Source organism: Gammaproteobacteria bacterium, from assembly GCA_036381015.1.
Lineage (GTDB): Bacteria > Pseudomonadota > Gammaproteobacteria > Steroidobacterales > Rariloculaceae > ZC4RG20.
The window spans coordinates 1-112,773 of sequence record DASVDR010000024.1 but is presented as its reverse complement, the minus strand read 5'-3'; the positions used below and the strand labels follow the sequence as shown (position 1 = coordinate 112,773).

Genomic DNA, 112,773 nt, shown 5'->3' with positions numbered 1-112,773 from the left:
GTGCATCCTGCCAACAGTTGGCTCCCGACCGACCGCCAGCCGATCGCCGAACGAAAAAACCGATTCTGCTACAATCACTTACGGGTCATCAGGCCTTGGCATGAAAGCTGCTCCGGGGGCGCTGACACGGCGGTGAGCCGATCGACGGCGGAACGCACGGACCGGGGTCGTGCCGACGCCGCGCCGCCGAAACATCGAGCAGCATTGAGAGGGATCAGCGATGGGTATCTTTTCTCGCTTTTCGGACATAGTGAACTCGAACATCAACGCGATCCTGGACAAGGCGGAAGACCCCGAGAAGATCGTGCGCCTGATGATCCAGGAGATGGAGGAGACGCTGGTCGAGGTGCGTTCGGCCGCCGCGCGAGCGATCGCGGACAAGAAAGAGCTGACGCGCACGCTCTCGACGCTGGAGCGCGAAGCGAAGGACTGGGAGAGCAAGGCCGAGCTCGCGATCGACAAGGGTCGCGACGATCTCGCGAAAGCCGCTCTCGCCGAGAAAAAGCGCGTGCTCGCGTCGATGCAGTCGCTCGAGGCCGAGCACGCCACGATTTCCGACGGGCTTGCGAAGCTGAACGAGGACATCGGCCGGCTCGAGGAGAAGCTCGCCGACGCGAAAGCGAGGCGCAATGCGATACTCGCGAGGCACCAGACGGCCGCGAAGCGGCTCGAGGTGCGCAAGCGCCTCCACGACTACCGCATCGACGACGCGTTCGTGCGCTTCGAGCAGTTCGAGCGCCGCATGGAGAACTTCGAGGCACGCGTCGAGGCGTATGATCTCGGAGTCAAAAAGAACCTGAAGCAGGAATTCACGGAGCTCGAGTCGTCCGAAGGGGTGGAGCAGGAGCTGCGTGACCTCAAATCGAAGCGTAGCCGCGCGAAGCAGGGCTCCGGCGAAGGCGTTTGAGCTCGGTCGTCGGAGCGGAGCATGAACGAGCTGTTTCCGTTCTTCTTCGTCCTCACGATCATCTTCATGGTGGTCGTGCTGCCCATCATCGTGGTGATGCACTACGTGACGAAATGGAAGGCGACCCGAGGACTCTCGCCCGACGAGCAACAGCTGCTCGAGGAGCTGTGGAGGACCAGCCAGTCGATGGACAGCCGTCTGAACTCGCTCGAGACGATTCTCGACGACCAGGCGCCGGACTGGAAGAAGAAGACCTGATACCCGTGACCGGAACCGGGGTGAAACTGGGAGAATCGGCGTGAGCGAGGATACGCTCGTGAAAGAACTTCGAGGCAATCGTCTCTACCGGAACCCGAGGAAGGGCATGTTGTTCGGCGTTTGCGCCGGACTTGCCGACTATTTCGGCTTCGACGTCACCATCGTGCGCGTTCTCGTCGTGCTCGGCACCGTCTTCTTCCCGGGTCCGCTGGTGCCGGTGGGCTACATCATCATGGCGTTGCTGCTACCGAAGGATCCGGGCCCGAGCGACGAGCAGCCGGGGAGCGACGGCGATCTTCAGCGCCGGATCCGCTCCGAGCCGCATTCGACGCTCTCCGGTCTGCGGCATCGCTACCGGGAGCTCGACAGCCGCCTGCAGCGCCTCGAGAAATACGTGACGTCGGAGCGCTATAACCTGGATCGTGAATTCGAGCGGCTGCGCGAGTGACGAAGCGGCGGTGGGCTCGCGAGGCAGGAACTTTCACGATCGGATGGGAAGGGGCTGAACGTGGACTTCTTCGAGTTCGTCATCATCGTCGTCGCGATAGCCGTCGTCGGCCGGATCGTCAACTCCTATTTCAAGTGCAAAGCGGCCGCGCGCAAGGCACGGCAGGACGATGAAGAATCGGCCGCGGAGCACTTGGCCCAGCTCGCGCGGCTCGAAGAGCGGATCAAGGTGCTCGAACGGATAGTGACCGACGAGCAGTTCGACCTGAGGCAGCGGTTCAGGAACCTTTGAGGGCCGCGCGCGTCACTCTTCCGCATGCGCCGCGCGATACGCGCGCACCTGCTCGTTGAAGGCTGCGGCCACCGCTTCCATCTCGCCGACCGCCGAGTTGTGTCGCTCGATCATCAGCGCCTTGTACTCTTCAGGCGCGTCTTCTCCCGCGGCTTCGAGCTCCTCGTTGACGCAGGCGAGGTAGTCTTCCATGGCCGCGACGTAATCCTTGACTTCTTGCTGCGCCGCAACCATCTGCTCCATCGTGGCGGTCGTTCCGTCCGGAACGTTGACCATCGAAGGCGTTTCGCAGGCGAGCGCGCCGGCGGTCGCGAAGGCCGAGAGCACCAGCCCGCCGTGCAGGCCGGTTCGTACGCGTGTGTTCATGAATTGTCCCTATCGGGTACCGGTCCCCTGAAACGACTATAACCCACGCGTTCGAAACCCGCCAAGCAGGTTTCGAGCGGGCGTCGAAGCACCTCCGGCCGGTTGTTGCGAAAACTCGGCGCGCGCGCGTGAGTCGCGGTTTGCCCGTCGCGAACCGCCCGCACCTCCACGAACGGTCGAGCGTTGCGCTACCTAGCCTTGCGCGAACAGCGCCCTGTATTTTCCGGTGCCTCCGGCTTCCGCAACCAAGATTTCGGCGAACGCCGCGGCGTCGACCGGATCGCCGAACAGGTGTCCCTGAACGTAGTCGCAGTTGTGGCGCCGGAGAAACGCGAGCTGATGCTCGGACTCGACCCCTTCGGCGACCACGTCGAGCTTCAGGCTGTGGGCCATCTGGATGATCGTGGCGACGATCGCCGCGTCGTCCCGGTCGATCGCGACGTCGCGGATGAAGGACTGGTCGATCTTCAACGTGGTGATCGGAAACTGCTGGAGCGCGCTGAGCGACGAGTACCCGGTGCCGAAATCGTCGATCGCGAGATGCAGCCCCATGCCGTAGAGCGCGTTCAGAATTCGGATCGTGCGCGCCGTGTCCTCCATCAAAGTGGTTTCCGTGATCTCGAGCTCGAGGCAGGTGGGCGATATGCCGTGCGCGCGGAAGGTCTCGCGCACGCGCTCGAGGAACCGCTGCTGCAGCAGCTGGCGCAGCGAGAGATTCACGGAGACGCGGCACGGCGACGGCAGCACGCGCTGCCACTCGCGGTAGTCCGCGCAGACCCGATTGAGCACCCAATCGCCGATCGGCAGGATGAGGTTCGTTTCTTCGGCCAGCGGAATGAAATCCGACGGGTACACGAGACCGCGCTCGGGCAAATCCCAGCGCACGAGCGCTTCTGCGCCCTCCAGCCGACCGGTTCCCACCTGGTACTTCGGCTGATAATGCAGCCGCAGCTCGTCGCGCTCGAACGCGCGCCGCAGCTTGCTTTTCAGCATCAGCCGCTCCACCGCGGCGGTGTTCATCTCGCTCGAGTAGTATCCGTACGAGTTGCCGCCGGCCTTCTTCGACCGGTAGAGCGCCGCGTCCGCGTTCCTGAACAGATCGATCACGTTGTCGCCGTCGCGCGGATACACGGCGATGCCGATGCTCGCGGTCATGAAGATTTCTTCGCCGTTCACTTTGAACGGCTTGCCGACGGCATGCACGAGCCGCCCGGCAAGCTTCGAGATCCGTTCGAAGAAGTCGCTCATGTGCGCAGGCCCGGTGACGAGCACGGCGAATTCGTCGCCGGCGAGCCGGCCGGGCGTGGAGCCTTCGTCGAGCTCGGCTTGGATGCGACGCGCGAGAATCTCCAGGCTCGTATCCCCGGCGGCATGACCGAAGGTGTCGTTGATGTCCTTGAAGCGGTCGACGTCGACATAGAGCAGCGCGACGTATTGCCGAGATCGCTTGGCTCGCGCAATCGCCTGCTGAAGCAGGTGCTGGAACTGCATGCGGTTCGCGAGCTTCGTCAGAGGATCGATGCGCGCGAGGTAACGAATGCGCCGCTCCGCCTTCTTGCGTTCGTCGATGTTCTGCAGCGCATACACCGTGCACTCGATCTGCCCTGCCTCGGCAAGCACGTGCGAGACCGTGTAGGAGACGCTGAACGACGAGCCGTCCGCCTTCTGCACGGTTGCCTCTCGCGGAAGGCCCGCGGCGGAGGGCTTGACCGGCGCCTTGATCGCCGGGAGCACCCGGTCGACGCATTCGCCGATCAGCGCGCCCGGCGCATGCCCGAGCATCGCGTGCGCGGCCGCGTTCGCGCTTTCGATTCGCCCGTCGGGACCCGCGACGAGGATGCCCTCGCTCATGCCGGCCACGAGCCTCTCGAGTCGATCGCGGGCGGCGTTGCTCCGGCGCAAGCTTTGCTCGGCCACGGTCACGGCCTCGGACAGCTCGTCGACCTCGTCCGCGGCGGAAGAAGCCGAGCATGCGCCGTCCGCTCCGGAGACGCTCCGGAGCTGCGCCGCGAGCGCACGCAATGCGCGTCGCGAAGCGGCCACCGCGGTGCGGGCGGCGGCGAGCGCCGCGGCCGAAGCGACGAGGACCGCGGCGAGGGTCAGCGCGGCGAACACGCCGGCATCCATGCGCCCTTCCACGCGGAGGACGAGCAGCGCCGCGACGCATGCGGTCAGAGCCGTCATCACGGCGGCCAGAATCAGCGGAAGGCGGCGCATCGAGTGGCGCATCGCGACTGGCTCAGGTCAAAATCAAGCGCTTTGTTATAGTTATTCTCATCGGCCGGGATTGCGCCCGGTCAGCCCGAAACGCTTTATCGGCGGCCTCGCGAGCAGGCTCGGACGGCGGCCGACTTCGGACCGCGTAAGCACCGGCTCGCCCCCGGACCGAGCCCACGCGTCGCGACCGAAGCTCCCGGCGCTTCGGGCTAAGGCACCGGGGCGTTCACCGGCCTAGTCTACTATGAGCAGCCTTTCCGACACAGCTACCCTCGCTTTTGCGCCCCCGCCGGGCCTGCGGCACCCGCACGTGCAGTCGATACTGGCGAGCGGACCGTTCAGGGCGCGGACCGCGAGGAAACGCGCGGCCGCCCTGCTCGCCGCCGCCCGCCCGGAAATTCTCGACTGCGGTGCCGGGGTGCGGCTGCTCGGCTACCACAGCGCGCAGCCCGATCGCCCCCGCGGCCTCGTGATCCTGCTGCACGGCTGGGAAGGGTCGGCCGATTCGTCGTATATGATCTCAGCCGGAGCGCGCGCATTCGAGGCCGGTTTCGACGTATTTCGCCTCAATTTTCGCGACCACGGCGAGACCCACGGGCTCAACGAGGAGCTGTTCCATTCGTGCCGCTTGGACGAGGTGGGCCGGGCCGTCGCTCGCGTCGCCCGGCTGCATCCGGCGCCGCGGGTCTATCTCGTCGGCTATTCGCTCGGCGGGAACTTCGCGCTCAGGATCGTGGCGAACGCCTCACGGTTCGGGCTCGACTTGAGGAAGGTCATCGCCGTGTGCCCGGTGCTGCACCCGCACGCCACGATGCGCGCGCTCGAGAATGGCTTGTGGATCTATCGGCGCTACTTTCTGAGCCGCTGGCGCCGCTCGCTCGCCGCTAAGGCGGCCGCGTTCCCGCACCTCTACGATTTCGGCGACCTTCGGCGGTTTCGGACGCTGACGGCGACGACGGCCTTTTTCGTCGAGCGCTACACCGAGTTCGCGAATCTCGACGCGTACCTCGAAGGCTATTCGCTGACCGGCCCGGTGCTCGCCGACCTCGCGGTGCCGGCGCGGCTGATTGCCGCGCGCGACGATCCGGTGATCCCGCACGACGACCTCGCGGCGATCGCGCGCACCGATGCGCTCGAGGTCACCCTGCTGCCGCGCGGCGGCCACTGCGGCTTCGTCGAGAGCTTTCGCCTCACGAGCTGGGTCGACGAACGCCTCGTGGCCGAGCTCGCGTGAAGGGGCGGGCGCGGCCGCGAAGCACGAGCATCGAGTCGCGCGCGCCGCGCGCGCTGCTTGCGCCGCGGCCTATCTCTCCGTGCTCGCCGGCTCCAGCTCGGCGCTGTCGGCCGTCGGCTCGCGAGTTTCGGTACGCCGCTTTTCCTCGAAGGCGAGCGGCTCGGCACCGCTCATGACCTTGATCTCTCCTTCGATCACCGCGCCTTCCGCGACCGCGATCGAGTGACCGCTCAGGCTTCCGGTCACGCGCGCCGTTCCGGAAATCTCGACGCGCTGGCGGGCAACGACGTCCCCGTCGACCTCGCCCGAGACGATGACGTCCGTCGCGCGCATCGTTCCTTTCCATCGTCCTCCGGCCGCGAGCGTCACGGGACCGTCGATGTCGCAGTCGCCTTCGACGGTGCCGCAGAACACGTAAGGGCCTCCCCCGGTGATCGTTCCGACGATCTTCGTGGACGGCGCGATGAAGGTCGTGGGGCCGCGCGAGGAATCGGCGATGCGGCGTCGGAATAAAGCCATGCTGATGTCTCCGATGAGGTGCGCGCCGAAGGTAACGGAAGTCGCGGCGTCTTGCGAGCGCGCTGTTCACGCGCGGAAGAATGCGTCACGCCGTGTCACTTTCCGACGTCGAGGGGCAATGCGATGCAATTCACGGTTGGAGCGCAAGAGCTTGTACGGTCGGGACCGGCGAAGCCTGGCACGAAGCTTGCTCGGGCGCTCCCCGTGCTTCGCTTACCGGACCTTGCGCATGAGCTCGAACGATGAAGTGATCGCGCTGCTGCTGGGAGAGGGCTCCGACCGGCGCGCCTCCGCGGATCTCGCCGCCGGTGCTCAACGCCTCGTCAGATCCGCGGACGGCCGCGTGTCGCTCGAAGCGGTTCCGTCGGAGGAGGAATTCGTGCGCGATGCGCGCGGCACGGGCTGCTTCCGGCGAGGGAAGCCGATCGTCGATCCGGAGACGCGCGAGGTGATCGGCTACGAGATGGAGCAGGTGGAGGTCGATCTGCGCGCGCGTCGCAAATCGGCCTTCCGCGCGGGCGCGACGCCGCGCCCCGCGCCTCGCCTCGCTCAACGCTCTCTGTAACCGTAGCCGAGGTGCTTCACGTCGCGCACGATGCCGTTCTCGAGCCGAATCTGGCGCATCAGCTTGTGCGGCCCGAGGTTGTACGTCCACTCCTCGACGAGCACCTCCTCGACGAAGCCCGGGAGGAAAATGGACCGGGCCGCGATCACGCCCCTGCGCGCCACCCACGAGTAGACGGAGTCGGGCTCCCCGCAATGGTGTAGGACCTCGGCGGCGTGGTCGCCGCGCGAGATCACGTTCGCTCCGCATCGCAACGCATCGGCGGACGCCGCGCCGGCCGCGACGCCGGCGGCGATTGCGACGGAACAAATGATGGCGTGCTTCCTCATCGTGCTCGATTCCCGCCGACCGGCCATGCTCTCAGCCTGTCATGATTAGATGAACCTAGCCTTAATAGGTTCGTGATGCAACGCGAAGCCTATAATGGCCGGCGGCGGAGGCGACGCTGGCGGCCTCATCGTCGAGCGAGGGACCTGGGATTTCGATGAAGGCGCGAGTCGACTGGCTCCGGGAGCGCGGCAACGCCGTCTTGGTGGCGCGAGGGTTGCGCGGTCTCGAGAAGGAAAGCCTCCGCGTCACGGCGGACGGCCGCCTGTCCCGGCGCCCGCACCCCCCGGCGCTCGGCTCCGCGTTGACGCATCCCTATTTGACGACCGACTACTCCGAGGCGCTGCTCGAGTTCGTCACGCCGCCGCTCCGGTCGAACTGGGAGACGCTTCAGTTTCTCTGCGATCTGCACGTGTTCGTGCATCAGCGGCTCGACGGGGAGCTGTTGTGGCCCGCGAGCATGCCGTGCGTCCTCAACGCGAACGACGAAATCCCGATCGCTCGATACGGCACGTCGAACATCGGGATGATGAAGACCGTCTATCGGCGCGGGCTCGGATACCGATACGGGCGCGCGATGCAGGCGATCGCCGGCATCCATTTCAACTTCTCGCCGCCGCTCGCGTTCTGGGACGCTCTCGCGGAGCGCACCGGAAACGTCTCATCGATGGACGCTTTCCGTTCGTCGCACTTCATGGGGCTCGCGCGGAACTACCGCCGCCTCGCCTGGCTCGTGATCTATCTCTGCGGCGCGTCTCCGGCTCTCTGCAAGTCGTTCCGTCCCGAGGGCCACGAGCTGCTGACGGAGCTCGATCCCGGGACGTGGCATGCGCCGTTTGCGACGTCGCTCAGGATGAGCGACATCGGCTACCGCAATACGACGCAGGCGCGGCTGCAGATCTCGCTGAATTCGGCCGAGGAGTATGTCGCGGGGCTCGCGGCCGCGGTGTCGACGGTCGAGCCGCGCTATGCCGCGATCGGCGTGGAGGTGGACGGCGAGTACCGCCAGCTGAACGCGAACATCCTCCAGATCGAGAACGAGTACTACACCCCGATTCGGCCGAAGCCCGCGAAGGGGCAAGAGGAACGGCCGACGGTGGCACTGCGGCGCCGCGGCGTGGATTACGTCGAGGTGCGGACGCTCGACCTCAATCCCGCGGATCCGGTCGGCGTTAATCAGAACGCGCTCCGCTTTCTCGAGACCCTGCTGCTGCATTGCCTCTTGAGCCCGAGCCCGCCGATCGGCGCTGCCGAGCTCGAGGAGATCGATCGCCGCGATCTCCTCGCCGCGCGGGAAGGCCGGCGGCCGGGGCTCGAGCTGCCCCGGGACGGAGGTTCCGTAGCGTTGCGCGACTGGGGCCGGGAGGTGCTCGACGAGCTCGGCGAGATCGCCGAGCTGCTCGACCGGAACGGCGAGGGCTACTCCGCGGCGCTCGCGGCGCAGCGCGACGCGATCGAGGACCCGGACGCGACGCCCTCGGCGCGGCTGCTGGACGCGCTTCGCCAGAGCCGCGAACCGTTTTTCGAGCACATGCACGCGCTCGCCCGGGCACATCACGATTACTTCTTGGGCCTCGGGCTCGGCGCCGACCGCGGCGCGGAGCTCGAGGCCGCGGCGGCGCAGTCCATCGAGGCGCAGCGGCGGCTCGAGGCCGAGCCGGCGCCCCCGTTCCGCGAGTTTCTCGCGCGCTACTTCGAGAACGTTTGAGCCGCCGGCCGGTACGCCCCTACGGGCGAACGTGCAGCCGCCGCGCGGCCCGTCCGAAGCGGCGGCGGTGCGGGAGGCGCGCGCTCGGGCGTTCGGCCGGCCGAAGTGTGATTCTGTTAATCGCCGCTCGGGCGAGGGGCACCGATACTGCGCCGATCGGGCGGTTTCGAGGGGGCGATGAGAGCGGCTTTCGCAGCGGGGTTGACGATCGGGATCGCCGCCGTGCTGGCGGCGGCACGCTATTTTCCGTGGGTGGACCTGCCCCGTCTGCCGTCCGAGACCACGGTCGTCGCGAACGGCGGGCGCGCGGAGCGCTTCCTGATCCGCCTGCCGGCGGATCGCATCGCCGGCGCCGGGAGCACCGAAGCCGGGCTGCGGGGAGCGGCGTTTCCCGACGGCGCGGCGCTGCCGGAAGGCGTGCCTGACGCGCCGCTGCTGATCGAGCTGTTCAAGATTCGCGACGCCGACGGCAGCGTGATCGGCACGGCGGCCCGGCATTGGACCGAAGCCGCAGGCGAGCCGGCCGTCGCGTGGCTGATCACGATCCCGGGCCGGGGCGCGATGATGCTCGCGGCGCCCGGCGAGCCCGAGCGGGCGGCCGATAGCGTGCTCGGCGCCGGCGGATACCGCCCCGGGGAATCGTGGGGCGGCGCCGTGGAGCTGCGTCCGTTCTCCGGCGCCGACGCCGGCCGGGTCGTCGCCGGGCGGGGCGAGTTCGACGGCCTGGACGGCCGTTTCACGGAAGTCTGGACCCTGACGGGCGTCGGGTCCGGCGGCGAGCTGAAGGGCACGATCGAGCTTCGCACGGTCATGTTCAAGCCGTCATGAGGCGCGGAGCGGAGAGCACCGCCCGCCGGCGGATCGGCTGGGCGCTGGCCGCGGGTCTCGTCGCCGGCATCGCGGTCGGCGGCGCCGTGCTCTATTGGAATCCGATCACGGCAGCGCCCGCGGTTGCGGAAGGCGAGTTCGACCGCGCGCTGCACTACGCGCTGCCCGCCGGGGCGGTCGTGTTGACTCACGGCGGCGGCCTTCCGATGACGCGGCGGCCGGACGACGTGGCGGAGCTTTGGGAAAGCGCGCTCCGCTCCGTCGCCGCCGGCACGCTCGTGCTGTCGGGCGAGGACGGCGCGCCGGAGGCCGTCGGGAGCCGGATCACGGTCCCGTCGGAACGGACCGATCTGCTTTTCGAAGGCGTGATCCTCGATGACTATTGGCTCGTGACCGTGCCCGGGGAGGGCTCGCTGTTCGTCGTCGAGCAAAGCAACGTCTGGCCGACGATGAAGGACACGTTGCTGCCCGCCGTCCTCGGACGCGGCTGGCCGGGCCCCCGAAGCTACACGCCGACCGAAGGGCCGGGCATCGGCGGCACCGCTCTCGTGATCGGTGCGACGGGACGGTTCGCGGCGCAAGAGGGCAGCGCGGTCGAACGTTACCGGCTGGATCGCTTCACGTCCGCGCACGGCATCGAGGCGCTCGCGGGCGAGCTCGATCTGCGCCTGCTCGATTCGGCCCCCGCCGCGCCGCCGCCGCCGTAAGGCCGCCCGTTACGGCACGAGCGCCGCGAGATCGGCGTCGGGGTCGGCCAGCACTCCCGCTGCAACCTCGAGCCGGCGCGCGACGGCTTTCTTCGCGAACAAGAATTCCCGCGGGCGGTTGACGGCCTCGACCGCGACGAGGCGGCCGTCGCGCAGATGGAAGACGGCGAAGCTGCGCGCCGCCGGATCCCCGCGGACGACGGTCTCGTCCGCGCCGCCCGCGAGACCTGCGATCTGCAGCTTCAAGTCGAATTGGTCCGACCAGAACCACGGCACCTCGGTGTAGGCGTGCGCTTCGCCGGCGAAATGGGATGCCGCCGCCTTGGCCTGCTCGATCGCGTTCTGCACGGACTCGAGGCGCACGCGGCCGGCCGCGAGCGGATGGGGATGATTCGTGCAATCCCCGGCGGCGGCGATCAGCGGGTCGGCCGTGCGGGCGTGCTCGTCGACGAGAATGCCGTTCTCGCACGGCAGGCCTGCCGATCGGGCGAGCGCCGTGTCGGGCTCGACGCCGACGCCGACGATCGCGAGGTCGCAAGGGTGCCGCGTGCCGTCCGCCGTCAGCACCGCCTCCACCCGCTCGCGTCCCAAGAACTCCGAGACGGCCGCGCGGCAGCGGAGCTTGACGCCGGCCTCCGCATGGCAGCGCGCGTAGAACGCGGAGACCTCCGCGCTGACGACGCGGCTCATGACGCGGTCCGCGGCTTCGAGCACGGTCACGTCGACGCCGCGGGCGGCGGCGACGGCTGCGACCTCGAGCCCGATGTATCCCGCGCCGACGAGCACGAGCTTGCGGCCCGGCGCGAGCTCGGCGGAGATGGCGTCGACGTCGTCGATCGTGCGCAGGTAATGCACGCCGCGAAGCTCGGCCCCCGGCACCGGGAGCCGCCGGGCGACGCTTCCGGTGGCGAGCAGCAGGCCGTCGTAGCCGAGGACGCGGCCGTCGGCGAGGCGGACGCGGCGGCTGTCCGCGTCGAGCTCCACCGCACGCACGCCGAGCTCGAGGACGGCGCCCTTGTCGCGGTAGTACTGAGCCGGGCGCAGCGCGAGCCGCTCGCGCGGCAGCTCTCCGGCGAGATACTTCTTCGATAGCGGGGGACGCTGATACGGCGCGTGACGTTCACCGCCGACTACCGTGATCCGTCCGTCGAAGCCGTTTTGCCTCAACGAATGGACCGCTTGAACGGCGGCCTGGCCGCCGCCGACGATCAGGAGATGACGGGTCATTGCAGGGCGCGCCGCTTCTGGCGCGAGCTTCTCCGGTGGTATCGTTTCGCGGTGCGATTCTACCCTCATCCGCGAACGGCACTCCCGGTCGGCGAAATGCGATGACTCGCGCGGTCCGTATCGAGCGCTTCGGCGGCCCGGAGGTGCTCGAGCTTCGGCATGTCGAGGTGCCGGAGCCGGGCCCCGGCCAGGTTCGCGTGAGGCATACGGCGATCGGCCTGAACATGGTCGATACGTATTACCGCACCGGGCTCTACCCGCTGTCGCTTCCGAGCGGTCTCGGCTCGGAGGCCGCAGGCCGTGTCGTCGCGACGGGAGAAGGCGTTGCCGCGCTTAGCGCCGGCGATCGCGTCGCCTACGCGAGCCCGGCGCCGCTCGATGCCTATTCGGAGGAGCGTCTGATCGACGCGCGCTGGCTCGTACGGCTCCCGCAGGCCATCTCCGACGAGACCGGCGCCGCGATCATGCTGAAGGGATTGACGGCCTGGTATCTGCTGCATCGCAGCTACCGCGTGCAGCCTGGCGACTTCGTGCTGCTGTATGCGGCCGCCGGCGGCGTCGGCTTGATCGCGGCGCAATGGGCCGCGAGCATCGGCGCGCGCGTGATCGGCGTCGTCGGCAGCGAGGCGAAGCGCGAGATCGCGCTCGCGCACGGCTGCGAGGCGGTGCTGCTCGCGAGCGACGACATCGTCGCGCGCGTGCGCGAGCTCACGGGCGGGGCCGGCGTGCCGGTCGTGTACGACTCGATCGGCCGCGCCACGTTCTTTCAGTCGCTCGACTGCCTGCGTCCGCACGGGGTCATGGTCAGCTTCGGCAACGCGTCCGGCCCGGTCGAGCCGTTCTCTCCGCTGGAGCTCTCGAAGCGGGGGTCCCTCTACGTGACGCGTCCGACGCTGTTCGATTTCGTGCGCGAGCGAGCCGAGCTCGAGCGCGGCACCGACGCGCTGTTCCGCCTCGTCTCGAGCGGCGCGATAAGGATCGAGATCGGCCAGCGCTGGCCGCTCGACCGAGTGGCCGACGCGCACCGAGCGCTCGAGGGCCGCAGGACCACGGGCTCGACCGTCCTGACGCCCTGAGAGCCCGCGCGCGCCAACCGGGCGAATCGCGCATTTCGCCGCCGCGCCTTTTTTCACCCTTCACGGCACTTTCCGGCATCGAGACACGCGCCGCTCCGCCGCTACGCTGTGAGTCGCGCGGCCGCCCCGCTGCGGCGGCCGGGAAGCGCGAGAAGCCCTGGAGCGATCGGGTAACGGAGGACCCATGCTGCGGCAACGGCACGAGGCTCGTCTTCATCGGCCCATGGCCGAGGCATTCGCCGCGCTCGTCAACGCGGCGGCCCGCGGCCGATGGGCGACCCGCCTGCTGGAGGCGCCGTTGCCGCCGCCCCGGGCGGGCATGAGCTACGAGCAGCAGCGGGGGTCGGTACTGCGGCGCGGACGGGTCGTCCAATGCATCCCGCCGGTCTCGATCACGCTGCGCGAGACGCTGCACGACCCGCCGTGCCGCGTCGAGTTGCGCCTTCGCTGGCGGCTCGAGCCCGTCGAGGCCGGGTGTTTCCTGCGGCTCGATGCCGGCATCGATCTGAACGGCCCGGCATCGCTGCGGCGCCGTCATTGGTCCGGCCGCATCCGCGCGCATTGCCTGCGGATGATCGATGCGCTTCGGTCGAGCTTGCCGCCGGCGGAGGGTCAGGACGGAAGCTTGGTCAGCGGCCAGAACACGGGCAGCAGCAGCATCGCGGTGACGAACGTCAAGAGCGTCAACGGCACGCCCACCTTGAGGTAGTCCGTGAAGCGATAGCCGCCGGGGCCCATCACGAGCACGTGGGCCGGGTGCGAGATCGGGCTGCTGAAGCTCGCCGAGGCGGCCATCGCGATCGCCATCATCGCGGTCTGCGGCTGAAAGCCGAGATCGGCGCTGGCCGTGAGCACGATCGGCGACATCAGCACGACCAGCGCGGCCGCCGGAATGACCAGGTTCGCGGCCGCGGTCACGAGATAGAGGCCGCCGATCACCCACCAGGGTCCGTACGGCCCGAGGAGCGCCATGGTCTGCTCGGCGAGAAATCGTGCGGCGCCGGTTTCCTCCATCGCCGTGCCGAGAGGCAGCATCCCGGCGATCAGAAAGATCGCGCGCCACTCGATGGCTCGGTAGGCCTCCTCCATCGTCAGGATTCCCGTCAGCACCATCAGCGTGGCGCCGACCAGCGCGGCCATGTAGATCGGCAGCCAGCCGACGAGCGCCGCGATGATCACGCCGAGCATGATCGCGGCGGCCCACGGCGCTTTGCGGCTGTCTACCGGCCGCTGACCGAGCGGCGTGAGCAGCAGGAAATCGGGATCACGCTCGAGCAGCTGCAGCTTTTCCCGGGGGCCGATCAGCAGCAACGCATCGCCGAGCTGCAACGTCAGGTCGTCGAGATCGGTGCGGATCGCTTCGCCCTTGCGCCATACGCCGCCGAGCTCGAGGCCGTACTTGTCGCGAAAGCTGACGTCCGCCACCCGCTGATTCACGAGCTGCGACCGCGGATCGAGCGTGGCCTCCACGACGCCGAGCCGATCCGACTCGAGCACGTTGAACGCCGGCTGGCTGTCGCGCTCTATTTCGAGCTCCTGCAGCCCGCGCAGCACGTCGAGATCCTCCTCGCGTCCCTGGATCAGCAGCAGGTCGCCGCCCTTCAGGGGCAGGTCGGCCTCGGGCATGATCGTGAGCTCGCCTTCGCGAAAGAGCGCGAGGAGCCTGAAATCGAACGCGTCGGCGAAGCGGCTTCTCGACAACGTGTCGCCCGCCAGCGTCGACTCGCGCGGCACGCGCACGACGAAAATCCGCTCCTGGAGCCGGTAAACCTCGCTCAGCTCCTGCTCGCCGACTCTTCGGATCGAGCCGAAATCGGCCGACCGCTCGAGCTCCTGTATCGCATCCGGCGTCGTCTGCAGGAGGAGCACGTCGCCGGCACGCAGCGGGACCTGCGTGAGGTTCACGCGCCGCACCAATTCCCCTCGTCGGATCGCGAGGACGTTCGCGGCGTAGCGCTTCCGGAAGTCGGAGTGGTGCAGCAGCGATCCTTCCAAGACCGCGCCTTCGTTGATCGTCGCCTCGACGAAGGCCACCTGGCCGGCCATCAGCCCTTGAAGCACGGGCGCTTCGCGCTCGATCACGAGCTCGCTCCAGCGCTGGAACTCACGGAAGCGGTCGAGGCGCCCCTGCACGAACAGCTTGTCGCCGCCCTGAAGCACCGTTTGCCGAGACGGCATCAGCTCGGTCCGGCCGCGGCGCTCGAGCGCGAGAACGATCAGGCCCGCCGCCGAGCCGATCCGGCTCTGCGCGAGGCTCTTGCCGACGAGAATCGAGTCGGGCGCGACGCGCATTTCGAAGTTGCGCGCCTGAAGCCCGTACTGCATGCGCAGCTGTCGCTGGCTGCGCCGCTGTGTCTGCTCCTCCGGCTTCTTCCGCGGCAGCGCGTGGCGGCCGATCAAAGCGACGAAAAGAACGCCGGTCGCGAAGAGCGACCCGCCGAGCGGCGTGAAGTCGAAAACGCCGAAAGGCTCGAAGCCGGCCGTGGCGAGCGCATCGCTGATCAGCAGGTTCGGCGGCGTGCCGACCAGAGTGGTGAGCCCGCCGAGCAGCGTTCCGTAGGTCAAAGGAATCAAGAGCCGGGAGGCGGGAATGCGCGTGCGGCGCGCGACGTCGACGACGACGGGCAGCATCAACGCCGCCACTCCGATGTTGTTCATGAAGAACGAGAGCGTGCCGGCCGTGACCATGATGACCACGACCATCCGGATCTCCTGACGGCCGGCGAGCCGCAGCACCGTATAGCCGATCATGTTCGAGATGCCGGCCCGCGTGAGCGCGCTCGAAAGGATGAACATGGCCCACACGGCGATGACCGCGCCGTTCGAGAAGCCGGCGACGGCTTCGGGGGGCGTGATGAGCCCGGTGACGACGAGACTCCCAAGGACCATCAGCGCGATGACGTCCATGCGGATTCTCGAGCCGACGAACAGCACGAGAGCGGCGACGAGGATGCTCAGAACGAGCGCGATTTCGATTGTCAAAGCGTGCGACCGATCCGTTCGTCCTCGAGCCCCCCACGAGCGTCGCGGTCCGTTGCGGAACGTCCCGGCTCGAAATCCATTCTAATATGCTGTAGTAGTCTGCCCAAGCAGCGCGGACGGGCCGACGGAGCCGGGATTCCGCGCGGGTGGCCGTGCCGGGAGACGCGAGCGTTCTCGGGCGCGGCCGGCCTCGTGCGGCGCCCGTCCCGAGGCGCCCGCATCTGTGAGGCAGGACACCCGGCGGGCGCGTCCGGGTTCCTATACTCGGGAAGCGCCGGCCGGAATTCGGCCGGCGAACTCGTCGGCGGCGAGCGAGGGAGACATGCGAACGATGCACGATACGCGCGTAAGGCCGGTCAGGAGTCTCACCGAGTTTTTCCGCAATTCCGTGTCGAGCGCGATGGACCGGCAGGGAGTGGATGCGGACGATCTCACGGCGTATTACGTCGTCAATCTCCTCACGCTGTTCGCCCGCTCCGAGGTCCTGTACGAAGGCACGGCCGAGAGCCGCATGCTGAGGCCGCTCGCGTTGATTCTCGCCAAGGCCGCCGAGGCGCCGACGGTCGAGGAACGCAACTTCGAGCTTCAACGGCTCGGCGACATCGCGCTGTTCGTGGCCGGTTTCTTCGGCGAGAGCCTCGCCCGCCGCCAGGTGGACGTGGACTACTACGTGCGGATGGGCGGGTCGGCTTACAGCTCGCTTTCGGAAAGCGTCCGCGGCAGCGTGCGCGGGCAGGCGTACGCGAGCGTATTCGCCGAGCTCGCGTCGAAGTTCCAGGACTTCGTCGACGTGCTGAGCGAGGTTCGTGATGAGGCGCGCGGCAACGACGACGTGGACGTTCTGCGGCTCTACGAGGTGTGGCTGCGCACCGGCAGCAAGCGAGCGGAGCGGCTGCTACGTCGGATAGGCATCGAGCCCGATCGTGCACTGAACATCACGAGCCGGCATTAACGGACGGCCGGAGGCGAACTTTGCTGGCTAACCTCCATGCCCTGCTCGCCGACATCTACGCGCTAGAGCTGGCGTACGACATCGAAGATTTTCTGATCACCGATCCGAAGATCGCGAATCTGCTCGACGCGAACGGGCGCAGCGTCGACGAGAAGCTACTGATCGCCGAGCGCGACGGGCAGGCGGAGGTGTCTCTGTATCTCGAGGCGAGCCTCGTGGAGAGGCTCGCGGAGCGGGATCCGACCCGCCGTCTCGACGAGCGCAATCTCGCGGATTTCTGGACCGCTTTCGAGGGCGTGAGCCACTTCGCGTACTACGCCTGGAACGCGGCGCTCGAGAAGCCGGTGCGGCTGCTCGAGATGGAGCTGCAGGCGGAGGTGGACAAGTTCATCGCGACGAGCATTCTCCTGCAGCGCCAGGACGGGCGGCCGCCGGCGGCGCTGCACGAGTGGCTGTTCGAGCGCCCGCGCTTCGATCGCGGCCTGAGCCAGAGCGAGCTGCGCCGCTATCGCGCGGCGAACCGGTACGCCGGGAAGTATTGCCTGACGCTCGGCCCCGATCTCGCGCAGGGGTTGAGCCGGGGCTCGCTTTTGCATCGCGAGCTGCGCCGCTTCTACCGCCTGTCGCAGCCGAGCAAGATCCGGCACATCGAATCCCTTTAGCCGGGGTGCGCCGGGGCCATCCCCGGCCGCAGACGGCTTCGCAAAGGGATGCGAGGCGGGCCAGCGCTAGCGAATCGCGCCTCCGTTCGCGCCGAGGAACAGCCGATATGCGGGGTTGCCGGTCTCCTCGGCATGCGTGTAGCCGAGCGTATCCAAGTGCGCGTCGAACTCGCGCCTTTCCGCTTGCGGCACCTGAACGCCGGCGAGCACGCGGCCGTAGTCGGAGCCGTGGTTCCGGTAATGGAACAGGCTGATGTTCCATCGGTCCCCGATGGCCCTCAGGAACTTGAGCAGGGCGCCCGGCCGCTCCGGAAACTCGAAGCGGTAGATCAGCTCGTCGTCGATCGACGGCACGTGTCCGCCGATCATGTGGCGGACATGCAGCTTCGCGAGCTCGTTGTCGGAGAGATCGAGCACGGGGTAGCCGAGCGCCGACAGGCTCGCGACGAGCTCGGAGGCCTCGTGCCGGTCGCCCTGGAGCGCGACTCCGACGAAGATGTGCGCTTGCTCGGAAGGTGCGTACCGGTAGTTGAACTCGGTGATGCTGCGCGCGCCGAGGGCTTCGCAAAATCGCAGGAATGCGCCCGGCTGCTCCGGTATCTCGGCGGCGATGAGCGCCTCCCGGTGCTCGCCGATCTCGGCGCGTTCGGTCACGTGGCGCAGACGGTCGAAGTTGATGTTCGCGCCGCTCGCGATCGCGATGTAGCGCTCGCCGCGCCGCTCGCGATCGTCGGCGTAACGCTTCAGCCCCGCGACCGACAGCGCCCCGGCGGGCTCCATGACGACGCGGCAGTCCTCGAAGATGTCTTTGATCGCCGCGCAAATCTCGTCGGTCTCGACGAGCACGATCTCGTCGACGACCTCGCGGGCGAGCGCGAACGTATGGTCGCTGACGCGCCGCACGGCGACGCCGTCGGCGAAGATGCCGACGTGGTCGAGAGTGACCGGCGCCCCGTGCCGCAGCGAGTCGTGCATGCTGGCCGCCTCCACGGGCTCCACGCCGATGATCCGCACGTCGGGGTAGAGGTGCTTCACGTACGATCCGATGCCGCCGACGAGCCCACCGCCGCCGATCGGCACGAAGATCGCCGCGGGCGGCTCCTTCCACTGGCGCGTCAGCTCGACGCCGATCGTCCCCTGGCCGGCAATGACGTCGGGGTCCGCGAACGGGTGGACGAACGTGAGGCCCTGGGCTTCGGCGAGGCGCATCGCGTGCGCGTACGCCTCGTCGTAATCCTCGCCCTCGAGAACGGCCTCGCCGCCGAGCGCCCGGACGGCTTCCACCTTGATCGACGGCGTGCTCGTCGGCATCACGACGACCGCACGCACGCCGCGCTTCCGCGCCGCGAGGGCCACGCCCTGCGCGTGATTTCCGGCCGAGCTGCAGATCACGCCTTTCGTGAGCGTCGCTGCCGGCAGCTGCGCGACCTTGTTGTAAGCGCCGCGCACCTTGAACGAGAAGACCGGCTGAAGGTCCTCGCGCTTCAGCCAGACGTCGTTGCCGAGCCGCCGGGACAGGCGCGGCGCGTGGTCGAGCGGCGACTCGATGGCGGCGTCGTAGACGCGTGCCTTGAGAATCCTTTCGACGTAGCTCGCCGCGAGCGGCCGTGCCGGGGCTTTTTGCCGTGCACCCATGAGCGCGCGAGCTTAGCGCAACTCGCACGACGACCGAAGAGGCGCGCGGCGGAGCACGGCCGCGGCCCCTCGCGAGACCGGCGCGGGAGCGCTCGCTATTCGGTCTCCGGCGCCTTCAGCAAGTCGGCCATCCGGCGCGTCATTTGATCGAACTGATACGAAGGGATCTTGTAGCGCCACCCGCGCACACGGGCGTTGATGCGCTCGGCTTCCTCGGCCGGGTCGACCGCCTCGCCGCCGTCGTCCGCGTCTTCGGCTTGCGCCGACTCGGCTGCCTTCTCCTCGTCGGCGGTCCCCGCCGCGTCCTCTCCGGCAGGAGCGGCGTCGGCCGCCTCGGTCTCGGGCTCGGCGGCGGCCGCGCCGCCCGAAGCCTCGTCCGCATCCGAAGTCTCTTCGTCCGAAGTCTCTTCGACCGCGGCCTGCGCGTCCGGATCGACACTCGCCTCGAACGTGACCCACGCGCCGTCGTCACCCTCGAAGCCTCGGGCCGTGACGACGAGACCGTCGAACGTGTGGAACGTCGTGACCACCGGCGAGACATCGCCGGCCTCCTCCGTCGCCGCCTCGACGTCGTCGAGACGCAAGTCGCGCAACGAGTTGCCGATCACGTTCGCGACGCCCGCATAGGTCAGCTCCCGACCCTCGGGCACGTTCTCGACCGTGAAATTGGTTTGGTCCTCGCTCTCCTTGACGATCGTGACCGTCTCGCCGTCCGGGTGCTCTATCGTCACGCGGCTGATGCGCGTGCCCGGGATGTCGACGATCGTCGGGTCGACCCACTCCGCACCGCTGTTCGGCACGTCGAGCTCTTGATCGACGAGGTAGCTCTCGGGCTCGTCAGCGAGCCGCACGTAACGGTATCCGCCGCCGGCGGCATCGCCGACGATGACCGACGGGAAGGCCCGGTCGCCGCTGAACGCGGTGATCGCGACACCGCGTGCGTCCTCGGTGTCGACGTCGCGGACGCCGAGCCGTTCGTAGTACTCCGGATTCGACGTCTTTTCCTCGACGATGCGCGCCCGGGCGAGCCCGAGCAGGGCTTCTCTGATCTTGCCGACGTCGGCCGGGTAGTCGTCCTTCTCGGCGATGAGCCAGTGCTCCGGAGTGCGCCGCATCGTGGCGACCGCCTCCCCGCCCGCGCCGACGACCGTCACGCGGTCGATGTCGGCGAGCGCGGACTCGAGCTCCGGCAGCAGCAGCGCGTCGTTCCGCGAAGACGGCGTCTCGGACCGCTGACCGTAGAGCGCGAGCAGCGTGAGCACGGCCAGAGCCGCGACGAGGCCTACGAGCGTTCGAGTCGTCATCGTTGCCCCTTCCGGTGTCGTCGTCGGAGGTGGAAGACGAGCAGCGTGAGCAGCGTCAGCCCGAGCGGCATCACGCCGATGTTCAGCACCTTCAGAGTGGTGCCGAGCTGCTCGATGCTGCGGTCGAGATTTCGACGTACGGCGCGCAGCTCCTGGCGGATGCGCACCTGCTGGTCGAGAAAGCGTTGAATCTCCGCCTGCTGCTCGGGCGTCATCAGCACGGACGTCGCGTCGTCTCGCTGGGACTGGAGCTCCGAGAGCCTGCGCTCGGTCTCGTCGAGCTCGGCCTGAAGCCGCTGCTCGGTCGCACGGAATTTCGCGTCGGCCTCACGCCGCAGCGCTTCGACCGTCGTGAACGGCCGGGAATACGTGGCGCGGCTGCGCAGCCCGATCAGCTCGGCGCTCCCGGACAGATTGTCGAGCGCGTTGGTCACGAAGTCGCCGTTGCTCGCGAAGGCCGTGATCAGCTGCTGGCCGAGGAAGCTCTGCCTCTGGACCCAGAGTCGGTCGCTCAGCACGTCGACGTCGCCGACGAGCACGACGTTCACGTTCTCCGCGGAAGCGAGATGCCCTCCGGCGTCGGTGCCCTCGCCCTCCTCGTCCGCGCCGTCGGAGTCCGCCGCGCTTGCTTCCGCTTCAGCGGCTTCCTCGGGCGCGGCGTCCTCGTCCTCCGCCCCGTTCTGCTCGGCGTCGGCTTCGTCCTCGTCCGCGGCCTCGTCGTCGCCCGGCGGCCCGTCGGGGAACGCGCTCTTGATCGGGCCTTCGAGGCGCGCCGCGAGCACGTAGCGCTCGCCGGTCGGCGAGAAATCGTTCAACAGATCGCCCGGATCGGCGAGGAACTGGAAGCGCGCGGCCGGCATCAGCGCGGCCTCCGGGCTCGACGTCAGGAGCGGCGTGAGCGTAACGCCGCCGTCCTCGTCGGCGTCGGTGAAGTGGCCGGCCGTCCCGACGTTGATCGTCTCGAGGCCCGCGGTGATCACGTCCTCCTGATCCATCGCCTGCGCGTCGAGACCGGCGAGCCCGATGTGCCGCACCGGTCGCGTCCCGAAGCCGGTGTTCACGCTCAATGCATACACGTTGTCGACGACGACCTGGTCGGCGGAGAACTCGACGCCCCACGCGTCGAACAGCCGATCGAGATTCGAGCCGTTGGCGGCGCCGAAACCGCTCGGGCCGGCCGCGGCGCTCGCGATCTCGGCGAGCGGATCGACGAAGATCAGCGCGCGGCCGCCGCGGAGCACGAACTGGTCGATCGCATAGAGCGTCTTCTCGTCGAGATTCGACGGATGGACGAGCCACAGCACGTCGACGTCCGCGTCGATGGACTCGAGGCTCGACGGCAGCGTTCGAACCTCGAACAGCTGCCGGACCTGCTGCGTGATGACCCACGGCGACGAGGGCCTCCCGGCGGTCGGATCGAATCCGCCGCTCATCGGCACGCCGGCGAGGAGGCCGATCACCGGTTTCTCGGGATGCGCGAGGCTGTAGATCATCCTCGCGACGTCGTACTCGAGGAACGGCTCCTTGTCCGGCTGAAGGAACGGAATCGCGGCCTCGTCGCCGACTCCGTTCGTCCCGGCGAGCCCGAAGAAGACGTTCTCGCCGAGCGTGCCGAGATTCACCGGCTGAAGCCCGAATTGCGTGGCCCGATCCTCTTCCTCCGAGAAAGGCTCCGGATCCACGACCTCGAGACGCAGCATCCCGTTCGAGCTCGCGGCCATCTCCTCGAGCAGCTCCCGCACTCTCACTTCATAAGTGCGTATGAACGGGATGTCGGCCGTCTCCTCGTCGGAGAAGAACAGGTAGAGGTTGATCGGCTCGTCGAGCCCCGCGAGCAACGACTTCGTGCCCGGGGAAAGCGTGTAAAGGTTGTTCTCGGTCAGGTCGAGCCGCATGCCCTTCAGCAACGTGTTGCTCGCCATGACGGCGGCCACGAAGACGAGCAGAAGGACTACGAGCGTCGAGTACCCGATTCGGCGTCTTCCGGCGGTGTTCATGTCAATCGGCCTTCTTGAGCTCGAGGATGATCGTGTTCGCGTAGAGCGCGAAGCCGATGAGGAGCGCGAAGTACACGACGTCCCTGACGTCGATGACGCCTTTGCTGATGCTCTGGAAATGCGTCAGGAAGCTCAGGCTCGCAATGGCGTCGACGATGGGCTGCGGCGCCCATGCCGCGAACAGGTCGAGCACGATCGCAAGCCCGGCGAGCAGCAGCACGACGGCCACGAGAACCGCCAGAATGAACGCGATCACCTGGTTCTTCGTGACCGCGGACAGACACGACCCCACGGCGAGAAAGCCGCCCGCCATCATGATGCTGCCGAGATACGCGGCGAGGATCACGCCGTTGTCCGGCGAGCCGAGGTAGTTGACCGTGAGCCAGATCGGAAACGTCAGCCCGACCGCGAGGGCGGTGAAGATCCAGGCGGCGAGGAACTTGCCGAGAACCGCCTGCCACACCGTGACCGGCAGCGTCATCAGCAGCTCGATGCTTCCCGATCTGCGTTCCTCGGCCCACAGCCGCATGCTGAGCGCCGGCACCAGGAACAGGAAGAGCCAGGGATGGAACGTGAAGAACGGCGCGAGATCCGCCTGGCCGCGCTCGTAGAAGTTTCCGAGGTAGAACGTGAAGGCGCTTGCGAGAACGAGGAAGATGAAGATGAATACGTACGCGAGCGGCGTCGAGAAGTAGCCGAGCAGCTCGCGCCGCATGACCGCAAACGTGCCGCTCATGCGCTCGCTCCTCCGGTGATCGTGCGGAATACCTCGTCGAGCCTGCCGGCCTCGAGGTGCAGCTCGTCGAGCTCCCAGCCGCTGCGCTCCGCGAGCCTGCCGATCGGGCCGAGGGGCAGCTTGCCCGGGGCCGGAAATGCCGTGAGCTTGCCGCTCCGTTCGTCGAGCTCGACGGACGCGACCTCGGGCAGCGCCGCGATGTCGGCACGGGCGGCGGCCAGCTTCGACGCATCGGCGAGCTTCAGCGAGACGGCGTTGTGAAACCGCGAGCGGGCCTCGAGACCCGCCGGCGTGTCGTCCGCGAGGATGCGGCCGCGGGCAATGACGACGGCGCGCGTGCAGACGGCGTCGACCTCCTCGAGGAGATGCGTGGAGATCACGATGATCTTGCTTTTCGCCATCGTGCCGATCAGCTGGCGCACTTCGTGCTTCTGGTTCGGATCGAGCCCGTCCGTGGGCTCGTCGAGAATCAGCACCTCCGGATCGTGCAGGATCGCTTGAGCGAGCCCGACGCGCCGACGGTAGCCCTTGGACAGCGTCTCGATGCTCTGATCCAGCACACGCTCGAGATGCAGCAGACCGTAGACTTCCTCGAGCCGCTTCTGCCGGCCGGCCGCGGGCATCCCCCGCGCCTCGGCGACGAACTCTAGAAAGGTGCGCGGCGTCATCTCGGGATAGCTCGGGGCGCCCTCCGGGAGGTAGCCGATCCGCCGCTTCGCCTCGATGGCCTGCGTCTCGACGTCGTACCCGCAGACGACCGCTCGTCCCGACGTCGCCGGCAGGAAGCCGGCGACGATGCGCATCGTCGTCGTCTTGCCCGCGCCGTTCGGGCCGAGAAACCCGAGCACTTCGCCCGGCTCCACGCGAAAGCTCAGGTTGTCCACGGCGACGAATTGGCCGTACTGCTTGGTCAGCCCCTGACAGTCGATCATAGCCGTCATTGTTCGATTGTCCCGGTGCTTGGCGGCCTCGAAGCCGTGCTGCTGCGCGGAATCGCGCATCCACGCTGCGCGGATCGGCAGCGAGACGGGCCGGTTGTTGAAGGCGGACAATTCTGCATAGTGCCCCCAGGCGTTTCAAGGCGACGCGCGAGCGCTGCCGCTCGCCGCCTTCGAGCCCCGATTCGAGCGCGATGGGCGACCGGGCTTAAACGCCGCGGGGGCCGGTCGTGCTCTCCGTGTTGGTCTTCGTCGGACCGGCCGCCCGACCGGTCGACTCGGAAAGACCACGGCAGCCGCGCTCGAGTTCCCGAGGCGTGCCGCGGCCCCCCCGGCGGTGGCGCGTGACGCCGGCCGGATGGCATTCTGTCCGCGCTGCGATCGATGCTGCGGTCAACGAAGCGTCGGACGGAGCCCGCCGTTCGCGTCGGCGCACGAGCCCGGCATTCTGCACCAGCCGGCGCGCGGCACGGATCGGTTGCCCGAAGCGCGAAAGGTGAGGAAGTGCAGATGACGACGAGGGCGCTCGTCAACGGCAGGGTCGTGAACGAAGGCCGGATTCTCGAGACCGACCTTCTGCTAGAGAACGACCGCATCGCCCGCGTTGGGCCCGGCGCGTTGCCGCCGAACGCGGAGGTCGTCGACGTCGCCGGGCAATACATCCTGCCGGGGCTGATCGACGATCAGGTGCATTTCCGCGAGCCGGGCGACGCGCGCAAGGGCACGATCGAATCCGAGTCGCGCGCGGCCGTGGCCGGCGGCGTCACGAGCTATCTCGACATGCCGAACAACTCACCTCCGGCGGTTGATCTCGCCGCGCTCGCCGCGAAGCGCGCGACCGCCGCGCGCACGAGTTACGCGAACTACGGCTTTTACCTCGGCGCGACGAACACGAATCGGGAGGAGATCGCGCGCGCGGGCGCGGCGGACGCCTGCGGGATCAAGGTGTTCATGGGCGCCTCCACGGGCGACATGCTCGTGGACGATCCCGCGGCGCTCGAGGCGATCTTTGCCTCCGCGCGCTTGCCGGTCGCGGTGCATTGCGAGGACACGCCGATGATCCGGGACGCCGAGCGGCGCTACCGCGAGCGGTACGGCGAGGACGTGCCGATGTCCGCCCACCCCGCGATCCGCTCGACGCAGGCCTGCTACGCCTCGTCGTCGCTCGCCGTCGGGCTCGCGAAGCGGCACGGCACCCGGCTGCATGTGCTGCACGTGAGCACGGCCAAGGAGCTCGAGCTGTTCGACGCGGGACCGATCGAGGCGAAGCGCGTCACGGCGGAGGTTTGCGTGCACCATCTGTGGTTCGACGAGTCCCGTTACGCGGATCTCGGCGCGTTGATCAAGTGCAACCCCGCGATCAAGACGGCCCGGGACCGGGGGGCCCTCGTGCAGGGCGTCGTGGAGGACAAGATCGACGTGATTGCCACCGATCATGCGCCGCACACGCGCGAGGAGAAGTCGCGGAAGTATTTCGAGGCCCCTTCCGGCCTCCCGCTCGTGCAACATTCGCTCGCAATGCTGCTCGAGCAGCACCGCGCGGGCCTGCTGAGCCTTACGGCGATCGTCGAAAAGGCGGCGCACAACCCGGCGCGGCTGTTTCGCATCGTCGACCGCGGGTTCATCGGTGAAGGCTGCTTCGCCGACCTCGTCGTCGTCGACCTCGACGCGGAGACGAAGGTGACGCCGGACCGGCTCCTCTATCGTTGCGGATGGTCGCCGCTAGCCGGCACGGTATTTCGATCCGCGGTCAAGATGACGCTCGTGAACGGGGGGATCGCCTATCGGGACGGCGTCGTGACCCCGGAAATCCACGCGCGCGCGCTCGAATTTCGGCCGGCGTGAGCGCTCTCGGCCGGGCCCCGTGACGGGAGAGGTAGAGAACGGGAGAGGGAGGGAAAAAAAAAGGGGGCCGGGTCCGAACTTCCTTGTCCTCTTCGTTGCGAAGAGACCGGTCCTTAGTTCGATGCCGGGATTTCCCCGGCCCCCTGACATACGCCTCCCGGCTCGGCCGCGGCCGCCATGGGGGAGGAATGGCGGCCGCTCGACACCGCTTAACCGCGGATAGGGTCTCGGCCGCTCGCGAGCTCGATCTTCGGCGCGACGATCTCCTTCAGGGCATCGTTGAGCCTAACTTCGATCTGCTCGTCCAACGACCGCACGTATTCGTCCAGTTGCGTGCGAAACTCCGCTTCCTGCGCTTCCGCCCGCGCCGCCTCATGCCCGTCCACGACGATCTCCTCGGTGGCCGCTGCCTGCTGGCCGAGCGCCCCCAGCAGCCACAGAGCCGCGCCGACCCCGGGAACCACCATTTTTCGCGTGAACATTTTCTTCTTCCCTTTGGTTAACGAAACTCCGATAATCCTGCGAACCTCATTCAGCTCGCGGCCCTATCTATGCATCAGTCGTGCCAATTTCAAGAGGTAGGTAAAACAATATCTTACGTCTGTATGAGCCCACGGATTTCCGTTAGGTCACGGATATCCGTTGCGCTCATTCACGGAAAATCGTAAATATAGAGCCATGTCGATCGTCGATCGCTACCAGTGGCTGTTCCGCAAGGCCCCGGCGCTGACCGTCTCGCTGGACGAGGACGGTTTCTTCCTCGACGCGAGCGACGCGTGGCTCAAGCGCTTCGGGTACAGCCGTGAGGAGCTGCAGGCCAAGCGCCCGCAGGATCTCGGCAGCCCGGAATCCGCGCGGCGCGTCAACGAGGAGTACCTGCCGCTGCTACGCCGCACGGGGCGGCTCGAGAGCGTGCCGTTCGACATCACGACGAAGAGCGGCGAGCGGGTGGACTGCCTCGCGAGCGCGATCGTCGAGCGGGGCGCGGAGGGTGACTACCTGCGCACGGTGGCCGTGTTCACCGAGGTCGGCCAGCAGGCGCGCCTCGAGGAGCACTACCGCGAGCTCTACCGCCAAACGCCCGCGATGCTGCACACCGTCGACAGCCGGGGCCGCATCGTCCACGTGAGCGATCGCTGGCTCGCGAAGCTCGGCTACCGCCGCGAGGAAGTGCTCGGCCGCTTGATCACGGATTTCATGGCCGAGGAGTCGCGCGCGCCGCTCCTCTCCGGCGGGCGGCTCGAGGACATCATCGCGCACGGAGAGCTCGAGAACGAGCCGCGCACGCTCGTCACGAAGACCGGCGAGATCGTCGAGGTGCTGCTCTCGGCCCGCGCCGACCGCGACGAGCAGGGCAACGTCGTCGGCCTGCTCGTCGCCGCCAAGGACGTCACCGAGAGAAATCAGGCCGAGCGCCAGCTTCGGGCCGCTTTCGAGGAGAACGCGCGGCTCAGGGAGGAGCTCGAGCGCGAGCGCGACTATCTGCGCGAGGAAGTGCAGGTGTCCATGAACTTCGGCCGGATCATCGGCGAGAGCCCGGCGCTGAAGAAGATGCTCGCGCGCCTCGAGGCGGTTGCCCAGACCTCGGCGAGCGTGCTGATTCAGGGCGAGTCCGGCGTCGGCAAGGAGCTGGTCGCCCACGTCATTCACTCGCGCAGCCCCCGCAGCCAAGGCCCGCTCGTGAAAGTGAACTGCGCGTCGATTCCCCACGAGCTCTTCGAGAGCGAGTTCTTCGGGCACGTCAAAGGGGCGTTCACCGGCGCGCACCGGGATCGGGTCGGCCGGTTCCAGCTCGCCGACGGCGGCACGATATTTCTCGACGAGGTGGGCGAGATCCCGCTCGATCTCCAGAGCAAGCTCCTCCGAGTGCTCCAGGAAAGCGAGTACGAGCGGGTCGGGGACGACCGCACGCACACCGTCGACGTCCGCGTCATCGCCGCGACGAACCGCGATCTCGAGCGCGAGGTCGAGGCCGGGCGGTTCCGCGAAGATCTGTACTACCGGCTCAGCGTGTTCCCGATCGACGTGCCGCCCCTCCGCGAGCGCGGCGACGACGTGGTGCAGCTCGCGAGCCACTTCCTCGAGCGCACCTGCCAGGATTTCGGGCACCCGCCGCTCGCGCTGTCGCGGCAGCAGGCCGCGCTGCTGAAGCGCTACGACTGGCCGGGGAACATCCGTGAGCTCAAGAACGTGATCGAGCGGGCCGTGATCCTGTCGCGCGGCAAGGTCTTGAGGCTCGATCTCGCGATGGCGGACATCCTCGGCGCCGGTCGAGTCGCGAAGGCGGCGGCCGACGAGCACGACGACGAGGTCATGACCGAGGAGCAGCTGCGCAGCCTCGAGCGAGAGAACATGCTCAAGGCGTTACGGCTTACGGGGTGGCGCGTTTCAGGGCCGAACGGAGCGGCGAAGCTGCTCGGGCTCAAGCCGAGCACGCTCGCCGATCGGATGAAGAAGTTCGGCATCTCGCGTCCGAACGGCGACGAGCGCAGCGTCTCCGTGTTGTGACGCGCGTTCTTGCCGCCGCTTTCCGTAATCTGCTATACCTCGGTCACGGCATGGGGGTGGGCCGAATTCCTTTAACGCCGGCAGCGCCGCGGCCGGCGGTTCGTCGGGCCGCCCGCGGCCAACCGTCACCGATCGCAATCGTATTCACCTTCGAAGGCGCGATAGATGCTGCATCTGATCAAAAGACTCGAAGCGGCGGTCCGGACTCTCGTCGGGGAGGGCCCGGTGAAGCAGCGGCTGCACGGGGCGTACGCGCGCTACCTGGATGATCTCTCGGCGACGGATGTGCCGGAGCCGATACGCGCGCGCTTCGAGAGCCTCCATGCGGCGATGCACCGCTCGCCGGCAATGGGTCGGGAGGGGGCGATCAAGATTTCGGTCCAGAAGATGTCGTTTACCGAGGCGGCCCGGCACGCGGAGAGCATCGTCGAGCTCTATGCCGACGTCCTGCGCAACACGGACCGGGCCGAGCCGCTCAAGGTCGTCCACAACGAGGAGAAGCGCTACCTCGGCGGCCGGACGTAGCCTCGTGTCCCGCAAATATCCATCCATGGTGCTTGCCGGGACCGCCGTGGATACGGCCCTATAGGCTCGCTCGCGGGCGTCCAGGCCCCGGGGTCCGCAGCGCGAGCACAGTGAGCGCTGGGGTGGGTGCGCGAGCGTCCCGTCACGCATCATGGATAGGTATTTGCGGGACGCCACTAGGAGCCCGTCCGAGCAATGATGCGCCGACTGCGGCGATAGGCTCCAAGCGCTCCCGTCTCTCGCCGCGATCCCGCGTGCCGCAGTTCACGGCGGCGTGCGCGCGACCCTCCCTATAATCCGCCGGCGCATTTTGTTAACTGATCGAGGCGAACGATGAGAAGATGGCTGCCGTCCGCGTGCATCGCGCTCTGCCTCGCCGCGCCTGCGTGGGCCGAGACCGTCTACGTCACCGACATCCTGCAGCTCGGCATTCATCACGCCCCCGATACCAGCGACAAGCCGTTCGACGTGCTCGTCAGCGGCACCCCGCTCGAGGTGCTCGAGCGCTCGGGCTTCTACGCGCGAGTGCGCACGCCCGACGGGCGCGAGGGCTGGGTCAAGTCGGGCTACGTCGTCACGGAGAAGCCCGCGCGGCGCCGTCTCGCGGAGCTCGAGGCCGAGCTCGACCGGCTCCGCCTGCAGCTCGCCGAGGCCGAGGCGGCCCGGGAGCTGGCCGAGCAAGCGTCCGAGCGGCTCGACGCCGACCTCGCGGGCCGCAAGGCGTCGCTCGAGGAGATGGAAGCGTCCCTCGCCCGCCTCGCGCAGCAGAACGAGGAATACGAGGCGCGCTTCGATCGCTATCGGCTCAGCTTGCCGCTGCCGTGGGTCGCGGGCGCCCTCGCGTTGACGCTCGTCGGCGGCTTCGCCGGGGGCTGGTGCGGGCTCGACGCGCTGATCCGCCGCCGCCACGGCGGCTTCCGCGTCTATTGACTTCCGCGTCTATTGAGTCGACGCGACCGACCTAGACGTCCCGCAAATATCCATACGGCGGATATTTGCGAGACTCTAGGGAGCCGCGGGCCGCTGAGCGGCGGCCCTGCGCCGCGCCCGCATCCTCGAGTCCACGAGCCTGTAGCCCAACAGCAGCGAGAGGATGACCGCGTAGACGAGCGGCTCACGGATGTCGGCTTTCGTCTGCCACCAGAAGTGCACGGCGCCGAGGATCGCGATCGGGTAGACGAGGCGGTGCAGGCGCGTCCAGTTGCGGCCGAGCCGCCGCTGCCAGCCTTTCGTCGACGTGACCGCGAGCGGAATCATCAGCACGATACCCAGCATACCGAGCGTGATGTACGGCCGCTCGGTGACGTCGACGATCAGCGAGCCCCAGTCGAAGCGCCGGTCGAGGCCGATGTAGGTCAGCAGGTGCAGGGTCAGGTAGAAGAACGCGAAGAGGCCGAGCATCCGCCGGAGCCGCACGAGCCAGTTCAGCTTCGTGAGCTTGCGCACGGGCGTGACGGCAAGCGTGATCCAGAGCAGGTTCAGCCCCGTCTTGCCCATCGTGAACAGCACTTCCTCGACCGGGTTCGCGCCGAACGACGCGAGCCCGAAGATCTTCGCCGCGACGATCGCAAGGGGCACGAGGCACGCCGCGAACACCACGACCTTCGCGGCCGCGACGGGGTTGCGCGGGATCAGGTCGATGCTTCGCTGATCGAACGAGAGCGCGGCGGTCCGCGTGCTTTGGGCCGCGCGCGTCACGCTCAGTAGTTCTTGACGAGATCGAGACCCTCGTACAACGACGCCACCTCCTCGGCGTAGCCGTTGAACATCAAGGTGGGCACTCGCGGCGAGAAGAGGCCGGCTCCGAGCACACGCTCGGTGGCCTGGCTCCAGCGAGGGTGATCGACGTTCGGGTTGACGTTCGAGTAGAAACCGTATTCCTGCGGCGCGTACATGTTCCAGGTGCACTCGGGCTGCCGCTCGGTAAAGTGGATGCGCACGATCGACTTTATGCTCTTGAATCCGTACTTCCAAGGGACGATCAGCCGGAGCGGGGCGCCGTTCTGATTCGGCAGCACGCGGCCGTACACGCCCACCGTGAGCAGCGTGAGCGGATGCATCGCCTCCGCCATGGTCAGCCCTTCGCGGTACGGCCATTCGAGGATCGGATACCGGAGGCCGGGCATCTGCTCGGGGTCGTTCAACGTGAAGAACTGCACGTATTTCGCGCGCGACGTCGGCTCGAAGCGCTTCAGCAGGTCGCCGAGCGGGAAGCCGACCCACGGCACGATCATCGACCATGCCTCGACGCAGCGGAACCGATAGACGCGGTCCTCGAGCGTATGAGGTTTCAGGATGTCCTCGAGCGCGAAGGTGCCGAGCTTCTCGGCCTCGCCGGTGACCTCGACCGACCACGGGTGAGGCTTCAGCGTATGGGCGTTGCGGGCCGGGTCCCCTTTGCCCGTGCCGAACTCGTAGAAGTTGTTGTACGTGGCGATGTGCTCGAACTCCGTGGGCTCCTCGTCGAGCGAGCCCGGCCACTCCGCGAGATTCGAGAATTTGCCGGAGGCTGGAATGGAAGCGCCGAACGCGGGCGCGGCCGCAGGGACGAGGCCGAGGGCGACCGCCGAGCGTAGGATCTCGCGCCGGTTGAAGTAGACGTGCTCGGGCGTGATCTCCGACGGTCGGATGCGGTTCTTCGGTCTCGTCATGGAACGTCCCTCCGCTGCTTCTGCATGCGTTCGACCGTGCGGCGGCGGTCCGGTTCGGCGGCGAATCGGCCGGTTTCCGCCGGACCCCTGTTGCGGCCGGGCCGTGCCGCTCGGGGCGGTCCTCCGCTACAATGCCAATTCCCGGGACATACACGATAGCCCGCGGCGCGGGCGCGGTTCAACTCGACAGGGCGCAAAAGAACTACAGGGGACGCTTCATGAAGCTGATTACCGCGGTCGTCAAGCCGTTCCGTCTCGATGACGTCCGCAACGCATTGGCCGAGGTCGGAGTGCAGGGCATGACGGTCACCGAGGTCAAGGGTTTCGGGCGCCAGCGGGGGCACACGGAGCTGTATCGCGGTGCCGAATACGTCGTCGACTTTCTGCCGAAGGTCAAGGTCGAGGTGGCGGTCGCGGACGAGCTTGCCGAGCGAGTCATCGAAGCGATCATCGAATCGGCGAAGACCGGCAAGGTCGGGGACGGCAAGATCTTCGTCACCGATCTCGAGCAGGTATACCGCATCCGAACGGGCGAGACCGGCGACCAGGCGATTTGAGCCGCGGGCCGGTCGCCGACCGGCCGCGACGAAGCGGGCGCCGACAGAACGACGAATCGCCGGCGTCGTCCATCGAAAGGCCTTTGGGGGGAGGGACCTGTGCGAAAGACTGCGACCTTCACGGCGCTCGCGGCGGCCGCGTGCCCCGCAGCCGCCCTCGCGCAAAGCGAGCTCGACACCGGCGCCACCGGCTGGCTGCTCACTTCCACGGCGCTCGTGCTGTTCATGACGCTGCCGGGTCTCGCGCTGTTCTACGGCGGTCTCGTGCGCAGCCGCAACGTGCTCTCGGTGCTGATGCAATGCTTTGCGATCTGCTGCCTCGTATCGGTCGTGTGGCTCGTCCTCGGATACAGCCTCGCCTTCGGCGACGACGTCGGCGGCATCATCGGCGGATGGTCGAAAGCGTGGCTGCGAGGCGTCGAGGTGAACACGCTGAGCGGTGATATCCCGGAATCGGTCTTCGTCGCGTTTCAGCTCACTTTCGCGATCATCACGCCGGCGCTGATCGTCGGCGGCTTTGCGGAGCGGATGCGCTTTTCGGCGCTGCTGTGGTTCTCCGGCCTGTGGCTTCTCCTCGTTTACCTCCCCGTCGCGCACTGGGTCTGGGGCGGCGGTTGGCTCTCCGACCTCGGCTTCCGCGACTTCGCGGGCGGCGCCGTCGTGCACGTCAATGCGGGCGTGGCCGCGCTCGTCGCAGCCCTAGTGATGGGCAACCGAAGGGGCTTCCCGTCGACGCCGATGCCGCCGCACAACCTCACGCTCACGGTCGCGGGCGCGTCGATGCTCTGGGTCGGCTGGTTCGGCTTCAATGCGGGCAGCGCGCTCGCCGCGAACGGCGCGGCGGGAATGGCTCTGCTCGTCACCCACATCGCGGCCGCCGCCGGCTCCCTGGCCTGGATGACGATGGAGTGGGTGCGCTTCCGCAAGCCCAGCGTCCTCGGCATCGTCACCGGAATGGTCGCCGGTCTCGGCACGATCACGCCGGCCTCGGGCTTCGTCGGGCCGATCGGCGGCCTCGTGATCGGCGCCGTCGCCGGCACGGTCTGCTTCTTCGCGACGCAATTCATCAAGCGCAAGCTCGAGATCGACGATTCGCTCGATGTCTTTCCCGTGCACGGCGTCGGCGGCTTCACGGGCCTCTTGCTGACGGCCGTGTTCTCCGCGCCGGCCCTCGACGGGCTCGGGCTCGGGGAAGGCGTCGGCGTCGGCCGGCAGCTCGGCATTCAGCTGCTCGGCGCCGTGGCGACGGTCGTCTGGTGCGGCGTGGTGACGTTCGTGATCTTGAAGGCCGTCGACGCGGTCGTGAAGCTGCGGGTCACGCCGGAGCAGGAGACCGAGGGCCTCGACATCGCGATGCACGAGGAGCGGGGCTACAGTCTCTGACCGGCCCCCGGAGGCTCGACGGGCACGACCAGCTCCACCTCGAGACCGCCTTCCGGGCGGTTCCGGGCGACCGCGCGGCCGCCGTGCAGCTCCATGACCCGCGCGGTGATCGCGAGACCGATGCCTTGCCCGTCGGACTGATGGTCGCGGCTTTCGTCGACCCGGAAGAACGGCTCGAAGATCCGCTCGACGTCCTCGGCCGGAACGCCCGGCCCGTGATCGAGCACGCGCACGAACACTTCTTTGGCCGTTCCGCCGACGATGACGTCGACGGGCTTGTCGATGCCCGCATGCGCCAGCGCGTTGCGGAGGACGTTCTCGAACGCGCTCTTCAGGCCGGCCGGGTCGCCGAGGACGGCCTGGACCTGGGCCGCGGTGTAGCGAATCGTCGCGTCGGGGTGCTCGAAGCGCGCATCCTCGATGACCGCCGCGACGACGTCGGCAATCACGACCGGAACGCGTCGCGGCTCGGTCTCCGTCCGCAGGCGAGTCAGCATCATGACCTGCCCGACGAGCTCGTTCAGCCGCTCGGTCTCCTGCTCGATCCGGGCGAGGTCGGGGGCGGCCGCTTCGCCGGCACGCCGCTGGGCGAGCGCGAGCGCGACGCGAATGCGCGCGAGCGGCGAACGGAACTCGTGCGACACGTCCCGCAGCAGCTCCTCCTTGTCCGTCACGAGCGCCTGCATCCGCTCCGCCATCGCGTCGAAGTCGCGGGCAAGCCGCCCGGTCTCGTCGCGCCTTCGGTTGACGGGCGGCCCGACCCGCGTGTCGAGCGCGCCGGCCGCGAGGGCGCGCGTGGCCTTTTGCAGCTTGACGATCGGCGACGACAGGTAGCGGGCGAACGCGAATGACGTGAGCGCGGCCACGATGATCGCGATCGTCAGCACCGCGAGCTGCGTGCCCGGCCACGTCAGGATGCCGAGGAACGTGACCGGCGCGCGTGCGAACACGAGCCGGTACTCCCGCCCGTCCGGCCCTTCGATCTCCGGCGTCGGCTGCGCGAGCCGCACGTTCGGCGGACGCTTCGCCGAGCGGAACGGTTCCTGCCGGAGAAGCCTCATCACGTACGGCGGCGGCATGCGGCCGAGCAGCTCGTTACCGTGATCGTCGAGGACGAGCAGCGCGATGCGCGGCGCCGGACGCGGGTTGCGCAGCATCCAGAGGCGCAGGGCGGACTCGCCGCCCTCCTGAAGGGCGGTCGCCGCTTCTTGGATGATCCGCTCGCGACCTTCGAAGTTCAGCTGATCGAAAGCTTGCTCGGCGAGCTTGAAGCTCACGTAGACGGTGCCCGCGAGCGTCACGGCCATCGCTATCCCGAACGACGCGAACAGTTTCCAGAAAAGGTTCATCGTCCTACTCCGACGGCGGCACGAGCACGTACCCGCTGCCGCGGACGCTGCGGATCTGCATTCCGTCGCTGGCCTCTTGACCGAGCTTCTTGCGCAGATTGCTGATGTGCGTGTCGAGGCTTCGGTCGTCGGGCAGCAGTCGCCGGCCGAGCGCGGTCCGTGTCAGCGTCTCTCGCGAGACGACGTCGCCCGCGGCGCGCATCAGCGTGGCGATAATGACGAACTCCGCGTTCGTCAGCCGCAGCGGCTGGCCGTCGAGCCAAGCCTCTCGGCGCTGAAGATGCGCCTTCAGCGGCCCGACCTCGAGCTCGACGACGTCGTCCTGCTCCGACTCGACCGTTCTTCGCAGCACCGCCTTGATCCGCGCGAGCAGCTCCCGGGGGTTGAACGGCTTCGGCAGGTAATCGTCCGCACCCATCTCGAGGCCGACGATGCGATCGACGTCGTCGCCGCGCGCCGTGAGCATCAGCACCGGCGTGTTCGATCCCGACTCGCGCAGCTGCCTCAGCACCTCGAATCCCGAGAGCCCGGGCAGCATCACGTCGAGGACGATCAGGTCGTACTCGCCGGTCTGCGCCTCTCGCAAGCCGAGCGAGCCGTTCGCGAACGACGTGACCGAGAGCCCTTCCGGCGCGAGGTATTCGGCGAGCATCTCGGTGAGACGGACATCGTCGTCGATGATCAGTACGCGGTTCGCCGTCATTGGAATCGTCCGACGGCCGCAAATTGCCACAACCCGGCGCCCGCGCGAAGAGCGCCGGAAGGGCCGCGGGCCCCGGCTTCACAAAAATTCATACTGTCCCCCCCGCGCAGCCGGTTCCGTCAATCCGGCGGCGCCGCTTGAAAGCCCGGCGGCTTCACGACGATCAAATCGCAAGGCAGCCGGTCGAGAACACGCTCGGCCGTGCTGCCGACGAATACCCGCTTCAAACCGCTCCGCGACACGGCGCCCATCACGACGAAATCGGCGCAAAGCTCGGCCGCCGCATCGACGAGCACGCGATCGGCAACCCCCTGACGGAAGTGGACGTCCGACGCCGGGATCGCGAAGCCGCGAAGGAGCGCGTCGAGGGCCGCGCGATGCTCGTGCTCGAGGCTTGCGCTGACCTCCTGGATCGGCGCGACGGCGCCCGCGGGCCCGGCGGCGGCCGCGGCGATCAACGGCGCCGCATCGTACGCGTGCAGCACGTGCAGGCGGCCGCGGAGCGCCGTCGTCAGCTCCGTCGCGAACGCGAGGATCGCCTGATCGAGCTCCGCCGGCTTGTCGTGCTCGTGGACCGGATCCACGGCGGCGACGATCTGCGGCACGTCCGCGAGCGGACCGGGCTTGACGAGCAGCAACGGCACCGGGCACGAGCGGATCAGATTCCAGTCCGCGTTCGACAGCAGCGTGCGCCGCAGGCCGGGTTGGTAGCGCGTGTCCTTCGCCACGAGCAGCGGCCGGGTCTCGACGACCTTGCGCACGATCTCACGGTCGAGCGGACGGCCCCAGCGCGCATCCACCGTCACGTCGAGACCCTGCTCGATCAGCGCTTGCGCGCGCTTCTCGAGCCGCTCGACGTGCTCTTGCAGCAGGCTTTGCCGCGCTTTCTCGAGGCTCTTCGAGTCGAAGAGCTTGCCGCCCGCAAGATGCTGGTCGTAGTCGCAGACGAAGAGCTCCAGGCTCGCGCCGCAGGCCTTCGCGAGCCGAGCGGCGCGGTCGCGCGCCGGCTGCTCTTCCGCGGCGGGATCGACGACACACAGTATTTGCTTGCCGTTCGCCACGTCGGCTCTCGCGCTCGTCGACTCGGAGGACGAGCTTACCGGCTTTCGGCGCGCCGGAACAGGCGAGCGCGGCCCGGCCGCTCCCGCGCGCGTCGCGTCCGCCCGCGTCAAGCGTCGACGCAAAGCACGGCGCTGCCCGTGAAGCGGCCCTCGCGCAGATCCTCGAGCGCCCGGTTCGCATCCGCGAGCGGATAGCGCGTGACGCGCGTCTGCAGCGGGAAGCGCGCGGCGAAGGCCAGCAGCTCGGCGCCGTCGGCCCGCGTCAGGTTCGCGACGGACCGCAGCTGCCGCTCCTCCCACAAAAGCGAATACGGCATCGCCGGGATGTCCGACATGTGTATCCCCGCGCAGACGACGATGCCGCCCTTCGCGACCGCGCGCAGCGCGGCCGGCACGAGCGCGCCGACCGGCGCGAAGACGATCGCGGCGTCGAGCGCCCGGTCGGGACGCCGGTCGGAGTCGCCCGCCCAGCGTGCGCCGAGGGCCTCGGCCGAGCGCTGAGCGGCCGTATCGCCGGCTCTCGTGAACGCATAGAACGCGCGGCCCTGGTGGCGCAACACCTGCGCGAGCAGGTGCGCGGCCGCGCCGAACCCGTAGAGGCCGACGTGCTCGGCTTCTCCGCACATGCGCAGCGCACGATAGCCGATCATGCCCGCGCAAAGGAGCGGCGCGAGATCGGCTGCCGAAGCCTCGCCGCTCAACGCGAACGCGAAAGCGGGGTCGACGGCGACGCACTCCGCGTACCCGCCGGGCAGCGTGTAGCCGGTGAACGCGGCGCGGTCGCAGAGGTTCTCGCGACCTGAGACGCAATAGCGGCAATGGCCGCACGCATAGCCGAGCCAAGGAACGCCGACGCGATCGCCGGCGGCGAAGGAGCCGGCCGCGCCGTCCTTCGCCACGCGCCCGACGATCTGGTGACCCGGCACGACCGGATACGGCACCCCCGGCAGCTCGCCGTCGACGACGTGAAGATCCGTCCGGCATACCGCGCAGGCCTCGATCTCGATCAGCAGCCGGTCAGCGGCGGGCGCCGGCCGCGGAAGGTCGTGCGGCACGAGCGGTGCACCGGGGCGTTCGCTGACCATCGCACGCATCGGACGCTCGCGGCCGCCGGCTCAGCTTTCTTCGTCGTCCTCGTCCGGGTCGACGTAGTAGCGGAAGTAGTGCGTGAAGCGGACGCCGGTGGTTGCGACCGGCACCCCGTCCACGACGCGCGGCCGAAAATGCGTCTCGCGGACGCGCCGCACGTACTCGTCGTCGACCACTCCCGGCGGCTGCGCCGATACGATGCGGACGTTCGACGGGCGGCCGTTCGCCGTGACGTCGAACCCGACGACGATCGTCCCCCACGTATACGGGCGCGCGCGGGTGCCGCGGTCGACGTCCGTCAGCGGCGCGACGAAGTCGAGCATCGCCGGCCGCGCGAACGCGGCCTCGAGCTCCTCGGGGACGTCCCGAAGCAGCGCATACGCGTCGGCGTAGTACGACCGCGCGCCTTCCGGGTCGTTGCGGGCGACGGCCCAGTCGCCGAGCGCTACGAGCGAGCGCGCGCGCTCGGCCGGAGGGAGGTCGGGGCGGCGGTTCAGAATCTCGACCAGCCTCGTCCGCGCGTCCTCCGTGTCGCCGAGAACGAGCTCGATGCGCATCAGTCGCCTGAGGGGTGCGAGCAACGCCTCGTCGCCGCCGTCCGGCAGCGCTTCGAGCGTCGCCACCACCTCCTCGTACTGTTCCCGCGCGGCGCCGCGCATCCGCGATTGCTCGTAGTACGCCGCGAGCTCGTAGCGGTACGGGATCACCTGGGGATCGTTCTCCCCGAAGCGGCGCACCGCGTTCTCGAGCCGCTCGACCTGGAGCTGCTCGGCCGTCACGGTGTCGCCGAGGCCGAGGTGCGCGGTCGTGAGGTCGTCCAGCAGCTCCGATTGCGACACGTTGTACAGGCCGAGGTTGCGCTGGCTGACGTGCTGCGCCTGCTCGAGCGCAGTGATCGCCTCGACGAACTGCCGGTTCTTGATGTACGTGCGTCCGAGCCCCTGGTAGGGCTCCACGAGGGTGATCGAGAACTCGCCCTCGGCGGTCGAGATCAGGTCGATGGCTTCGAGGTAGTTCAGCTCGGCGGACTCGAAGTCGTCGAGCTCGGCCTGGATGCGTGCGAGCTGCGCGAGCGCATGCGGCAGGGCCGGATCGCCGTCGGCGCGAAGCCGGTCGACCAGCTGCCGCGCGGGTGCGAGCGCCGCGTCGAAGTCGCCGGCGGCGACGAGGGCGTCGCGGATCCGTCGGAGGCTGTCGACGCCGGCCGTCTGCTCCTCCGCCGCCGCGCCCGCGGGAGGCGGCGCGTCGTCGGGGGATTGCGCCAGGGCCGGGAGCGCGAGCGCCCACAGCAAGCCGAGGACCGGCCGGAGGCCGTCACTCGCCCTCGTCCTCGTCGTCCTCTTCATTGGGGAGGTACCGGTAGTTGAACTGAAGCGCGACCGACTCCTTCGGAACGATCACGCCGTTCTCGATGTACGGCCGAAAGCGCCATCGCCTGACCGCTCGCAGCACCGCCTCGTCCTTGAAGCCCGGCGGCTCGGATCTGGCGATCCGGACGTTCTCCGGCTTGCCGAAGCGGTCGACGCCGAACTGCACGATCACGAATCCCGACAGCGCGTCCGGGTCGTCGCTCAAGCCGCGCTGGCTGATCGGCTCCCCAAAGACATTGGTGAGCTCGCCGAACCACTGCGCGCGCAGCTCGTCGCCGTTCTCGACCTCCCCGAGCAGCTGCCACGCGGTCAGGTAGCTCGAAAGGTCGGGCTCGACCTTGCTGAACGCGACTTCCCAGTCGCCGAGGTCGCGCAACACCTCCGCCCGGATGAGGGGATCGCCGCCGCCTTGCTGATCGAGGAGCTCGAGCGCCGAGCGGAGCGAGCTGATGCCCTGATTGTCGAGCAGCCGCTGCGTGCGATAGCTGTTGGCCGTCTCCCTGAGCGGGCGGGCGAGATACGGGCTTTCCTTGCCGTAGCGGTCGCGAATGATTCGCATCGCCCGGGCGTACTCCGAGCGCTCGTCGGTGTAGCGGCCGCTTTCCCGCAGCCAGCCGGCGTAGCGATAGATCGCCTCGAGATACTCGGGCGAGCCTTCTTCGTAGTTGCGCTCCGCGAGATGCAGAATCTCGCGCTGCCGAGCGTCGGCTTCCTCGTATTGATTGAGGCCCCTGAAAGACTCGGTGAGCCGATCGAGAATCGGAATCTGCCCCTCGTTCAGGAGCCCGAACACGCGGCGGTTGATCGTGCGCGCCTCGTTGTACGCCGTAATCGCGTTCAGGTACTGACCCGCAGCCTGGTAGCTGTCGCCGAGGCCCATCAGCGGCGAGATCGCGCGCTCGGAAAACGTGCCGTCGATGTTACGGATCAGCTCGACGGCGTGAAGGTAGCTCTGCTCGGCGAGCTCATGCTCCTCGGCCTTGCTCTGAACGCGGCCGGCCCGCGCATACGCTTCCGCGGCCTCGAGGCTTTCCGCGCCGAACTCGTCCTCGGTGAGCGCGACGAACCGCTCGGCGATCGGCAGCGCATCGTCGTAGCGCTCCTCCTCCGCGAGCCGGTTCAGCTCGAGCAGCGCCTCGAGGCGAGTGACCGGAGGCTGCGTCTCGAGGCTCGCGACGTCGCCTTCGTCGGGCTGCCCGGTCGAACCGGCCTCGTGGGGCTGCCGGCCGGAATCGGCTTCGGCCGTCTCCTCGACGTCGGCGCCGTCGCCGATCGAGTCGGATCCGGGCGCGGCCTCGTCCGCGGAAGGCCCGCCGCCGCTCTCCGGCGGCGAAGCATCGGTCTCGGCCGCCGGCTCCGTGCCGCCTGCGGGAGGCTCTTCCGTCTGCTGCGCGACGCTTCCGAGGGAAAACGTGACGCACGCAACGCCGAGCGACAGCAGGCCGAGGGTTCCGCAGCGCCGCTTCCGTGCACTGCTCGGTCGCGAGATCATCCGGGCCATTCTACGCCGGGAAAGGAGGAACGAAACGGTCGAATGTAGACCGCCCGAGGCGGGCCCGGTTCCTGCCCCGAGCGGGGGCGGGCGGGCCTCCGCCGGGCCCGCGCGCCGGCCGCCTCGTCGAGCGTGGATCTTGTGGCGCAGGTACCCACGTCTATAATGGCGCGCCAGCCCCCGAAATATCGATGAACGATTCGCCTTCCACAGCGTGTTGTTGCATGGACGAAGCAGGAGCCGCTCTGCGAAGGCCGAGCGCTCGCGGCTCGCGGTCCGGCGGCGCGCCGAACGTGCTCGGAGTCTGCCGGCGCACATCCGTCGACCGTCCCATCCCTCGTTGAGGGCCGCCTCTCCCACGCCCAGGTTCAACATAAGCGCAGCGGATCGGCCGGAGTCGAGTATCGTATGCTGTATCGTCGCCGGCGCGGAGCGCGCGCCGTAAAACCTGCCCGATCTCCCGCCGGCGCCAGTGGCCGCCTTGGACGAGGCCGCAGCCGATGAAACCGACGCCGATCGAAGGAACCGAGTATTACCACCGCGTCGTCGACTGTCAGTGGGCGTGCCCGGCCCACACCGACGTCCCCGAGTACATCCGGCTGATCGCGCAAGGCAGGTTCGCCGACGCCTATCTCCTCAATCGGCAGTCGAACGTTTTCCCCGGCATTCTCGGGCGCGTCTGCGACCGTCCGTGCGAGCCGGCCTGCCGCCGAGGGCGCGTCGAGGAGAAGCCTGTCGCGATCTGCCGACTGAAGCGGGTCGCGGCGGACAATCGCGGTGAGATCGAAGCGCGCTTGCCGAAGGCGCCGGCCGCGAAGAACGGCAAGCGCATTGCGCTCGTCGGAGCCGGCTGCGCGTCGCTGACCGTCGCGAACGACCTGATGCCGCTCGGCTACGAGTGCGTGATCTTCGAGGCGCTCGACAAGCCCGGCGGGCTGATGCGCTCGAACATCCCGGCGTTCCGCCTCCCGGCCACCGTGCTCGACGAGGAGATCCGCTACATCACCGACATGGGCGTCGACCTCAGGCTGTCGACGCCCATCCACAGCATGCGCGAGCTGCTCGGCCAGGGCTTCGACGCGGTCTTCGTCGGCAGCGGCGCGCCGAAGGGCAAGGACCTCGAGCTTCCGGGACGGCACGGCACTGACCGGATCCACATCGGCATCCAGTGGCTCGAGTCGATCGCTTTCGGCCACGTCGACCGGATTGGCGAGCGGGTGCTGATCATCGGCGTCGGCAACACGGCCATGGACTGCTGCCGCAGCTCGCTCCGGCTCGGCGCGAAGGACGTGAAGGTCATGGCGCGCAAGCCGCGGCAGTTCTTCAAGGCTTCGGATTGGGAGCTCGAGGACGCCGAGGAGGAGCGGGTCGAGATCGTCGTCAACCACTCGCCGAAGGCGTTCGTCTTGCGCGACGGCAAGCTGGTCGGCATGACCTTCGACAAGCTCGAATACGACCTCGACGAACGCGGGCGAATCACGGGCAGCCGCGTCCTCGAGGAAGTCTTCATTCCGTGCGACGACGTCGTGCTCGCCATCGGCCAGGAGAACGCGTTTCCTTGGATCGAGCGCGATCTCGGCATCGAGTTCGACAAGTGGGACGTGCCGGTCGTCGATCCGGTCACGTTCGAATCCACGCTTCCGGGCGTCTTCTTCGGCGGCGACGCGGCGTTCGGGCCAAAGAACATCATCTGGGCCGTCGAGCACGGGCATCAGGCCGCGATCTCGATCCACTTGCGCTGCCAGGGGCGCCCGCTCGACGAACGGCTCCCGCGCGGAATCAACCTGTCGAGCGCGAAGATGGGCATTCACGAGTGGAGCTACAGCAACCGCTACGACCCGTCGGAGCGGCGGCTGATGCCGCACGTATCCCTGAGGGAGCGCTTCCGTAAGCTCGACATCGAGGTCGAGCTCGGCTTCACCGTCGACCAGGTCGCCACCGAGGTCGAGCGGTGCCTCAACTGCGACCTCCAGACGGTCTTCACCGCGGATCTCTGCATCGAGTGCGATGCGTGCATCGACATCTGCCCGGTGGATTGCCTCACGATCACCCAGAACGGCGATCTGCCCGATCTCGAGACGCGGCTGAAGACGCCGCGCCTCGAGCCCGATCAGCCGCTGTACGTGTCCGAGGCGCTGAAGCAGACCGGTCGCGTGATGGTCAAAGACGAGAACCTGTGCGTTCACTGCGGTCTCTGCGCGGAACGCTGCCCCACCGGGGCCTGGGACATGCAAAAGTCGACGTTGATCATTCCTTACGCCGCGGACGAGACCGCGGCGAGCGAGGCGCCGTGCCGCAGGAAGACCGGGTAAACGACTTCGTCATCAAGCTGGCGAACGTCAACGGCACGGGCTCGGCCAGTGCCAACTCGCTGCTGATGAAGGCGATCTTCCGCATGGGAGTGCCGGTCAGCGGCAAGAACTTTTTCCCGTCGAACATCCAGGGGCTGCCGACCTGGTACGAGATCAGGGTCAGCGAGGCGGGGCATCTGGCCAGATCCGGCCGCGTAGACGTGATGGTCGCGATGAACGCGCAAACGTACGTGCAGGATCTCCACGACGTGAGCCCCGGCGGCACGCTGATCTACGACTCCACCTGGCCGCGCGACAAGCTCCTTTCGCGGCCGGACATCCAGATCCTCGGCGTGCCGCTCGCGCGCATGTGCAACGAGCGCTTCAAGAGCGCGCGCACGCGCATCCTGATGAAGAACATGGCGTACGTCGGCGCGCTCGTCGCCCTGCTCGACCTCGACCGGAGCGTCGTCGAGCAGCTGGTGCAGGAAACCTTCGCGAAGAAGGCGTCGGCCGTCGGCGCCAACCTCGAGGCGATCGAGCTCGGCTACCGTTACGCGCGCGAGACCTTCGACTGCCCCCTCCCCACGCGCGTCGAGCCGCGCAACGCCACGGCCGGCAAGATCATGATCGACGGCAACACGGCCACCGCGCTCGGCTGCGTCTATGCCGGCGCCACGGTCGGCGCGTGGTATCCGATCACGCCGTCGACGTCCGTGATGGACGCGTTCAAGTCGTTCTGCGAGCGGTTCCGGACGGATCCGCAGACCGGCGAGCGGCGCTATTGCGTGATCCAGGCGGAGGACGAGCTCGCGGCGATCGGCATCGTCCTCGGCGCCACCTGGAACGGCGCGCGCGCGTTCACGCCGACCAGCGGTCCGGGCCTGTCGCTGATGAGCGAGTTCCTCGGCTTCGCATACTTCGCGGAGCTGCCGGCCGTCGTCGTCGACGTGCAGCGCGTGGGCCCGTCCACCGGCATGCCGACGCGCACGCAGCAGGCCGACATCCTCTCCGCCGCGTATGCCTCCCACGGCGATACCAAGCACGTGCTCCTCTTTCCCGCCCACCCGCGTGAATGCTTCGAGCTCGCAGTCGCCGCGTTCGACCTCGCGGACCGGCTGCAGACGCCGGTGATCCTCCTGTCCGATCTCGATCTCGGGATGAACGACTGGATGTGCGACGAGCTCGAATGGGATCCGGCCTATCGGCCGGACCGCGGCAAGGTGCTCGACGCGGCCGAGCTCGAGGCCGCGCAGGCGTTTCATCGTTATCTAGACGTGGACGGCGACGGGATCCCCTACCGGACTCTGCCCGGCGTGCATCCGAAGGGCGCCTACTTCGTGCGCGGCTCGGGTCACAATCGCTACGGCACGTACACGGAAGACGCCCGCGAGTATCAGGAGGTCGTCGACCGGCTGCGCCGCAAATGGGGCACGGCCGCCGAGCTCGTGCCCCAGCCCGTGATCCGCACGCATCCGAAGACGGACGGGTGGGGCATCGTGGCCGCCGGAAGCAGCGATCCGGCCGTGCTCGAGGCCGTCGACCGTCTGGCCGACAAGGGGATCTACGTGGATTACTGCCGCATCCGCGCGTTCCCGTTCGGCCGTCAGGTCGAGCGCTTCCTCGAGACGCACGAGCGCGTCTTCGTCGTGGAGCAGAACCGTGACGCGCAGCTCAAGGCGCTTCTGACCTTGGAGACCGATTGCCCGAAAGAGCGCCTCGAGGCGGTTTTGCATTACGGCGGGCTGCCGGTGGACGCGGGTCTCGTCGTCGAGGCCGTCGAGCGGGCCCGCGAGCAAGGAGTGGCTGCATGACGTCCATCGCCAAGCCGAAGATCGTCCACGCGGGTTTGCGCCGCAACGGGCTCGGCCTGACCATCCGCGACTACGAAGGCGGCATGTCGACGCTTTGCGCCGGCTGCGGCCACGACTCGATCACCGCGGCCATCGTTCAGGCTTTCTTCGAGCTCGACGTTCCGCCGCACCGCGTTGCGAAGATGAGCGGCATCGGCTGCTCGTCGAAGACCCCGGCTTATTTCCTCGGTGCGTCGCACGGCTTCAACGCCGTTCACGGGCGGATGCCGTCGATCGCGACGGGCGCGTGCGCCGCGAACCGAGAGCTTTACCTGATCGGCGTCTCCGGTGACGGGGATTCGCTTTCGATCGGCCTCGGACAGTTCGCGCACGCCGTCCGCCGCAACCTCGACATGCTCTACGTGATCGAGAACAACGGCGTTTACGGGCTCACGAAAGGTCAATTCTCGGCCTCGGCCGACGTCGGCTCCAAGGCAAAGCGGGGCGAGGAGAACAGGCAGCCTCCGATCGATCCGGTGCAGATGGCGATGGCCCTCGGAGGAACGTTCGTCGCACGCGGTTTCTCCGGCGACAAGGAGCAGCTCGTGCCGCTGATCAAGGCGGGCCTTCAGCACCGGGGCTTCGCGCTGCTCGACGTGCTGTCGCCGTGCGTGACGTTCAACGATCACGAGGATTCGACGAAGAGCTATGCGTATACGCGGGCGTACCGTCGGGCCGTCGTGCACGCGGACTTCATCCCGTCGCGGCAGCCGATCACCGCGGAGTACGCCGAGGGCGAGGTGCTCTCCGTGGAGCTGCACGACGGCAGCCGCGTGCTGCTGCGCAAGGTCAGCAAGGACTACAACCCGAACAACCGCGGTGCCGCCATCGACTACATTCGGGCTCGCCACCGCGCCGGGGAGATCGTGACCGGGCTCCTGTACATGGCCGAAGGCGATCCGGATCTGCACGGGGTCAACAAGACCGTCGCGACCCCGCTGAACGAGCTGCCGTTCGACATGCTCTGCCCCGGGCGGGACGCGCTCGCCGCCCTCCAAAGCCGCTTTCGCTGATCGCGTCAGGGGGCGGATCGGCCCCGGGAACGACCGACCGGCTGCGTGAAGCTCCGCTCCCCCGCACCGGCGCGCGGCCCGCGTCGCCCGGCCGGGTTCGCCCTCGTCGCCCGGCCGGCGCCGCCCCCGTCGCCCGGTTCGGCCGCGCCCGGCCGGCCGCCCCGTTGTGACGCACGTCAGCGCAACTTTCAGGGAAACCGGGCAACTTAGCCGCGGATAGAGCCGGCGGAAGGCACGGTTGCGAATGGCTGCACGAGAGACTCCGGTCGACGCGCTGCGTGAGCGCCTGACCGAGCTCCTCGCCGAATGGGGCGCGGAGATGTCCTCCGTGCTCGCGGAGCTCGAGCAGTGCCGCAAGCAGCTGCGCGACGGGGCGGTCGAGCGCGACAAGGAAATCGAAGACCTCGGCGAGCGGCTCCGCGGTCAGGATCAGCTGATCGAGACCTTGAAGGCCGACGCGGAGGCCGTTTCCGAGCTTCGCCGCGAGCTTCGCGATCGGGAGCTCGAGGTCGAGCGCCTGAAGTCGGAGCTCGAGAGCAAGCAGGACATCATCCGCGCGCTGCGCCGCGATGCGGAGAGCACCGAGCGGCTGAAGAGCGAATCGAAGCGCAAGGACCGGGAGCTCGAGAACCTGCGCCGCGAGAGCACGCGGCTCCAGGCCGAGGTCCGGCGGCTCGAGCAGGCCGTCGGCGAAGCGGCCGCGACGGAGGCTGCCGAGGAATCCGCCGAGGTCGAGTCGTTGCGCGCCGAGCTCGAGGCCCGCAAGTCCCTGGTCAAGAGCCTGCGCGCCGACGCGGAGCGCGCTCAGGCGCTCGAAAGCCGGCTCGAGGAGAAGCGTCAGGTCATTCAGCAGCTCGAGGCGACGATCAACCGGCATGCGAACACGATCGTCGAGCTCAAGCGCAACGTCGATCTCTGGAAGCGCAAGTACCGCGAGCTCAAAGGCGTCGAGTCGACGACCGTCACGAACGCCGATCTTCCGACGCTCGCGGCCGATCTTCCCGTCGATGTCGCCGTGGGCGGCAACGCCGAGAGAACGATCGCGATCGACATGCGCCGGCCTCTGATCGAGGCTCGCCGCGCGGCGCAGAATCCGCACGAAAAATGAGCGGGCCGGCGCCGGAAGGCGTGCGGTGCCCTCGGGATCGTTTCGCCCCGCCCCCGCGGGAGCGACTCAACGCTTGAAGAGCGACTCGGCGGCGCGCCGGGCCTGATCGTCGGCGCTCGGAGCCTCGGAGCCGCCGGATGCCGCGTCGCCGGCGGGCTCGCCGAAGAGCCGTGCGAGCTCCGCCCGCGCCGCGGCCTCGGCGGCCGCGCCCTTCGGATCGAAGGCGTGCGGGCTCGGCGCGAACCAGTCGCAGAAGTTCGCGCTTTCCCGGTCGCGCACCTCGGGGGCGTCGTCCTCGTCGCACCCGCGCGTGAGGCGCGGGGCGTAGTGGACGCACATGCGGCAGACGTGCAGCTGCGTGCGGCAGCTCGGACATTCGTCGAGCCGCGAGAGCGGCAACGAGAGCGCCGCGAGCGACGCGCCGCAGCGATAGCAGGCGAGCGCCGGCGCCATCCCCTCTACGCCTCGTACCGGTGGCCTTCGAGCGCGAGGAGCTGCGCCTTCATCCTCAGGCCGCCCCCGTAGCCGCCGAGCGAGCCGTCGCTCGCGATGACACGGTGGCACGGGATCACGATCGCGATCGGATTCGCGCCGTTCGCGCGGCCGACTGCGCGGGTGGCGGCCGCGTTGCCGAGCCGCTCCGCGAGCCCTCGATACGAGAGCAGCTGGCCGAACGGAATCGTCTGCAGCATTTGCCACACGCGCTGCTGAAACGCGGTGCCCCGCGGGCGAAGGGGGAGGTCGAATTCCCGTCGGCGGCCCGAGAAATATTCGCCGAGCTGGTCGCGGACGGCCGCGAGCCGCTTGGGCTGCCCGCCGGCGGGGTGCGTGCCGTCGAGACGGAGCTCGATCAGAAAGCCTTCGCCGTCGGCGACCGCGCACAGCGGGCCGACCGGCGAATCGATCACGTCCCAATAGGTTTCTCGCGGCATGATGCTTCTCCCAACGTGGCGCTCGAGCGGCCGCCCGCGAGCGGCCGACAGAGTATCCTACCGGACCCTTCGGCGGCGTGCCGGGGCGGCGGCTCGCCGCTCGGGCGCGCGAAGGCCGGGCGACGCGGAATCGGATCGAATGGAGCTCAGCAGCGACGATCTCGTTGTCGTTTCCCGCGGCGATTCCGAGCGCGAGCTCGCCGAGCTCGCGCTCGTGCTGACCGCGCGCGGCATCGAGCACCGCCGCCTTCTTGGGGCGCGCGGCGAATGGCTGCTGGCCGTGCCGTCCGCGCAGGCCGGCGACGCCGCGCGCGAGCTCGCCGCTTATCGCGCCGAACGCCGGCCGGCCGAGCCGCTCCCGCCGCTGCGGGCCCTGCCGGGTGCGTGGCCCGGGGTCGCGGGCTACGGGGTCGTGCTGATCCTCGTCGCCGCGGCCGCCGGCCGTTACGCCTTCGGCCTCGATTGGGCGGGCGCCGGACGGCTCGTCGCCGGACGCGTGCTCGACGGGGAGTGGTGGCGCGCCGTCACCGCGCTGACGCTGCACGCGGACACGGGCCACCTCGCGAGCAATCTCGGCTTCGGCGCCTTTTTCGGCTGGTTCGTCGGGCGCTACTTCGGCGGCGGCGTCGGCTGGCTCGCGATCCTCGGCGCAGGGGCGCTCGGCAATTTGCTGAACGCCCTGATCCAGCCGGCCGAGCATGCGTCGATCGGCGCATCGACTTCCGTGTTCGGCGCGCTCGGGCTGCTGACCGCGCACGCCTGGCGCCGCGGGTCGGCCCACGGCAGCTGGCGGGCGCGTCTCGCGCCGATAGCGGCCGGCGTCGGCCTGCTCGCGTTCACCGGCACGGGCGGCGAGAACACGGACATCTTCGCGCACCTCATGGGCTTCGTCGCGGGGTTCGGGCTGGGCGCCGCGCTCGCGCGCACGCGCGTGCCGAGCGGGTGGCGCGCCCAAGCCGCGTTCGGCGCGGCGGCGATCGCCGCGTTGGCGCTCGCGTGGGTGCCCGCGTTCGCCGGCGCCGCTTGAGGCGGCCCCGCGGGCGGCGCGCGCCGGCTACAGCACGCTCGCGATCAGCTCGAGAAAGTCGCGCTCGCCCTTGACGTTCTCGACGAGGCGGGCGTCGACCGTGTAGCCGTGCGCATCCGCGAGCGCCTGGTACTTCGGCCGGCGATGCGCGACGAGCGCGGGAAAGATCCAGCGCACGAACTCGTCCGGCACGATCTCGTCAGGGCTCGAGAGCCCCGTCTCGGCGAGATACTCGGCAAGCTTCCGGTCGAGAAACTCTTCCTGATAGTAGAGCGGCTTCGGGTCGTCGATCGCCCGCTGCACGAGCTGTTGCTCGAGCGCCTCGTCAGCTTTCAAGTAAAGAATCAGCGTGTGCTCGGCGAGCACGGCTTCGGTTTCGGGATCCTCGAGCTCGACGATGCTGCCGCCGGCGTCGTTGATGAAGTGGTCGTAGCCGTAGATGTCGCGCGCTTTCTGAATGAACTGCTCGACGTCGCGCATCGCGCCGATCTCCGCCTCGCGGTGCAGCCGTTGCCGCTTCTTGAATTCCTCCACGGGCAGCCCGCCGAGGTCCGGCCGGCCGATCTTGCCGAGAAAGGTCGACACGGGTTCCAGGTTGTGCACCGTGATGTTGCTCGCGATGTAGATCGAGTCGCTGCGCAGCAGATCGCGCAAGAAGCCGACCTGCATCGCCTGACGCTTGATGTTGTCGAGGATCGGCTCGGCCAGGTATTTCGTGCCGATGCGGTAGTCGCCCGAGTAATGGAACCACGAGGTCTTCGGCAGCTTGTAGGCGAGGGTGGTCTTGCCGACCCCCGACATGCCGAGCAGCGTGATGGCCTTGTGCGGCCACTTCAGGAACTCGGAGCGCTTCATTCGCATGGGTCTGGCGCCGCTCGAACCGTGGCCGCCGATTATACGGTGACTGCGCTGCGGGCGGGCTTTGGCTTATGCTTGGCCGATGGGCCTGCGTTCCCTCCATCCCGCCGTCTCCAGGTGGTTTGCCGCCGCGTTCGACGCGCCGACCCCCGTTCAGGAGAAGGCGTGGGACGCGATCAAGCGCGGCGCCGCGACCGTGATCAGCGCGCCGACCGGCTCCGGCAAGACGCTCGCTGCGTTCCTCGCGGTGATCGACGATCTCGTGCGGGACGCGCTGGAGGGCGGCCTCGCCGACGAGACGCGGGTGCTGTACGTCTCGCCGCTGAAAGCGCTTTCGAACGACATCCAGAAGAACCTCGAGACGCCGCTCCAGGGGATTCGCCGCGAGCTGCTCGGTCTCGCGCTGCCCGACGCGCCGATCCGAGCCTGGGTGCGGACCGGCGACACGCCGCAGAGCGAGCGCGCCCGCATGCGCCGCACGCCGCCGCACATTCTCGTCACGACGCCGGAGTCGCTGTACATCCTGCTCACGTCCGAATCCGGGCGGCGGATGCTCTCGACGGTAAGGACCGTGATCGTCGACGAGATCCACGCGCTCGCCGGCAACAAGCGCGGCGCGCACCTCGCGCTGTCGCTCGAGCGGCTCGCCGCATTGACGCCGTCGCCGCCGGTTCGGATCGGCGTCTCCGCCACTACGAAGCCGATCGCGCGCATCGCCGAATACCTCACGGGCACGCCTGACGCGCCGTGCGAGATCATCGACGTGGGTCACGTGCGCGCCCGCGATCTCGCGCTCGAGCTGCCGTCGTCGCCGCTCGAGCCGATCATGCCGAACGAGGTCTGGACGGAGATCTACGACCGGTTGGCGGACCTCATTCGCGCGCATCGCACGACGCTCGTATTCGTGAACACGCGCAGGCTCTGCGAGCGGGCGGCTCGTCATCTCGCCGAGCGCCTCGGCGAGGATGCGGTCACGTCGCATCACGGCAGCCTTGCTAAGGAGCATCGCCTTTCCGCCGAGCAGCGGCTGAAGGCAGGCACGCTGCGTGCGGTCGTCGCAACGTCGTCGCTCGAGCTCGGCATCGACATCGGCGACGTGGATCTCGTCTGCCAGATCGGCTCGCCGCGGGCGATCGCGGCGTTTCTCCAGCGGGTCGGCCGCTCGGGCCACGGCCTCGGGCGCACGCCGAAGGGACGGCTCTTTCCGCTCTCGCGCGACGAGCTCGTCGAATGCACGGCGCTGCTCGAGTCGGCCCGCCGCGGGGAGCTCGACGCGATCCGAGCTCCGGGCGCGCCGCTCGACGTGCTCGCGCAGCAGATCGTCGCCGACGTCGCGATGCGCGAGTGGGCGGTCGACGAGCTCTACGCGCGCGTCCGCGCGGCCGCGCCTTACCGTGAGCTGCCGCGCGACGCCTTCGACGCGGTAGTCGACATGCTCGCCGAAGGGTTCGCCACGCACCGCGGGCGGCGCAGCGCCCATCTTCATTACGATCGCGTGAACGGCATGCTTCGCGGCCGGCGCTCGGCGCGGCTCACCGCGGTCACGAACGGCGGCGTGATCCCCGACCAGTTCGACTACGACGTCGTGCTTCTCCCCGACGAGCATCCGGTCGGCACGCTCAACGAGGACTTCGCGTTCGAGAGCATGCCCGGCGAAATCTTTCAGCTCGGCAACACGTCCTATCGGATCCGCAAGATCGAGACCGGCAAGGTGTTCGTCGAGGACGCGCGCGGCGAGCCGCCGAGCATTCCGTTCTGGTTCGGCGAGGCGCCGGGGCGCAGCGACGAGCTCTCGCACGCGGTGTCCGCGCTGCGCCGCCGCGTGGACGAGGCGCTCGAGGCCGCGCCGGCCGCGGACGTCGCCGCCGCGCTCGCCGCGGAGATCGGCATCCCATCGAGCGCGGCGGAGCAGCTCGTCGATTACCTCGCTGCCGCGAAGGCGGCATTGGGCGCGTTGCCGACGGCCGAGCGGATCGTGTTCGAGCGCTTCTTCGACGAGGCGGGCGACAGCCATCTCGTCGTGCACTCGACGCACGGCTCGCGGATCAACAAGGCCTGGGGTCTCGCGCTCCGCAAGCGATTCTGCCGGCGGTTCAACTTCGAGCTGCAGGCCGCCGCGCTCGAGGACTCGATCGTGCTGTCGCTCGGCACCGTGCACAGCTTCGCGCTCGACGACGTGGTGCGGTATCTCTCGAGCACCTCCGTGCGCGACGTGCTGTCGCAGGCAGTGCTCGGCGCGCCGATGTTCGGGACGTACTGGCGATGGAACGCGACGACGGCGCTCGCCGTGCGCCGCTTCCGCGACGGCAAGCGCGCGCCGCCGCAGTTCCAGCGCATCGACGCCGAGGATCTGCTCGCGACGGTGTTTCCGGAGCAGCTCGCTTGCGCCGAGAACCTGAGCGGCGGCGATCGCGAGATTCCCGAGCATCCGCTCGTGCAGCAGACGCTCGCCGATTGCCTGACGGTCGCGATGGACATCCACGGGCTCGAACGGCTGCTGCGCCGGATCGAGGCGGGCGAGGTCGAGGTCGTCTGCCGCGATCTCGCGGGGCCGTCGCCGCTCGCGCAGGAGATCCTCGGCGCGCGGCCTTATGCGTTCCTCGACGACGCGCCCGCCGAGGAGCGGCGCACGCTCGCCGTGCAGAGTCGGCGTTACATGAGCGCGGAGCAGGCGGCGGAGCTCGGCCGGCTCGATCCGGAGGCGATCGAGCGCGTGAAGTCCGAGGCGTGGCCGGACCCGCGCGATGCCGACGAGCTGCACGATGCGCTCGTGTCGCTCGGCTTCCTGACGGCGGCGGAAGGCGAGGGCGGCGGCTTGCGCGGATATTTCGACGAGCTGCGCCGCACGCGCCGCGCGTGCGTCTTCGAGCCTTCCGGCGGCGAGCCGCTCTGGGTCGGCGCCGAGCGGCTCGCGGAGCTTGCGCTCGCGTTTCCGAACGGAGCCGCCGAACCGGACGCGGCGGCGCTGCCGGCCCGGGTCGACGACGCGGACACGGCGCTTCGCGAGATCGTGCGCGGCCGCCTCGAGGCGCTCGGGCCGGTCACCGCCGAGGAGCTCAGTGCGCCGCTCGGGCTTTCGGCGGCCGCGCTCGCGATTCCGCTCGCGGCGCTCGAGCAGCAGGGCTTCGTGATGCGGGGGCGATTCAGGCGGACGGACGTCGAGGAGTGGTGCGAGCGGCGGCTCCTCGCGCGCATTCACCGCTACACGTTGAAGCGCCTGCGCGCCGAGATCGAGCCCGTCACGCTCGCCGACTATCAGCGCTTCCTGTTCCGCTGGCAGGGGCTGGGCGCCGACCGACGTCAGGGCGTCGACGCGCTCCGCGCGGTCGTCGACGAGCTTCAAGGTCTCGCGCTTCCGGCGATCGCGTGGGAGCGCGAAGTGTTGCCGGCGCGGATCGCCGATTACGGGCCGGAGCAGCTCGATGTGCTGTCGGCGTCCGGCGAGGTCGTCTGGTGGCGCCCGCGGCCCGGTGCGGCCGCGATCGGTCCGCGGCCCGCGACGGTCGCCGCGTCGCCGATCGTCATCGTCCCGCGGACCGCGCTCTCGCAGTGGCGGCTGCTCGCACAGGGGTCGGCCGCCGGCGGGGACGACGAGCCCGCGCCGTCGTCCGCCGCTGCGCGCGTCGCCGGCGTGCTCGCCGAGCGCGGCGCCCTCTTCTTCATCGAGATCGTCGAGGCCACCGGGCTGCTACGCGTGCAGGTCGAGGAAGCGCTCGGCGAGCTCGTCGCCCGCGGCGCCGTCACCGCGGACTCGTTCAAGGGCTTGCGCGCCCTCGTGACCCCGCAGCGCCGACGCACCGGCTTCCGCGCCCGCAGCCGCCTCCGCGGCGCCGGCGCCTTCGACGCCGCCGGCCGCTGGTCGCTGATTGCGTTCGGTGCCGGCAATGAGCTCCGTGCGTTCGGTGCCGGACGTGCGTCGCGTGCGTCGGGTGCCGGACACGAGCTCCCGGCCGGACACGAGCTCAACGGACATGAGCTCCGCGAGCTCGCGGCACGCGTCCTGCTCCGCCGCTACGGCGTCGTCTGCCGCGCCGTCCTCGGCCGCGAGACCTTGCTGCCGAGCTGGCGTGAGCTGCTCGAGGTGTATCGGCGCTGGGAAGCCCGCGGCGAGATTCGCGGCGGCCGCTTCGTCGCGCCGCTCGGCGGCGAGCAGTTCGCGCTGCCGGAGGCGGTCGCGGCGATGCGCCGCGTGCGCCGCACCGACACCGGGGACGAGTGGGTCGTGATCTCGGCGGCCGATCCGCTGAACCTCGCGCACCTCGCGGGCAACGCCCCGCGCACGCCGGCCGTGCCGTGGCGCAGAATCGTGTTCAACCGCGGCAGGCCGATCGCCGCGAGCAGCGCGGCCGGCGTCGAGTGGCTCGCGTCCGCCGATCCGGCCGAGCAGCGCAAAGCGGCTTCGATGCTCGCCGATGCGCAGCGCCGACCGGTCCGTCTCGCCGCCGTGCGCTGAGCGGGTTCGCGAACGCGCCTGAGCCGTACCGTCACGAAGGAGGGGGTGCGCCTTGCGGCGGCGGCTCCGGCACGCGGCGCGCGGCTCGATGGACGATCGCCGCGACGATCAGCGCGGCCCAGCCCGCCATCAGCGTGACCCCGCCGAGAGGCGCCGCCTGACCGGCGGCGCTCCAGCCCGCGAGCCTCGACGCATAGATCGCACCGCAGAATCCGACGGTGCCCGCGAAGAAGAGCCAGCCTGCGGCGTCGACCGCGCGTCCCCCGAGCCGATCGCGCAACAGCGCGACCGCGAGCAGCGCGAGCCCGTGATGAAACTGAAAGGCGACCGCCGTGCGGACCGCGTCCACGGCTGCCGCGTCGGCGCTTCGCATGCCGTGGCTCGCGTAGGCGCCGAGCATCGTGGCGACGAGCAGCGATGCGGACGCGAGCGCGACGAAGAGCTTTGCGATCGAAGACATGTATCATTTCCTCGGGCGGCCGGGTCCGGGCTCGCGGAACGCCGCGCCGTCTCACGCGGTCCGCGCCGATCGTCCCACCGCGGCGCGGCCGGATGTGCCCACCCTCGCTGAATGTTCAGGGGTTCGTTGCCGATGAAGCTTTACCATTGCAAGGGAAGCCGGTCCACCCGGGTATTGTGGCTGTTCGAGGAGCTAGGGCTCGACTACGAGCTCGAGGTGCTGCCTTTCGACCCGAAAGCGCTTCGGTCGGCGGACTACCTGCAGGTCAGCCCGTTCGGCAAGGTTCCGGTCCTCGTCGACGATACGCTCACGATGTTCGAGTCCGTGGCGATCATCCAGTACGTGCTCGAGCATTACGGGGCAGGCCGCCTCCGTCCGCACCACGAATCCCCGCATTACGGATATTTCCTGCAATGGCTGCATTTCGGCGAGTCGACGCTGATGGTGCCCGTGGCGCAGATCGCGGCGCACACGATGCTGCTGCCGGAAACGGAGCGGAGCAAGGAACGGCTGGAAGAGGCGAAGCGAGTCTTCCACCACTACGCCGAGATACTCGACCGCGAGCTGCAGGGGCACGAGTATCTCGTCGCGGACGAGTTCAGCGCCGCCGACATCGTCGTCGGCTACACGTTGTACGCGGCCGACCAGTGCGGCGCGCTGCCGGACGACCTTCCGGCGCTCCGTGCATACTACGATCGACTGGCCGCCCGGCCGGCGTTCAAGAAGGCCACGGCGTAAGAGCGCGCGCGAGGCCGTCCGTCAAACCGCACGCGCCGCCGTCTCGCGAGGGTGCCACGCCGGCAGAGGCTCGAGCGCGCGCAGCGTCTCGTGCATGCTGCCCGCCCGTCCCGTGACGGAGGAGAGGAGGCGCTGCACGCGCGAGCGCGTGCGCCGCCGAAACGGGTATCGGGTCCCGAGGGCCCGCAGCCGAGCGTCGCTGCGCCAAGGCAGGGTCCGCGCGACCTCCCACGGATGAAAGTAGATCATTCCGGCTCGTCCGAGCCTGGTTTGTCGCGCAAGACCGCATTCGACGATCGGCCAGGGCAGGATCCGATGAAGCCGGCGCCGCCCGTCACGACGACGACGGCGCCCGGGCGAAGCGGCTTACAGCCTTCTTCCGCGGAAGCGTCATGATCGGCTCGCACGCTACCCCCGTACGCTTTCGACGAAGTCAGCATCTCATCGCTTTGAGCGGCAGCAAGATGGTCTCGTGGGCGGTGACGGCATGCGTATCGCGATGATCGGTTCGCGCGGCCTGCGGAGCGAGTACTCGGGAATCGAAGCGCTGCTGCGCGAGTTGTGCCCGCGCTTGGCGGCGCGCGGTCATGACGTCGCCGTGTTCGGGGAACCCGGTGGCGGCCGCTACTACCTGGGCGTGTCGGCCGTGAGCGTGCCGGCGCTCCGGGGCAAGTAGTTCGAGACGCTTTCGCGCTCGTTTCTCGCCACGTGCCGAGCGGCGGCGGACCGGTTCGACGTCATTCACTTTCACGACGCCGGGCCCGGGCTGTTCGGCCGGCTTGCCTCGCCCCGCGGCGTGCCGACCGTGCTGACGCTCCACGCCAGAGACTGGAAGCACGCCAAGTGGCCCCGCCCGTTACGTGCGTGAGCTCGCGACGGCGGCGCGCGGCAATGTCCTTCTTGCCGGGCACCTGCCGGCGGCGGAGCTCGCCGAGCTGCTCGCCAATGCCTATCTGCTGGTTCACCCTCCCATGTCGAGGGCAGGCCCATGGTCGTGCTCGAAGCGCTTGCTTACGGCACGCCGGTGCTCGTGAGCGACATCCGGGAGAATATCGAGGCCGCAGGAGCGCAGGCTTACGTGTTCGAGACCGGCAATGTCGCCGATCTCGCGAAGCAGCTCGAGCTCCTCCTTCATCGTCCCGAAGGCGATCGCGGAGACGCGCCGCAACCTCGCGACGGTCCATCACGAAAGCGGCTCGTGGGAGCGTCTCGTGGATCGCTACGAAGCGATCTACCGAGAGGTGGCCGGGTAGCGGACCGAGCGGCGGCGCCCGGCGCCTTTTCGATCGAGAACGGCTGCAGGCGCGGCGCGCTCCCGACGTCTAGGAAGCCGCTTCGGTGTCCCGAGGCTTCACGACCCGCTCGGCGCGCCGCGTCTCGAGCAGCGACACGCCGACGATCGCGATCGCGGACGCAACGAATCCCGGCACGAGCTCGTAAAGCTCGAAGATCGGACCTTCGATCTGCGGCCAGACGATCACGGTGAGACCGCCGACGACGATGCCCGCGAGCGCGCCGTTTCGCGTCATCCCCTCCCAGTAGAGCGACAGCACGATCGCCGGCCCGAACGCCGCGCCGAAGCCGGCCCAGGCCCACGCGACGAGCGACAGCACTCGGCTTTCGGGATCGAGGCCGAGAAGGAACGCGACGACGGCGATTCCGAGGACGGCGAGCCTTCCGGCCCAGAGCAGCTCCGCTCGGCCCGCGTCCGGCCGAACGAAGCCCCGGTAAAAATCCTCCGCGAATGCCGACGACGAGACGAGCAGCTGCGCGGAGGCCGTGCTCATGATCGCGGCGAGGATGCCCGAGAGGCACACGCCCGCGATCGCCGGATGGAAGAATTCCGTGGCCAGCAGGATGAAGACCTTCTCGCTGTCCGCACCCTCGAGCGGCGGGTCGAGCACGAGCACGCCGGTGAGGCCGACGACGACGGCCGCTGCGAGCACCGTGACGACCCAGCCCATCGCGACGCGGCGCGACGTCGTGAGCTCGTCGGCGCGGCGAATCGCCATGAAGCGCGCGAGGATGTGCGGCTGGCCGGGGTAGCCCAAGCCCCAGCCGAGGAGCGACAGCACGCCGAGGACCCCGAGCGTCTCCGTGCCAGTGCCGACGAACGGATCGAGCAACGCGGGATCGCGTGCCGAGAGCGCGTCGACGCCGGGCCCGACACCGCCGGCGAGCTGCACGCCGAGCGCGGCGACGAGAACGAGCGCGAGAAACATCAGCGTGCCCTGGAGCACGTCCGACCAGCTCACGGCGAGAAACCCGCCGAAGAACGTGTAGGCGAGCATCACGATCGAGCCCCAGAACATCGCTTCGATGTACGGGATTGCGAACAGCGTCTCGAAGAGCCTTCCCGCCGCAACGAATCCCGAGCTCGTGTAGAACGCAAAGAAGACGAGGATGAACGCCGCCGAGATCGTGCGCAGCACGCGCGAGCGATCGTCGAAGCGTCGCTCGAAGTAGTCGGGCAACGTCAGCGAGTCGGTGAGGCGCTCGGTTCGCGTGCGCAGCCTCGCCGCGACGAAGCGCCAATTGGCCCACGTGCCGATCGCGAGGCCGAGCGCGAGCCACGCGGCGTCGAGGCCCGCGAGATACGCGAGGCCGGGCAAGCCCATCAGCAGCCAGCCGCTCATGTCGGAGGCTTGCGCCGAGAGCGCGGTAACCCAGCTGCCGAGCTTGCGGCCGCCGAGGATGAAGTCGCCGAGCGTGCGTGTCCGCCGATACGCGAGGAAGCCGAGCAGCAGGCAGATCGCCATGTAGGCGACGAGAGCGGCGACGATGGCGGCGCTGTTTTCGATCACGGCCTGCGCGGGCGGAGAAGTCCTGCGGCGGTAATGGTAAACGAGCCGGTGCCGGAGGGTGCGCTGGCGGCGGGGTGACCTTATCGGTCGATGGGGGGATCTAAGAGCGCGCCTTCAAGCCACGCCATTACACCAGCTCCAGCCTGACTTCCGGCCCCGTACGCGCGCGGCCTTGAAGACGGTGTCGAGCCGAATTTTGTCGCTATCGGGATCGAGAATGCGGTCTAGCTGGCTGCGACTCGTTTGCATGCGCTTCGCCATCTCGTTCTTGCTGACACCTTTCTCCTTCATGGCCTGCTCGAGCTCACAGGCGAGCACGGCTTGATCGCGACCGCACTCGCCTCCTCGTGCAGCCCTTCCTCCTTCATGAACTCATTGAAGGACGATCCAATATGCTTTGCCTTCCTCATTCTGCTCATGGCGTGACCTCAGCGTAGGTCAATCTCCGCGCTGCACTGACTGAGACAGGCAGGGTAGAGAGCGCCGAGAACCCCTTCGGCGCAAAACTGTTGCCCATGTCTCCGGAATTAACTGTTACCTAAGTCCCTGGAATGGACCCTAGGTGGGATGGTGGGCCCGGTAGGACTCGAACCTACGACCAAGGGATTCACTCGTTCCGCCGTTTCCGGCGGGAGTGGACTATCTCTTCACCCGCAAGGCGCTCGCAGCGTCTTGGGAGGGTGCGGGATGCTCTCAGCCTGTCATTAAGAGCACTCGGAAGCGGCAGCGCTCCCAGCTCTCAGGTAGTCTCTGCACCTTCCGGCGGTGCACCGCCGGCTCGGCTCAGGGTCGCCGGCGCGCGCGCTGCGGTTTCCCTGAATTCATCCCGTCCACTCCGAGGCTTTCGCCGCGGAGGCACCGTCTCGATGAGTCCCCTGCTCTAACCAACTGAGCTACAGGCCCACGTGGCCGTTAGTCTATCACCCGCGCGCGCTGCTCGCGGCCCCGCGCTCGCGGGTTGTCGGGCCTCGAAACGGCCGTCAGAATCCTCTGGATGGAGGAGCACACCCGACGCGAAGCGCTCGCCGTCGTCATCGATCGTCTGGAAGCCACGCTGCGCGCGGCCGACGAATGGGAGGACGAGGCGCCGCCGGAGCGGCTGCTCGCGAGCCGCGAGCCGTTCTGCTACGACACGCTGACGTTCCACCAGTGGCTGCAGTGGCAGATGATCCCGCGAATGCGGCACATCCTCGACCATCACGAGGCGCTGCCCAAGAGCAGCGCGATCCTGCCGTACGCGGAAGAGTTCGTCGAGGATCAGGGGCGGCTCGGCCGCGAGCTGCTGCGCCTCATCGAGCGGTTTGACGAGCTGATCTCGGCGTGAACGAAAAAGGTGTCTGACACCAGGAAAAAGGTGTCAGACACCGTTATTTTAGGGCGTCAGTCCTCGAGCAGGAAGCTGCGGAGCTGGTCGGACCGCGACGGATGGCGCAGCTTGCGCAGCGCCTTCGCCTCGATCTGGCGAATGCGCTCGCGCGTGACGTCGAACTGCTTGCCGACCTCCTCGAGCGTGTGGTCGGTGTTCATGTCGATGCCGAAGCGCATCCGGAGCACCTTCGCCTCGCGCGGCGTGAGCCCGGCGAGGACGGCGTGGGTCGTCTCCTTCAGCCCTTCCTCAGTCGCGGAGTCGATCGGCGACGAGGCCGTCGTGTCCTCGATGAAGTCGCCGAGATGCGAATCCTCGTCGTCGCCGATCGGCGTCTCCATCGAGATCGGCTCCTTCGCGATCTTCAGCACCTTGCGGACCTTGTCCTCCGGCATCTCCATCCGCTGCGCGAGCTCCTCGGGCGTGGGCTCCCGGCCCATCTCCTGGAGCATCTGCCGCGAGATCCGATTCAGCTTGTTGATCGTCTCGATCATGTGCACCGGGATGCGGATCGTGCGCGCCTGGTCTGCGATCGAGCGCGTGATCGCCTGGCGGATCCACCACGTGGCATACGTCGAGAATTTGTAGCCGCGCCGATACTCGAACTTGTCCACGGCCTTCATCAGGCCGATGTTGCCTTCCTGGATCAGGTCGAGGAACTGAAGCCCGCGATTCGTGTACTTCTTCGCGATCGAGATCACGAGGCGCAGATTCGCCTCCACCATCTCCTTCTTCGCGCGGCGCGCCTGCGCCTCGCCGAGCGAGATCTGGCGGTTGATCTCCTTGATGTCGCCGATCGTCAGGGTCGCCTGCTGCTCGATCTTCTGCAGCCGCTTCTGCGCGCGCACGATCTCATCCTTCAGCCTCGTGAGCTGCGAGGAATGCTTGCGCTTCGCGCGGATGTGCTTGTCGACCCACGCAAGGTTGGTCTCGTTCTTCGGGAAGCTCGCGAGGAAATCCTTGCGCGGCATGCCCGCGTCGCGCACGCAAAGCGCCATGACCTGCCGCTCGTGAGTGCGGATCGCGTTCACCATGTCGCGAAGCTGCGCGACCATCTGATCGAACACCTTCGGCGCGAGCTTGAGCTCCATGAAGTCCGTGGTGAAGGCCTTCAGCGCCTTCTTCGTTTGCGCGTTGCGGACGCCGTGCTCGGCCAGAAGCTCCACGTAGCGCTTGTGTAGGCGCTTCAGCTTCTTCAGGCGCTTCGCGACCTCCTCCGGATCGGGTCCGGTCTCCGTGACCGTCTCTCGCGGGGCGTCATCGTCGTCGTCCGAGTCGTTCGCGTCGTCGGCGGCCTCCTGGTCGGCGCGCACGCTCGGCTCCGCGATCTCCTCGTTCGGATCGATGAAGCCGACGATGACGTCCTGAAGGCGAGCTTCCCCGCGCGCCACCTGCTCGTGAGCCTCGTAAAGCAGATCGAACGTCGGCGGGAACTGCGCGAGCGCCTGCCGCACCTGGTCGAGCCCTTCCTCGATGCGCTTCGCGATCCTGATCTCGCCTTCCCGGGTCAGGAGCTCGACGGTGCCCATCTCACGCATGTACATCCGTACGGGATCCGTGGTGCGGCCGAACTCGCTGTCGACGGTGGCGAGCGCCGCCGCCGCTTCGTCGGCCGCATCGTCGTCCGTGGAGACCGCCGAGTCGGACAACAGGAGGGACTCCGCGTCCGGCGCCTTCTCGAACACGGTGATGCCCATGTCGTTGATCATGTTGACGATATCCTCGATCTGCTCGGGATCGACGATGTCGCTCGGCAAATGATCGTTGACCTCGCCGTACGTCAGGTAGCCCTGCTCCTTGCCCTTCGCAATCAGCAGCTTGAGCTGGGACTGGCGCTCGTCTTCCTGGGAATGGGAGGCTGTATCCATAGACAGCATTTTCCTCTGGGTCGGGGGGCGGCTAAAAAACGGTGCACTATAGCGCTTTCACCATGGCGCGGCCACGTCCGATGCTACGTTTTGTTGGGATGTTCACATCACCAATTAGTTCACGTTGCGCGCGCGCATTCAGCCCGCGCCGGACCGCGGACGCCGCAGCGCTTCGGCGGCCCGCAGGCGTTGCTGCCGGAGCGCATGCGTCTGCACGATCCGCTCGAGACTGTCCCGAAGCAACGCGGCCGCCTCGGCATCGTTCTCGACCGGCGGCGGGTCGGCCGCCGCGAGCCGCGTCACGTGCCGCTCGTCCGGGTCGCCGCGAAACCGCTCGAGCAGGTTCGCGAGCTTAACGTTGGGGTTATCCCTGGTAATTTCAAGCAGTTGCCGCAATAGCGGGGCGCCCGGATCGTCCACCTCGTCAAAGCCCGGCACGTCTCCGCCCATCCGGGACGCGCCCGGGTGGTGCAGCACGAGCGTGATCATCTTCCCGATCGGCGTCGACTTCCCGCGCTTCGGGGGTGCGGGGCGCTCGCCCGCTGCCGAGCTCGCACGCCGCGGGCCCTCGAGCAGCTGGGTGAATCGAGCCGCTTCGATCTTCGCGACGCTCGCAAGTTCCTCGATCAGCAGCTCGCGGTAGACGCCGGCCGGCAACCGATCGAGCAGCGGCTTCGCCATCGCGACGAGACGGGAGCGCGCGTCGACACCGTCGGTGTCGTGCACCCGCGATCGGAGCTCGGCGAGCAGAAAGGACGCGAGCGGCGCCGCCGCCGCGAGCCTCGCCCGGAACGCGGCTGCACCCTCGGCGCGCACGAGGGAATCCGGGTCCTCGCCTTCCGGCAGCAGCAGAAACGCGATCTCGACGTTGCCGCCCGCGAACGGCAGCGCCGTCTCGAGCGCGCGCCACGCGGCCGCACGCCCCGCCCGGTCCCCGTCGAAGCAAAAGACGACGCGATCCGAGAGCCGCGTGAGCCGCCGGACGTGGTCGGCGGTCGTCGCCGTCCCGAGCGTGGCGACGGCCGGCTCGATGCCGAATTGCGCGAGGCTCGCCACGTCGAGATAGCCTTCGACGACGACGATCTGCTCGGGGCGACCCTGCCGGCGCCGCGCTTCGTAGAGCCCGTAGAGCTCGCGCCCTTTGTGAAACACGGGCGACTCCGGCGAGTTCAAGTACTTCGGCTCGCCGCCGCCGAGCACGCGCCCGCCGAAGCCGATCACGTCGCCCTTCGTGTTTCGGATCGGAAACATGATGCGATCGCGGAAGCGGTCGTAGCACCGGCCTTGCTCGTTTCGGATCAGCAGGCCCGCCTGGATCAGCTTCGCGACCCGCCCTTCGTCGCGCCCGAGCGCCCGCAGCACGGTGTCCCAGGCGTCGGGCGCATAGCCCAGGCCGTAGCGTCCCGCTGTCGTCCCGTCGATGCCGCGCTTTTTCAGGTACTCGATCGCGGCAGGGCTCTCGCGGAGCGCGCGCCGATAGATCTGGTCGGCCTCGTGCAGCAACGGAACCAGACCCGTGTCCTGCGGCCGCTCGTCCGGGGAGACGCCGGCCGGCATCGGCAGGCCGAGCATGTCCGCGAGCGCTTCCGCGGCCTCGGGAAAGGTCAGATTGTCGTAGCGCATCAGGAATCCGAGCGCCGTGCCGTTCGCGCCGCACCCGAAGCAGTGGTAGAAGCCCTTCGTCGGGCTCACGGTGAACGACGGGGTCTTCTCGTCGTGGAACGGGCAAAGCCCCTTGTAGTCCCGGCCCGCCTTCCTCAGGGAGACGCGGGAACCGACGACGTCGACGATGTCGGCCCGCGAGACCAGCTCGTCGATGAAGGCTTGCGGGATGCGCCTGCTCATGCCTCCGGCTTGCGCGGCCCTCCGTCTCCCGCGCGGCGATCGTGAGCCCGACCCGATCGCGACACGATTACTGACGCCCGGACGGCGCGGGGCGTCGCGGCCTAGTCGCCTTCCAGCGCGGCGCGCACTCGGGCGTTCACGTCGCGCATGTCGGCGCGGCCCGCCGCTTTCGCCTTGATTGCCGCCATGACCCGGCCGATGTCGTTGAGCCCGCGCGCGCCGACCTCGTCGATCGTGTCGGAGATCAGCGTTTCGAGCTCCTCCTCCGTGAGCGGCTCCGGCAAGTAGCTCTGGAGAACCGCAATCTCGGCCTCCTCCTTCGCGACGAGATCGGTGCGCCCCGCGTCACGGTACTGCGCCAGCGCGTCGCGGGTCTGCTTGATCATGCGCTCGAGGACGTTGCGCACGCCCGCGTCGTCGAGCTGCTGACGGGTGTCGACCTCGCGCTGCTTCACGGCGGCGAGTGCGAGACGCAGCGCGCTCAGGCGGGCCTTGTCGCCTCCGCGCAGCGCGGCTTTCATGTCCTCTTCGAGGCGGCCCTTCAGAGACATAGGACCGGTGGCGTCGGATTTGGTTACAGCGTATCAGTACAAGCGTCGGCGCCGTGACAGCGTGCGTGCGTTACGTTTCAAATGGCGCTTCACGGCCGCGGCCTTCTTGCGCTTGCGCTCCTGCGTGGGCTTTTCGTAGTACTCTCGCCTGCGCAGCTCTGTCAGAATACCCGCCTTTTCGCAGGCGCGCTTGAATCGGCGGAGCGCCGCATCGAAATGTTCGCTTTCTCTTACTCGGACGCTTGGCATCAAGGACTCGTGGTAGGTAGCTGACGCGACGGCCGAGGCCAGCCGCTGAGCCGGCTATGATAAACCCCTGGGAAAGCGAGTGTAAAGGCCGCGGCGCGGCCGCAGCGGCCGCGAGGCGCGAGCGCATGAGGGCCCCCTTTTCGACCCCGGCCCCCCGGCCCGGCGGCGCATGATCGTCCTCGGGATCGAGACGAGCTGCGACGAGACCGGCGTTGCCGTGTTCGACGGCGCTCGGGGAATCGTCGCGGAGGCGCTCGCGACCCAAACGGCGATCCACGCCCCGTTCGGCGGCGTCGTCCCCGAGCTCGCGTCGCGGGACCACATTGCGAAGCTCGCGCCGATGGTCATCGGAGTCCTGGGCGAGGCCGGCATCGAGGCGCGCGAGCTCGGCGCGGTCGCCTACACCGCGGGGCCGGGCCTGATCGGCGCGCTGATGGTCGGCGGCGCGTTCGCCGCGTCGCTCGCGTTCGGGCTCGGCATCCCGGCCGTGCCGGTCCACCACATGGAGGGCCACCTCCTCGCCGCGATGCTCGAGACGGATCCACCCGAGTTTCCGTTTCTGGCGCTCCTGGTCTCCGGCGGCCACACGCTGCTCGTCGAGGTGCGGGGGCTCGGCCGCTACCGAATCGTCGGCGAAACGCTCGACGACGCGGCCGGCGAGGCGTTCGACAAGGTCGCGCGGCTTCTGTCGCTGCCGTACCCCGGCGGGCCGCAGCTCGCGGCCCTCGCCGAGGAAGGCGATCCGGAAAGCTTCGCCTTTCCCCGGCCGCTTCGAAATCAGGGGCTCGATTTCAGCTTCAGCGGGCTGAAGACCGCGGTGCGGCTCGCGGTCGACGGGTATCGCACGGCGCACGGCGGCCTGCCGGACCGCGCGCGGGCCGACGTCGCGGCCGCTTTTCAGGCCGCCGTCGTCGACAGCCTCGTCGGCAAGTGCGCGGCGGCGCTCGAGGCTACCGGTTTGCCGAGGCTCGTCGTCGCCGGCGGCGTCGGCGCGAATCGGCGTTTGCGCGCGGCGCTCGCGGAAATGGGACGGCGCCTCGGCATCGCCGTACATTACCCTCGGCCCGCGCTTTGCACGGACAACGGAGCGATGATCGCGTACGCGGGGGCGTGTCGGGCGGCGGGCGCGGGCGGGAACCCGCATCGGATCGTCGCGCGGCCCCGGTGGTCGCTGGAGGAGCTTGCGCCGCCGGGCGGCGCGGAAGCGTGCGGCGCCGGCGTGCCGGCAGCGAAGGTGAGGTAAGCGTCTTGGACATCATTTTTCTCCGCGAGCTCAAAGTCGAGACCGTGATCGGCATCTGGGAATGGGAGCGCCACGTGACGCAGATCGTGAGCATCGATCTCGAGATGGCCGCGGACGTGAAACGGGCGGCCGAGGCCGACCGGATCGATCAAGGTCTGAACTACAAGGACGTCGCGAAACGCGTCGTCGCGTTCGTCGAAGGCGCGCGCTTCCAGCTCGTCGAATCGCTCGCGGACGCGATCGCCCGGATCGTCGTGCAGGAATTCCGCGTCCCGTGGGTGAAGGTCTCGGTCGCGAAGCCCGGCGCGATCGAAGGCTCGAAGGAAGTCGGCGTCGTCATCGAACGCCGCACGGAGGACTATGTTTGACGTCTATGTCGGCATCGGCAGCAACATCGATCCCGAGCGCCACGTGGCGCTCGCGGTCGCCGCGCTCGGTGCCCGCTTCGGTGCATTGCGTTGCTCGGACGTCTATCGAAGCCCCGCGTTCGGGTTCACCGGCGACGATTTCCTCAACATGGTCGCCGCGTTCGCGACCGATGCGGACGCGGACGCCGTCGAGCGGACGCTCTACGACATCGAGTACGAGGGCGGACGCGCACGGCGCGGCGCGCGCTTCTCGGCGCGGACGCTCGACCTCGATCTGCTGCTCTACGGCGCGCTCGTCGACCCGGCGCGGCGCGTGCCGCGCGACGACATCCTGCACTACCCGTTCGTGCTGGCGCCGCTCGCGGACCTCGCGCCGGATCTCCGTCATCCGCTGACGGGCCGGACGATCCGAGCGGAGTGGGAGCTGATGCGCGCCCGGCCCGTTGCGCTCGTGCGCGTCGGGCCGCTTGCGCGCGCCTCTTGACGCTCCGGCTACCAGCCGACGCTTCGGCCGCCGTCGACCGCGAGGATCTGGCCGGTCACGTAGGTCGCGTCGCGCACGAGATAGAGCACGGCGGACGCGATTTCGTCGGGATGACCGGTCCGCTTCAGCGGGATCTGCCGCAGGATGCTTTGCCGGGCGCTCTCCGTGATCCCGGATTCGGCCCAGAGGATCGCGCCCGGCGCGACGCCGTTCACGCGAATCTCCGGGGCGAGATCCTTCGCGAGCGAGCGTGTCAGCATCGCGAGGCCCGCCTTCGCGGCCCCGTAGACCACATGGTTGCGCAACGGCCGCTGCGCGTGAATGTCGACGATGTTCACGATCACGCCGCGCGCCTCCTTGAGGTGCGGCAGCGCGGCCTGGGCCAGGAACAGCGGCGCCTTGAGGTTGCTGTCGATCAGGTCGTGCCACTCGGTCTCCGTGATCGAGCCGAGCGGCGTCGGATAGAAGCTCGAGGCGTTGTTCACGAGCACGTCGAGCCGGCCGGCGCGCGCGACGACGTCGGCGACGACGCGCTCGAGCGCGCCGAGGTCGCGGAGGTCGCCGCCGACGGTGACGGCGGACCCCGGCCGGGCGGCGTCGAGCTCCGCGGCGAGCGCTTCCGCGCCGGCGGAAGTCCTGAAGTAATGGATCGCGACGTTCGCGCCGGCGCCGTGCAAGGTGCGCGCGATCGCCGCGCCGATTCGCTTGCCCGCGCCGGTCACGAGGGCCCATCGTCCGTCGAGGGATCGCCGTTCGAGCTGCACCGAGATTCCAAAGCCGCCGAGTTGCCGTTCCGCGTAAGGTTACACCAGTGAACGATTCCCGACTTCCGCCGCCCGACCCCGCCGCGCTCGAGAGAAGCCGTACGCTCGCCGCGCTGATCCGCGACGAGATCGCAGCCGAGGGCGGGTGGATCGGCTTCGACCGGTACATGGAGCGGGCGCTCTACGCGCCCGGGCTCGGCTATTACAGCGCCGGCGCCGCGAAGCTCGGCCGGGGCGGCGATTTCGTGACCGCGCCCGAGCTCTCCGACGCGCTCGGCCGCGCGATCGCGGCGGCGCTCGGGCCGCTGCTCGCCGCGATGGCGGAGCCCGTAATCCTCGAGCTCGGCGCCGGCACGGGCCGCTTGGCCGCGCAGATCCTCGACGCGCTCGAGCGCCGGGGTAGCGGGCCGGTCGCGTATCGCATCCTCGAGACCAGCGCGGAGCTCAGAAGCCGGCAGCAGCGCCTGCTCGCCGGGCGGCCCGGGGTGGCCTGGCTCGATCGGCTGCCGGAGCAGCCATTCGACGGCCTGATCGTCGCGAACGAGGTCGCCGACGCGCTGCCGGTCGCCTGCTTCGTGAAGCGCCGCGGGCGCATCGTGCCGGTCGGTGTCTCCGCCCCGAACGGCGCGCTCGGGTGGGCCGAGGGACCCGAGCAGCCGGCGCTGACCGAAGCCGTCGGCGCGCTCGAGGTGAGGCTCGGGGCGCCGCTGCCCGAACACTACCGCTCCGAGATCCGGCCGGTGCTCCCGCCGTGGATCACCGCGCTCGGCGGCACGCTGCGGCGCGGGGCGATGCTCCTCGTCGACTACGGCTACACGCGGCGCGAGTACTACGATCCGGCCCGCAGCCGCGGGACGCTGATCTGCCACTACCGGCACCGTGCGCTCGACGACCCTTTCGTCTATCCGGGGCTTCAGGACATCACCGCCTGGGTCGACTTCAGCGCCTGCGCCGACGCGGCGCGTGCCGCCGGGCTCGAGGTCGCGGGCTACACGACCCAGGCGCAGCTCCTGATCGGCGCGCTCGGCGCCGACCTGCTGCCGGCAGACGCCGGTCCGGCCGAGCTCGCCGCGCTGAAAACGCTCGTGCTGCCCGGCGAGATGGGCGAGCGCTTCAAGGCGTTGCTGCTCGGGAAGGGACTGGACGGCGCCGGGCTGCCCGGCCGGGACTTCCGCAGCAGGCTTTAAGGCCGACCGGGTCAGCGCGCCGCGAGGGCGGCCCGAATCGCGTCGACGCGCCGCCGGCGAATCTCGTCGCCGAGCTCGGGCCCCGCGAGGCCCGCGGCCGCCACCGCCCGGGCGTCCACGCCGAGAGCCGCGCGGAGCGCCGCCTTCAGTGTCTCGGCCTGCGGATAGGGACGGTCCTCGCGCCCCGCACGGCCGCGGTAGTCGGCTTCGCACGCGAGCAGAAACGCGTCGAAGCGGTCGGGACGTCTGAAGGCGTCCACGGTCGACAGAAGCTTCAGGACGGTGGTCGGCCGAAGCTCGGCCGCGCGGTGCACGACGCCGTGATGGCGCGCGACGAGCGCCGCGAGGTCGCGATAGGCGTTCGGCACCGGGAGGCGCTCGCAGAGCCGCTCGAGAAGCTCGACCGATCGCTCCTCGTGCCCGACGTGCTTCGGCAGCATCTCTTTCGGCGTTGCGCCCTTGCCGAGATCGTGCGCGAGGACCGCGAACGCGACGGTCGGGTCGCGGGAAGAGAGGCCCGCGGCCATCTTCAGCGCGAGCAGCAGGTGCTGCCCCGTGTCGATCTCCGGGTGCCAGCGCGCCGGCTGCGGCACGCCGAACAGCGCGTCGACCTCCGGAAAGACGCGCGCGAGAGCGCCGCAGCTGCGCAGGACCGCGACGTACACGTCCGGACGCGCCGTGCCGAGCGCGCTCGCGGTCTCCTTCCAGACGCGCTCGGGCTTCAGCGCGTCGACCTCGCCGTTCTCGACCATCTCCCTCATCAACGTCTCGGTCTCGGCGGCCACCGTGAACCCGAGCTCGGCGAGATCGGCCGCGAACCGGGCCGTGCGGAGGACCCGGACCGGGTCCTCCCGGAACGCGTCGGAGACGTGGCGGAGCTTGCGCTCGGCGAGATCGCGCCGGCCGCCCCATGGGTCGACGATCCGGCCGTCGCGGTCCCGGGCCATCGCGTTGATCGTGAGGTCGCGCCGCTCGAGGTCCTGCTCCACCGAGATCGACGGCGACGTATCGAAGACGAACCCCGCGTACCCGGGCGCGATCTTCCGCTCCGTGCGAGCGAGCGCGTATTCCTCGCCGGTCTCCGGGTGCAGAAAGACCGGGAAGTCCTTCCCGACTTGCTTGTACCCGAGGGCCAGGAGGTCTGCGGGCGTCGCCCCGACGACGAGCCAGTCGCGCTCTTTCACCGGCCGGCCGAGAAGCGCATCGCGAACCGCGCCGCCGACCTCGTAAATTTCCATGGAGGTCGATGATAGCCCAGCCCCCGGCATGGTAAGGTTGCGCGCCATGCGAGTCCTGCTGAAGCTCGTCGGGCTGCTCGCGCTCGGTTCGACGGTGGTGAGCTGCGCGGTCCCGTTTTATTGGCAGGCGATCAACGGCCAGTGGGAGCTGCTCCGCAAGCGTATACCGATCGCCGAGGTGCTCGCCGACCCGAACCAGGACGAGCATGTCAAGGCCATGCTCGGCAAGGTGCCGGAGATTCGGCGCTTCGCGGTCGAGGAGCTCGGCCTGCCGCGGAACGAAAGCTACACCACCTACGTGGATCTCGGGCGCCCGTACGTGGTGTGGAACGTGATTGCCACGGAGGAGTTCTCCGTCTACCCGAAGCGCTGGTGCTACCCGTTCACGGGGTGCGTCGCGTACCGCGGTTTCTTCGACAGGGACAGCGCCGAGCGCTTCGCCAAGGCGCTCGAGCGCGACGGGCTCGACGTGTATCTCGGCGGCGCCACCGCGTACTCCACGCTCGGCTACTTCGCCGATCCGATTCTGAACACGATGATCGGCGGCGGCGTGGAGCACATCGCCTCGATCCTGTTTCACGAGCTCGCCCACCAGAAGCTCTACATCAAGGACGACAGCGCCCTGAGCGAAGCGTTCGCCACGGCGGTCGAGGAGTACGGGACCGAGCGCTGGCTCGAGACCTACGGCGACAGCCAGACGCTCGAGCTCTACCGTATGAAGACGTTACATCGCGCGGAGTTCGCCGCGCTCGTGCAGAGGCAGCAGAACCGTCTGCGGGAAATCTTCTCCCGGCGGGATTCGCCCGAAGCGATGCGCGCCGCGAAGGCGGAAGCCTACGAGCTGATGCGCGACGAGTACGAGGCGCTGAAGGAAGCCTGGGGCGGCGTCTCCGACTACGACCGGTGGTTCGATCTGGAGCTGAACAACGCGGCGCTCGCGGCCGTCGCGACCTACCGCCGTTGGCTGCCGACCTTGAAGTTCCGCCTCCAGCAGACCGGCCCCGAGAGCTTCTACGCCGAGATGCAAGAGCTCGCGACCATGACGAGCATCGGCCGCCAGCTCGTGCTCGAGGGATGGCAGGCCGAGCAGGACCGGATGCTCGCCGACACCTGACCGCGGCGCCGGCCCGACGCCTCGCGCTCCCGCACGTCAGCGGTCGAGCCGCGCCCCGCGTCTCGGGCGTGAGCGCCGAGCTCGACCGGGCCCCGCCGCCCGTTCAAAGCACGCCGGCCCCCCGCAGCCGGATCTGCGGCCGCGGCGGTCCGCCGAGGTACTGCGGCACGACCACGGACATCGAGCGGGGCTCGATACCGAGGCTCGCGAAGCCGTTCTCGCCGCAGATGCTTGCAACCGTCAGCGAGCGAAAGTTGTCGGCCGAGAACGGCTTGCCCGGCAACAGATAATCCCCGACCCAGGCCTGCAGTCGGCCGAGCGGCCGCGGCACGGGCAGGACGGCGCGACGCAGCCCGAGCTGCCGCTGCACGAAGCGGACCACGTCCTCGAGCGAGTAAATGTCCGGGCCGCACAGCTCGTACGTTCGCCCGTGCGTGTGGCTGTCCTCGAGCGCGGTGACGAACGCCTGCGCGACGTCGTCGACGAATACCGGTGACATCCGCGCATCGGCGCACGGTAGCGGCAGAACCGGCGAGAGCTTCAGCAGGCGTGCGAAGCGCGTCGTGAACGAGTCCGCCGGGCCGAAGATCGTCGACGGCTTGAAGATCGTGTACCGGATCTGGTCGCCGGCCTGGCTGCGAATGAGCTGCTCGGCCTGTCCCTTCGTTCTCAGGTAATGGCTCGGACCGCGCTCCGCGTTCGCCTTCAATGCGCTCATGTGCAGAAGCCGCGTCACGCCCGCGTCGTGGCACGCGCGCAGCAGCTTGGCGACGAGATCCACGTGCACGTGCCGGAAGCCGCGGCCGTCGTGGCCGCGCTCGTTGAGAATCCCGACGAGATTGACGGCGGCGTCTACCCCGTCGAGCAGGCGGGTCAGCGTGCGCTCGTCATGGACGTCCGCGCCGATCAGCTCGACGCCCGGGAACACGAGCAGATCCCGGTGACGCTGGCGGTTGCGCGTCGGGATCCTGACGCGGTAATCCGCCCTGACGAGATGGTTGACCAGCGTGCGCCCGACGAAACCGGTGCCGCCGAGAAGGCAAATGGTGCGAATCCGAGGCTTGACGGTCATTCGACTCCAAAAGAACGAGGACGGAAGGAACGGATGCGGGTCAGCGCAGCTCGACCGACAGCGTGCGACCGTCGCGGCGCACCTCGACGACGACGTCGGCCGCGCCTTGGACGATCGCCACGGCCTCCGGGAGCGTGTGCACGCGCCGGCTGTTGATGCGGGTGATCACGTCGCCGCTGCGCAGGCCTCGCTGCGCGGCGAGGCTCCCCTCCGCGACGCCCGTCACGAGGAGGCCGCCTTCGGTCGACGCGCCCTCCGCGACGACGAGATCGAGCCCGTTGAAGATCGGGTCGGCGGGTGCCTCGCCGGCCCGCGCGAAGATTTGATCGGCCTGGTCGGCCGCGCCGAGCGTGGCCTCGACGGTCTGCTCCCGCCCGTCCCGGAAGAACCCGACGGTGACCTGCTCACCGGGCGGAAGCAGGCCGATCGCATTGCGCAGTGACCCTGCGTCGTGAACCGCTTTGCCGTTCACGCTGATGATCACGTCGTCGGGCCGCAGCCCCGCTTTCGCGGCCGCCGAGTTCGGCGCCACCCGGCTCACCAGCGCGCCGCTCGTCTCGGCGAGGCCGTGAGACGCCGCGATCTCGGGCGTGACGCTGTTGATCACGACACCGAGCAGGCCGCGGCTGACGACGCCGTGCTCGATCAGCTGCTCCATCACGTAGCGCGCGAGGTTCACCGGAATCGCGAAGCCGATGCCGATGTTGCCGCCGCCGCGAGAAAGAATCGCCGAGTTGATCCCGATGAGCTCGCCCGTCAGCGACACCAGCGCTCCGCCGGAGTTGCCCGGATTGATCGAGGCGTCGGTCTGAATGTAGTCCTCGTATGCGGACGAGTACGGCGTGATGTTGCTGCGGCCGAGCCCGCTGACGATGCCGGACGTGACCGTGTGCGACAGCCCGAACGGATTGCCGATCGCGACGACGAAGTCGCCCACGCGCACGCCGTCGGAGTCGCCGAGCTCGATCTCGGAGAGCCCGTCCGCGTCGATCTGGAGCACGGCGATGTCGGAGTCCTCGTCCGTGCCGATCACGCGTGCCTCGAGGCTCCGGTCGTCGAACAACGTCACCGTGATCCGGTCGGCGTTCGCGACGACGTGGTGGTTCGTCAGGATGTAGCCTTGGCTCGCGTCGACGATGACGCCCGACCCCGCGCTCTGCACGGGCCGCCCGTTATCGGGGAAGAAGCGGCGGAAAAAAGGATCTTCGGCGAACGGGCTGTCCACCCTGAGCGTGCCGCTGACCGAGATGTTCACGACGGCCGGCGACACCTTCTCGATCATCGGCGCGAGGCTCGGGACCTGCTCGCTCGGCAGCTGTGCGCCGGCCAACGTCGCGATCGTCGCCAATACGACGAAGAGCGGACCGCGTATCACCCGGCCGGAAGCGATTCGACCGTCTCGATCGATCATAGCGCCTTTACCGTTGAGGACTGCCGAAGCACCCCGCGCGGGACGCGAGCGGCTCGAGGCCGGCGGGGCGAGCCGCCATTGTAAGGTCGTCGCCGGAAAACGCGTAATCGCGGCCGCCCCGCCGGCGCGCAAGCGTGCCCGCGACCCTCGATGCCGACGCCGTCTCTTGCGCCGCTCGGCTGTGGGCGAGCTGTGGGCGGACGGGGGATAGCCTGGGGAAGAGTGGTACACAAGATATTGGGCAACCGCTCGGCCGGCGGTGCCCGGGCCGAAGCTCGGCAGAACGCGGCCGACTTTCATATAAGCTACTGATTTTTATATGCTAATCATCGCCTGATCGCACGCGATCGCGCGCTTGACAGCGTGCTGCCGGACGCCTACTCTACGATTTGACGACACAACATCTTGTGTCGCTCCACTTCGGTAAGCAGTCGATCCGAGGGCTTTCGTGCGCCCGGGGGAGGTTTTTGCGCCACGAAACGCCGAGCGGCCCGAGTGACCGGGCCGAGCCGTTTTCGAATCCTTGGGGGGCGGGCGTCTTCAGGGACAAGGGTGCGAGACAATCATGAGCATGGCATTCGACGTGAAGGCGACGCGCCTCGCGGATATCCCGCTGCAGGAAGCATCGCTCGACATCTGGGACACGAAGTACCGGCTGAAGACGAAGGCCGGCGAGCCCGTCGATCGCGACATCGAGGCGACGTACGAGCGCGTCGCCCGGGCCCTCGCGGACGTCGAGGCGCCGGAGAAGCGCGACGAATGCTACCGGAAGTTCCTGTGGGCGCTTCGGCGCGGCGCGATTCCGGCCGGCCGCATCATCTCGAACGCGGGCGCCGAGGCACACAAGCCGGCGACGTCGACGATCAACTGCACGGTATCGGGCACGATCCACGACTCGATGCACGACATCCTCGACAAGGTGCACGAGGCGGGGCTCACGCTGAAGGCTGGAAGTGGTATTGGCTATGAATTTTCGACGCTGCGTCCGCGCGGCGCCTATGTCTCCGGCGCGGGCGCGTACACGTCCGGCCCGCTGTCCTTCATGGACATCTACGACAAGATGTGCTTCACGGTGTCGTCGGCCGGCGGCCGCCGCGGCGCGCAGATGGGCACGTTCGACGTCGGCCACCCCGATGTGCTCGACTTCATCCGCGCGAAGCGCGAGGACGGGCGGCTTCGTCAGTTCAACCTGTCGTTGCTGATCACCGACGAGTTCATGCAAGCCGTCAAGGAAGACAAGCCCTGGCGGCTCGCATTCCCGCTGACGCGGCAGGAGGTCGAGGACGACGGCGTCGATCTCGACGATCCCGAGCGCGTCGTGTGGCGCGAGTGGCCGATCACCGAAGGTTACGTTTGCAACGAGCAGGGCTTCGTCGCGTGCAAGGTCTATCGCACGCTGCCGGCGCGGCGGCTATGGGACCTGATCATGTCGTCGACGTACGACTTCGCCGAGCCGGGCTTCGTGCTGATCGATCGCGTCAACGAGATGAACAACAACTGGTGGTGCGAGAACATCCGCGCCACGAATCCATGCGTCACGGCCGACACGTGGGTGCACACCTCCGCCGGTCCCCGTCAGGTGCGGGAGCTGATCGGGACGCCGTTCGTCGCCCGGGTGCAGGGCCGGGATTGGACGAGCGGGGCGGAGGGCTTCTTTTACACGGCCACGAAGCCGGTCGTGCGCATCGCCACGGCCGAAGGCTACGCGCTGCGGCTCACGGCGGACCATCGCGTGCGGTGCGTCACCGGCCCCGCGCCGTGGTCGGCCGAGACCGAATGGCGGGCAGCCGGCGAGCTTCGCCCCGGGGACCGGGTCCTGCTGAACGATCACCGCGCCGCTCCGCATTGGAAAGGCGCGCACGGCTTCGACGAGGGCTATGTCGTCGGGCTCTTGATCGGCAACGGCGCGATCGACGGCGCCGAGGCCGTGCTCGCCGTCCGCGAGCCCGAGTCCGCCGTCAATTCAGGTGTCGGGCAGAGCGGTGCCGAGAGCGTGATGAACGCCGCGCTCGCGGCAGCTTCGAAGCTCGAGCCCTGCGGCGGATGGTATCGGGCGGGCGCGCCCGGCGAATATCGGTTGCGGCTCGGCGCGTTGCAGGGTCTCGCGGCCGATCTCGGCCTGCGGCACGGCACGAAGACGATCACGCCGGAGATGGAGCGGGCGTCGAGCGGGTTCTGCCGCGGCATGCTGCGCGGGCTCTTCGACGCCGAGGGCGCCGTGCACGGCACGCACGCGCGCGGCGTCTCGGTGCGCCTTGCGGGGCCCGATCTCGAATCGCTCCGGGCCGCGCAACGGATGCTGCTTCGGCTCGGCATCGCGAGCCGGATCGAAAGCGCCGCCGCGGGCTCCTGCGCCGAGCACGAGCTCGTGATCGGCGGCGAGAACCTCGTCGCTTTCCGCGAGCTCGTCGGCTTCGCCGACGAGGGCAAGGCCGCGCGTCTCGGCTGGGCGGTCGGCGCATACCGCCGCACGCTCATCCGCGAGCGCTTCGAAGCCACGGTCACGGAGGTGCGCGCGGACGGCGTCGAGCCCGTTTACGACGTGCAGGTTCCCGGCCGGAACGCGTTCGACGCGAACGGCCTCGAGGCGCACAACTGCGGCGAGCAGCCGCTGCCTCCCTACGGCGCTTGCCTGCTCGGCTCGGTCAATCTCACGAAGTTCGTCGTCGCGCCGTTCACGGAGCGGGCCTACTTCGACTGGGAAGAGTTCCGGGAGGTCGTGAAGGTCTTCACGCGGATGCTCGACAACGTCGTCGAGATCAACGGCCTGCCGCTCGACCCGCAGCGCAGCGAGATTCAGCGCAAGCGCCGGCACGGCATGGGCTTTCTCGGCCTCGGGTCGACGATCGCGCTGCTCGGCATGCGCTACGGCTCCGCGGAGTCGGTCGAGTTCACCGAGCGCGTCTCGCGCGAGCTCGCGATCGCCGGGTGGCAGACCGGCCTTGCGCTGTCACGCGAGAAGGGCATGGCGCCGATCCTCGCGGAGACCTTCGTCGTGGACGAGGAGATGCTGCGCAAGCGCCCGGAGATGGCCGCCGACGGCTGGAAGGCCGGCGACGAGATCCCGGGGCGCGTCCTGCACGCGCGCTACAGCCGGTACATGCAGCGGCTGCGCGAGATCGAGCCCGAGCTCGTGGAGGCGCTCGAGGAGCACGGCGCGCGCTTCACGCACCACAGCTCCATTGCGCCCACGGGCACGATCTCGCTGTCGCTCGCGAACAATGCGAGCAACGGCATCGAGCCTTCGTTCGCGCACCATTACTTCCGCAACGTGATCCGCGCAGGACGGAAGACGAAGGAGAAGATCGACGTCTTCTCGTTCGAGCTGCTGGCATACCGGGAGCTCGTGAACCCGCAGGCGATGCCGGGGTCGGACGATCCCGCGAAGAAGCTGCCGGACTACTTCGTGAGCTCGGAGGACATCACGCCGAAGGAGCACGTCGACATCCAAGCGGCGGCGCAGAAGTGGATCGACTCCTCCATTTCGAAGACCGCCAACGTGCCGACGGACTACCCGTACGAGGATTTCAAGGACATTTATCTCTACGCGCACGAGAAGGGGCTGAAGGGATGCACCACGTTCCGCTTCAATCCCGAAGCGTTCCAGGGCGTGCTCGTCAAGGAGAAGGATCTGAAAAGCACGACTTATCGCTTCACGCTCGAGGACGGCACCGTCGTCGAGGCGAAGGGCGACGACGAGATCGAGTACGACGGCGAGGTGCACACCGCGGCGAATCTGTTCGACGCGCTGAAGGAAGGCTACTACGGCAAGTTCTAGGCGGTCCCGCGGCGGGCGCCCGGAGGCAAGCTCGATGGCACGCATCAAGATAGACAAGAAGATCGTCAAGTACGCGGTCGCGAAGCCCGAGGCGGAGCCGCGTGAGCCGCGCGAGGACGCGGCCGCGCCGGATGCGTCGCAAAGCGACGCCAAGGTCATCCGGATGCACGAGAAGCTCGAGCGTCCGGAGGTGCTCATCGGCTCCACGTACAAGGTCAAGACGCCGGTCTCCGATCACGCGATGTACGTGACGATCAACGACATCGTCCTCAACGAAGGCACGAAGCACGAGCAGCGAAGGCCGTTCGAGATCTTCATCAACTCGAAGAACCTCGATCACTACCAATGGATCGTCGCGCTCACCCGCATCATGTCGGCGGTGTTCCGCAAGGGCGGGGACGTGACGTTCCTCGTCGACGAGCTGAAGGCCGTGTTCGATCCGCGCGGCGGCTACTGGCAGCCGGGCGGAAAGTTCATGCCGTCGATCATCGCGGAGCTCGGGCACATCGTCGAGCGGCACCTGATCGGGATCGGTCTGCTGAAGCCGCCGGAGCCGAGCCCCGAGCAGCTGAAGTTCCTGAGCGAGAAGCGCGCGGAGTTCGAAGCCCGCGGCGTGCAGCAGGACGCGTTCGCGGAGGGGGCGTTCCCCGAGGGCGCGCAGCTCTGCACGAAGTGCAATACGGCCGCGGCGGTCATGCTGGACGGATGCATGACTTGCCTGAACTGCGGTTACTCGAAGTGCGGCTGAACAGGGACGTAGGGCGGCAGTAGCCGCCCCGCTCGGCTTGCAGGTCCGCCGTTTGGCCCGCCTGAGACCACAATAAGGGCGGGCCTTTTTTTCGCCCGTGACATCGCGGACGGCGGATCGGCGAAGAGCGGTTGCGGGTAGGGCATCGCAGTGGGCGTGCGGCGAAGAGGGGCTGCGGATAGGGCACCGCGGCGGGCGTGCGGCGAAGAGGTCGCGGAAAGCGCACCGCGATGGGCGTGCGGCGATGTGTGGCTTTGCGAGACACGCCGGAAGTGCGTCCCTGCGGCTCGTCTGCGGCCCTCCCTGGCCGCAGACGGTCTCGCAAAGCCACACATCGCCACACGCCCTCGACACCGACCCGCGAGCGTCGACGCCCTCGTTCCGAAAGCGATGCGCATTCCGATCTGCTGCCGCCATCCGGCACGGACGTGAAGCGCCACGTTACGTCAGCGGCGCAAGCTTCACTTCTCGACCCGCCAACGCTCGCCATCTGCGGTGCCGCTCGACACGTCGTCTTCAACCTCACCGACCCTGTGACGTCGACGGGAGCGGGGCGGCGGCAGGGGGTTTCAGCGGCCGTCTGCGGCCAGGGAGGGCCGCAGACGAGCCCGAGGGACCGACTTCCGGCGTGCCGCTGAAAGCCCCTGCTGCCGACCCGCTCCATTGCGGAACGCGGCGTGAGTCGTTCCGCGGTGACGCGGCCGAATCGAGGGCACGCTAGAATGGGCGCGGCTCGGCAGCGCGGGTGACGGCGAAGTGACGATCTCGGTTCCTGACTTTTCGGCGTTGCGCGTCCTCGTCGCCGGCGACGCGATGCTCGACGAGTACTGGTTCGGCGACACCGGCCGAATCTCGCCCGAGGCGCCCGTCCCCGTCGTCAGGACCGTCTCCGCCGAGCAGCGCCCGGGCGGCGCGGCGAACGTCGCGTTGAACCTCGCCGCGCTCGGGGTTGCCACCTCGCTCGCCGCGATCGTCGGCGCGGACGAGCGCGGGCGTCATCTCGCGTCGCTGCTCGAGCAGCGCAACGTGCGTTGCCGGTTCGTCTTCTCCGCCGATGCGCCCACCGTCCACAAGCTGCGTGTGCTCGCTCGCAACCAGCAGTTGATCCGCCTCGACTCGGAGCTCTCGCTCGCGCCGGCGGCCGGGGATCTCGTGCCGCTGGTCGAGGCCGCGCTCGGCGAAGCCGACGTCGTCGTCCTCTCGGATTACGCGAAAGGAACGTTGAGCCGCGCGCCGGAGCTCATCGCGCTCGCGAAGCGGCGGGGATTGCCGGTGCTCGTCGACCCCAAAGGCGAGGATTTCGCGCGCTACCGCGGCGCAACGGTGCTGACACCGAATCAAGGCGAGTTCCGCGCGGTGGCGGGACCGTGGTCGAGCGAGGCGGAGTTCCTGCGGAAGGGCGAGGCGCTCCGCGATGCTCTCGGGCTCGACGCGCTGCTCGTCACCCGCGGCGAGCGCGGCATGGCGCTCTTCGAGCGGGGCCGCAAGCCCCTTCTGCTCGATGCCGAGGCGCGCGAGGTCTTCGACGTCACCGGCGCCGGCGACACCGTGATCGCCTCGATGGCGGCCGCGCTCGGCGCCGGGCTTCCCGCCGCGGAGGCCGCGGAGCTTGCGAACCTCGCGGCGGGTCTCGTCGTCGGCAAGATCGGCGTCGCGACGGTCAGCCGCGCGGAGCTGCGCCTCGCGCTGCATCGCCGCGGCAGCGGCGGGCGCGGGCTCGTGACCGCAGACGAGCTCGTCGAGCTCGTGCGCGAGGCGAAGGCGCGCGGCGAGCGGGTCGTGATGACGAACGGCTGCTTCGACATCCTGCACGCGGGGCACGTGGCGTATCTCGAGGAGGCGAAATCGTTCGGCAATCGGCTGATCGTCGCGGTGAACGACGACGATTCCGTGAGGCGGCTCAAAGGGCCTTCGCGGCCCGTCACGCCGCTCGAGGACCGAATGGCGGTCCTCGCCGGGCTCGCGGCGGTCGACTGGGTCGTGCCGTTCGCGGAGGACACGCCCGCCGCGCTGATCGGGCGCCTGCTGCCGGACGTGCTCGTGAAGGGCGGCGACTACCGTCCGGAGGACATCGCGGGCGGCGCCGCCGTGCTCGAGCACGGCGGCGAGGTGCGTGTCGTCAGCCTCAAGGAGGGCCGCTCCACGAGCGCGGTGATCGCGACGATCCTCGCCTCGCGTTGATGCCCGGCTACTGGACCAGCCAGGAGTCGATGAGCTCGATGTCCTCCACGGACAACGACCCTGCCGCCTGCTTCAGCCTCAGCGTGTTCAGAATGTAGGCGTAACGCGCCTGCGCGTAGTTCGTCTGCGCGAGCCGCACCTGCTCTTGCGCGATGCTGACGTCCACCGACGTCTGCGTGCCGACCTCGAATCCCGCCTCGATCGCGGCGAGCGCCGTCTCCGCCGACCTCACCGCCTGCTGAAGCGCCCGCACCTGCGAGATCGACGAGATCACGCCGAGATAGGAGTCGCGCGTGAGCCGCTCCGTCTCGCGCGCAACCCGCTCGACCGCCTCCAGCGACGCGCGGTGCTGATACACCGACTGGCGGATCCGCGACGAGTTGAGGCCGCCGGTGAAGAGCGGGATGCGAAAGTCCAAGGACCAGTTATAGCCTTCCGATCCCTGGGTCGAGAAGGCCGGACGATTGTCGCCGCCCACCTCTCGAGTCAGCCGGCGCGACTCGCTCTGATTGTCCTGCCATCCGGACGAGAACGACACGGTCGGCAGCCGCGCCGAGCGCGCGATCCTGATATCGTCCTGGGCCACGTCGGCGGCAATCCGTGCGGCGATCAGCGCGAGATTCTGCTCGAGAGCCGCTTCTACCCACTCGTCGGCGCTTGCAGGATCGGGCTCGACGAGCGGAATCTCGTCCTCAGGGCTCGCGAGATCGGTGACGTACTCGCCGATGATCTCCCGCAGCTGCTCCTGAGCGGTCGCCAGCAGGCGCTGTGCCTCGATCTCTTGTGACACCGACTGATCGAAGTTCGCCTGAAGCTGCTGGACGTCCGTGATCGCGATCAGTCCGACGTCGTAGCGCCGCTGCGCCTGCTCGAGCTGGCGCTCGAACGCCTGGCGGGAGGCTTGCTGCGCCTCGAGCGTGTCCTCGGCCGCGAGCACGTTGAAGTACGCCTCCGAGACGCGCAGAAGCAGATCCTGCTTCGCGATCTCGAACTCGGTCTCGGCCTGCGCGACGAGCTTGTCCGCCTGCTTCAGCGTGACGAATTGCCCCCAGTCGAAGACAGTCTGCGAAATGTTCACGTTCCAGTTCGTGCTGTCGTTCTCACGCTCCGACGAAATGAAGTTCGGATTCGGCTCTCCGGTCTGAAAGTCGATCGGAGGGTTCGGATCCTCGCTGTGGCTGAAAGAGGTGGACGCGCCGAGTTGCAGGCTCGGGAGCAGCTGCGACCGCGCCTGCGGGCGCACCTCGGAGCTCGCGAGAAGACGCGCTTCCGCCTCCTGAATCGCCGGGTCGTTCTGCAACGCACGCTGGTAAATCTCCATGAGGCTTTCCTGCCCGAAGGCCGCAGGAGCCGCGACCGCGAGCGAGGCGCCCGCGCAGAGTAATCGGATGGTGTGCCGCATCATGATCGGTTCCCCAGTCTCGTTGTGTTGACGGCCCCTCTCGGGCCACCGCTTCAGTAGCGCCGGACGTTCGGATCGAGCTCGCGCGACCAGGCGTCGATGCCGCCTTCGAGGTTGTAGACTCCTTCGAACCCGTTTGCCGCGAGGAACTCGGCGACTCTTCGGCTGCGGGCTCCCGCCTTGCAGAACACGACGATCGGCTTGTCCCGCGGCAGCTCGTCGAGCCGCTGCGGGACTTCCCGCATCGGAATGTGCCGCGCATCGGGGATGGCCGCTTCCTCGAGCTCCGCAGGCTCGCGCACGTCGAGCAGCACGATGCTGCCGGCTCCAGGCTCGCCGGGCCAACGGCGGGCGAAGTCCGTCGGAGTCAACTCGGGCACTTCAGGCATCGCGCGCGCCCGCTGGTTACAGAACGAACGGCTCAGGCCGCTCCGCGTGGATCAGAGGCGTAAGAACGGTTTCGAACAGGCTTTCTTCGGTCCACCGCCCGTTCGCGTGCATCGTGACGAGGAGCGCCTCCATGACGGGCGCCCGACCGACGACGATGAACAAGCGGCCGTCGGGCCGCAGCATGCGAATGAAATGCTCGTCGAGCACGGGCACGGATCCCGTGACGGCGATCGCGTCGAACTCGTTGCGGAACGGCAGCGCCATCGCGTCGGCCGTGTCGACTTCCACGTTCCGAACGTGCTGCTCGATCAGCTTCTCGCGTGCCGCGTCGACGAAATCGCGGTAGTAGTCGACCGTGACGACGCGCTCGGAGAGGCGAGCCAGGCAGGCGGCGAGGTAGCCGCTTCCCGTCCCGACCTCGAGCACCCGATCCGTGGGCTCGAGCCGCAGCGCCTGCAACAGACGGCCCTCGATCTTTGGAGCCATCATGTGCTGCCCGTGGCCGAGCGGAATCTCCGTGTCGGCGAAAGCGAGCTCCCGATAAGCAGGCGGAACGAAGCGCTCGCGCGGCGTGCCGCCGAGCGCGGCGAGGACGGCGTCGTCCAGCACGTCCCATGCGCGGATTTGCTGGCGCACCATCTGCGCTCTGGCCGTCTCGATATCGAGTTCTACGTTCATCCTTGCAGCGTTTACGAAGGGGGTGGCTTCGAAAAAGGCCGGTAAGCGTAACGGAGTTTATCGAAGCCCGACAAGGCGGAGTCTCAAGAATTATAGTCAAATCCGCCAGATCCGAGACGGAGCGTGAGTTATCGTAGTATCCGTAAAACAAAAGGCTACGCCCCGCCGGGGTGCTCGAAGCGAGCGCCGAGCCCGGCGTTCCCCCGGGGCACGACAACGACGCCGCCGCCGCAGCGGACGGCTTATAAGAACAAAGGGGCGCCATCCTGTTGGCAGCAAGGACAAGGCCTGCGACGCCCGCGAGCGACCGGCACGCGCCCGTGAAGAACGGGCGTGCGGCTTCGACGGGTTCCGCGGAGGCGCGGGGCGGACCGGCGTGAACGGCTTCGACGCGAATCTGCTGTGGATTGCCGCGGCGGCCGGGCTGCCCGCCGTCGCGGTCACGGCCGCCGTCGCGGTCTGGGTCGCGCGGCGTCCTTTGCATGCCGAGATCGAACGGCTGAAGGACGACGTCCACGACCTGCTGGCCCAGCAGTCGGCCGAGAAGCGGCTCACGGTGAACGGCCGGCGCAGCGCATTCGTCGACATCGCCGCGAGCGTGAACAGGCTGCTCGACCGCGCCGAGGAGACGGCCGACGCGAAGCCGAGCGGCGTGCCGCTGTTCGACACGCTCGCCGATACGCTGCCCGAGATCACCGTCGTGCACACGCACGCGATTCTGTTCGCGAACCACGCGGCCGGAGAGCTGTTCGGCGTGCCGGCGAGCGCGCTCGTCGGCAAGCCCGTCACCGATCTGCTGCGCCCCGCTTACCGCGCGATGATGCGCAAGCACGTGGACGAGAATCTCGAAGGCGACGCGCCGCTCGAGCCGCTCGAGGTCCAGCTGATCAGCGGGGACGACCCGGGGCTGTGGGCGGAGCTCTACAGCCGGCGCGTCACGTGGGAGGGGCAGTCCGCATTCCTCACCGTCGCGCGCGACGTCAGCCAGCGAAAGAGCATCGAGGCGTCGCTCGGCCGCAGCAAGCTCGAAGCGAGGATCACGCTCGAGTCGATCGGCGAAGGAGTGATCACCACCGATGCCGGCGGCACGATCGACTACATGAACGAGGCGGCGGAGCAGCTGATCGGCACGACCCGCAGCGTCGCGATCGGCAAGCGGCTTCTCGAGCTGATCGCGTTGCTCGACGAGGTGGACCGCACGGCGCTCGGCGATCCGGTCCAGCAGTGCTTGAGCGAGCGGCGACGCGTGAATCTCGGCCGGCACGCGTTATTGATGAGCAAGCTGTCGGATCGCGAGTTCTCCACCGAGCTCACCGCCTCGCCGATTCGCGGGCCGGATCGGGAGATCGCGGGCTGCGTGATCATCTTTCACGACGTCAGCGAGCTGCGCGGGCTCGCGCGCGAGATGTCGTATCAGGCCACGCACGACCCGCTGACGGGGCTCGTGAACCGCGCCGAGTTCGAGCGGCGTCTCGAAACGGCGCTCAAGTCGTCGCGGTCCGACGCCGTCGGCCACGTCGTGAGCTACCTCGACCTCGACCGCTTCAAGATCGTAAACGACAGCTGCGGGCACATCGCCGGGGACAATCTGCTGAGGGAGCTCGCCGCGTTGTTGAGGCAGAAGGTCCGCGACTCGGACACCGTGGCGCGCGTCGGCGGCGACGAGTTCGCGATGCTTCTCGTCGGGTGCCCGCTGGAGAAGGCCCATCAGATCGCCGAGGACGTCTGCCGGTCGATCGCCGACTATCACTTCGCCTGGCAGGACCGCGTATTCGACATCGGCGTCAGCATCGGGATGGTCGAGGTCGGGCACGAGAGCGCGTCGGGCGAGGCCGTGCTGAGCGCCGCGGACTCGGCGTGCTACGTCGCGAAGCAGCAGGGGCGCGGCCGCGTGCACGTGTACTCCGCACGCGACGAGATCCTCGCCCGCGAGCGCGGCGAGATTCAGTGGCTGCAGAAGCTGCAGCGGGCCCTGAAGGAGAACCGCTTCGAGCTGCACACTCAGCCGATCATCGCGGTCGGCGGGCGGGTACCGAACGGACCGGCCGCCGAAGTGCTGCTGCGAATGCGCGACGAGGCCGACAAGCGGGTTCTCCCGGCGCAGTTCCTGCGCTCCGCCGAGCGGTACCAGCTGATGTCGCACATCGACCGTTGGGTCGTGCAGGCGGCGTTGGCGGCGATCGGCGGCGGGTCGCTGCATTTGCCGGAGGATCGGACCTGCAACATCAACCTGTCGGGCCAGACGCTCGGCGACGAAGATTTCCTCGAGTTCGTCGTCGACGTCCTCGACCACACGGGCGTGAGCCCGGCGCAGCTCTGCTTCGAGATTCGCGAGTCGGCCGTCGTGAACAACCTCGATCACGCGCAGCGCTTCATCGCGGTGCTGCACGGCATCGGCTGCCGCGTCGCGCTCGACGATTTCGGGAGCGGCATCGGATCGTTCTCGAATCTGAAGCGCCTGTCGCTCGACTATCTGAAGATCGACGGCCTCTATACCCGCAACCTCGCCGAGGACGGGGTGAACCGCGAGATGGTCGGCGCGATGGTGAAGCTCGCGCGCACGCTCGATTTCCGCGTCGTCGCGGAGCAGGTCGAGGACCAGGCGTCGTTCGAGGCCGCGCGCAGCCTCGGCGTCGACTTCGTCCAAGGCTACGTCATCGAGCGTCCCCGCCCGATCCACTGACTCCCGGCCGTTGCCCGGGGCGTTCCCGAAGACGCGAAGACCGGCTCACGGGGTGGCGCGGAGAACGCGAAGACCGGCTCACGGGGGTGGCGCGGGGAACGCGACGTAAGGGTCGCCTTTCAGCGGCACGCCGGAAATGCGTCCCTGCGGCTCGTCTGCGGCCGTCCCTGGCCGCAGACGGCCGCTGAAAGGCGACCCTTACGCCGCGTTCCCGAGACGTCTCCGCAACGTTCCGCTCGAAGACCTCTCCGTTCGACGCTTCCGCGTCGGTGAACGTGGAGGGTGCGCAGCGCCGTCTCCGGATCGGCGACGTCCGGGCAAGCCTATCTGCTTAGCGCATGCGGGCCCCAATGCCGCGATGACGTATCCGGGGGCGTGGGGCGATGGGGAGCTTTCCGAGACCGTCTGCGGCCAGGGAGGGCCGCAGACGAGCGGCAGGGACGCTCTTCCCGCGTGTCTCGGAAAGTCCCGCATCGCCCCACGCCCGTGCGACCACGTTTGATTCACGCCCCCACGCGCGCGCGACCACGTACGACCGCACGCCCGTGCGACCACATGAGCCGCGCCGCCGCGGCGGCAATGCGACGAGAGACGATCGGTCAGGCGATCAGCGGCACGACGAGCAGCGCGACGATGTTGATGATCTTGATCAGCGGGTTGATCGCCGGGCCGGCCGTATCCTTGTACGGGTCGCCGACCGTGTCGCCGGTGACCGCCGCCTTGTGCGCCTCGGAGCCCTTGCCGCCGAGGTTGCCGTCCTCGATGTACTTCTTCGCGTTGTCCCACGCGCCGCCGCCGGTCGTCATCGAGATCGCGACGAAAAGCCCCGTGACGATCGTGCCGAGCAGCACGCCGCCGAGCGCCTCCGGGCCGAGCAGCACGCCGACAATGATCGGCACGAGCAGCGGCAGCAGCGACGGCACGATCATTTCCTTGATCGCCGCTTTCGTCAGCATGCCGACGGCCTTCGAGTAGTCGGGCTTCGTCTTCCCTTCCATGATGCCCGCGATCTCGCGGAACTGGCGTCGCACCTCGTTCACGACGGAGCCTGCCGCGCGCCCGACGGCCTCCATCGCGAGCGAGCCGAAGAGATAGGGCACGAGGCCGCCGATGAACAGACCGATGATCACGCGATGATCGGAGAGGTCGAACGAGAGATCCTCGAGCCCTTCGTTCGCGAGGGTGTTCGTGTAGTCGGCGAAGAGCACGAGCGCGGCGAGGCCGGCCGAACCGATCGCATAGCCTTTCGTCACAGCCTTCGTCGTGTTGCCCACGGCATCGAGCGTGTCGGTGACGTTGCGTACCTCGCCGGGCAGCTCCGACATCTCGGCGATGCCGCCCGCGTTGTCGGTGATCGGGCCGAAGGCGTCGAGCGCGACGATCATGCCCGTCATCGACAGCATTGTCGTTGCGGCGATCGCGATGCCGTAGAGACCTCCGAGCGAGTACGAGGCCCAGATCGAAAGGCACACCGCGATCACGGGCAGCGCCGTCGCCTTCATCGACACGCCGAGGCCGGCGATGATGTTGGTCGCGTGCCCGGTCGTCGACGCGGCCGCGACGGTCTTCACCGGCTTGTAGTTCGTGCCGGTGTAGTACTCCGTGATCACGACCATCGCCGCGGTCAGCACGAGGCCGATCAGCGCCGCGAAATAAAGGTTCGTGGCGTCGTCGCCCATCATCGCCGCCGTGATCGGATAGAACACGACCGCCGCGATCACGCCGGAGACGATCACGCCCTTGTAGAGCGCGCCCATGACCTTGCCGCTGTTCGTGCTGACGAAGAACGTGCCGATGATCGACGCGATGATCGACACGCCCCCGAGCACGACCGGATAGAGCACGGCGTTCGCGCCGAGCTGCGCCGCGGTAAGCCCGCCGAGCAGCATCGTCGCGATCACGGTGACTGCGTAGGTCTCGAAGAGGTCGGCGGCCATGCCGGCGCAGTCGCCGACGTTATCGCCGACGTTGTCCGCGATCACGGCCGGGTTGCGGGGATCGTCCTCCGGGATGCCCGCCTCGACCTTGCCGACGAGGTCCGCGCCGACGTCGGCGCCCTTCGTGAAGATGCCGCCGCCGAGACGGGCGAAGATCGAGATCAGCGAGCCGCCGAACGCGAGGCCGACGAGGGCGTGCAGGATATCGTTCTGCTCCATCCCGAAGCCGCGCAGGATCGCGAAGTAGCCGGCGACGCCGAGCAGGCCGAGCCCGACCACGAGAAGGCCGGTGATCGCACCGCCTCGGAACGCGATCTTGAGGGCGGGGTTCACGCCTACCGTGGCCGCCTGCGCCGTGCGCACGTTGGCCCTGACCGAGACGAACATGCCGATGTATCCGGCGAGCCCGGAGAAGACCGCGCCGATCAGAAAGCCGAAGGCCGTGGCCCACGCAAGCGCGATGCCGAGCACGAGGAAGAGCACGACGCCGACGATCGCGATCGTGGAATACTGGCGGTTCATGTAGGCGCGCGCGCCTTCCTGAATTCCCGCCGCGATCTCCTGCATGCGCGCCGTGCCGGCCGACTGGGCGAGCACCCACCTCGCCGTGTACAGGCCATACAGCACGGCGAGGACCGCCGCTCCCAACGAGAGCCCTAAAGCCAGATTCGGATTCATTCCGTTCCTCCCGAAAAGCCGGCCGTCCCGTGCCGCGGGGCATGGCGCTCCGAGCCCGGACTCGACCTGCTGGAACCGTTCCTCGACCGCGGAGAATCGAGGCGGCGGGTATGCGCTCTTTATTCGTTTTCCGCGTGCCGCTCGGAGGCCGCGGACGGCGCCCGGGGCGCGAAAAGTCCGTTACTTTAGCACAAACTCGCGGCCGACCTTCCGATCCACGGCGCGGTTGCGCAGGGTGGCGTAATCGGGAAGCCCGCGCCGGTACGGCGGATAGTCTTCTCCCTGAATCAGCGGCTCGAGATAGCGGCGGCAAGCAGGCGTGATCGAGAAGCCGTCCTTGCCGATGAAGCGGCTCGGCATCTTCCTCTCGCGGTTCGCGACCCGGCCGAGCGCCACCCGGCCGATGCTCCAGCGGTACGGACGGTCGGACTTGCGCTCGATTATCGGCATCACGGCGTTTTCGCCGTCGAGCGCGAGCTCGACCGCGGCCTTGCCGACCGCGTAGGCCTGCTCGACGTCGACGCGCGAGGCGATGTGACGCGCCGAGCGCTGCAGATAGTCGGCGATCGCGTAGTGGTACTTCAGGCCGAGCTCGCTGCGGACCATGTCCGCGACGGTGGCTGCGACCCCGCCGAGCTGCGCGTGGCCGAATGCGTCGCGCGTCCCGGCCTCAGCGAGGAACCGGCCGTCGGCGTAGCGGGCGCCTTCCGAGACGACGGCCACGCAGTAATCGTATCGGCGCACGCTGTCGACCACGCGGTCGAGAAACGCCTGCTTGTCGAACGGCACCTCGGGGAAGACGATGACGTGCGGCGCATCCCCTTCGCCTTCTCCGGCGAGGCCCGCGGCCGCGGCGATCCATCCGGCGTGCCGGCCCATGACCTCGAGGATGAAGACCTTGGTCGAGGTTCTCGACATCGACGCGACGTCGAGCGCGGCCTCGCGCGTGGATACGGCGACGTATTTCGCCACGGAGCCGAACCCGGGGCACGTGTCGGTGAACGGCAGGTCGTTGTCGACGGTCTTCGGGATGCCGATGCACGTGATCGGGTACTTCAGGCGCTTGCCGATCTGCGAGACCTTGTGCGCCGTGTCCATCGAATCGCCGCCGCCGTTGTAGAAGAAGTAGCCGATGTCGTGCGCCTTGAACACTTCGATCAGCCGCTCGTACTCGGCGCGGTTCTCGTCGAGCCCTTTCAGCTTGTAGCGCGCCGATCCGAACGCGCCGCCCGGCGTGTGCCTCAGCGCCGCGATCGTGCGCGCGCTTTCGGCGCTCGTATCGATCAAGTCCTCGGTGAGCGCGCCGATGATGCCGTGGCGGCCGGCATAGACCTTGCCGATTCGGTCGCGATGCCGGCGCGCGGTCTCGATGACGCCGCAAGCGCTCGCGTTGATGACGGCGGTCACGCCGCCCGACTGCGCATAGAACGCGTTCCGCTTCACGTGGTCCTCCGTGAGAAAGGAAAACGGATCGGAGCCCTTTCCCGGCCGGGCAGCGGCACGGGTAGAGCGCCCGCGAGAACGAAGACGCCCCGTTCCGCCCGGGCTTTTTCTTGCCGCGCCCAGAATAACAAACGCGCGCCGTCGTTTGACGAACCCACCCACGGCCGCTAGCTTGTTGGGCTCGAACGAGCACTCCCCGGAGGTTTCGAAATGCGTATCGTCTTGCTTGGTGCTCCGGGATCGGGGAAGGGCACGCAGGCGAAGCGCCTCGAGGCGGAGCACGCTCTGCCGCAAATCTCGACGGGCGACCTGCTGCGCGACGCCGTGGCGAAAGGCACCGAGCTCGGGCGGCGGGCCAAGGCGGCGATGGACGCCGGCGAGCTCGTATCCGACGACATCGTGCTCGGGATGATCGAGGAGCGCATCGCCCGCCCGGACGCCGAGAACGGCTTCGTCCTTGACGGCTATCCCCGTAACCGCAGCCAAGCCGAGGACCTCGAGAACGTGCTCGGCAAGCGCGGCCTCGGGCTCGACGCGGCAGTCCTGATGGATGTCGACTTCGATGTCCTGATGAAACGGTTGACGGGGCGGCGCACGTGCTCGAAGACGGGCCGCCTGCTGAACGTTTACTTCTCGCCGCGGGAGGAGATCGACGCGTGCCTCGCCGCCGGCGGCGAGCTGCTCCGCCGCGACGACGACAACGAGGAGACGATCCGCAACCGCCTCGAGGTCTACCGCGAGCAGACCGCGCCCCTCGTCGACTACTACGCGGAGCGCGGGCTGCTGAAGCGCGTCGACGCGGAAGGCCCGGTCGACGACGTGTACGCGCGGCTGCGTGCGGCGATCGGGCTGAGCTGAGCCTTTTAGGGCGCGCCGGGCTACTTCGTAGCGGGCCCGAGAACCGGCTCGAGCACGGCCGCACGCCATCCGGAGACGAGCGGCGCGGGCGGGGCGCCGCCGAGCCAGGCGGCGAGCTCGCGGCGCGACGCGAGCACCTCCGGGAGGATGCCGAGCTCGAGCGCGCGCTCCTTCACGCGCGCCTGTAGCGCCTTCAACGCTTCCCTGTCGGGCCGCTCCGTCGGCGCGAGGCGCCGCAGCTCCTCGGCGACGTCGGCCGAATCGCGCGCGGCGAGCGCCGCGAGGATCTCGTCCCCGGAGCGCTGCGCGAGCCGCCGAGGCATGTCCGGGATCGCGGCGAGCTGCGTGCGGGTGCGGGGGCGCGCCTGAGCGATCCGTGCGAGGAGCTCGTCGCTCATGATCCAGCGCCGGGGCCGGTCGAGCCGCTGCGCCGCCCGCTCGCGCCATTTCACGAGCACGAGCGCGGCGGCCCGTTGGTCCTCCGCCAGATTGTGCACGCCCTTCAACCTTGCCCAGATCGGCAGCAGATCGTCCCGCGCCGCCTCGGCCAGGAGGCGCGCGCTGTCCTCGGCGGCCCACTCGACGCGTCCGAGCGCGGCGAGCTGCGCCTCGAGCCGCCGCAGGAGCGGCAAAAGGTAGCGCACGTCGTCGAACGCGTAGCGGATCGCCCCCTCCGGCAGGGGCCGCGCGCTCCAATCCGTCCGGGTGTAGCCTTTGCCGATGTCGACGCCGAGCACGGCGGCGAGCATCTCCTGCAGCCCGGTCTGAGCGCCGTGGCCGGCCAATGCGGCGGCGATCTGTGTGTCGATCAATCGGCGGGGGAGGATACCGGCCCGCTGGCGGATCACCTCGAGGTCCTGCCGGCCGCTGTGCAGCGCCCAGACGAGGTCGGGCCGGGCGAGGGCTTCGAAGAGCCGAGAGAGCTCGATGTCGGCGAGGCAATCGACGCACGCGACGAGGCTTTCCGTCGCGACCTGCACGAGGCACAGCTGGGGATAATACGTGCGCTCACGAACGAACTCGGTGTCGATCGCCACGATGTCCGCGCTTGCAACGGCGCCGCAGAGCTCGTCGAGCTCGGCGTCGCCGCCGATCAGCGTTTCCGTCCGCACGCAGTGTTCTCGCTCATTTTCCCGCTTCCGAAGCCTGGGTTATTATCGCGGCCCCTTCTCGTCGAAGACACTCGTGGCCTGCCCCGCAAGTCATTTCGCCGCGCCGCCACCGCCCGTCGGACGCCCGCGCACTGCGGACCGACCGGCGCGGCAGGGACCCGCGGGCGCCGGCGACCTCGAGCTTGGCCCCGTCCGCCGCGCGGCTTGAACGACTCGCGCCGTGTGGCCTCTTTGTCTCGCTTTCGTCGACATCGCGCTGCACCGCCGCGGCCCGCAGCATTTGCCGGCCTCGGAGTTTCTGCTCGGCCTCGTGCTCGCGGTGTATCTCGTGATCGGCCTGGCCGCGCTCCAATTCGGCTCCACCCTGTCGCGAGCCGTTTCGCTGCTGCTGTTCGACACGGCGGTCTATCTCGTTGCGATATGGGCCGTGCTCAAGCTGTTTCGCAGGCCCAGACGTTTCCTCCAGACCGCGACCGCCTTCGTCGGGACCGACGCGTTCCTCAACACGGTCGCGTTGCCCCTGATTTTTTGGGATGAATCCCTACAGGCGCCCCCGGATCAGCTCACGACCCCGCGCTTGCTGTTCCTGCTGCTCCTGATCTGGCACGTCGACATCGGGGGCTACATCCTCTCGAAGGCGGTCGAGAAGCCTTATATCGTCGGAGTATCTATCGTGATAGTGTACGTGCTGACTTCGATGCAGCTGCGCGAAACGCTATTTCCTCCAATCGGCTGATGCGCGTCCACATTCTGGGTATCTGCGGCACCTTCATGGGTGGCATTGCCGCGCTCGCGAAGGCAGCGGGGCACCAGGTCTCGGGTTCCGACCAGAACGTCTACCCGCCGATGAGCACGCAGCTGCGCAAGCTCGGCATCCGGCTTTCCGAGGGCTACGACGGCCGCCAGCTCAAGGACGACGTGGATTGCGTGGTCGTCGGCAACGTGCTGAGCCGCGGCAACCCCGCGATCGAGGCGTTGCTGAACTCCGGCGTCCCGTACTACTCGGGGCCTGAATGGCTCGCGGACAACGTGCTCAAGGACAAGTGGGTGCTCGCCGTCGCCGGCACGCACGGGAAGACGACGACCACGAGCATGCTCGCGTGGATTCTCGACTACGCGGGCCTCGACCCCGGCTTCCTCGTCGGGGGGATCCCGAACAATTTCTCGATCTCGGCAAGGCTCGGGCGCTCGAAGTACTTCGTCGTCGAGGCCGACGAGTACGACACCGCGTTCTTCGACAAGCGCGCGAAGTTCGTGCACTACCGGCCGCGGACTCTGGCCGTGACGAATATCGAATACGACCACGCCGACATCTATCCGGATCTCGACGCCATTCTGTGGCAATTTCATCAGCTGATCCGCACCGTGCCGAGCGAAGGGCTGATCACGTTGAGCGGGCACGATCCGAATGTCGACGCGCTGGTGTCGAAGGGCGTGTGGACGCCGGTGGAGACCTTCAGCGCGAGGGACGAAGCGGCGACGTGGTCGGCCGTCTACGACCTGATCGGGGCGAAGTCGCGGTTCAGCGTGTTCCGCCGAGGAGAGAAAGTCGGGCAGGTCGGATGGGCGCTGCTCGGCACGCACAACCTCGAGAACGCGCTCGCGGCTTTGAGCTGCGCCGTGCACGCCGGAGTCGGCCTCGACATCGCGCTCGAGGCGCTGTCTCAGTTCAAGGGCGTGAAGCGGCGCCTCGAGAAGCGCGGCGTGTTCCAAGGCATCACGGTCTATGAGGATTTCGCGCATCATCCCACGGCGATCAATTCGACGTTGGCCGCGCTGCGCAGCCAACAGCCGGATCGGCGTATCGTCGCGGTGCTCGAGCCGCGGTCGAATACGATGCGCATGGGCGTGCACCGCGATACGCTGCGTAAAGCCTTCGACGCCGCGGATCGCGTGTTCGTGCTTGCTTCCGGCGACCTCGACTGGCGGCCGGAGACGACCCTCGCGACGCTCGGCAGCAAGCTGTCCGTGTCGCTCCACGTCGAGGAGCTGGTCGAGTGGCTGCTGGAGGATCTCGCGAGCGGCGACCAGGTCGTGCTGATGTCGAACGGCAACTTTCAGGGCTTGCCGCGGTTGCTTCAGCAGGCGCTGCGCAGCCGCGAGGTCCGGCAAGCGAGCGCGTGACGCGCGCACCACCTGCGATGACGCCGGATGAGATTCCTCTGTTCCCGCTGAAGACCGTGCTGTTTCCGGGCGGTGTGCTGCCGCTCCGGATCTTCGAGCCGCGCTACCTCGACATGATCGGGCGGTGCATGAAGCATCGGCAGAACTTCGGCGTGCTGCTGATCGTCGAAGGATCGGAGGTGGGTCCCGCGCGCACCGCGGATGTCGGCACGCTCGCGGAGATCGTCGACTGGCATCAAGAGTCCGACGGCTTGCTCGGCGTCACGGTCGCCGGACGCGAGCGCTTCGCGCTGAAGCACACGTCGCTGCGCGACGACAGGCTTTACGTCGGCACGGTCAGCGTGCTCGAAGCGGAGCCGCGGCACGCGTTGCCGATCGAGTATCTGTATCTCGCGAAGCTGTTGAAGCAGGTGCTGCCGCGGATCGGCGGCAGCTACCGGCACCTGAACGAGGACTACGAGGACGCGACCTGGGTCGGCTATCGGTTGGCCGAGGTCTTGCCGCTGTCGCTCGAGGACCGGCAAGCCTGCCTCGAGATGGAAGATCCGCTCGCCCGGCTCGAGAAGCTGAGCGGGACGTTCAACTGAAACTCACTAGAAGTGACCACGGTCGGTCGGAATGGACGCGGTAGAAACGACGACATTGAAGCGGTACATGTGCCTCATCTGCGGCTTCGTCTACGACGAGGCCGAGGGCCTTCCCGAAGAAGGCATCGCGCCGGGTACGCGCTGGGACGACGTGCCTCTGTCCTGGCGGTGCCCGGATTGCGGCTCCGGGAAGGAAGATTTCGACATGATCGAAATCTAGTATCGGGTCAGTGCACGGGCTCGACGCCGAGCCCGCGCGCACGAAGCAGCTCCGGTACGTTGTGCTCGCCCACGAGGTGCAGTGCGCCGACGACGATCAGATGACCGCCGCCCGCGTCGAGAAGCCGCTCGATGTCGTCGATCCAGGCTTCGTTGCGCTCGACGACGAGCGCATCGTACAGGGTCGGGAACGCATCGAACTCTTCCGATAGCCCGGCGGCGAGGGTCTCGAGGCGGCCGTCCCGCCATGCGGTCGCCAGCTCCCGAAGGCTCGCGTCCGCGTCGTCGAGCTCTTCGAGCGTTTGCTCGAGCACCGCTTGCTGATCGCGCGGGGACAGCCGGTCGAAGACTTGGACCTGCGCCTCCACCTGCTCGAGCCCGAGCACGTCCTTGCCGTCGCGTGCCGCGCGTTCGAGGAGGTAGCGCTCGATGCCGGCCTCCGGACGGTAGCCGTGCTCCGCCATCTGCCGCTGCAGCAGCGTCAGCGCGACGAGCCACGGCTCGTAGCGCCTGAACGGGCCGAGCGCGAGCCCGAGCTCGCGGGCCGCTGCCTGCGTTCGCGCATAGACGTCCGGCGTGACCCGCTGCTCGAGCGAGACGCCGTCGGGCAGCAGCGCTGCCGCGGCGAACGCCGCCTGCGCCGCACCGGGGTCGAGGTCGTCGAGATCGATCTCCATCACGAGCGCGTGCGCCCGCGAGTAGAGGTCGTCGACGAGAGGCGGCAGCGGATAGTCCTCGTCCGTCAGATAGTGGACGGAGCCGAGGAGCCACAGCTCTTGCCCGGCCGGGCCGCGCACCACCCAGGCCGGCGGGGCTGCCAAGGCCGACGGAGCGGCCAGCGCGGCAAGCAGCGCGAGCCCTAGAGTCAGGCCGCGGGAACGGCGATCCATTCGACCTCGGTATCGATCGCGCCGTCGTCGCGGAGCTCGAGCCAGCGCAGCCCCGGTGGACGATGATCGAGTGCGAAGAAGTCGCTGTCCGGAAGGAACTGCGAGCACGTCGACGGCGTGCTGATGTAGCGAACGCCGCGGCGCTCGCGATCGGTGGCCTGGTGCACGTGGCCGCAGACGACGCCGCGAACCTGCGGGTGCGCGTCGACGACCGCGAGGAATGCCGCCGCGTCGCGGAGCGCGACGCCGTCGAGCCAAGTGCTGCCCACCGGCAACGGATGATGATGCATGCAGATCAGCACGTGCTGGCGCGCGTGTGCCTTCAACGCGGCCGCGAGCGCATCGAGCCGCGCCTTCCCGAGGCCGCCGGCGTCCTCGCCGGTCAGGAACGTGGAGAGGAGAATCAGCGACCAGCCATCGAAGCGCGCCTCTCCGCCGACCTGAAACGGCGGGCGGCACAACCGGTCCGCCATCAGCGCCGGGTCGTCGTGATTGCCGGGGATGCAAAGAACGGGCAGCCCCAGCGGCTCGAGGGTCGAGCGAAAGCGGTCGTAGCCGGCGCGGCTCTCGTCCTGCACGACGTCGCCGGTGACGAGGATCGCGGCCGGCGGCCAGCGGCTCGATCGGCGCGCGTGCTCGATCACGGCGACGAAGGTCTCATAGGTCGGCACGCCGCGCATTCGGCTGTCCGCCGCAGCGTGGAGGTGCGTGTCCGTGAGGTGCAGCAGGACCAGCGGCGGTCTGTGACTCATTCGGCGACCGAAAGGCGGGACCGGGCGAACGATGATACTCAATCTGCCGCCGGCGTTTCTGGCGATTCGTCACGAGACGGCGCCAAGTTGCGTGATCCGTAGCCGTTAAGCGACAATCGCGGGCTTTCTCCCCCTCCCGTATTGCCGACGAGCGACGACCACCAGATGGCATCGACCGGAGAGAACCGACCGGCGGATCCGGCTGCGGCGTCCGGCGGTCGTTCGGACGCGTCCCGCCGACGCCTCGCGAACGCCGTGCGCATGCTCGCCGTGGACGCCGTCGAGCGCGCGAAGTCCGGCCACCCCGGCATGCCGATGGGCATGGCGGACATCGCCGAGGTGCTGTGGAACGACTACCTTAAGTTCAATCCGGCGAACGGGGAGTGGCCCGATCGCGACCGTTTCGTGCTGTCGAACGGGCACGGCTCGATGCTGCTCTACGCCGTCGCCTACCTCACGGGGTACCCGCTCGGGATCGACGAGATCGAAGCCTTCCGGCAGCTCGGCTCGCGCACGGCCGGCCATCCGGAGCGCGATCTCGCGATCGGCATCGAGACCACGACCGGGCCGCTCGGGCAGGGGCTCGCGAACGCAGTCGGCATGGCGATCGCGGAGAAGCTGCTCGCGGCCGAGTTCAACCGCCCCGGCCACGAGATCGTGGACCACTACACGTGGGTGTTCCTCGGCGACGGCTGTCTGATGGAAGGCGTGTCGCACGAGGCGTGCTCGCTCGCCGGCACGCTTCGGCTCGGGAAGCTCATCGCGCTCTGGGACGATAACGGAGTCTCGATCGACGGTCCCACGGCGGGTTGGTTCACCGACGACACGCCCGCGCGCTTCCGCGCGTACGGGTGGCACGTCGTCGACGCCGTCGACGGTCACGATCCGGCCTCGATCCGGGCGGCAATCGACGCGGCCCGAGCGGAGCGCGACCGGCCGTCGCTGATCTGCTGCAAGACGACGATCGGCTGGGGCGCGCCGACGAAGCAGGGCACCGCCGCGACGCACGGCGCGCCGCTCGGGCCCGACGAGGCCGCGGCCACGCGGCGGAATCTCGGCTGGGAGCACCCGCCGTTCGTCGTCCCGGACGACATCCGCTCCGCATGGAACGCGGCAGCCCGGGGACGGCGCGCCGAAGCCGAGTGGCAGGCCCGCTTCGAGCGCTACCGCGCCGAATATCCCGATCTCGCCGCCGAGCTCGAGCGCCGGATGAGCGGGGAGCTGCCCGCGGCGTGGGACGAGATCGCCGCGAACGTCACGCGGGAGATCGCGGCCGAGGGCAAGGCGGCCGCGACGCGCGTGGCCTCGCAGCGCGCGCTCGAGGGCTTTGCGCCGCATCTGCCGGAGCTGCTCGGTGGCTCCGCCGATTTAACGGGCTCGAACAACACCCTACATTCGGGCTCGAAGCGGATCGGTCCATCGAACGAGGGCGGCGATTATCTGCACTACGGCGTTCGCGAATTCGGGATGGCCGCGATCATGAACGGGGTCGCGCTGCACGGCGGGTTCATCCCCTACGGAGGGACGTTCCTCGTCTTCTCCGACTATGCGCGTAACGCGCTCCGGCTCGCCGCGCTGATGGGAATTCGCAGCATCTTCGTGCTCACGCATGATTCGATCGGCCTCGGCGAGGACGGTCCGACGCATCAGCCGATCGAGCACCTCGCGAGCCTGCGGGCGATGCCGAACATGACCGTGTGGCGGCCCTGCGACGCGGTCGAGACCGCTGCGGCGTGGCGCGACGCGATCGAGCGCCGGAACGGCCCCACTTGCCTCGTGCTGACTCGTCAGACCGTGCCCCATCTTGCGCGCACCGAGGATCAGATCGAGCTGATCCGCCGCGGCGGCTACATTCTCTCGAGCGGCGCCGACGAGCCTCGCATCGTGCTGATCGCCACGGGCTCCGAGGTCGCGCTCGCCGTCGCGGCAGCGGACGAGCTGCGCGCTTCGGGCGTCTCCGCGCGGGTCGTGTCGATGCCGTGCGCCGAGGCGTTCGACCGGCAGCCCGAGGAGTACCGGTCCCACGTGCTGCCGCCGTCGGCTGCCCGCGTCGTGATCGAAGCCGGCGCGACTCAGAGCTGGTGGCGATACGTCGCGGGTCACGGCGACGTCGTCGGCGTCGACCGCTTCGGCGCATCGGGCCCGGGCAAGGAGCTGTTCGAGCATTACGGATTGACGATCGAGCGGATCGTGGCCGTCGCGCGGCGTTTCGTTTAGCGAAAGGGCGCGATCCCCTTTCGGCGCGGCTCTCCCGAGGCGATACGGATATACTCGAGAAAGGGGCCTGACCCCTTTTTCTTTTCAGGAGGAAAGGCAGACATGCCCGTCAACGTAGCGATCAATGGTTACGGCCGGATTGGCCGGATGACCCTGCGCGCGCTCTACGAGAGCGGGCGCCGCAACGAGCTCTCGGTCGTCGCCGTCAACGATCTCGGCGACGCGGCCACGAACGCTCATCTCACGCGGTACGACTCGGCTCACGGCCCGTTCCCGTTTCCGGTCGCCGTCGAGGGCGAGGATCTGGTCGTCGACGGCGACCGCATTCGCGTCTGCCGCGAGCGCGATCCGTCGAAGCTTCCGTGGAAGAGCCTCGGCGTCGACGTCGTCCTCGAGTGCACGGGCTTGTTCGCGTCGAGGGAGAAGGCGTCGCCGCATCTCGAGGCGGGCGCGAAACGAGTGGTGATTTCGGCGCCGGCCGGCAAGGACGTGGACGCGACTATCGTCTACGGGGTGAACCACGACTCGCTCGAGCCCGGCGACCGCGTGATCTCGAACGCCTCGTGCACGACGAACTGCCTCGCGCCGCTCGCGAAGGTGCTGCACGAGACCGTCGGCATCGAGCACGGCCTGATGACGACCGTGCACGCGTACACGAACGATCAGGTCCTCACCGACGTGTACCACAAGGATCTGCGGCGCGCCCGCTCCGCGACGCAATCGATGATACCCACGAAGACCGGGGCGGCGGCCGCGATCGGCCTCGTGCTGCCCGAGCTCGACGGCCGTCTCGACGGCTTCGCGGTCCGCGTGCCGACGATCAACGTGTCGCTGGTCGACCTGACCTTCGTCGCGAGCCGCACGACGTCCGCAGAGGAGATCGATGCGGCGATGCGGGCGGCGAGCGAGGGCGCGCTGAAGGGCGTGCTCGCATACAGCGACGGCCCGCTCGTCTCGATCGATTTCAATCACAACCCGGCCTCGTCGATTTACGACGCGACGCTCACGAAGGTCACGGGCGGCAATCTCGTCAAGGCCTGCGCGTGGTACGACAACGAATGGGGCTTCTCCAATCGGATGCTCGATGTCGCGCTGCTGGTAGGCAGGCTGTAAGGCTGTAAGGCAGGCTATAAGGAAGGACCGATGGCCGTCGAGGTCTTGCGGATGAGCGACTTGGACCTGGGCGGCAAGCGCGTGCTGATCCGCGAGGATCTGAACGTGCCCGTCAAGGACGGGAAGGTCACGAGCGACGCCCGCATCCGCGCCGCGCTGCCGACGCTGCAGATGGCGCTCGAGCGTCGCGCCGCCGTCATCGTCATGTCGCATCTCGGCCGCCCGAAGGAAGGGAAGGCCGATCCGGAGGCGTCGCTCGAGCCGGTCGCGGCCAAGCTTTCGGAGCTGCTCGGCAGGAAGGTGCCGCTCGTCCGCAACTGGCTCGACGGCGTCGACGTCGCCCCCGGCGATCTCGTGCTTGCCGAGAACGTCCGCTTCGAGGTGGGCGAGAAGGCCGACGATCCGGCGCTCGCGAAGCGGATGGCGGCGCTCTGCGACGTGTTCGTCATGGACGCGTTCGGCACGGCCCACCGCGCGCAGGCGAGCACGACCGGCGTCGCGCGCTTTGCGCCGACCGCCTGCGCGGGGCCGTTGCTCGTCGCCGAGCTCGAGGCGCTCGGCGCCGCGCTCGAGAACCCGCGGCGTCCGGTCGTGGCGATCATCGGCGGCGCGAAGGTGTCGACGAAGATCGAGGTCTTGCGCGCGCTTGCCTCGCGTGTCGACGAGCTGATCCTCGGCGGCGGCATCGCGAACACGGTGATCGCGGCGACGGGCGTCGAGATCGGCCGGTCGCTCGTCGAGCGCGACATGGTGGGGTTCGCGAAGCAGCTGCTCGACGGGGAGTTCGGGGGCGCGTCCGTGCCGCTGCCGACCGACGTCGTTGTCGCCAAGAGCCTCGAGCCGAACGCCCGGGGCCGCGTCACCGGCCTCTCCGGCGTCGGCCCCGACGACATGATTCTCGACATCGGTCCCGAGACGGCGGAAGCCTACGCGCGGCGGCTCACGTCCGCGGGAACGATCGTCTGGAACGGGCCGCTCGGCGTGTTCGAGCATTCGGAGTTTGCGGCGGGCACGCGGGCGATCGCCGAAGCGGTGGCCGCGAGCGGCGCGTTCTCGATCGCCGGCGGAGGCGACACTCTCGCGGCGATCGAGCAGTTCGGCGTCGGTGACCGGATCTCGTACATCTCGACAGGAGGGGGGGCATTTCTCGAGTTCCTCGAAGGCAAACGCCTTCCCGCCGTCGCCGTGCTCGAGGAACGCGCGCGCACCCAGCGGGCGCCGGGCGCCTGAACGGACCAGCCGCGTCCGCGGCTCGGGCCGCCGGAAGCGGTGCGTATAATCGGCGTGGCGGTCTTGAGATGTTGAGGGAGCCTGGGGACGAAACGGCGCTCCTCGTGGGCGCTTTCGAGCGCGCGCTGCGGGCGGCGGCCCCAGCCGGCCGTCTTTCCGCCGCGTTGGACGACGTGGACGACCGCGGCCCGGCCCTCGTCGTCGGCGCCGGCAAGGCCGCGGCCGCGATGGCTGCGGCGTTCGGCGCCCTCTGGAGCGCTCCCGTCCGCGGGATGGTCGTCACGCGCTACGGCCACGGGCTCGCGCCCGGCGAAGATGCGGGCGGCATCGACGTCGTCGAAGCCGGTCATCCGTCCCCGGACGCGGCGAGCCTGGCCGCGGGCGCGCGCCTGCTCGAGCTCGCGCGCGGCATCCGCCCGGGCGAGACCCTCGTCTCCCTGATCTCGGGCGGCGGCTCGTCGCTCGCGTCGGCCCCGCTCGGGCCCGTCACGTTCGAGCAGAAGCGCGACGCCGCGGGCTTTCTGATTCGGGCCGGGGCCGATATCCGCGAGATCAACTGCGTGCGAAAGCACCTGTCGGGATTGAAGGGAGGGCGCCTGGCCGCGGCTGCGCATCCGGCGCGCGTCCTGACGTTCGCGATCTCCGACGTGCCGGGAGACGACCCGGCGGACATCGCCTCCGGGCCGACGGTTCCCGACCGCACGACGCAGCGCCAGGCGCTCGAGATCCTGCGCCGCTACGGCTATCCGCGGCTCGACGCGCTCCGCCCCGTGCTCGAGGATTCCCGCTTCGAGACGCCGAAGCCCGGGGATCCCGCGTTCGCCCGCGACTCCGTGAGCGTGATCGCTTCGGCCGCCACGGCGCTCGACGCGGCCGCGGGTTTTCTCGAGGAGCAGGGCTTCGCGGTGCACCGTCTCGGCGACGATCTCGCGGACGAGGCCCAGGCGCTCGGCCGAGAGCACGCGCGGCTCGCGATGGAGGCGCACAGGCAGGGCGGCAACGTCGCGATTCTGTCCGGCGGGGAAACCCGGGTCGTGCTCGGAGAGGATGAAGGCCGCGGCGGTCGAAACCTCGAGTATCTCGCCGGTCTCGCGCTCGAGCTCGACGGCTGCCCGGGCATCTTTGCGCTCGCTGCCGACACCGACGGCATCGACGGCAACGGCGATCATGCGGGCGGCATCGTCGTGCCCGGTTTGCTCGACCGCGGCCGAGCGCTTGGGCTGTCGCTCGAGGCGCTCCTCGCGCGCCACGACAGCTACCGCTTTTTCGAGGCTTGCGAATCGCTGCTGCGGACGGGGCCGACGCGCACGAACGTCAACGACTTCAGGCTGATCGTCTGCCGGCCCTAAACAGACAGAGGAACCGAATGATCAGGACAGGCGACCAGGACCCCGCGCGGCGCCGCACGAAGATCGTCGCGACGCTCGGTCCCGCGACCGACGACCCGGCCGTCCTCGAGCGGATGATCCATGCCGGCGCAGACGTGCTGCGCATCAATTTTTCTCACGGAACGCGCGCCCAGCAGATCGAGCGCATCGAGGCGGCCCGCGAAGTCGCGGCCCGGGCCGGGTGCTGCATCGCGCTGATGGGCGATCTGCAGGGACCGAAGATACGCATCGAGTCGTTCGCGGCCGGATCGGTCCTGCTCGAATCCGGCCGCAAGTTCGCGCTCGACACCGCGCTCGATCCGCGGGCCGGCGACGAGACGGCGGTCGGCGTCGCGTATCCCGAGCTCGTCGAGGACGTCGCGCCGGGCGACGTGTTATTGCTCGACGACGGGCAGATCGTGCTGCAGGCGGAGTCGGTGAGCGGCACGCGGATAGATTGCCGGGTCGTTCAGGGCGGCGAGCTTGCGAGCAAGAAGGGCTTGAACAAGCGCGGCGGCGGCCTCTCCGCGCCCGCGCTGACCGACAAGGACCGCGAGGACATCGACACTGCGGCCAGGACCGGCCTCGACTTCATCGCCGTGTCGTTCGCGCGGGACGCCCACGACATCGAGGAGGCGCGGCGGCTGCTGCGCGCCGCCGGCGGCCACGGGTACATCGTCGCGAAGATCGAGCGGGCCGAGGCCGTGCAGAACATCAAATCGATCCTCGACGCGAGCGATGCGATCATGGTCGCGAGAGGCGATCTCGCGGTCGAGGTCGGCTATGCATCGATGACCGGCCTGCAAAAAGGGATGATCCGGCTCGCGCGCGCGCAGAACAAGGTGTCGATCACGGCGACGCAGATGCTCGAGTCGATGGTTCATCACGCGGCCCCGACGCGCGCCGAGGTCTCCGATGTCGCGAACGCGGTGATGGACGGCACGGACGCGGTCATGCTCTCCGCGGAGACTGCGATCGGGCGATATCCCGTGCAGGCGGTGAGCACGATGGCCGAGCTTTGCATCGGCGCCGAGAAGCACGAGACGTTCAAGCGCGCCGCGAACTATCGGCTCGAGGACGTCTTCGAGCACGTCGACGAGGCGATCGCGATGGCGGTGATGTATGTGGCCAATCACTTGAAGGTGAAGGCCATCATCGCGTTGACCGAGTCGGGGTCGACGACGCTGTGGATGTCGCGCGTGCGCTCGGACATCCCGATCTACGCGTTCACCCGTCACGAGACGACGCGTCGCCGCGTCACGCTCTACCGCGGCGTGTATCCGGTCTCGTTCGACGTCACTCAGACCGAGGTCGAGAAGATCCCCGAGCGCGTCTTCGACAGCTTGCGTCAGAACGGCGCGCTGCAGCCGGGGGACCTCGTGATCTTCACCAGAGGGGAGCTGCAAGGCGTCTCGGGCGGGACGAACACCATGCAGATCCTGACCGTGTCGTGACGGCCGGGTGAGCGCGGGGAGCAGCCTTTTCGGCGGGCGCCGGGATGGCCGCGCACGCTAGGGAGCGGAAGGCGTTGATTCTGCCCGGCGCGGGTGCCCGCGGCGCCTATCAGGTGGGCGTGCTCAAGGCCGTCGCGCAGCTGTTGCCGAACCCTTCGGTGAACCCTTTCTCGATCATCTCCGGCACCTCCGCCGGCGCGATCAACGCCGCGGTGCTCGCGAGCCGCGCCGGTAACTTCGAGCGCGCGGTCTCCGAGATGGAGCGCGTGTGGGCGAACTTCGAGGTGTCGCAGGTCTACCGCAGCGACAGCTGGACGATGTTGAAGTCGAGCCTGCATTGGTTCGCGGCCATCGTCTTCGGCGGGCTCGGCGTGCGCAATCCTCGATCGCTGCTCGACAATACGCCGTTGCGCGAGCTGCTGCGCCGGCGCATTCCGCGCGGCTCGATCACGCGCGCGATCGACCGGGGCTACCTCGAGGCGCTCGCGGTCACCGCGTCGGCCTACACGTCCGCGCGCTCGGTCACGTTCTTCCAAGCGCGGCCGGGCATGCAGCCGTGGGAGCGCGTCCGGCGGATCGGGCGGCCTGCGAAGATCGAGGTGGATCATCTGCTCGCGAGCGCGGCCGTCCCGTTCGTCTTTCCGCCCGTGCGGCTCGGCGGGGAATATTACGGCGACGGCTCGATGCGGCATCCGGCGCCGCTCAGCGCCGCGATCCATCTCGGCGCCGATCGGCTGCTCGTGATCGGCGTCCGCGAGGAGCAGCCCGATCCGGAGCCGAGCCCCGACTTCGTGCCGGAGGTGCCGACCCTCGGCCACCTCGCGGGCTACATGCTCGACACGCTGTTCATGGACGGGCTGTATGCCGATCTCGAGCGGCTCACGCGCATCAACATGATCCTCGCGCAGCTCGGCCCCGGCCGACTGCGTCCGCCGATTCACGACGTTCGGCCGCTGAAGACGCTGATCGTCGTGCCGAAAGAGGATCTGCGGGCAGTCGCGACGGCGTACGTCCACGAGCTGCCGCGGGCGGTTCGCGTGCTGCTGCGCGGCGTCGGCGCTTTCAGCCGCGGCGGCATGCAGCTCACGAGCTACCTGCTGTTCGAGTCGGGCTTCACGCAGGAGCTGATCGCGATGGGCTACCGCGACGCGATGGCGATGGAGCAGGATCTCCGCGCATTCCTGCTCGACGAGCCGATCGAGACCCTCGACGCCCCGAAGTACCTGAAAGAGCAGCTCGAGCAGTAACCCCGCAAAAAGGTGTTAGACACCATTTTTCGGAAAATGGTGTCTGACACCTTTTTCAGGTGAGGATCAGCGTGCCGATGCCGAGGAACGCGACGAGGCCGATCACGTCCGTGATCATGATCAGCACGACGCCGCCGGCGATGGCCGGGTCGACGCCGAGCTTTCTGAGCAGCAGCGGGACCGCGAAGCCGGACGCCGCGCCGGACAGCAGATTGATGGTGAGCGCGAGCGCGATGACGAGGCCGATCGCCCACGTGTCGAACCACCAGCTCGCGATCAGCGCGACGAGCGCCGCCCACGCGAGCCCGTTCAACAGCGCAACGCCGAGCTCGCGGCGTAGCAGCCAGCGCGCGTTCGCGCGGTCGATCTGACCGAGCGCGAGTGCCCGGATGATCAGGACCATCGTCTGCGTGCCCGCGACGCCCCCCATGCTCGGCACGATCGGCATCAGCACCGCGAGCATCACGACCTCCTCGAGCGTCGCCTCGAACAACCCGGCGACCCAGGCGGCGAGAAACGCGGTGCCGACGTTCACGCCGATCCAGACGGAGCGGCGCCGTGCGCTGCGCCCGATCGGCGCGAACATGTCCTCCTCCTCGTCGAGGCCCGCCATGCCGAGCACCGACCGGTCCGCCTCTTCGCGGATGACGTCGACCACGTCGTCGACGGTGATCCGGCCGATCAGCTTGCCGTCCTTCGTCGTGACGGCGGCCGAGACGAGGTCGAAGTTCTCGAACTGCTGCGCCACCTCGCCGGCCGGCAAGTCCGCCGGTATCGGCGGCACGTCCGTCTCCATCAGCTCCGCGACGGTTTGCTCCGGGTCCGCCGTCAGAAGCTTCGTGATGAACAACGTGCCGCAATAGGTGCCGTCGCGTCCGACGACGAACAGCGCGTCCGTGCCCGGGGGAAGCTCGCCGCGCATTCTCAAATACCGCAGAACCACCTCCACGGTCACGTCGCCTCGGACGGTGACCGTATCCGGGTTCATCAGGCCGCCGGCGCTGTCCTCGTCGTAGCTCAGCACCGTTTGCAGCCGCAGCCGGTCGCTCGAGTCGAGAGAGCGGACGACCTCCTGCTTGACTGTTTCCGGAAGCTCCGCGACGAGATCCGCGAGATCGTCGAGATCGAGGTTCGCGACCGCGGCGACGATCTCCTCGCTCGCCATGCCGCGCATCAGGCTGCCGCGCACCTCGTCGTTGAGGTGGACGAGCACGTCGCCTTCCTCGTTCCGGTCCACGAGCTCCCAGACGAGGGCCCGTTGCGTGAAGGGCAGGGACTCGAGCAGGCGGGCGATCTCGGCGGGATTCAAGGCCGCGATCATTCTCGAGACTTGCCGGAGCGCTCCCGTATCGAGCGCCTCGCGCAGGATCTCCAGGGGCGTCGCGCGCGCGGTCTCGCTCACGCGTGGCCCGTTTCGGCGTTGGCGGGGCGCGATGTCGCCGGCGCGGTCTTCACGATGCCCAGTACGCCGCCTACGGCAGCTCGTGATGGCGGGTCTGGATGGATTCGTGGCGCGCGCGCAGCATCCTTGCGACGGCCTCGGCCACGTAGACCGATCGATGCTGACCGCCCGTGCAGCCGATCGCTACCGTCAGATACGACCGCTGAAAATCCTGGTAGCGCGGAATCCAGCGCTCGAGAAAATCGACGATGTTGCGGATCATCTCCTGCACGAGCGGCTGTGCGTCGAGGAAGGCGACGACCTCGGGATCCCGGCCGCTCAGCGGTCGCAGCTGCGTCTCCCAGTACGGGTTCGGCAGACAGCGCACGTCGAAGACGAAATCGGCGTCCGGCGGCAGCCCGTGCTTGTAGCCGAAGGATTCGATCAGGATCGAGAGCGCGCCGGTCTCCTTCTTGCCGATGCGGTCGCGAATCCGCTCGCGCAGCGCGTACGCCGTGGTGCCCGTCGTGTCGACGATCAGATCCGCGGCGTCGATGATCGGGCCGAGCAGCTCGCGTTCCTTCGCGATGGCCTCGCGCAGGCTCACGGCCGCGTTCGTCAACGGGTGCTTCCGGCGCGTCTCGCTGAAACGCGAGAGCAGCACGTCGTCGGCCGCCTGCAGGAAGATGATCTCGCATTCGACGCCGTCGGCGCGCAGCTTCTTCGTGAGCGCCGGCAGCTGCTCGATGTCGGACGGACGGTTGCGCGCGTCGAGGCCGACGCCGACGTCCGTGAAGCTGCCGTCGTTCGCGAGCAGGATCTCCTCGACGAACGAGCGCAGGAGCCCGACCGGGATGTTGTCGATGCAGTAGAAGCCGAGATCCTCGAGCAAATGCAGCGCGACGCTCTTGCCGGAGCCGGACAGTCCGCTGACGATGACGAGCCGCACGCCGCTAGCCGCCGTGTGTCCCGTTTCGGGCGCCGGGCGCGAGCCGCTCGATCAGGAGCTGGCGCAGCGCGTCGGGATCGTCCGACGCCCGCAGCTCCGCTTGCAGCTTCGGATCCTGCAGCCCGCGTGCGATGACGGCGATCTCCTCCGCATCGGTCGTCTCGGGCTCCTCGGGCAGGAGCACGCCGAGCAGCAGATCGACGGCCACGCCGTCCGGCGCATCGAAGTCGACGGGCTCGGCAAGCTTCAGGAACGCGGCCGCGCCCTCGTCGAGCCCGGCCAGGCGCGCATGCGGTATCGCGGCGCCGCCGCCGACGGACGTGCAGCCGAGGCGCTCGCGGCTCGCGAGCCCGTCCAGCACCTCCGCCGCGCTAGGCCCCGCCACGGCGTCGGCGAGCATCTCGCTGACGACTTCGAGCGCAGCCTTCTTGCTGCCCGCCTCGACTCCGGTGCGAACGCTCCGCGGCTTCAGGATGGCCGCGACGTCCACGGGCTGCCGCTCCGCAGCCGGCCTAGCCGCGGGGCTTCTCCACTTCGCGAGCATGGTGATCGGTGACCTTCTCCTTGTGCTTCGTCACCTGGCGATCGAGCTTGTCGGCGAGGGTGTCGATGGCCGCATACATGTCGCCGTCGGCTGCTTCGGCGTGGATCGTCGCGCCCCCGACATGGATCGTCGCCTCGGCCTTGTGCACGAGCTTCTCCACGGTCAGGACGCAGTGGATGTCGGTCATGTGGTCGAAGTGCCGCTCGAGCCTGCTGAGCTTCGTGCCGACGTATTCGCGAAGCGCGTTCGTGATGTCGATGTGATGCCCGGTCACCGTCAACTCCATGGAATGGGCTCCTTCTCGCCGTGACTGCCGCCTCAGCCCGCAAGCTTGCTGCGCTTGCGGTCGCTCGAGGACGGAATGTTCAAGGCTTCCCGGTACTTGGCGATCGTGCGACGCGCGACCTTGATGCCTTCGTCGGACAGAATGCGGGCGATCTGATTGTCGCTGAGCGGCTTCTCCGGATCCTCGGCGGCCACCAGCTTGCGAATCTTGGCGCGCACGGCCGTCGAGGACTGCTCTCCGTCGTCGCTCGACAAATGGCTCGAGAAGAAGTAGCGGAACTCGAACACGCCGCGAGGCGTGTGCATGTATTTCCCGGTGGTGACGCGCGAGACGGTGGACTCGTGCATCTGGATCGCCTCCGCGACGTCCCTCAGCACCATCGGCCGCATGTGCTCCTCGCCCTTCTCGAGAAACTCCGTTTGTCGCTGCACGATCGTCATCGCGACCTTGAGCAGCGTCTCGTTGCGGATCTCGAGGCTGCGGATCAGCCAGCGGGCTTCCTGGAGCTGCGTGCGCAGCACGTCGTACTCGTCGCCCCGCCCGAGCGAGCTCGCGTAGACCTGGTTCACACGCAGCTGCGGGGCGATCGACCCGTTCAGCTCCACGACCCAGTTGCCGTCGCTCCTCCTGACGAAGACGTCGGGAACGATGTACTCGGCGGCCGGAGCGTACACCGACGCGCCGGGGCGCGGATGACACGAGCGCACGAGCGCGAGCGCGCACTCGATGTCGCCGTCGGAGGCTTTCAGCAACCGCTTCAACGCGGCGTATTGGTGCTCCGCGACCAGCTCGAGATGCTCTGCCGCGATCGCCCGCGCGAGCTCGAGGCCGGGCGTATCGGCGGCAAGCTGCTCGAGCTGAAGCAGAATGCACTCGCTGACCGAGCGCGCGCCGACGCCGGCAGGATCGAAGCGCTGGATGCGCTGCAGCACCCTCTCGATTTCCTCGACGGAGGCGAGCAGATCCGGCGCGAGCGTGGTTCGGATCGTGTCGAGGTCGTCGGTGAGGTAGCCGTCGTCGTTGATCGCGTCGATGATCGCCTCGCCGATCGCGCGCGATCTGGCGTCGAAGCGCTCGAGCTCGAGCTGCCATAGCAGGTGGTCGCCGAGGGTCTCGTTCGAGCGGTCCGCGTATTCGAAAGTGGAGCGAGGCTCACTGCTGCGCGGCGCCTCCGAAGGTCCCGTGCGCTGCACGTCTTCCCATTCCGTCTCCGAGACGGTCGTCATCTCGGCGAAGTCGTCGCCGCTCTCGCCCGCGTCGACGTCGGCGACGTCGACCGCCTCGCCGTCGGCCGCGGTCGACGGCTCCGCTTCCGCCGTGGCCGCCTCGTCGATCTCGAGCATTACGTTCTGATCGAGCGCCTCCTGAATCTGCGTCTGCAACTCCATGACGGGCAGCTGCAGCAGGCGGATCGCCTGCTGCAGCTGCGGCGTCATCGTGAGCTGCTGGCTCAGCCTCAGTTGCAGCGACGGTTTCAGCATGACTTCGGTTAAAGCGAGAATCCTTCTCCGAGATAGACTTCGCGCACGCTGCGATTACTCAGAATCTCCTCCGGCGTGCCTCGTGCCATCAGCTCTCCGTTGTTCAGGATATAAGCATAGCCGCAGATTCCAAGCGTCTCCCTGACATTGTGATCGGTTATCAAGACTCCAATTCCGCGCTGGCTCAAGTGCCTGATGATGCGCTGGATGTCGAGAACCGAGATCGGGTCGACGCCGGCGAACGGCTCGTCCAGCAGCACGAACTTGGGCTCCGCCGCGAGCGCCCGCGCAATTTCCACACGCCGGCGCTCCCCACCGGAGAGGCTGATGCCCAGGCTGTCGCGGACGTGACTGATGTGCAGCTCCTCCATGAGCTCTTCCAGCAGAGTCTGACGAGCCGCCCGATCCAGATCTTTTCTGATCTGGAGGATCGCTCGGATATTATCGGCGACCGTCAGCTTGCGGAAAACCGAAGCTTCCTGCGGAAGATAACCCAGTCCCAGCCGCGCACGCCGATGGACCGGAAGACGCGTGACGTCCCGGCCGTTCAGCACGATCGTGCCGCGATCGCAGCCGATGAGGCCGACGATCATGTAAAACGCCGTCGTCTTCCCGGCGCCGTTCGGGCCGAGCAGGCCCACGACGTCGCCGCTTTCGATCGACAGGGACAGATCGTTGACCACTTGCCGCATTCGGTAACGCTTCGCGATACCGACGGCCTCCAGCTTGCTCATGGCGGAGACGCGTCGTCGGCGTCTTCGTTTTCGGCCGGCGATACCGTGATCCGGAACTGCCGATCGCACTCCGTCGAGCCGGAGCGAAACGTTTCCTCGTCGATATCGTAGATCAAGTCGCAGCCGGCGATCTCGTTCGAGCCGAGGCTGAGCCAGGCATTCTCGAGCAGGCTCAAGCGGCCGCCGGCCGCGTCGTACACGATGCGGCTCGCCGTGCCTTTCGCCCCGCCGGATTCACCGGCTTCGACTTCCTCGAACGTCGCCGGATCGCCGCGCAGCTCGAGCTGCTGCAATTGCTTTTCGCGAATCGAGAACACCGCGCTGCTCCCTTCGAGCCGGACCGCGCCGCCCGCGATGCGCACGTTCCCCGACAGACGCCATTCGCTGCGCTCGTAATTCAGCTCGTTCGCCGATCCGCTGTCGGCTTCGACCGTGATGTCGCCCTGGCTGAGCCGCAGGCCGGTGAAATCGACGCGGCTCGTATCGCCGTGGTAGGTGAAATTGTCGAACTCGACCACGAGATCGGAGCCCGCGGGGACGAGCGGCTCCTGCGCCCAGCCGGCGCCGAGCCCGGCGAGCGCAACGAGGAGCAGCGTCCCGAGCTTACGGCTGAAAGCGGCCATGCACGTTCGATTCTAGCTCCACGCGATCCTCCTTCAAGAACGCCCGGAGCCCGACCGCCTCGAGAGTGCTGCCGTCGACGGTGATGCTCACGTTGCCGTCCGCGCGCGCGAGGTGCTGCTCCGGGAGGAGCACCAGATGCTCTGTTCGAATCAGCGTCCCGGCGCCGTCGTCCACCGGATCGCGCGCGAGCTCGACGTCGCCTTCGAGCTCGAGCGCCGAGCCCTCGGTCGACGCTTGCGCCCGCGCGGCCCGGACGCGCCACGGGATCTGCTCCTCGGACTGGTACTCGACGCGGACGCCTTCGAGCAGCAGCGCGCCGTCCTCCGGACGCTCCTGCGCGAGCTCGGCATGCACGCGATAGAGCGCGCGGCCGTCTTCGCCCGTCTCGAGGATGACGGCGTCGCGCACGTAATACCCCGGCGGGTTGTCGCCCGGCTCCGGCGGGGCCGGGGGCGGCGCTTGCGGGCGGCTCCAATACCACGTGCCCGCGGCCGCCGCGATCAGCAGGCACAGGGCCAGGGCGTTCCGAAGACGTTTGTACACGTAGTGCGCAGCCCCCCGAGGTGCTCGAGTAAATCCGAACGAAGCATTCTACCCGCAATCGCCGGGCCGGCCCGGGACGAAGCGCACGCGGAGCGCGGCCGAGGCCGCCTGCGAGCCGCAACGAAGCCGCGCACCGCGGTCGACCTTCGCCGCCGAGCCGCCTGGATTTGGCCGTGACGCGCCACTAGACTAGCCGCGCACCGCGAAGCAGAGGTGTTGCGGCCGATACGGCCTCGGCGCCCTCGGCGGGCCGCCGGGAGCAACGGGTATGGACCCCAAGGACATCGCAGCCCTGATCGAGCAGAACGTGCCGGACAGCCAGGCCGAGGTGCGCACGGACGGCCTCGGGCACTACGAGGCGGTCGTCGTCAGTCCCGTCTTCGAGGGCAAGCGCAGCGTCGCCCGCCATCGGATCGTCTATGCGGCGCTCGGCGAGCGCGTCGGGCGGGAAATCCACGCCCTCGCCGTGAGAACGTTCACGCCCGAGGAATGGCAGGCGGACGGCGGATGACCGCGCCCGGGCGCCGGTCCGGCTGAGCCTCTCCGCGAAGAAGGCGACACCCGGCTTTGGACAAGCTCGAGATCACCGGCGGCACCGCGCTCGACGGCGAGGTCAGGATATCCGGCGCGAAGAACGCCGCGCTGCCGATCCTCGCCGGCACGCTGCTCGCGGAACGCCCCGTCGTGCTGTCGAACGTCCCGCACCTGAACGACGTGACCACGACGGTGAAGCTGCTCCGTCGGATGGGCGTCGAGATCACGTTTCACGACGGCGTGAAGCTCGAGGTCGACGCTACGCAGATCCGCGAGTATCTCGCGCCGTACGAGCTCGTGAAGACGATGCGGGCCTCGATCCTCGTCCTCGGGCCGCTCGTCGGGCGGTACGGCCGGGCGGATGTCTCGCTGCCCGGCGGCTGCGCGATCGGCGCCCGCCCGGTCGACCTGCACGTCGCCGGCCTGCGCGCGATGGGCGCGTCGATCTCGGTCGAGGACGGCTACATTCGCGCCCGTGCGAAGCGCCTGAAGGGCGCCCGGCTCGTGCTCGACACGGTCACGGTCACCGGAACCGAGAACCTGATGATGGCGGCCGTCTGCGCGCAGGGCGAGACCGTGATCGAGAACGCGGCGCGCGAGCCCGAGGTCGTGGACCTCGCGAGGTTCCTCGTCGGCATGGGGGCGAGAATCGAGGGCGCCGGCACGGCCACGATCCACGTGCAGGGCGTCGACGCGCTCGGCACCGTCGAGCATACGGTGATGCCGGACCGGATCGAGACGGGCACGTACCTCGTGGCCGGCGCGATCACGTCCGGCCGCGTGAAGGTGTCGCGCACGCGCCCCGATCAGCTCGACGCCGTGCTGCAGAAGCTGCGGGAGGCGGGCGCGGCGATCACCGAAGGACCCGACTGGATCGAGCTCGACATGCGCGGGCGGCGGCCCGTTTCCGTGGACATCCGCACGGCGCCGTTCCCGGGCTTCCCGACCGACATGCAGGCGCAGTTCTGCGCGCTGAACGCGATTGCGGCCGGCACCGGCGCGATCACCGAGACGATCTTCGAGAACCGCTTTCAGCATGCGCTCGAGCTGCAGCGGATGGGCGCGAACCTGTCGATCCAGGGCAACACGGTGGTGTGCAGGGGCGTGGAGCGGCTCGCCGGCGCGCCGGTCATGGCCACCGACCTGCGCGCGTCCGCGTCGCTCGTGCTCGCCGGCCTCGCGGCCCGCGGCACGACGACGATCGACCGCATCTACCACATCGACCGCGGGTACGAGTGCATCGAGGAGAAGCTGCTTCAGCTCGGTGCCGAAATTCGCCGTCTGCCGAGCCGCGCGCCGTCCGGCGCGGCGAGCCGCTGAGCTGCGGCTCGCGTCAGCTGCCCGGGCGGAGGCCCCGGTCGTCGAGCACGGCCTCGGTCTCGAGGACGACGCCCCCGGGCCGGAGGACCGTGATCTTGACGTGCTCGCCGGGCTGCGCACCGGCGACGAGGCTCATCGCCTGGCGCTGGCGCAGCACGCGCTGGCCGTCGATGTGCGTGAGAATGTCGCCGGGCAGGATGCCGGCCGCGGCAGCCGGCCCGGTGACGTCGGTGACCTGCACGGCCCAGCCCTCGATCCCGTACCGGCGCGCATAGGCCGGCGGCAGCTCGACGGTGTCGACGCCGAGATAGCCGCGGATCACCCGCCCGTGCTCGATCAGCTGCGCCATGACGCCGCGCACGAGGTTCACGGGAATCGCGAAGCCGATCCCCTCCGGCGGCCTACGATTCGTACGGTCGGGAACCGCGGTGTTGATCCCGACCAGCTCGCCGCGGCTGTTCACCAGCGCACCGCCGGAGTTGCCGACGTTGATCGCCGCGTCGGTTTGAATGAAGTCCTCGAAGTTCGCGACGCCGAGATCGCCGCGGCCCGTGGCGCTCACGATGCCCATCGTG

Annotated in this window: 103 protein-coding genes; 51 read left to right on the top strand and 52 right to left on the bottom strand. The window is 68.6% G+C overall.

The genetic code is table 11. From position 1 onward, the window contains the following. The first annotated feature begins 220 nt into the window (after positions 1–220). Genes pspA through VF329_08985 form a run of 4 tightly spaced genes read left to right on the top strand, consistent with a single transcriptional unit; the run spans position 221 to position 1,904 of the window. The gene (pspA, locus tag VF329_09000; GenBank protein ID HEX7081137.1) at positions 221–907 is read left to right on the top strand and encodes a phage shock protein PspA; all 687 of its coding nucleotides are present in this window, start codon (positions 221–223) and stop codon (positions 905–907) included. Between the two features lie 21 nt (positions 908–928). Then, entirely contained in the window at positions 929–1,165 is a 237-nt protein-coding gene (gene pspB / locus VF329_08995) for an envelope stress response membrane protein PspB (protein ID HEX7081136.1), read from the top strand. Positions 1,166–1,205: 40 nt separating this feature from the next. Continuing rightward, positions 1,206–1,613: an envelope stress response membrane protein PspC gene (pspC, locus tag VF329_08990; protein ID HEX7081135.1), complete on the top strand. Its 408-nt coding sequence runs from the start codon at positions 1,206–1,208 to the stop codon at positions 1,611–1,613. Between the two features lie 60 nt (positions 1,614–1,673). Next, on the top strand, positions 1,674–1,904 hold the full coding sequence (locus VF329_08985; protein HEX7081134.1) for a hypothetical protein: 231 nt from the start codon (positions 1,674–1,676) through the stop codon (positions 1,902–1,904). Positions 1,905–1,916: 12 nt separating this feature from the next. Here the strand turns inward: VF329_08985 and VF329_08980 are convergent, their stop codons facing one another. After that, a complete protein-coding gene (locus tag VF329_08980) occupies positions 1,917–2,270 on the bottom strand; it encodes a hypothetical protein (protein HEX7081133.1) in 354 nt (117 codons plus the stop codon). Positions 2,271–2,462: 192 nt separating this feature from the next. Then, on the bottom strand, positions 2,463–4,487 hold the full coding sequence (locus VF329_08975; GenBank protein HEX7081132.1) for an EAL domain-containing protein: 2,025 nt from the start codon (positions 4,485–4,487) through the stop codon (positions 2,463–2,465). Between the two features lie 310 nt (positions 4,488–4,797). Between VF329_08975 and VF329_08970 the strand changes: the two genes are divergently transcribed. Then, positions 4,798–5,721, top strand: a complete 924-nt coding sequence (locus VF329_08970) for an alpha/beta fold hydrolase (GenBank protein HEX7081131.1) — start codon at positions 4,798–4,800, stop codon at positions 5,719–5,721. 69 nt (positions 5,722–5,790) lie between these two features. On the opposite strand, the gene VF329_08965 is transcribed toward VF329_08970, so the two are convergent. Next, positions 5,791–6,240: a polymer-forming cytoskeletal protein gene (locus tag VF329_08965; GenBank protein ID HEX7081130.1), complete on the bottom strand. Its 450-nt coding sequence runs from the start codon at positions 6,238–6,240 to the stop codon at positions 5,791–5,793. Positions 6,241–6,469: 229 nt separating this feature from the next. Here VF329_08965 and VF329_08960 point away from each other — a divergent pair, with 229 nt between their 5' ends. Further along, on the top strand, positions 6,470–6,805 hold the full coding sequence (locus VF329_08960) for a hypothetical protein (GenBank protein HEX7081129.1): 336 nt from the start codon (positions 6,470–6,472) through the stop codon (positions 6,803–6,805). On the opposite strand, the gene VF329_08955 is transcribed toward VF329_08960, so the two are convergent. Next, on the bottom strand, positions 6,790–7,134 hold the full coding sequence (locus VF329_08955) for a DUF2845 domain-containing protein (protein HEX7081128.1): 345 nt from the start codon (positions 7,132–7,134) through the stop codon (positions 6,790–6,792). The genes VF329_08960 and VF329_08955 overlap by 16 nt on opposite strands. A 155-nt stretch (positions 7,135–7,289) precedes the next feature. Between VF329_08955 and gshA the strand changes: the two genes are divergently transcribed. The 3 genes from gshA (at position 7,290) to VF329_08940 (ending at position 10,375) form a co-directional block, all read left to right on the top strand. Next, complete coding sequence (gene gshA / locus VF329_08950) at positions 7,290–8,840, top strand: glutamate--cysteine ligase (GenBank protein HEX7081127.1); 1,551 nt, start codon at positions 7,290–7,292, stop codon at positions 8,838–8,840. 177 nt (positions 8,841–9,017) lie between these two features. Next, a complete protein-coding gene (locus VF329_08945) occupies positions 9,018–9,668 on the top strand; it encodes a hypothetical protein (protein ID HEX7081126.1) in 651 nt (216 codons plus the stop codon). Beyond that, positions 9,665–10,375, top strand: a complete 711-nt coding sequence (locus VF329_08940; protein ID HEX7081125.1) for a hypothetical protein — start codon at positions 9,665–9,667, stop codon at positions 10,373–10,375. Before VF329_08945 ends, VF329_08940 begins: the two co-directional genes overlap by 4 nt. 9 nt (positions 10,376–10,384) lie before the next feature. On the opposite strand, the gene VF329_08935 is transcribed toward VF329_08940, so the two are convergent. Further along, the gene (locus VF329_08935; protein HEX7081124.1) at positions 10,385–11,602 is read right to left on the bottom strand and encodes an FAD-dependent oxidoreductase; all 1,218 of its coding nucleotides are present in this window, start codon (positions 11,600–11,602) and stop codon (positions 10,385–10,387) included. Between the two features lie 101 nt (positions 11,603–11,703). Between VF329_08935 and VF329_08930 the strand changes: the two genes are divergently transcribed. Then, the gene (locus VF329_08930) at positions 11,704–12,678 is read left to right on the top strand and encodes a quinone oxidoreductase (GenBank protein HEX7081123.1); all 975 of its coding nucleotides are present in this window, start codon (positions 11,704–11,706) and stop codon (positions 12,676–12,678) included. 184 nt (positions 12,679–12,862) lie between these two features. Continuing rightward, a complete protein-coding gene (locus tag VF329_08925; GenBank protein HEX7081122.1) occupies positions 12,863–13,387 on the top strand; it encodes a hypothetical protein in 525 nt (174 codons plus the stop codon). Here the strand turns inward: VF329_08925 and VF329_08920 are convergent. After that, positions 13,291–15,660, bottom strand: coding sequence for an SLC13 family permease (locus VF329_08920; GenBank protein HEX7081121.1), 2,370 nt, complete (start codon positions 15,658–15,660; stop codon positions 13,291–13,293). The genes VF329_08925 and VF329_08920 overlap by 97 nt on opposite strands. A gap of 322 nt (positions 15,661–15,982) precedes the next feature. Here VF329_08920 and VF329_08915 point away from each other — a divergent pair, with 322 nt between their 5' ends. Continuing rightward, entirely contained in the window at positions 15,983–16,612 is a 630-nt protein-coding gene (locus tag VF329_08915) for a hypothetical protein (protein ID HEX7081120.1), read from the top strand. A 20-nt stretch (positions 16,613–16,632) separates the two neighbouring features. Further along, positions 16,633–17,274: a hypothetical protein gene (locus VF329_08910; protein ID HEX7081119.1), complete on the top strand. Its 642-nt coding sequence runs from the start codon at positions 16,633–16,635 to the stop codon at positions 17,272–17,274. 66 nt (positions 17,275–17,340) lie between these two features. On the opposite strand, the gene ilvA is transcribed toward VF329_08910, so the two are convergent. The 5 genes from ilvA to VF329_08885 all read right to left on the bottom strand — a co-directional run bounded on the left by ilvA (position 17,341) and on the right by VF329_08885 (position 23,878). Then, complete coding sequence (gene ilvA / locus VF329_08905; GenBank protein ID HEX7081118.1) at positions 17,341–18,909, bottom strand: threonine ammonia-lyase, biosynthetic; 1,569 nt, start codon at positions 18,907–18,909, stop codon at positions 17,341–17,343. Between the two features lie 95 nt (positions 18,910–19,004). Further along, on the bottom strand, positions 19,005–20,213 hold the full coding sequence (locus VF329_08900) for a DUF4340 domain-containing protein (GenBank protein HEX7081117.1): 1,209 nt from the start codon (positions 20,211–20,213) through the stop codon (positions 19,005–19,007). After that, on the bottom strand, positions 20,210–22,210 hold the full coding sequence (locus VF329_08895) for a Gldg family protein (GenBank protein HEX7081116.1): 2,001 nt from the start codon (positions 22,208–22,210) through the stop codon (positions 20,210–20,212). Before VF329_08895 ends, VF329_08900 begins: the two co-directional genes overlap by 4 nt. Before the next feature lies 1 nt (position 22,211). Then, positions 22,212–22,946 (bottom strand): ABC transporter permease subunit, encoded by a 735-nt coding sequence (locus tag VF329_08890; protein HEX7081115.1) that lies wholly within the window; start codon positions 22,944–22,946, stop codon positions 22,212–22,214. Then, positions 22,943–23,878, bottom strand: coding sequence for an ABC transporter ATP-binding protein (locus VF329_08885; protein HEX7081114.1), 936 nt, complete (start codon positions 23,876–23,878; stop codon positions 22,943–22,945). The genes VF329_08890 and VF329_08885 overlap by 4 nt, the downstream gene beginning before the upstream one ends. Before the next feature lie 516 nt (positions 23,879–24,394). On the opposite strand from VF329_08885, the gene VF329_08880 reads away from it, so the two are divergent. Then, positions 24,395–25,729: a dihydroorotase gene (locus tag VF329_08880; GenBank protein HEX7081113.1), complete on the top strand. Its 1,335-nt coding sequence runs from the start codon at positions 24,395–24,397 to the stop codon at positions 25,727–25,729. 209 nt (positions 25,730–25,938) lie between these two features. Here VF329_08880 and VF329_08875 read toward each other — a convergent pair whose 3' ends face one another. Beyond that, the gene (locus VF329_08875) at positions 25,939–26,211 is read right to left on the bottom strand and encodes a hypothetical protein (protein HEX7081112.1); all 273 of its coding nucleotides are present in this window, start codon (positions 26,209–26,211) and stop codon (positions 25,939–25,941) included. Between the two features lie 196 nt (positions 26,212–26,407). Here VF329_08875 and VF329_08870 point away from each other — a divergent pair, with 196 nt between their 5' ends. The 3 genes from VF329_08870 to VF329_08860 all read left to right on the top strand — a co-directional run bounded on the left by VF329_08870 (position 26,408) and on the right by VF329_08860 (position 29,692). Beyond that, positions 26,408–28,237 carry a sigma 54-interacting transcriptional regulator gene (locus VF329_08870; protein ID HEX7081111.1) on the top strand — a complete coding sequence of 610 codons (1,830 nt, stop codon included), beginning with the start codon at positions 26,408–26,410 and terminating at the stop codon, positions 28,235–28,237. A 165-nt stretch (positions 28,238–28,402) separates the two neighbouring features. After that, positions 28,403–28,762, top strand: coding sequence for a hypothetical protein (locus VF329_08865; protein ID HEX7081110.1), 360 nt, complete (start codon positions 28,403–28,405; stop codon positions 28,760–28,762). Between the two features lie 333 nt (positions 28,763–29,095). Continuing rightward, positions 29,096–29,692, top strand: a complete 597-nt coding sequence (locus VF329_08860) for a TIGR04211 family SH3 domain-containing protein (protein ID HEX7081109.1) — start codon at positions 29,096–29,098, stop codon at positions 29,690–29,692. Between the two features lie 75 nt (positions 29,693–29,767). Here VF329_08860 and VF329_08855 read toward each other — a convergent pair whose 3' ends face one another. Next, positions 29,768–30,397, bottom strand: a complete 630-nt coding sequence (locus tag VF329_08855) for a protein-methionine-sulfoxide reductase heme-binding subunit MsrQ (GenBank protein ID HEX7081108.1) — start codon at positions 30,395–30,397, stop codon at positions 29,768–29,770. 65 nt (positions 30,398–30,462) lie between these two features. Beyond that, entirely contained in the window at positions 30,463–31,413 is a 951-nt protein-coding gene (gene msrP, locus VF329_08850) for a protein-methionine-sulfoxide reductase catalytic subunit MsrP (GenBank protein HEX7081107.1), read from the bottom strand. A 218-nt stretch (positions 31,414–31,631) separates the two neighbouring features. On the opposite strand from msrP, the gene VF329_08845 reads away from it, so the two are divergent. Both VF329_08845 and VF329_08840 read left to right on the top strand, forming a co-directional pair. Beyond that, a complete protein-coding gene (locus VF329_08845) occupies positions 31,632–31,970 on the top strand; it encodes a P-II family nitrogen regulator (GenBank protein HEX7081106.1) in 339 nt (112 codons plus the stop codon). 99 nt (positions 31,971–32,069) lie between these two features. Then, entirely contained in the window at positions 32,070–33,353 is a 1,284-nt protein-coding gene (locus tag VF329_08840) for an ammonium transporter (GenBank protein HEX7081105.1), read from the top strand. Here the strand turns inward: VF329_08840 and VF329_08835 are convergent. From VF329_08835 to VF329_08810, 6 genes are all read right to left on the bottom strand, one after another. Beyond that, a complete protein-coding gene (locus tag VF329_08835; protein ID HEX7081104.1) occupies positions 33,341–34,702 on the bottom strand; it encodes an ATP-binding protein in 1,362 nt (453 codons plus the stop codon). The genes VF329_08840 and VF329_08835 overlap by 13 nt on opposite strands. 4 nt (positions 34,703–34,706) lie before the next feature. After that, entirely contained in the window at positions 34,707–35,405 is a 699-nt protein-coding gene (locus VF329_08830; GenBank protein ID HEX7081103.1) for a response regulator transcription factor, read from the bottom strand. 119 nt (positions 35,406–35,524) lie between these two features. Beyond that, positions 35,525–36,466 (bottom strand): universal stress protein, encoded by a 942-nt coding sequence (locus VF329_08825; GenBank protein ID HEX7081102.1) that lies wholly within the window; start codon positions 36,464–36,466, stop codon positions 35,525–35,527. Between the two features lie 107 nt (positions 36,467–36,573). Continuing rightward, on the bottom strand, positions 36,574–37,560 hold the full coding sequence (locus VF329_08820) for a zinc-dependent alcohol dehydrogenase family protein (protein HEX7081101.1): 987 nt from the start codon (positions 37,558–37,560) through the stop codon (positions 36,574–36,576). A 21-nt stretch (positions 37,561–37,581) separates the two neighbouring features. After that, complete coding sequence (locus tag VF329_08815; protein HEX7081100.1) at positions 37,582–38,901, bottom strand: TonB family protein; 1,320 nt, start codon at positions 38,899–38,901, stop codon at positions 37,582–37,584. After that, a complete protein-coding gene (locus VF329_08810; GenBank protein ID HEX7081099.1) occupies positions 38,870–40,417 on the bottom strand; it encodes a TonB family protein in 1,548 nt (515 codons plus the stop codon). The genes VF329_08815 and VF329_08810 overlap by 32 nt, the downstream gene beginning before the upstream one ends. A 500-nt stretch (positions 40,418–40,917) precedes the next feature. Between VF329_08810 and VF329_08805 the strand changes: the two genes are divergently transcribed. The 4 genes from VF329_08805 to VF329_08790 all read left to right on the top strand — a co-directional run bounded on the left by VF329_08805 (position 40,918) and on the right by VF329_08790 (position 46,682). Next, positions 40,918–42,729 carry an FAD-dependent oxidoreductase gene (locus VF329_08805; GenBank protein HEX7081098.1) on the top strand — a complete coding sequence of 604 codons (1,812 nt, stop codon included), beginning with the start codon at positions 40,918–40,920 and terminating at the stop codon, positions 42,727–42,729. Then, complete coding sequence (locus VF329_08800; protein ID HEX7081097.1) at positions 42,708–44,522, top strand: 2-oxoacid:acceptor oxidoreductase subunit alpha; 1,815 nt, start codon at positions 42,708–42,710, stop codon at positions 44,520–44,522. The genes VF329_08805 and VF329_08800 overlap by 22 nt, the downstream gene beginning before the upstream one ends. Further along, positions 44,519–45,574, top strand: coding sequence for a 2-oxoacid:ferredoxin oxidoreductase subunit beta (locus tag VF329_08795; GenBank protein ID HEX7081096.1), 1,056 nt, complete (start codon positions 44,519–44,521; stop codon positions 45,572–45,574). Before VF329_08800 ends, VF329_08795 begins: the two co-directional genes overlap by 4 nt. 244 nt (positions 45,575–45,818) lie before the next feature. Continuing rightward, positions 45,819–46,682 carry a hypothetical protein gene (locus VF329_08790; protein HEX7081095.1) on the top strand — a complete coding sequence of 288 codons (864 nt, stop codon included), beginning with the start codon at positions 45,819–45,821 and terminating at the stop codon, positions 46,680–46,682. Positions 46,683–46,748: 66 nt separating this feature from the next. Here VF329_08790 and VF329_08785 read toward each other — a convergent pair whose 3' ends face one another. Together VF329_08785 and VF329_08780 are read right to left on the bottom strand one after the other, a co-directional pair. Beyond that, entirely contained in the window at positions 46,749–47,135 is a 387-nt protein-coding gene (locus tag VF329_08785) for a hypothetical protein (protein HEX7081094.1), read from the bottom strand. A 5-nt stretch (positions 47,136–47,140) separates the two neighbouring features. After that, entirely contained in the window at positions 47,141–47,614 is a 474-nt protein-coding gene (locus VF329_08780; GenBank protein HEX7081093.1) for a methylated-DNA--[protein]-cysteine S-methyltransferase, read from the bottom strand. Between the two features lie 139 nt (positions 47,615–47,753). Between VF329_08780 and VF329_08775 the strand changes: the two genes are divergently transcribed. After that, a complete protein-coding gene (locus VF329_08775) occupies positions 47,754–48,641 on the top strand; it encodes a rhomboid family intramembrane serine protease (protein HEX7081092.1) in 888 nt (295 codons plus the stop codon). 27 nt (positions 48,642–48,668) lie between these two features. Here the strand turns inward: VF329_08775 and VF329_08770 are convergent, their stop codons facing one another. Continuing rightward, entirely contained in the window at positions 48,669–49,502 is an 834-nt protein-coding gene (locus VF329_08770) for an ATPase (GenBank protein ID HEX7081091.1), read from the bottom strand. Positions 49,503–49,581: 79 nt separating this feature from the next. On the opposite strand from VF329_08770, the gene VF329_08765 reads away from it, so the two are divergent. Then, positions 49,582–53,952 (top strand): DEAD/DEAH box helicase, encoded by a 4,371-nt coding sequence (locus tag VF329_08765; GenBank protein HEX7081090.1) that lies wholly within the window; start codon positions 49,582–49,584, stop codon positions 53,950–53,952. A 31-nt stretch (positions 53,953–53,983) separates the two neighbouring features. Here the strand turns inward: VF329_08765 and VF329_08760 are convergent, their stop codons facing one another. Then, positions 53,984–54,412, bottom strand: a complete 429-nt coding sequence (locus VF329_08760) for a DUF423 domain-containing protein (GenBank protein ID HEX7081089.1) — start codon at positions 54,410–54,412, stop codon at positions 53,984–53,986. A gap of 132 nt (positions 54,413–54,544) precedes the next feature. Between VF329_08760 and VF329_08755 the strand changes: the two genes are divergently transcribed. Then, entirely contained in the window at positions 54,545–55,150 is a 606-nt protein-coding gene (locus VF329_08755; protein ID HEX7081088.1) for a glutathione S-transferase family protein, read from the top strand. Positions 55,151–55,171: 21 nt separating this feature from the next. Here the strand turns inward: VF329_08755 and VF329_08750 are convergent, their stop codons facing one another. After that, positions 55,172–55,459 (bottom strand): DUF3473 domain-containing protein, encoded by a 288-nt coding sequence (locus tag VF329_08750; GenBank protein ID HEX7081087.1) that lies wholly within the window; start codon positions 55,457–55,459, stop codon positions 55,172–55,174. Between the two features lie 178 nt (positions 55,460–55,637). Between VF329_08750 and VF329_08745 the strand changes: the two genes are divergently transcribed. Both VF329_08745 and VF329_08740 read left to right on the top strand, forming a co-directional pair. Continuing rightward, positions 55,638–55,826 (top strand): hypothetical protein, encoded by a 189-nt coding sequence (locus VF329_08745; GenBank protein ID HEX7081086.1) that lies wholly within the window; start codon positions 55,638–55,640, stop codon positions 55,824–55,826. Positions 55,827–56,244: 418 nt separating this feature from the next. Beyond that, positions 56,245–56,403: a hypothetical protein gene (locus VF329_08740; protein HEX7081085.1), complete on the top strand. Its 159-nt coding sequence runs from the start codon at positions 56,245–56,247 to the stop codon at positions 56,401–56,403. A gap of 69 nt (positions 56,404–56,472) precedes the next feature. Here VF329_08740 and putP read toward each other — a convergent pair whose 3' ends face one another. Beyond that, positions 56,473–57,954, bottom strand: coding sequence for a sodium/proline symporter PutP (gene putP / locus VF329_08735; protein ID HEX7081084.1), 1,482 nt, complete (start codon positions 57,952–57,954; stop codon positions 56,473–56,475). Between the two features lie 114 nt (positions 57,955–58,068). Then, positions 58,069–58,245 carry a hypothetical protein gene (locus tag VF329_08730; GenBank protein ID HEX7081083.1) on the bottom strand — a complete coding sequence of 59 codons (177 nt, stop codon included), beginning with the start codon at positions 58,243–58,245 and terminating at the stop codon, positions 58,069–58,071. 703 nt (positions 58,246–58,948) lie between these two features. Here VF329_08730 and VF329_08725 point away from each other — a divergent pair. After that, positions 58,949–59,278: a YqcC family protein gene (locus VF329_08725; GenBank protein ID HEX7081082.1), complete on the top strand. Its 330-nt coding sequence runs from the start codon at positions 58,949–58,951 to the stop codon at positions 59,276–59,278. Between the two features lie 56 nt (positions 59,279–59,334). Here VF329_08725 and rpoD read toward each other — a convergent pair whose 3' ends face one another. The 4 genes from rpoD to rpsU all read right to left on the bottom strand — a co-directional run bounded on the left by rpoD (position 59,335) and on the right by rpsU (position 63,833). Beyond that, on the bottom strand, positions 59,335–61,188 hold the full coding sequence (gene rpoD, locus VF329_08720; protein ID HEX7081081.1) for an RNA polymerase sigma factor RpoD: 1,854 nt from the start codon (positions 61,186–61,188) through the stop codon (positions 59,335–59,337). A 138-nt stretch (positions 61,189–61,326) separates the two neighbouring features. Further along, positions 61,327–63,033, bottom strand: coding sequence for a DNA primase (gene dnaG, locus VF329_08715; GenBank protein ID HEX7081080.1), 1,707 nt, complete (start codon positions 63,031–63,033; stop codon positions 61,327–61,329). 101 nt (positions 63,034–63,134) lie between these two features. Beyond that, complete coding sequence (locus VF329_08710) at positions 63,135–63,584, bottom strand: GatB/YqeY domain-containing protein (GenBank protein HEX7081079.1); 450 nt, start codon at positions 63,582–63,584, stop codon at positions 63,135–63,137. A 33-nt stretch (positions 63,585–63,617) separates the two neighbouring features. Beyond that, positions 63,618–63,833, bottom strand: coding sequence for a 30S ribosomal protein S21 (rpsU, locus tag VF329_08705; protein ID HEX7081078.1), 216 nt, complete (start codon positions 63,831–63,833; stop codon positions 63,618–63,620). 169 nt (positions 63,834–64,002) lie between these two features. Here rpsU and tsaD point away from each other — a divergent pair, with 169 nt between their 5' ends. The 3 genes from tsaD to folK are packed head-to-tail and all read left to right on the top strand — an operon-like array spanning position 64,003 to position 65,928. Beyond that, positions 64,003–65,076: a tRNA (adenosine(37)-N6)-threonylcarbamoyltransferase complex transferase subunit TsaD gene (tsaD, locus tag VF329_08700; protein ID HEX7081077.1), complete on the top strand. Its 1,074-nt coding sequence runs from the start codon at positions 64,003–64,005 to the stop codon at positions 65,074–65,076. A 5-nt stretch (positions 65,077–65,081) separates the two neighbouring features. Next, complete coding sequence (gene folB / locus VF329_08695; protein HEX7081076.1) at positions 65,082–65,444, top strand: dihydroneopterin aldolase; 363 nt, start codon at positions 65,082–65,084, stop codon at positions 65,442–65,444. After that, the gene (gene folK / locus VF329_08690; GenBank protein ID HEX7081075.1) at positions 65,437–65,928 is read left to right on the top strand and encodes a 2-amino-4-hydroxy-6-hydroxymethyldihydropteridine diphosphokinase; all 492 of its coding nucleotides are present in this window, start codon (positions 65,437–65,439) and stop codon (positions 65,926–65,928) included. Before folB ends, folK begins: the two co-directional genes overlap by 8 nt. 8 nt (positions 65,929–65,936) lie before the next feature. Here the strand turns inward: folK and VF329_08685 are convergent, their stop codons facing one another. Continuing rightward, the gene (locus VF329_08685) at positions 65,937–66,692 is read right to left on the bottom strand and encodes a pteridine reductase (protein HEX7081074.1); all 756 of its coding nucleotides are present in this window, start codon (positions 66,690–66,692) and stop codon (positions 65,937–65,939) included. Between the two features lie 47 nt (positions 66,693–66,739). Between VF329_08685 and VF329_08680 the strand changes: the two genes are divergently transcribed. Beyond that, entirely contained in the window at positions 66,740–67,879 is a 1,140-nt protein-coding gene (locus VF329_08680; protein HEX7081073.1) for an SAM-dependent methyltransferase, read from the top strand. An 11-nt stretch (positions 67,880–67,890) separates the two neighbouring features. Here VF329_08680 and VF329_08675 read toward each other — a convergent pair whose 3' ends face one another. Then, entirely contained in the window at positions 67,891–69,117 is a 1,227-nt protein-coding gene (locus VF329_08675) for a multifunctional CCA addition/repair protein (GenBank protein ID HEX7081072.1), read from the bottom strand. Positions 69,118–69,163: 46 nt separating this feature from the next. On the opposite strand from VF329_08675, the gene VF329_08670 reads away from it, so the two are divergent. Further along, a complete protein-coding gene (locus tag VF329_08670; GenBank protein ID HEX7081071.1) occupies positions 69,164–70,231 on the top strand; it encodes an aminopeptidase in 1,068 nt (355 codons plus the stop codon). 103 nt (positions 70,232–70,334) lie between these two features. On the opposite strand, the gene VF329_08665 is transcribed toward VF329_08670, so the two are convergent. Both VF329_08665 and VF329_08660 read right to left on the bottom strand, forming a co-directional pair. Then, positions 70,335–71,303 carry a complex I NDUFA9 subunit family protein gene (locus VF329_08665; GenBank protein ID HEX7081070.1) on the bottom strand — a complete coding sequence of 323 codons (969 nt, stop codon included), beginning with the start codon at positions 71,301–71,303 and terminating at the stop codon, positions 70,335–70,337. A 40-nt stretch (positions 71,304–71,343) separates the two neighbouring features. Next, a complete protein-coding gene (locus tag VF329_08660; GenBank protein HEX7081069.1) occupies positions 71,344–72,714 on the bottom strand; it encodes a Do family serine endopeptidase in 1,371 nt (456 codons plus the stop codon). Positions 72,715–73,279: 565 nt separating this feature from the next. Between VF329_08660 and VF329_08655 the strand changes: the two genes are divergently transcribed. From VF329_08655 to hldE, 3 genes are all read left to right on the top strand, one after another. Continuing rightward, on the top strand, positions 73,280–76,492 hold the full coding sequence (locus VF329_08655) for an LAGLIDADG family homing endonuclease (GenBank protein HEX7081068.1): 3,213 nt from the start codon (positions 73,280–73,282) through the stop codon (positions 76,490–76,492). Positions 76,493–76,526: 34 nt separating this feature from the next. Next, positions 76,527–77,240 (top strand): NrdJb, encoded by a 714-nt coding sequence (locus tag VF329_08650; protein HEX7081067.1) that lies wholly within the window; start codon positions 76,527–76,529, stop codon positions 77,238–77,240. Between the two features lie 756 nt (positions 77,241–77,996). Then, complete coding sequence (gene hldE / locus VF329_08645; protein HEX7081066.1) at positions 77,997–79,421, top strand: bifunctional D-glycero-beta-D-manno-heptose-7-phosphate kinase/D-glycero-beta-D-manno-heptose 1-phosphate adenylyltransferase HldE; 1,425 nt, start codon at positions 77,997–77,999, stop codon at positions 79,419–79,421. Positions 79,422–79,428: 7 nt separating this feature from the next. Here the strand turns inward: hldE and VF329_08640 are convergent, their stop codons facing one another. The 3 genes from VF329_08640 to VF329_08630 are packed head-to-tail and all read right to left on the bottom strand — an operon-like array spanning position 79,429 to position 81,891. Beyond that, the gene (locus VF329_08640) at positions 79,429–80,826 is read right to left on the bottom strand and encodes a TolC family outer membrane protein (protein HEX7081065.1); all 1,398 of its coding nucleotides are present in this window, start codon (positions 80,824–80,826) and stop codon (positions 79,429–79,431) included. Between the two features lie 50 nt (positions 80,827–80,876). After that, positions 80,877–81,203, bottom strand: coding sequence for a rhodanese-like domain-containing protein (locus VF329_08635; protein ID HEX7081064.1), 327 nt, complete (start codon positions 81,201–81,203; stop codon positions 80,877–80,879). 25 nt (positions 81,204–81,228) lie between these two features. After that, on the bottom strand, positions 81,229–81,891 hold the full coding sequence (locus tag VF329_08630) for a protein-L-isoaspartate O-methyltransferase (protein ID HEX7081063.1): 663 nt from the start codon (positions 81,889–81,891) through the stop codon (positions 81,229–81,231). A gap of 376 nt (positions 81,892–82,267) precedes the next feature. Here VF329_08630 and VF329_08625 point away from each other — a divergent pair, with 376 nt between their 5' ends. Continuing rightward, on the top strand, positions 82,268–84,574 hold the full coding sequence (locus VF329_08625; GenBank protein HEX7081062.1) for an EAL domain-containing protein: 2,307 nt from the start codon (positions 82,268–82,270) through the stop codon (positions 84,572–84,574). Between the two features lie 599 nt (positions 84,575–85,173). On the opposite strand, the gene VF329_08620 is transcribed toward VF329_08625, so the two are convergent. Both VF329_08620 and VF329_08615 read right to left on the bottom strand, forming a co-directional pair. Next, positions 85,174–87,189: a sodium-translocating pyrophosphatase gene (locus VF329_08620; protein HEX7081061.1), complete on the bottom strand. Its 2,016-nt coding sequence runs from the start codon at positions 87,187–87,189 to the stop codon at positions 85,174–85,176. 180 nt (positions 87,190–87,369) lie between these two features. Next, a complete protein-coding gene (locus VF329_08615) occupies positions 87,370–88,632 on the bottom strand; it encodes a 6-phosphofructokinase (protein HEX7081060.1) in 1,263 nt (420 codons plus the stop codon). Between the two features lie 210 nt (positions 88,633–88,842). Between VF329_08615 and VF329_08610 the strand changes: the two genes are divergently transcribed. Then, entirely contained in the window at positions 88,843–89,490 is a 648-nt protein-coding gene (locus VF329_08610; protein HEX7081059.1) for an adenylate kinase, read from the top strand. Positions 89,491–89,510: 20 nt separating this feature from the next. Here VF329_08610 and VF329_08605 read toward each other — a convergent pair whose 3' ends face one another. Then, positions 89,511–90,602, bottom strand: a complete 1,092-nt coding sequence (locus VF329_08605; protein ID HEX7081058.1) for an HRDC domain-containing protein — start codon at positions 90,600–90,602, stop codon at positions 89,511–89,513. 220 nt (positions 90,603–90,822) lie between these two features. Here VF329_08605 and VF329_08600 point away from each other — a divergent pair, with 220 nt between their 5' ends. The 4 genes from VF329_08600 to VF329_08585 are packed head-to-tail and all read left to right on the top strand — an operon-like array spanning position 90,823 to position 93,533. Beyond that, a complete protein-coding gene (locus VF329_08600; protein HEX7081057.1) occupies positions 90,823–91,338 on the top strand; it encodes a hypothetical protein in 516 nt (171 codons plus the stop codon). Then, complete coding sequence (gene mpl, locus VF329_08595) at positions 91,338–92,726, top strand: UDP-N-acetylmuramate:L-alanyl-gamma-D-glutamyl-meso-diaminopimelate ligase (GenBank protein HEX7081056.1); 1,389 nt, start codon at positions 91,338–91,340, stop codon at positions 92,724–92,726. Before VF329_08600 ends, mpl begins: the two co-directional genes overlap by 1 nt. After that, positions 92,723–93,313, top strand: a complete 591-nt coding sequence (locus tag VF329_08590) for an LON peptidase substrate-binding domain-containing protein (protein ID HEX7081055.1) — start codon at positions 92,723–92,725, stop codon at positions 93,311–93,313. The genes mpl and VF329_08590 overlap by 4 nt, the downstream gene beginning before the upstream one ends. 31 nt (positions 93,314–93,344) lie before the next feature. Next, a complete protein-coding gene (locus VF329_08585; protein HEX7081054.1) occupies positions 93,345–93,533 on the top strand; it encodes a rubredoxin in 189 nt (62 codons plus the stop codon). Between the two features lie 7 nt (positions 93,534–93,540). On the opposite strand, the gene VF329_08580 is transcribed toward VF329_08585, so the two are convergent. Further along, complete coding sequence (locus VF329_08580; GenBank protein HEX7081053.1) at positions 93,541–94,422, bottom strand: TraB/GumN family protein; 882 nt, start codon at positions 94,420–94,422, stop codon at positions 93,541–93,543. Next, the gene (locus VF329_08575; GenBank protein HEX7081052.1) at positions 94,398–95,174 is read right to left on the bottom strand and encodes a metallophosphoesterase; all 777 of its coding nucleotides are present in this window, start codon (positions 95,172–95,174) and stop codon (positions 94,398–94,400) included. The genes VF329_08580 and VF329_08575 overlap by 25 nt, the downstream gene beginning before the upstream one ends. Before the next feature lie 165 nt (positions 95,175–95,339). Between VF329_08575 and tkt the strand changes: the two genes are divergently transcribed. From tkt to VF329_08545, 6 genes are all read left to right on the top strand, one after another. After that, on the top strand, positions 95,340–97,391 hold the full coding sequence (gene tkt / locus VF329_08570; GenBank protein HEX7081051.1) for a transketolase: 2,052 nt from the start codon (positions 95,340–95,342) through the stop codon (positions 97,389–97,391). Positions 97,392–97,493: 102 nt separating this feature from the next. Then, positions 97,494–98,504 (top strand): type I glyceraldehyde-3-phosphate dehydrogenase, encoded by a 1,011-nt coding sequence (gene gap / locus VF329_08565; protein HEX7081050.1) that lies wholly within the window; start codon positions 97,494–97,496, stop codon positions 98,502–98,504. Between the two features lie 30 nt (positions 98,505–98,534). Further along, positions 98,535–99,734 carry a phosphoglycerate kinase gene (locus tag VF329_08560; GenBank protein ID HEX7081049.1) on the top strand — a complete coding sequence of 400 codons (1,200 nt, stop codon included), beginning with the start codon at positions 98,535–98,537 and terminating at the stop codon, positions 99,732–99,734. Between the two features lie 68 nt (positions 99,735–99,802). Then, the gene (locus VF329_08555) at positions 99,803–101,083 is read left to right on the top strand and encodes a DUF4147 domain-containing protein (protein HEX7081048.1); all 1,281 of its coding nucleotides are present in this window, start codon (positions 99,803–99,805) and stop codon (positions 101,081–101,083) included. 17 nt (positions 101,084–101,100) lie between these two features. Next, on the top strand, positions 101,101–102,555 hold the full coding sequence (gene pyk / locus VF329_08550; protein ID HEX7081047.1) for a pyruvate kinase: 1,455 nt from the start codon (positions 101,101–101,103) through the stop codon (positions 102,553–102,555). Positions 102,556–102,599: 44 nt separating this feature from the next. After that, positions 102,600–103,802, top strand: a complete 1,203-nt coding sequence (locus VF329_08545) for a patatin-like phospholipase family protein (GenBank protein ID HEX7081046.1) — start codon at positions 102,600–102,602, stop codon at positions 103,800–103,802. Positions 103,803–103,857: 55 nt separating this feature from the next. Here VF329_08545 and mgtE read toward each other — a convergent pair whose 3' ends face one another. From mgtE to lptC, 8 genes are all read right to left on the bottom strand, one after another. Beyond that, positions 103,858–105,204: a magnesium transporter gene (mgtE, locus tag VF329_08540; GenBank protein ID HEX7081045.1), complete on the bottom strand. Its 1,347-nt coding sequence runs from the start codon at positions 105,202–105,204 to the stop codon at positions 103,858–103,860. A gap of 70 nt (positions 105,205–105,274) precedes the next feature. Next, positions 105,275–106,132, bottom strand: a complete 858-nt coding sequence (rapZ, locus tag VF329_08535; GenBank protein HEX7081044.1) for an RNase adapter RapZ — start codon at positions 106,130–106,132, stop codon at positions 105,275–105,277. Positions 106,133–106,136: 4 nt separating this feature from the next. Then, positions 106,137–106,622 (bottom strand): PTS sugar transporter subunit IIA, encoded by a 486-nt coding sequence (locus tag VF329_08530; protein ID HEX7081043.1) that lies wholly within the window; start codon positions 106,620–106,622, stop codon positions 106,137–106,139. A 22-nt stretch (positions 106,623–106,644) separates the two neighbouring features. Beyond that, positions 106,645–106,962, bottom strand: a complete 318-nt coding sequence (gene raiA, locus VF329_08525) for a ribosome-associated translation inhibitor RaiA (protein ID HEX7081042.1) — start codon at positions 106,960–106,962, stop codon at positions 106,645–106,647. A gap of 32 nt (positions 106,963–106,994) precedes the next feature. Beyond that, positions 106,995–108,443, bottom strand: coding sequence for an RNA polymerase factor sigma-54 (locus VF329_08520; GenBank protein HEX7081041.1), 1,449 nt, complete (start codon positions 108,441–108,443; stop codon positions 106,995–106,997). An 8-nt stretch (positions 108,444–108,451) separates the two neighbouring features. After that, complete coding sequence (lptB, locus tag VF329_08515) at positions 108,452–109,177, bottom strand: LPS export ABC transporter ATP-binding protein (protein ID HEX7081040.1); 726 nt, start codon at positions 109,175–109,177, stop codon at positions 108,452–108,454. Then, entirely contained in the window at positions 109,174–109,800 is a 627-nt protein-coding gene (locus VF329_08510) for an LptA/OstA family protein (protein ID HEX7081039.1), read from the bottom strand. Before VF329_08510 ends, lptB begins: the two co-directional genes overlap by 4 nt. Continuing rightward, entirely contained in the window at positions 109,781–110,344 is a 564-nt protein-coding gene (gene lptC, locus VF329_08505) for an LPS export ABC transporter periplasmic protein LptC (GenBank protein HEX7081038.1), read from the bottom strand. The genes VF329_08510 and lptC overlap by 20 nt, the downstream gene beginning before the upstream one ends. 268 nt (positions 110,345–110,612) lie before the next feature. Here lptC and VF329_08500 point away from each other — a divergent pair, with 268 nt between their 5' ends. Then, positions 110,613–110,855, top strand: a complete 243-nt coding sequence (locus tag VF329_08500; protein HEX7081037.1) for a BolA/IbaG family iron-sulfur metabolism protein — start codon at positions 110,613–110,615, stop codon at positions 110,853–110,855. 56 nt (positions 110,856–110,911) lie between these two features. Further along, a complete protein-coding gene (murA, locus tag VF329_08495) occupies positions 110,912–112,198 on the top strand; it encodes a UDP-N-acetylglucosamine 1-carboxyvinyltransferase (GenBank protein ID HEX7081036.1) in 1,287 nt (428 codons plus the stop codon). A 13-nt stretch (positions 112,199–112,211) separates the two neighbouring features. On the opposite strand, the gene VF329_08490 is transcribed toward murA, so the two are convergent. Next, on the bottom strand, positions 112,212–112,773 hold a 562-nt coding region (locus tag VF329_08490), incomplete at its 5' end, for a PDZ domain-containing protein (GenBank protein HEX7081035.1).

What these genes read in the sequence shown, in the direction of transcription:
- VF329_08830 (HEX7081103.1), bottom strand. Translation starts at nt 35,405, where the DNA reads ATGACGGCGAACCGCGTACTGATCATCGACGACGATGTCCGTCTCACC.
- VF329_08610 (HEX7081059.1), top strand. Translation starts at nt 88,843, where the DNA reads ATGCGTATCGTCTTGCTTGGTGCTCCGGGATCGGGGAAGGGCACGCAG.
- VF329_08960 (HEX7081129.1), top strand. Translation starts at nt 6,470, where the DNA reads ATGAGCTCGAACGATGAAGTGATCGCGCTGCTGCTGGGAGAGGGCTCC.
- gap (HEX7081050.1), top strand. Translation starts at nt 97,494, where the DNA reads ATGCCCGTCAACGTAGCGATCAATGGTTACGGCCGGATTGGCCGGATG.
- dnaG (HEX7081080.1), bottom strand. Translation starts at nt 63,033, where the DNA reads ATGAGCAGGCGCATCCCGCAAGCCTTCATCGACGAGCTGGTCTCGCGG.
- VF329_08765 (HEX7081090.1), top strand. Translation starts at nt 49,582, where the DNA reads ATGGGCCTGCGTTCCCTCCATCCCGCCGTCTCCAGGTGGTTTGCCGCC.
- VF329_08900 (HEX7081117.1), bottom strand. Translation starts at nt 20,213, where the DNA reads ATGACGACTCGAACGCTCGTAGGCCTCGTCGCGGCTCTGGCCGTGCTC.
- VF329_08555 (HEX7081048.1), top strand. Translation starts at nt 99,803, where the DNA reads ATGTTGAGGGAGCCTGGGGACGAAACGGCGCTCCTCGTGGGCGCTTTC.
- VF329_08640 (HEX7081065.1), bottom strand. Translation starts at nt 80,826, where the DNA reads ATGATGCGGCACACCATCCGATTACTCTGCGCGGGCGCCTCGCTCGCG.
- VF329_08805 (HEX7081098.1), top strand. Translation starts at nt 40,918, where the DNA reads ATGAAACCGACGCCGATCGAAGGAACCGAGTATTACCACCGCGTCGTC.
- VF329_08945 (HEX7081126.1), top strand. Translation starts at nt 9,018, where the DNA reads ATGAGAGCGGCTTTCGCAGCGGGGTTGACGATCGGGATCGCCGCCGTG.
- VF329_08835 (HEX7081104.1), bottom strand. Translation starts at nt 34,702, where the DNA reads ATGAACCTTTTCTGGAAACTGTTCGCGTCGTTCGGGATAGCGATGGCC.
- folK (HEX7081075.1), top strand. Translation starts at nt 65,437, where the DNA reads ATGTTTGACGTCTATGTCGGCATCGGCAGCAACATCGATCCCGAGCGC.
- VF329_08660 (HEX7081069.1), bottom strand. Translation starts at nt 72,714, where the DNA reads ATGATCGATCGAGACGGTCGAATCGCTTCCGGCCGGGTGATACGCGGT.
- VF329_08675 (HEX7081072.1), bottom strand. Translation starts at nt 69,117, where the DNA reads ATGGAAATTTACGAGGTCGGCGGCGCGGTTCGCGATGCGCTTCTCGGC.
- VF329_08980 (HEX7081133.1), bottom strand. Translation starts at nt 2,270, where the DNA reads ATGAACACACGCGTACGAACCGGCCTGCACGGCGGGCTGGTGCTCTCG.
- VF329_08755 (HEX7081088.1), top strand. Translation starts at nt 54,545, where the DNA reads ATGAAGCTTTACCATTGCAAGGGAAGCCGGTCCACCCGGGTATTGTGG.
- VF329_08925 (HEX7081122.1), top strand. Translation starts at nt 12,863, where the DNA reads ATGCTGCGGCAACGGCACGAGGCTCGTCTTCATCGGCCCATGGCCGAG.
- lptB (HEX7081040.1), bottom strand. Translation starts at nt 109,177, where the DNA reads ATGAGCAAGCTGGAGGCCGTCGGTATCGCGAAGCGTTACCGAATGCGG.
- VF329_08795 (HEX7081096.1), top strand. Translation starts at nt 44,519, where the DNA reads ATGACGTCCATCGCCAAGCCGAAGATCGTCCACGCGGGTTTGCGCCGC.
- VF329_08725 (HEX7081082.1), top strand. Translation starts at nt 58,949, where the DNA reads ATGGAGGAGCACACCCGACGCGAAGCGCTCGCCGTCGTCATCGATCGT.
- VF329_08710 (HEX7081079.1), bottom strand. Translation starts at nt 63,584, where the DNA reads ATGTCTCTGAAGGGCCGCCTCGAAGAGGACATGAAAGCCGCGCTGCGC.
- pyk (HEX7081047.1), top strand. Translation starts at nt 101,101, where the DNA reads ATGATCAGGACAGGCGACCAGGACCCCGCGCGGCGCCGCACGAAGATC.
- tsaD (HEX7081077.1), top strand. Translation starts at nt 64,003, where the DNA reads ATGATCGTCCTCGGGATCGAGACGAGCTGCGACGAGACCGGCGTTGCC.
- VF329_08520 (HEX7081041.1), bottom strand. Translation starts at nt 108,443, where the DNA reads ATGCTGAAACCGTCGCTGCAACTGAGGCTGAGCCAGCAGCTCACGATG.
- raiA (HEX7081042.1), bottom strand. Translation starts at nt 106,962, where the DNA reads ATGGAGTTGACGGTGACCGGGCATCACATCGACATCACGAACGCGCTT.
- VF329_08665 (HEX7081070.1), bottom strand. Translation starts at nt 71,303, where the DNA reads ATGACCGTCAAGCCTCGGATTCGCACCATTTGCCTTCTCGGCGGCACC.
- VF329_08745 (HEX7081086.1), top strand. Translation starts at nt 55,638, where the DNA reads ATGCGTATCGCGATGATCGGTTCGCGCGGCCTGCGGAGCGAGTACTCG.
- VF329_08975 (HEX7081132.1), bottom strand. Translation starts at nt 4,487, where the DNA reads ATGCGCCGCCTTCCGCTGATTCTGGCCGCCGTGATGACGGCTCTGACC.
- VF329_08890 (HEX7081115.1), bottom strand. Translation starts at nt 22,946, where the DNA reads ATGAGCGGCACGTTTGCGGTCATGCGGCGCGAGCTGCTCGGCTACTTC.
- tkt (HEX7081051.1), top strand. Translation starts at nt 95,340, where the DNA reads ATGGCATCGACCGGAGAGAACCGACCGGCGGATCCGGCTGCGGCGTCC.
- VF329_08935 (HEX7081124.1), bottom strand. Translation starts at nt 11,602, where the DNA reads ATGACCCGTCATCTCCTGATCGTCGGCGGCGGCCAGGCCGCCGTTCAA.
- ilvA (HEX7081118.1), bottom strand. Translation starts at nt 18,909, where the DNA reads ATGGGTGCACGGCAAAAAGCCCCGGCACGGCCGCTCGCGGCGAGCTAC.
- VF329_08655 (HEX7081068.1), top strand. Translation starts at nt 73,280, where the DNA reads ATGAGCATGGCATTCGACGTGAAGGCGACGCGCCTCGCGGATATCCCG.
- VF329_08875 (HEX7081112.1), bottom strand. Translation starts at nt 26,211, where the DNA reads ATGTTCACGCGAAAAATGGTGGTTCCCGGGGTCGGCGCGGCTCTGTGG.
- VF329_08560 (HEX7081049.1), top strand. Translation starts at nt 98,535, where the DNA reads ATGGCCGTCGAGGTCTTGCGGATGAGCGACTTGGACCTGGGCGGCAAG.
- VF329_08650 (HEX7081067.1), top strand. Translation starts at nt 76,527, where the DNA reads ATGGCACGCATCAAGATAGACAAGAAGATCGTCAAGTACGCGGTCGCG.
- VF329_08915 (HEX7081120.1), top strand. Translation starts at nt 15,983, where the DNA reads ATGCGAACGATGCACGATACGCGCGTAAGGCCGGTCAGGAGTCTCACC.
- VF329_08930 (HEX7081123.1), top strand. Translation starts at nt 11,704, where the DNA reads ATGACTCGCGCGGTCCGTATCGAGCGCTTCGGCGGCCCGGAGGTGCTC.
- VF329_08780 (HEX7081093.1), bottom strand. Translation starts at nt 47,614, where the DNA reads ATGCCGCGAGAAACCTATTGGGACGTGATCGATTCGCCGGTCGGCCCG.
- rpoD (HEX7081081.1), bottom strand. Translation starts at nt 61,188, where the DNA reads ATGGATACAGCCTCCCATTCCCAGGAAGACGAGCGCCAGTCCCAGCTC.
- VF329_08630 (HEX7081063.1), bottom strand. Translation starts at nt 81,891, where the DNA reads ATGAACGTAGAACTCGATATCGAGACGGCCAGAGCGCAGATGGTGCGC.
- VF329_08955 (HEX7081128.1), bottom strand. Translation starts at nt 7,134, where the DNA reads ATGAGGAAGCACGCCATCATTTGTTCCGTCGCAATCGCCGCCGGCGTC.
- VF329_08870 (HEX7081111.1), top strand. Translation starts at nt 26,408, where the DNA reads ATGTCGATCGTCGATCGCTACCAGTGGCTGTTCCGCAAGGCCCCGGCG.
- gshA (HEX7081127.1), top strand. Translation starts at nt 7,290, where the DNA reads ATGAAGGCGCGAGTCGACTGGCTCCGGGAGCGCGGCAACGCCGTCTTG.
- VF329_08760 (HEX7081089.1), bottom strand. Translation starts at nt 54,412, where the DNA reads ATGTCTTCGATCGCAAAGCTCTTCGTCGCGCTCGCGTCCGCATCGCTG.
- VF329_08940 (HEX7081125.1), top strand. Translation starts at nt 9,665, where the DNA reads ATGAGGCGCGGAGCGGAGAGCACCGCCCGCCGGCGGATCGGCTGGGCG.
- VF329_08770 (HEX7081091.1), bottom strand. Translation starts at nt 49,502, where the DNA reads ATGCGAATGAAGCGCTCCGAGTTCCTGAAGTGGCCGCACAAGGCCATC.
- pspA (HEX7081137.1), top strand. Translation starts at nt 221, where the DNA reads ATGGGTATCTTTTCTCGCTTTTCGGACATAGTGAACTCGAACATCAAC.
- VF329_08740 (HEX7081085.1), top strand. Translation starts at nt 56,245, where the DNA reads ATGTCGCCGATCTCGCGAAGCAGCTCGAGCTCCTCCTTCATCGTCCCG.
- VF329_08880 (HEX7081113.1), top strand. Translation starts at nt 24,395, where the DNA reads ATGACGACGAGGGCGCTCGTCAACGGCAGGGTCGTGAACGAAGGCCGG.
- msrP (HEX7081107.1), bottom strand. Translation starts at nt 31,413, where the DNA reads ATGACGAGACCGAAGAACCGCATCCGACCGTCGGAGATCACGCCCGAG.
- VF329_08510 (HEX7081039.1), bottom strand. Translation starts at nt 109,800, where the DNA reads ATGGCCGCTTTCAGCCGTAAGCTCGGGACGCTGCTCCTCGTTGCGCTC.
- VF329_08865 (HEX7081110.1), top strand. Translation starts at nt 28,403, where the DNA reads ATGCTGCATCTGATCAAAAGACTCGAAGCGGCGGTCCGGACTCTCGTC.
- VF329_08815 (HEX7081100.1), bottom strand. Translation starts at nt 38,901, where the DNA reads ATGAAGAGGACGACGAGGACGAGGGCGAGTGACGGCCTCCGGCCGGTC.
- VF329_08845 (HEX7081106.1), top strand. Translation starts at nt 31,632, where the DNA reads ATGAAGCTGATTACCGCGGTCGTCAAGCCGTTCCGTCTCGATGACGTC.
- VF329_08775 (HEX7081092.1), top strand. Translation starts at nt 47,754, where the DNA reads ATGGAGCTCAGCAGCGACGATCTCGTTGTCGTTTCCCGCGGCGATTCC.
- VF329_08810 (HEX7081099.1), bottom strand. Translation starts at nt 40,417, where the DNA reads ATGATCTCGCGACCGAGCAGTGCACGGAAGCGGCGCTGCGGAACCCTC.
- VF329_08730 (HEX7081083.1), bottom strand. Translation starts at nt 58,245, where the DNA reads ATGAAGGAGAAAGGTGTCAGCAAGAACGAGATGGCGAAGCGCATGCAA.
- VF329_08885 (HEX7081114.1), bottom strand. Translation starts at nt 23,878, where the DNA reads ATGATCGACTGTCAGGGGCTGACCAAGCAGTACGGCCAATTCGTCGCC.
- rpsU (HEX7081078.1), bottom strand. Translation starts at nt 63,833, where the DNA reads ATGCCAAGCGTCCGAGTAAGAGAAAGCGAACATTTCGATGCGGCGCTC.
- VF329_08965 (HEX7081130.1), bottom strand. Translation starts at nt 6,240, where the DNA reads ATGGCTTTATTCCGACGCCGCATCGCCGATTCCTCGCGCGGCCCCACG.
- pspB (HEX7081136.1), top strand. Translation starts at nt 929, where the DNA reads ATGAACGAGCTGTTTCCGTTCTTCTTCGTCCTCACGATCATCTTCATG.
- VF329_08575 (HEX7081052.1), bottom strand. Translation starts at nt 95,174, where the DNA reads ATGAGTCACAGACCGCCGCTGGTCCTGCTGCACCTCACGGACACGCAC.
- VF329_08545 (HEX7081046.1), top strand. Translation starts at nt 102,600, where the DNA reads ATGGCCGCGCACGCTAGGGAGCGGAAGGCGTTGATTCTGCCCGGCGCG.
- VF329_08500 (HEX7081037.1), top strand. Translation starts at nt 110,613, where the DNA reads ATGGACCCCAAGGACATCGCAGCCCTGATCGAGCAGAACGTGCCGGAC.
- VF329_08585 (HEX7081054.1), top strand. Translation starts at nt 93,345, where the DNA reads ATGGACGCGGTAGAAACGACGACATTGAAGCGGTACATGTGCCTCATC.
- VF329_08785 (HEX7081094.1), bottom strand. Translation starts at nt 47,135, where the DNA reads ATGGCGCCGGCGCTCGCCTGCTATCGCTGCGGCGCGTCGCTCGCGGCG.
- mpl (HEX7081056.1), top strand. Translation starts at nt 91,338, where the DNA reads ATGCGCGTCCACATTCTGGGTATCTGCGGCACCTTCATGGGTGGCATT.
- VF329_08820 (HEX7081101.1), bottom strand. Translation starts at nt 37,560, where the DNA reads ATGCGTGCGATGGTCAGCGAACGCCCCGGTGCACCGCTCGTGCCGCAC.
- VF329_08895 (HEX7081116.1), bottom strand. Translation starts at nt 22,210, where the DNA reads ATGAACACCGCCGGAAGACGCCGAATCGGGTACTCGACGCTCGTAGTC.
- VF329_08670 (HEX7081071.1), top strand. Translation starts at nt 69,164, where the DNA reads ATGCGAGTCCTGCTGAAGCTCGTCGGGCTGCTCGCGCTCGGTTCGACG.
- VF329_08790 (HEX7081095.1), top strand. Translation starts at nt 45,819, where the DNA reads ATGGCTGCACGAGAGACTCCGGTCGACGCGCTGCGTGAGCGCCTGACC.
- VF329_08580 (HEX7081053.1), bottom strand. Translation starts at nt 94,422, where the DNA reads ATGGATCGCCGTTCCCGCGGCCTGACTCTAGGGCTCGCGCTGCTTGCC.
- VF329_08620 (HEX7081061.1), bottom strand. Translation starts at nt 87,189, where the DNA reads ATGAATCCGAATCTGGCTTTAGGGCTCTCGTTGGGAGCGGCGGTCCTC.
- VF329_08860 (HEX7081109.1), top strand. Translation starts at nt 29,096, where the DNA reads ATGAGAAGATGGCTGCCGTCCGCGTGCATCGCGCTCTGCCTCGCCGCG.